At 63.0% G+C, this 111,724-nt stretch carries 115 protein-coding genes, 6 tRNA genes, 3 rRNA genes and 4 riboswitches (2 of these 128 running past the window's edge); of the genes, 29 read left to right on the top strand and 95 right to left on the bottom strand.

The window, feature by feature from the left end; all coding sequences use genetic code 11:
- The 7 genes in view from mltB to OU419_RS03780 are tightly spaced (at most 38 nt apart) and all read right to left on the bottom strand, a layout consistent with a single transcriptional unit that may run on beyond the window.
- On the bottom strand, nt 1-203 hold the start of the coding sequence (mltB, locus tag OU419_RS03810) for a lytic murein transglycosylase B (RefSeq protein WP_254471312.1). 820 nt of this gene lie to the left of the window's left edge; the window shows 203 of its 1,023 coding nt (coding positions 1-203); it begins with the start codon at nt 201-203; the stop codon falls past the left edge of the window.
- 8 nt (nt 204-211) lie between these two features.
- On the bottom strand, nt 212-1,315 hold the full coding sequence (gene rodA, locus OU419_RS03805; RefSeq protein WP_254471417.1) for a rod shape-determining protein RodA: 1,104 nt from the start codon (nt 1,313-1,315) through the stop codon (nt 212-214).
- A 38-nt stretch (nt 1,316-1,353) separates the two neighbouring features.
- Nucleotides 1,354-3,243: a penicillin-binding protein 2 gene (mrdA, locus tag OU419_RS03800; protein ID WP_254471313.1), complete on the bottom strand. Its 1,890-nt coding sequence runs from the start codon at nt 3,241-3,243 to the stop codon at nt 1,354-1,356.
- Nucleotides 3,244-3,258: 15 nt separating this feature from the next.
- A complete protein-coding gene (gene rlmH / locus OU419_RS03795) occupies nt 3,259-3,726 on the bottom strand; it encodes a 23S rRNA (pseudouridine(1915)-N(3))-methyltransferase RlmH (protein ID WP_254471314.1) in 468 nt (155 codons plus the stop codon).
- A gap of 7 nt (nt 3,727-3,733) precedes the next feature.
- Nucleotides 3,734-4,087: a ribosome silencing factor gene (gene rsfS, locus OU419_RS03790; protein WP_254471315.1), complete on the bottom strand. Its 354-nt coding sequence runs from the start codon at nt 4,085-4,087 to the stop codon at nt 3,734-3,736.
- Between the two features lie 21 nt (nt 4,088-4,108).
- Nucleotides 4,109-4,765, bottom strand: coding sequence for a nicotinate-nucleotide adenylyltransferase (gene nadD, locus OU419_RS03785; RefSeq protein ID WP_254471316.1), 657 nt, complete (start codon nt 4,763-4,765; stop codon nt 4,109-4,111).
- Nucleotides 4,765-6,030 (bottom strand): glutamate-5-semialdehyde dehydrogenase, encoded by a 1,266-nt coding sequence (locus OU419_RS03780; protein ID WP_254471317.1) that lies wholly within the window; start codon nt 6,028-6,030, stop codon nt 4,765-4,767. Before OU419_RS03780 ends, nadD begins: the two co-directional genes overlap by 1 nt.
- A 360-nt stretch (nt 6,031-6,390) precedes the next feature.
- On the opposite strand from OU419_RS03780, the gene OU419_RS03775 reads away from it, so the two are divergent.
- Nucleotides 6,391-7,617, top strand: a complete 1,227-nt coding sequence (locus OU419_RS03775; RefSeq protein ID WP_254471318.1) for an alpha/beta fold hydrolase — start codon at nt 6,391-6,393, stop codon at nt 7,615-7,617.
- A 69-nt stretch (nt 7,618-7,686) separates the two neighbouring features.
- Here the strand turns inward: OU419_RS03775 and OU419_RS03770 are convergent, their stop codons facing one another.
- Nucleotides 7,687-8,541, bottom strand: a complete 855-nt coding sequence (locus tag OU419_RS03770) for a class I SAM-dependent methyltransferase (protein ID WP_254471319.1) — start codon at nt 8,539-8,541, stop codon at nt 7,687-7,689.
- 63 nt (nt 8,542-8,604) lie between these two features.
- On the opposite strand from OU419_RS03770, the gene OU419_RS03765 reads away from it, so the two are divergent.
- Together OU419_RS03765 and OU419_RS03760 are read left to right on the top strand one after the other, a co-directional pair.
- Nucleotides 8,605-9,324 carry a DNA-3-methyladenine glycosylase gene (locus OU419_RS03765; RefSeq protein WP_254471320.1) on the top strand — a complete coding sequence of 240 codons (720 nt, stop codon included), beginning with the start codon at nt 8,605-8,607 and terminating at the stop codon, nt 9,322-9,324.
- Nucleotides 9,321-10,637: a bifunctional DedA family/phosphatase PAP2 family protein gene (locus OU419_RS03760; protein ID WP_254471321.1), complete on the top strand. Its 1,317-nt coding sequence runs from the start codon at nt 9,321-9,323 to the stop codon at nt 10,635-10,637. The genes OU419_RS03765 and OU419_RS03760 overlap by 4 nt, the downstream gene beginning before the upstream one ends.
- A 3-nt stretch (nt 10,638-10,640) precedes the next feature.
- On the opposite strand, the gene OU419_RS03755 is transcribed toward OU419_RS03760, so the two are convergent.
- Nucleotides 10,641-11,555, bottom strand: coding sequence for a LysR family transcriptional regulator (locus tag OU419_RS03755; RefSeq protein WP_254471322.1), 915 nt, complete (start codon nt 11,553-11,555; stop codon nt 10,641-10,643).
- A gap of 99 nt (nt 11,556-11,654) precedes the next feature.
- Between OU419_RS03755 and OU419_RS03750 the strand changes: the two genes are divergently transcribed.
- Together OU419_RS03750 and OU419_RS03745 are read left to right on the top strand one after the other, a co-directional pair.
- Nucleotides 11,655-11,942: a putative quinol monooxygenase gene (locus OU419_RS03750; protein ID WP_254471323.1), complete on the top strand. Its 288-nt coding sequence runs from the start codon at nt 11,655-11,657 to the stop codon at nt 11,940-11,942.
- An 11-nt stretch (nt 11,943-11,953) separates the two neighbouring features.
- Nucleotides 11,954-12,967: a zinc-binding alcohol dehydrogenase family protein gene (locus OU419_RS03745; RefSeq protein ID WP_254471324.1), complete on the top strand. Its 1,014-nt coding sequence runs from the start codon at nt 11,954-11,956 to the stop codon at nt 12,965-12,967.
- A 61-nt stretch (nt 12,968-13,028) separates the two neighbouring features.
- Here OU419_RS03745 and OU419_RS03740 read toward each other — a convergent pair whose 3' ends face one another.
- The 13 genes from OU419_RS03740 to nrdR form a co-directional block, all read right to left on the bottom strand.
- On the bottom strand, nt 13,029-13,838 hold the full coding sequence (locus OU419_RS03740; protein ID WP_254471325.1) for a cobalamin-binding protein: 810 nt from the start codon (nt 13,836-13,838) through the stop codon (nt 13,029-13,031).
- Nucleotides 13,838-14,254 carry an MFS transporter gene (locus OU419_RS03735; protein WP_254471326.1) on the bottom strand — a complete coding sequence of 139 codons (417 nt, stop codon included), beginning with the start codon at nt 14,252-14,254 and terminating at the stop codon, nt 13,838-13,840. The genes OU419_RS03740 and OU419_RS03735 overlap by 1 nt, the downstream gene beginning before the upstream one ends.
- The gene (gene ribA, locus OU419_RS03730; protein ID WP_254471327.1) at nt 14,251-14,880 is read right to left on the bottom strand and encodes a GTP cyclohydrolase II; all 630 of its coding nucleotides are present in this window, start codon (nt 14,878-14,880) and stop codon (nt 14,251-14,253) included. Before ribA ends, OU419_RS03735 begins: the two co-directional genes overlap by 4 nt.
- A 141-nt stretch (nt 14,881-15,021) precedes the next feature.
- Nucleotides 15,022-15,669 carry a retropepsin-like aspartic protease family protein gene (locus OU419_RS03725; protein ID WP_254471328.1) on the bottom strand — a complete coding sequence of 216 codons (648 nt, stop codon included), beginning with the start codon at nt 15,667-15,669 and terminating at the stop codon, nt 15,022-15,024.
- 5 nt (nt 15,670-15,674) lie between these two features.
- Nucleotides 15,675-16,415: a substrate-binding periplasmic protein gene (locus tag OU419_RS03720; RefSeq protein WP_408004946.1), complete on the bottom strand. Its 741-nt coding sequence runs from the start codon at nt 16,413-16,415 to the stop codon at nt 15,675-15,677.
- Between the two features lie 21 nt (nt 16,416-16,436).
- Nucleotides 16,437-16,952, bottom strand: a complete 516-nt coding sequence (locus OU419_RS03715) for a phosphatidylglycerophosphatase A family protein (RefSeq protein WP_254471330.1) — start codon at nt 16,950-16,952, stop codon at nt 16,437-16,439.
- Entirely contained in the window at nt 16,949-17,914 is a 966-nt protein-coding gene (gene thiL / locus OU419_RS03710; RefSeq protein ID WP_254471331.1) for a thiamine-phosphate kinase, read from the bottom strand. The genes OU419_RS03715 and thiL overlap by 4 nt, the downstream gene beginning before the upstream one ends.
- A 147-nt stretch (nt 17,915-18,061) precedes the next feature.
- Nucleotides 18,062-18,484, bottom strand: coding sequence for a transcription antitermination factor NusB (gene nusB, locus OU419_RS03705; RefSeq protein WP_254471419.1), 423 nt, complete (start codon nt 18,482-18,484; stop codon nt 18,062-18,064).
- Between the two features lie 50 nt (nt 18,485-18,534).
- Nucleotides 18,535-19,011, bottom strand: coding sequence for a 6,7-dimethyl-8-ribityllumazine synthase (gene ribH, locus OU419_RS03700; RefSeq protein WP_254471332.1), 477 nt, complete (start codon nt 19,009-19,011; stop codon nt 18,535-18,537).
- A gap of 230 nt (nt 19,012-19,241) precedes the next feature.
- The gene (ribBA, locus tag OU419_RS03695) at nt 19,242-20,348 is read right to left on the bottom strand and encodes a bifunctional 3,4-dihydroxy-2-butanone-4-phosphate synthase/GTP cyclohydrolase II (RefSeq protein ID WP_254471333.1); all 1,107 of its coding nucleotides are present in this window, start codon (nt 20,346-20,348) and stop codon (nt 19,242-19,244) included.
- A 15-nt stretch (nt 20,349-20,363) separates the two neighbouring features.
- Complete coding sequence (locus OU419_RS03690; RefSeq protein WP_254471334.1) at nt 20,364-21,032, bottom strand: riboflavin synthase; 669 nt, start codon at nt 21,030-21,032, stop codon at nt 20,364-20,366.
- Nucleotides 21,033-21,188: 156 nt separating this feature from the next.
- Nucleotides 21,189-21,351: riboswitch (FMN riboswitch) on the bottom strand.
- A 108-nt stretch (nt 21,352-21,459) separates the two neighbouring features.
- Nucleotides 21,460-22,563 carry a bifunctional diaminohydroxyphosphoribosylaminopyrimidine deaminase/5-amino-6-(5-phosphoribosylamino)uracil reductase RibD gene (gene ribD / locus OU419_RS03685; protein ID WP_254471335.1) on the bottom strand — a complete coding sequence of 368 codons (1,104 nt, stop codon included), beginning with the start codon at nt 22,561-22,563 and terminating at the stop codon, nt 21,460-21,462.
- Nucleotides 22,560-23,024 (bottom strand): transcriptional regulator NrdR, encoded by a 465-nt coding sequence (gene nrdR, locus OU419_RS03680; RefSeq protein ID WP_254471336.1) that lies wholly within the window; start codon nt 23,022-23,024, stop codon nt 22,560-22,562. Before nrdR ends, ribD begins: the two co-directional genes overlap by 4 nt.
- A 152-nt stretch (nt 23,025-23,176) precedes the next feature.
- Here nrdR and OU419_RS03675 point away from each other — a divergent pair, with 152 nt between their 5' ends.
- The 3 genes from OU419_RS03675 to trxA all read left to right on the top strand — a co-directional run bounded on the left by OU419_RS03675 (nt 23,177) and on the right by trxA (nt 25,317).
- Nucleotides 23,177-23,623 carry a YbaY family lipoprotein gene (locus OU419_RS03675; protein WP_254471337.1) on the top strand — a complete coding sequence of 149 codons (447 nt, stop codon included), beginning with the start codon at nt 23,177-23,179 and terminating at the stop codon, nt 23,621-23,623.
- Nucleotides 23,620-24,276 (top strand): class I SAM-dependent methyltransferase, encoded by a 657-nt coding sequence (locus OU419_RS03670; RefSeq protein WP_254471338.1) that lies wholly within the window; start codon nt 23,620-23,622, stop codon nt 24,274-24,276. The genes OU419_RS03675 and OU419_RS03670 overlap by 4 nt, the downstream gene beginning before the upstream one ends.
- A 171-nt stretch (nt 24,277-24,447) precedes the next feature.
- Nucleotides 24,448-25,317, top strand: coding sequence for a thioredoxin (gene trxA, locus OU419_RS03665; protein WP_254471339.1), 870 nt, complete (start codon nt 24,448-24,450; stop codon nt 25,315-25,317).
- A gap of 58 nt (nt 25,318-25,375) precedes the next feature.
- Here trxA and OU419_RS03660 read toward each other — a convergent pair whose 3' ends face one another.
- Nucleotides 25,376-25,726 carry a hypothetical protein gene (locus tag OU419_RS03660; RefSeq protein WP_254471340.1) on the bottom strand — a complete coding sequence of 117 codons (351 nt, stop codon included), beginning with the start codon at nt 25,724-25,726 and terminating at the stop codon, nt 25,376-25,378.
- A gap of 126 nt (nt 25,727-25,852) precedes the next feature.
- Between OU419_RS03660 and OU419_RS03655 the strand changes: the two genes are divergently transcribed.
- The 6 genes from OU419_RS03655 (at nt 25,853) to OU419_RS03630 (ending at nt 30,251) form a co-directional block, all read left to right on the top strand.
- Entirely contained in the window at nt 25,853-26,404 is a 552-nt protein-coding gene (locus tag OU419_RS03655) for a DUF2796 domain-containing protein (RefSeq protein WP_254471341.1), read from the top strand.
- A gap of 70 nt (nt 26,405-26,474) precedes the next feature.
- Complete coding sequence (locus tag OU419_RS03650; protein ID WP_254471342.1) at nt 26,475-27,182, top strand: ABC transporter ATP-binding protein; 708 nt, start codon at nt 26,475-26,477, stop codon at nt 27,180-27,182.
- A gap of 2 nt (nt 27,183-27,184) precedes the next feature.
- Entirely contained in the window at nt 27,185-28,450 is a 1,266-nt protein-coding gene (locus OU419_RS03645) for an ABC transporter permease (RefSeq protein WP_254471343.1), read from the top strand.
- Between the two features lie 9 nt (nt 28,451-28,459).
- Nucleotides 28,460-28,981: a DUF3299 domain-containing protein gene (locus tag OU419_RS03640; protein WP_254471344.1), complete on the top strand. Its 522-nt coding sequence runs from the start codon at nt 28,460-28,462 to the stop codon at nt 28,979-28,981.
- A gap of 136 nt (nt 28,982-29,117) precedes the next feature.
- Nucleotides 29,118-29,837, top strand: a complete 720-nt coding sequence (locus OU419_RS03635) for an OmpW family outer membrane protein (protein ID WP_254471345.1) — start codon at nt 29,118-29,120, stop codon at nt 29,835-29,837.
- 57 nt (nt 29,838-29,894) lie between these two features.
- Nucleotides 29,895-30,251: a SirB2 family protein gene (locus tag OU419_RS03630; RefSeq protein ID WP_254471346.1), complete on the top strand. Its 357-nt coding sequence runs from the start codon at nt 29,895-29,897 to the stop codon at nt 30,249-30,251.
- Here OU419_RS03630 and OU419_RS03625 read toward each other — a convergent pair whose 3' ends face one another.
- The 4 genes from OU419_RS03625 to OU419_RS03610 form a co-directional block, all read right to left on the bottom strand.
- Entirely contained in the window at nt 30,252-31,175 is a 924-nt protein-coding gene (locus OU419_RS03625; RefSeq protein WP_254471421.1) for an NAD-dependent epimerase/dehydratase family protein, read from the bottom strand.
- A 7-nt stretch (nt 31,176-31,182) separates the two neighbouring features.
- Nucleotides 31,183-32,067: a sugar nucleotide-binding protein gene (locus OU419_RS03620; RefSeq protein WP_254471422.1), complete on the bottom strand. Its 885-nt coding sequence runs from the start codon at nt 32,065-32,067 to the stop codon at nt 31,183-31,185.
- 141 nt (nt 32,068-32,208) lie between these two features.
- Complete coding sequence (locus tag OU419_RS03615) at nt 32,209-32,697, bottom strand: DUF934 domain-containing protein (RefSeq protein WP_254471347.1); 489 nt, start codon at nt 32,695-32,697, stop codon at nt 32,209-32,211.
- Nucleotides 32,694-34,364 carry a nitrite/sulfite reductase gene (locus tag OU419_RS03610; RefSeq protein WP_254471348.1) on the bottom strand — a complete coding sequence of 557 codons (1,671 nt, stop codon included), beginning with the start codon at nt 34,362-34,364 and terminating at the stop codon, nt 32,694-32,696. Before OU419_RS03610 ends, OU419_RS03615 begins: the two co-directional genes overlap by 4 nt.
- Before the next feature lie 344 nt (nt 34,365-34,708).
- On the opposite strand from OU419_RS03610, the gene ccoG reads away from it, so the two are divergent.
- From ccoG to OU419_RS03595, 3 genes are all read left to right on the top strand, one after another.
- A complete protein-coding gene (gene ccoG / locus OU419_RS03605) occupies nt 34,709-36,118 on the top strand; it encodes a cytochrome c oxidase accessory protein CcoG (protein ID WP_254471349.1) in 1,410 nt (469 codons plus the stop codon).
- 86 nt (nt 36,119-36,204) lie between these two features.
- Complete coding sequence (gene mapR, locus OU419_RS03600; protein WP_254471423.1) at nt 36,205-37,614, top strand: GntR family transcriptional regulator MpaR; 1,410 nt, start codon at nt 36,205-36,207, stop codon at nt 37,612-37,614.
- A gap of 456 nt (nt 37,615-38,070) precedes the next feature.
- Entirely contained in the window at nt 38,071-40,128 is a 2,058-nt protein-coding gene (locus OU419_RS03595; RefSeq protein WP_254471350.1) for a patatin-like phospholipase domain-containing protein, read from the top strand.
- Nucleotides 40,129-40,177: 49 nt separating this feature from the next.
- Here the strand turns inward: OU419_RS03595 and cobM are convergent, their stop codons facing one another.
- The 4 genes from cobM to OU419_RS03575 form a co-directional block, all read right to left on the bottom strand.
- On the bottom strand, nt 40,178-40,927 hold the full coding sequence (cobM, locus tag OU419_RS03590; protein WP_254471351.1) for a precorrin-4 C(11)-methyltransferase: 750 nt from the start codon (nt 40,925-40,927) through the stop codon (nt 40,178-40,180).
- Nucleotides 40,924-41,346 (bottom strand): cobalamin biosynthesis protein, encoded by a 423-nt coding sequence (locus tag OU419_RS03585; protein ID WP_254471352.1) that lies wholly within the window; start codon nt 41,344-41,346, stop codon nt 40,924-40,926. Before OU419_RS03585 ends, cobM begins: the two co-directional genes overlap by 4 nt.
- A gap of 68 nt (nt 41,347-41,414) precedes the next feature.
- Nucleotides 41,415-42,116, bottom strand: a complete 702-nt coding sequence (locus OU419_RS03580) for a CbtA family protein (protein ID WP_254471353.1) — start codon at nt 42,114-42,116, stop codon at nt 41,415-41,417.
- A 118-nt stretch (nt 42,117-42,234) separates the two neighbouring features.
- Complete coding sequence (locus OU419_RS03575; protein ID WP_254471354.1) at nt 42,235-42,420, bottom strand: CbtB domain-containing protein; 186 nt, start codon at nt 42,418-42,420, stop codon at nt 42,235-42,237.
- Nucleotides 42,421-42,526: 106 nt separating this feature from the next.
- Nucleotides 42,527-42,748, bottom strand: a riboswitch (cobalamin riboswitch).
- A gap of 59 nt (nt 42,749-42,807) precedes the next feature.
- Nucleotides 42,808-43,002: riboswitch (cobalamin riboswitch) on the top strand.
- 95 nt (nt 43,003-43,097) lie between these two features.
- On the opposite strand from OU419_RS03575, the gene cobW reads away from it, so the two are divergent.
- Together cobW and cobN are read left to right on the top strand one after the other, a co-directional pair.
- Complete coding sequence (cobW, locus tag OU419_RS03570) at nt 43,098-44,150, top strand: cobalamin biosynthesis protein CobW (protein WP_254471355.1); 1,053 nt, start codon at nt 43,098-43,100, stop codon at nt 44,148-44,150.
- Nucleotides 44,151-44,334: 184 nt separating this feature from the next.
- Nucleotides 44,335-48,066 carry a cobaltochelatase subunit CobN gene (gene cobN / locus OU419_RS03565; protein WP_254471356.1) on the top strand — a complete coding sequence of 1,244 codons (3,732 nt, stop codon included), beginning with the start codon at nt 44,335-44,337 and terminating at the stop codon, nt 48,064-48,066.
- Between the two features lie 192 nt (nt 48,067-48,258).
- Here the strand turns inward: cobN and OU419_RS03560 are convergent, their stop codons facing one another.
- Entirely contained in the window at nt 48,259-49,347 is a 1,089-nt protein-coding gene (locus OU419_RS03560) for a 3-deoxy-7-phosphoheptulonate synthase (protein ID WP_254471357.1), read from the bottom strand.
- A 580-nt stretch (nt 49,348-49,927) separates the two neighbouring features.
- Here OU419_RS03560 and OU419_RS03555 point away from each other — a divergent pair.
- The 3 genes from OU419_RS03555 to OU419_RS03545 all read left to right on the top strand — a co-directional run bounded on the left by OU419_RS03555 (nt 49,928) and on the right by OU419_RS03545 (nt 52,321).
- Nucleotides 49,928-50,941: an ATP-binding protein gene (locus OU419_RS03555; RefSeq protein WP_254471358.1), complete on the top strand. Its 1,014-nt coding sequence runs from the start codon at nt 49,928-49,930 to the stop codon at nt 50,939-50,941.
- Nucleotides 50,938-51,612, top strand: a complete 675-nt coding sequence (locus OU419_RS03550) for a vWA domain-containing protein (protein ID WP_254471359.1) — start codon at nt 50,938-50,940, stop codon at nt 51,610-51,612. The genes OU419_RS03555 and OU419_RS03550 overlap by 4 nt, the downstream gene beginning before the upstream one ends.
- Before the next feature lie 91 nt (nt 51,613-51,703).
- Nucleotides 51,704-52,321 (top strand): hypothetical protein, encoded by a 618-nt coding sequence (locus OU419_RS03545; RefSeq protein ID WP_254471360.1) that lies wholly within the window; start codon nt 51,704-51,706, stop codon nt 52,319-52,321.
- A gap of 13 nt (nt 52,322-52,334) precedes the next feature.
- On the opposite strand, the gene OU419_RS03540 is transcribed toward OU419_RS03545, so the two are convergent.
- On the bottom strand, nt 52,335-52,958 hold the full coding sequence (locus tag OU419_RS03540; protein ID WP_254471361.1) for a glutathione S-transferase family protein: 624 nt from the start codon (nt 52,956-52,958) through the stop codon (nt 52,335-52,337).
- Nucleotides 52,959-53,087: 129 nt separating this feature from the next.
- Between OU419_RS03540 and OU419_RS03535 the strand changes: the two genes are divergently transcribed.
- The gene (locus OU419_RS03535; RefSeq protein WP_254471362.1) at nt 53,088-53,444 is read left to right on the top strand and encodes a hypothetical protein; all 357 of its coding nucleotides are present in this window, start codon (nt 53,088-53,090) and stop codon (nt 53,442-53,444) included.
- 3 nt (nt 53,445-53,447) lie between these two features.
- Here OU419_RS03535 and OU419_RS03530 read toward each other — a convergent pair whose 3' ends face one another.
- The 3 genes from OU419_RS03530 to cbiE form a co-directional block, all read right to left on the bottom strand.
- On the bottom strand, nt 53,448-54,170 hold the full coding sequence (locus tag OU419_RS03530; protein WP_254471363.1) for a cobalt-precorrin-6A reductase: 723 nt from the start codon (nt 54,168-54,170) through the stop codon (nt 53,448-53,450).
- Nucleotides 54,167-55,264, bottom strand: coding sequence for a cobalt-precorrin-5B (C(1))-methyltransferase (locus tag OU419_RS03525; RefSeq protein WP_254471364.1), 1,098 nt, complete (start codon nt 55,262-55,264; stop codon nt 54,167-54,169). The genes OU419_RS03530 and OU419_RS03525 overlap by 4 nt, the downstream gene beginning before the upstream one ends.
- Nucleotides 55,265-55,327: 63 nt before the next feature.
- Complete coding sequence (cbiE, locus tag OU419_RS03520; RefSeq protein WP_254471365.1) at nt 55,328-56,533, bottom strand: precorrin-6y C5,15-methyltransferase (decarboxylating) subunit CbiE; 1,206 nt, start codon at nt 56,531-56,533, stop codon at nt 55,328-55,330.
- Between the two features lie 67 nt (nt 56,534-56,600).
- A riboswitch (cobalamin riboswitch) is annotated at nt 56,601-56,847 on the top strand.
- An 86-nt stretch (nt 56,848-56,933) separates the two neighbouring features.
- Between cbiE and cobG the strand changes: the two genes are divergently transcribed.
- The 5 genes from cobG to OU419_RS03495 all read left to right on the top strand — a co-directional run bounded on the left by cobG (nt 56,934) and on the right by OU419_RS03495 (nt 62,851).
- A complete protein-coding gene (gene cobG / locus OU419_RS03515) occupies nt 56,934-58,280 on the top strand; it encodes a precorrin-3B synthase (RefSeq protein ID WP_254471366.1) in 1,347 nt (448 codons plus the stop codon).
- A complete protein-coding gene (locus tag OU419_RS03510) occupies nt 58,273-58,899 on the top strand; it encodes a precorrin-8X methylmutase (RefSeq protein ID WP_254471367.1) in 627 nt (208 codons plus the stop codon). The genes cobG and OU419_RS03510 overlap by 8 nt, the downstream gene beginning before the upstream one ends.
- Nucleotides 58,899-59,639, top strand: coding sequence for a precorrin-2 C(20)-methyltransferase (locus tag OU419_RS03505; RefSeq protein WP_254471368.1), 741 nt, complete (start codon nt 58,899-58,901; stop codon nt 59,637-59,639). The genes OU419_RS03510 and OU419_RS03505 overlap by 1 nt, the downstream gene beginning before the upstream one ends.
- Nucleotides 59,639-61,288: a precorrin-3B C(17)-methyltransferase gene (cobJ, locus tag OU419_RS03500; protein WP_254471369.1), complete on the top strand. Its 1,650-nt coding sequence runs from the start codon at nt 59,639-59,641 to the stop codon at nt 61,286-61,288. Before OU419_RS03505 ends, cobJ begins: the two co-directional genes overlap by 1 nt.
- Nucleotides 61,289-61,522: 234 nt before the next feature.
- On the top strand, nt 61,523-62,851 hold the full coding sequence (locus tag OU419_RS03495) for an MFS transporter (protein WP_254471370.1): 1,329 nt from the start codon (nt 61,523-61,525) through the stop codon (nt 62,849-62,851).
- Nucleotides 62,852-62,896: 45 nt separating this feature from the next.
- Here OU419_RS03495 and OU419_RS03490 read toward each other — a convergent pair whose 3' ends face one another.
- The 3 genes from OU419_RS03490 to OU419_RS03480 form a co-directional block, all read right to left on the bottom strand.
- A complete protein-coding gene (locus tag OU419_RS03490; RefSeq protein ID WP_254471371.1) occupies nt 62,897-63,085 on the bottom strand; it encodes a hypothetical protein in 189 nt (62 codons plus the stop codon).
- Nucleotides 63,086-63,262: 177 nt separating this feature from the next.
- Complete coding sequence (ssb, locus tag OU419_RS03485; RefSeq protein WP_254471372.1) at nt 63,263-63,760, bottom strand: single-stranded DNA-binding protein; 498 nt, start codon at nt 63,758-63,760, stop codon at nt 63,263-63,265.
- 18 nt (nt 63,761-63,778) lie between these two features.
- Nucleotides 63,779-65,167 carry an MFS transporter gene (locus OU419_RS03480; protein ID WP_254471373.1) on the bottom strand — a complete coding sequence of 463 codons (1,389 nt, stop codon included), beginning with the start codon at nt 65,165-65,167 and terminating at the stop codon, nt 63,779-63,781.
- Nucleotides 65,168-65,381: 214 nt separating this feature from the next.
- Between OU419_RS03480 and uvrA the strand changes: the two genes are divergently transcribed.
- Nucleotides 65,382-68,216, top strand: coding sequence for an excinuclease ABC subunit UvrA (uvrA, locus tag OU419_RS03475; protein WP_254471374.1), 2,835 nt, complete (start codon nt 65,382-65,384; stop codon nt 68,214-68,216).
- A gap of 140 nt (nt 68,217-68,356) precedes the next feature.
- On the opposite strand, the gene bfr is transcribed toward uvrA, so the two are convergent.
- From bfr to tyrS, 56 genes are all read right to left on the bottom strand, one after another.
- Entirely contained in the window at nt 68,357-68,821 is a 465-nt protein-coding gene (bfr, locus tag OU419_RS03470) for a bacterioferritin (RefSeq protein WP_254471375.1), read from the bottom strand.
- Between the two features lie 134 nt (nt 68,822-68,955).
- Nucleotides 68,956-70,404 carry a catalase KatA gene (katA, locus tag OU419_RS03465; RefSeq protein WP_254471376.1) on the bottom strand — a complete coding sequence of 483 codons (1,449 nt, stop codon included), beginning with the start codon at nt 70,402-70,404 and terminating at the stop codon, nt 68,956-68,958.
- 270 nt (nt 70,405-70,674) lie between these two features.
- On the bottom strand, nt 70,675-71,061 hold the full coding sequence (rplQ, locus tag OU419_RS03460; protein ID WP_254471377.1) for a 50S ribosomal protein L17: 387 nt from the start codon (nt 71,059-71,061) through the stop codon (nt 70,675-70,677).
- 43 nt (nt 71,062-71,104) lie between these two features.
- A complete protein-coding gene (locus tag OU419_RS03455; RefSeq protein WP_009617182.1) occupies nt 71,105-72,106 on the bottom strand; it encodes a DNA-directed RNA polymerase subunit alpha in 1,002 nt (333 codons plus the stop codon).
- A 22-nt stretch (nt 72,107-72,128) separates the two neighbouring features.
- Complete coding sequence (gene rpsD, locus OU419_RS03450; RefSeq protein ID WP_254471378.1) at nt 72,129-72,749, bottom strand: 30S ribosomal protein S4; 621 nt, start codon at nt 72,747-72,749, stop codon at nt 72,129-72,131.
- Between the two features lie 16 nt (nt 72,750-72,765).
- Nucleotides 72,766-73,155 (bottom strand): 30S ribosomal protein S11, encoded by a 390-nt coding sequence (rpsK, locus tag OU419_RS03445; protein WP_003093689.1) that lies wholly within the window; start codon nt 73,153-73,155, stop codon nt 72,766-72,768.
- Nucleotides 73,156-73,173: 18 nt separating this feature from the next.
- On the bottom strand, nt 73,174-73,530 hold the full coding sequence (rpsM, locus tag OU419_RS03440) for a 30S ribosomal protein S13 (protein ID WP_017521894.1): 357 nt from the start codon (nt 73,528-73,530) through the stop codon (nt 73,174-73,176).
- 130 nt (nt 73,531-73,660) lie between these two features.
- Nucleotides 73,661-73,777, bottom strand: a complete 117-nt coding sequence (gene rpmJ / locus OU419_RS03435; RefSeq protein ID WP_002555468.1) for a 50S ribosomal protein L36 — start codon at nt 73,775-73,777, stop codon at nt 73,661-73,663.
- A 24-nt stretch (nt 73,778-73,801) separates the two neighbouring features.
- Nucleotides 73,802-75,133: a preprotein translocase subunit SecY gene (gene secY / locus OU419_RS03430; RefSeq protein ID WP_254471379.1), complete on the bottom strand. Its 1,332-nt coding sequence runs from the start codon at nt 75,131-75,133 to the stop codon at nt 73,802-73,804.
- Entirely contained in the window at nt 75,134-75,568 is a 435-nt protein-coding gene (gene rplO, locus OU419_RS03425) for a 50S ribosomal protein L15 (protein ID WP_254471380.1), read from the bottom strand.
- A 3-nt stretch (nt 75,569-75,571) separates the two neighbouring features.
- A complete protein-coding gene (rpmD, locus tag OU419_RS03420) occupies nt 75,572-75,748 on the bottom strand; it encodes a 50S ribosomal protein L30 (protein WP_009617174.1) in 177 nt (58 codons plus the stop codon).
- A gap of 2 nt (nt 75,749-75,750) precedes the next feature.
- Nucleotides 75,751-76,251: a 30S ribosomal protein S5 gene (gene rpsE / locus OU419_RS03415; RefSeq protein ID WP_009617173.1), complete on the bottom strand. Its 501-nt coding sequence runs from the start codon at nt 76,249-76,251 to the stop codon at nt 75,751-75,753.
- Nucleotides 76,252-76,254: 3 nt separating this feature from the next.
- A complete protein-coding gene (gene rplR, locus OU419_RS03410) occupies nt 76,255-76,605 on the bottom strand; it encodes a 50S ribosomal protein L18 (RefSeq protein WP_009617172.1) in 351 nt (116 codons plus the stop codon).
- Between the two features lie 10 nt (nt 76,606-76,615).
- The gene (rplF, locus tag OU419_RS03405) at nt 76,616-77,149 is read right to left on the bottom strand and encodes a 50S ribosomal protein L6 (protein ID WP_254471381.1); all 534 of its coding nucleotides are present in this window, start codon (nt 77,147-77,149) and stop codon (nt 76,616-76,618) included.
- Between the two features lie 11 nt (nt 77,150-77,160).
- Nucleotides 77,161-77,553 carry a 30S ribosomal protein S8 gene (gene rpsH, locus OU419_RS03400; RefSeq protein WP_043248944.1) on the bottom strand — a complete coding sequence of 131 codons (393 nt, stop codon included), beginning with the start codon at nt 77,551-77,553 and terminating at the stop codon, nt 77,161-77,163.
- A gap of 188 nt (nt 77,554-77,741) precedes the next feature.
- The gene (gene rpsN, locus OU419_RS03395; protein WP_015475330.1) at nt 77,742-78,047 is read right to left on the bottom strand and encodes a 30S ribosomal protein S14; all 306 of its coding nucleotides are present in this window, start codon (nt 78,045-78,047) and stop codon (nt 77,742-77,744) included.
- Nucleotides 78,048-78,060: 13 nt separating this feature from the next.
- Entirely contained in the window at nt 78,061-78,600 is a 540-nt protein-coding gene (rplE, locus tag OU419_RS03390; RefSeq protein WP_015475329.1) for a 50S ribosomal protein L5, read from the bottom strand.
- Nucleotides 78,601-78,619: 19 nt separating this feature from the next.
- Nucleotides 78,620-78,934: a 50S ribosomal protein L24 gene (gene rplX, locus OU419_RS03385; protein WP_015475328.1), complete on the bottom strand. Its 315-nt coding sequence runs from the start codon at nt 78,932-78,934 to the stop codon at nt 78,620-78,622.
- 12 nt (nt 78,935-78,946) lie between these two features.
- Complete coding sequence (gene rplN / locus OU419_RS03380) at nt 78,947-79,315, bottom strand: 50S ribosomal protein L14 (RefSeq protein ID WP_003093714.1); 369 nt, start codon at nt 79,313-79,315, stop codon at nt 78,947-78,949.
- Nucleotides 79,316-79,331: 16 nt separating this feature from the next.
- Entirely contained in the window at nt 79,332-79,598 is a 267-nt protein-coding gene (gene rpsQ / locus OU419_RS03375; RefSeq protein WP_254471382.1) for a 30S ribosomal protein S17, read from the bottom strand.
- A 2-nt stretch (nt 79,599-79,600) separates the two neighbouring features.
- The gene (rpmC, locus tag OU419_RS03370) at nt 79,601-79,792 is read right to left on the bottom strand and encodes a 50S ribosomal protein L29 (RefSeq protein ID WP_003093720.1); all 192 of its coding nucleotides are present in this window, start codon (nt 79,790-79,792) and stop codon (nt 79,601-79,603) included.
- Nucleotides 79,792-80,205 carry a 50S ribosomal protein L16 gene (gene rplP, locus OU419_RS03365; RefSeq protein ID WP_009617163.1) on the bottom strand — a complete coding sequence of 138 codons (414 nt, stop codon included), beginning with the start codon at nt 80,203-80,205 and terminating at the stop codon, nt 79,792-79,794. The genes rpmC and rplP overlap by 1 nt, the downstream gene beginning before the upstream one ends.
- A gap of 11 nt (nt 80,206-80,216) precedes the next feature.
- Complete coding sequence (gene rpsC / locus OU419_RS03360) at nt 80,217-80,903, bottom strand: 30S ribosomal protein S3 (protein ID WP_015475326.1); 687 nt, start codon at nt 80,901-80,903, stop codon at nt 80,217-80,219.
- A 13-nt stretch (nt 80,904-80,916) separates the two neighbouring features.
- Complete coding sequence (gene rplV, locus OU419_RS03355; protein ID WP_015475325.1) at nt 80,917-81,249, bottom strand: 50S ribosomal protein L22; 333 nt, start codon at nt 81,247-81,249, stop codon at nt 80,917-80,919.
- Between the two features lie 12 nt (nt 81,250-81,261).
- Nucleotides 81,262-81,537 (bottom strand): 30S ribosomal protein S19, encoded by a 276-nt coding sequence (gene rpsS / locus OU419_RS03350; RefSeq protein ID WP_015475324.1) that lies wholly within the window; start codon nt 81,535-81,537, stop codon nt 81,262-81,264.
- A 16-nt stretch (nt 81,538-81,553) separates the two neighbouring features.
- Entirely contained in the window at nt 81,554-82,375 is an 822-nt protein-coding gene (gene rplB / locus OU419_RS03345) for a 50S ribosomal protein L2 (RefSeq protein ID WP_024767388.1), read from the bottom strand.
- Between the two features lie 11 nt (nt 82,376-82,386).
- Nucleotides 82,387-82,686 (bottom strand): 50S ribosomal protein L23, encoded by a 300-nt coding sequence (gene rplW, locus OU419_RS03340; protein WP_015475322.1) that lies wholly within the window; start codon nt 82,684-82,686, stop codon nt 82,387-82,389.
- The gene (gene rplD / locus OU419_RS03335; RefSeq protein WP_017521904.1) at nt 82,683-83,285 is read right to left on the bottom strand and encodes a 50S ribosomal protein L4; all 603 of its coding nucleotides are present in this window, start codon (nt 83,283-83,285) and stop codon (nt 82,683-82,685) included. The genes rplW and rplD overlap by 4 nt, the downstream gene beginning before the upstream one ends.
- Before the next feature lie 14 nt (nt 83,286-83,299).
- On the bottom strand, nt 83,300-83,935 hold the full coding sequence (gene rplC, locus OU419_RS03330) for a 50S ribosomal protein L3 (RefSeq protein ID WP_254471383.1): 636 nt from the start codon (nt 83,933-83,935) through the stop codon (nt 83,300-83,302).
- An 82-nt stretch (nt 83,936-84,017) separates the two neighbouring features.
- On the bottom strand, nt 84,018-84,329 hold the full coding sequence (gene rpsJ, locus OU419_RS03325; RefSeq protein ID WP_003243886.1) for a 30S ribosomal protein S10: 312 nt from the start codon (nt 84,327-84,329) through the stop codon (nt 84,018-84,020).
- Between the two features lie 155 nt (nt 84,330-84,484).
- Nucleotides 84,485-85,678: an elongation factor Tu gene (gene tuf / locus OU419_RS03320; RefSeq protein WP_065327628.1), complete on the bottom strand. Its 1,194-nt coding sequence runs from the start codon at nt 85,676-85,678 to the stop codon at nt 84,485-84,487.
- A gap of 30 nt (nt 85,679-85,708) precedes the next feature.
- A complete protein-coding gene (gene fusA / locus OU419_RS03315; protein ID WP_254471384.1) occupies nt 85,709-87,838 on the bottom strand; it encodes an elongation factor G in 2,130 nt (709 codons plus the stop codon).
- 30 nt (nt 87,839-87,868) lie between these two features.
- Entirely contained in the window at nt 87,869-88,339 is a 471-nt protein-coding gene (gene rpsG, locus OU419_RS03310) for a 30S ribosomal protein S7 (protein WP_138526794.1), read from the bottom strand.
- Nucleotides 88,340-88,423: 84 nt separating this feature from the next.
- The gene (gene rpsL / locus OU419_RS03305) at nt 88,424-88,795 is read right to left on the bottom strand and encodes a 30S ribosomal protein S12 (protein WP_015475317.1); all 372 of its coding nucleotides are present in this window, start codon (nt 88,793-88,795) and stop codon (nt 88,424-88,426) included.
- 154 nt (nt 88,796-88,949) lie between these two features.
- The gene (rpoC, locus tag OU419_RS03300; protein WP_254471385.1) at nt 88,950-93,149 is read right to left on the bottom strand and encodes a DNA-directed RNA polymerase subunit beta'; all 4,200 of its coding nucleotides are present in this window, start codon (nt 93,147-93,149) and stop codon (nt 88,950-88,952) included.
- A gap of 66 nt (nt 93,150-93,215) precedes the next feature.
- Nucleotides 93,216-97,289 (bottom strand): DNA-directed RNA polymerase subunit beta, encoded by a 4,074-nt coding sequence (gene rpoB, locus OU419_RS03295; protein WP_254471386.1) that lies wholly within the window; start codon nt 97,287-97,289, stop codon nt 93,216-93,218.
- Nucleotides 97,290-97,508: 219 nt separating this feature from the next.
- Nucleotides 97,509-97,880 carry a 50S ribosomal protein L7/L12 gene (gene rplL / locus OU419_RS03290; protein WP_254471387.1) on the bottom strand — a complete coding sequence of 124 codons (372 nt, stop codon included), beginning with the start codon at nt 97,878-97,880 and terminating at the stop codon, nt 97,509-97,511.
- Between the two features lie 76 nt (nt 97,881-97,956).
- Entirely contained in the window at nt 97,957-98,457 is a 501-nt protein-coding gene (gene rplJ, locus OU419_RS03285; RefSeq protein WP_015475313.1) for a 50S ribosomal protein L10, read from the bottom strand.
- A 202-nt stretch (nt 98,458-98,659) separates the two neighbouring features.
- On the bottom strand, nt 98,660-99,355 hold the full coding sequence (rplA, locus tag OU419_RS03280) for a 50S ribosomal protein L1 (protein ID WP_254471388.1): 696 nt from the start codon (nt 99,353-99,355) through the stop codon (nt 98,660-98,662).
- The gene (gene rplK / locus OU419_RS03275; RefSeq protein WP_254471389.1) at nt 99,355-99,786 is read right to left on the bottom strand and encodes a 50S ribosomal protein L11; all 432 of its coding nucleotides are present in this window, start codon (nt 99,784-99,786) and stop codon (nt 99,355-99,357) included. Before rplK ends, rplA begins: the two co-directional genes overlap by 1 nt.
- Before the next feature lie 120 nt (nt 99,787-99,906).
- Nucleotides 99,907-100,440, bottom strand: coding sequence for a transcription termination/antitermination protein NusG (gene nusG, locus OU419_RS03270; protein ID WP_015475310.1), 534 nt, complete (start codon nt 100,438-100,440; stop codon nt 99,907-99,909).
- 9 nt (nt 100,441-100,449) lie between these two features.
- On the bottom strand, nt 100,450-100,818 hold the full coding sequence (gene secE, locus OU419_RS03265; RefSeq protein WP_254471391.1) for a preprotein translocase subunit SecE: 369 nt from the start codon (nt 100,816-100,818) through the stop codon (nt 100,450-100,452).
- 44 nt (nt 100,819-100,862) lie between these two features.
- Nucleotides 100,863-100,938, bottom strand: a tRNA-Trp gene (locus OU419_RS03260).
- A gap of 53 nt (nt 100,939-100,991) precedes the next feature.
- Entirely contained in the window at nt 100,992-102,185 is a 1,194-nt protein-coding gene (tuf, locus tag OU419_RS03255) for an elongation factor Tu (RefSeq protein WP_065327628.1), read from the bottom strand.
- Nucleotides 102,186-102,268: 83 nt separating this feature from the next.
- Nucleotides 102,269-102,344, bottom strand: a tRNA-Thr gene (locus OU419_RS03250).
- An 18-nt stretch (nt 102,345-102,362) separates the two neighbouring features.
- A tRNA-Gly gene (locus OU419_RS03245) sits at nt 102,363-102,436 on the bottom strand.
- Between the two features lie 25 nt (nt 102,437-102,461).
- Nucleotides 102,462-102,546 (bottom strand) — tRNA-Tyr (locus tag OU419_RS03240).
- A gap of 131 nt (nt 102,547-102,677) precedes the next feature.
- On the bottom strand, nt 102,678-103,364 hold the full coding sequence (locus OU419_RS03235) for an SPOR domain-containing protein (RefSeq protein ID WP_254476839.1): 687 nt from the start codon (nt 103,362-103,364) through the stop codon (nt 102,678-102,680).
- Nucleotides 103,365-103,373: 9 nt separating this feature from the next.
- Nucleotides 103,374-104,123 (bottom strand): pantothenate kinase, encoded by a 750-nt coding sequence (locus tag OU419_RS03230; protein ID WP_254476840.1) that lies wholly within the window; start codon nt 104,121-104,123, stop codon nt 103,374-103,376.
- Nucleotides 104,113-105,057, bottom strand: coding sequence for a bifunctional biotin--[acetyl-CoA-carboxylase] ligase/biotin operon repressor BirA (gene birA, locus OU419_RS03225; protein WP_254476841.1), 945 nt, complete (start codon nt 105,055-105,057; stop codon nt 104,113-104,115). Before birA ends, OU419_RS03230 begins: the two co-directional genes overlap by 11 nt.
- A gap of 135 nt (nt 105,058-105,192) precedes the next feature.
- Nucleotides 105,193-105,308, bottom strand: a 5S ribosomal RNA gene (gene rrf, locus OU419_RS03220).
- Between the two features lie 130 nt (nt 105,309-105,438).
- Nucleotides 105,439-108,330, bottom strand: a 23S ribosomal RNA gene (locus OU419_RS03215).
- 233 nt (nt 108,331-108,563) lie between these two features.
- Nucleotides 108,564-108,639, bottom strand: a tRNA-Ala gene (locus tag OU419_RS03210).
- Nucleotides 108,640-108,668: 29 nt separating this feature from the next.
- Nucleotides 108,669-108,745: transfer RNA gene (locus OU419_RS03205), tRNA-Ile, on the bottom strand.
- A 64-nt stretch (nt 108,746-108,809) separates the two neighbouring features.
- A 16S ribosomal RNA gene (locus tag OU419_RS03200) occupies nt 108,810-110,345 on the bottom strand.
- Together the 16S, 23S and 5S rRNA genes with 2 tRNA genes alongside form the textbook arrangement of a ribosomal RNA operon.
- A gap of 546 nt (nt 110,346-110,891) precedes the next feature.
- On the bottom strand, nt 110,892-111,724 hold the 3' portion of the coding sequence (gene tyrS, locus OU419_RS03195; protein WP_254470364.1) for a tyrosine--tRNA ligase. Its footprint extends 367 nt past the window's final position; the window shows 833 of its 1,200 coding nt (coding positions 368-1,200); the start codon falls outside the window, past its right edge — the gene reads right to left on this strand; its stop codon occupies nt 110,892-110,894.

Genomic DNA, 111,724 nt, shown 5'->3' with positions numbered 1-111,724 from the left:
TCCACGTCATGGAAAAGTGCCATCAGCTGCTCGCCGGCGAAGCCGTAATCGCGAGTCATCTCGCTGACGAACTCCGCGACCTGGGGCGAGCCATCGTAGTCGCCCGCGGCAGCGGCACCGGACACGCCGATCGCCCCCGCGAGTCCGACCCAATGCATTCCCCTGGCTGCCCATGCGCGCAGTACTTGCATTCCTTTCTTCACTCTTGTCATCAAACCTGGGCGATCCACTTGCGATGGGTATGGATCGACATCAAAACCCCGAACCCTGACATCAGGGTCACCAGCGAAGTTCCGCCATAACTAATGAAAGGCAGCGGAACCCCCACCACTGGCAACAAGCCGCTGACCATACCAATGTTGACGAACACATACACGAAGAAGGTCATGGTGATACTGCCGGCGAGCAACTTGCCGAACAGCGTCTGCGCCTGCGTGGTGATCACCAACCCCCGGTAGATCACCAGCAGATACAGCACCAGCAGGAGGCAAACCCCAACCAGGCCGAACTCTTCGCCGAGCACGGCAATGATAAAGTCCGTATGGCTTTCCGGCAAAAAATCCAGATGAGACTGCGTACCCAGCAACCAGCCCTTGCCGAACACGCCGCCCGAGCCGATGGCCGCTTTCGACTGGATGATGTTCCAGCCGGTACCCAGCGGGTCGCTCTCGGGGTCGAGGAAAGTCAGCACGCGCTGCTTCTGGTAGTCGTGCATCACGAAGTACCACATCGCCACCGCCACCGGTACCGCGGCCGACACGGCCATGACGATCCAGCGCCAGCGCAGGCCGCCGACGAACAGCACGAAGGCCCCGGACGCCAGCACCAGCATCGCGGTGCCCAGGTCGGGCTGCTTGAGGATCAGCACGAAGGGTACGACGATCATCGCCAGCCCCACCACGCTGTGCTTGAAGCCAGGCGGCAAGGCGCGCTTGGACAAGTACCAGGCAATGGTCATGGGCATGAGGATCTTCATAAACTCCGCCGGCTGGAAACGGATCACCCCGGGGATGTTGATCCAGCGCGTCGCCCCCATCGCGTTGTGGCCCATCACGTCCACCACCACCAGCAGCGCCACGCCGATCAGGTAGCCCAGCGGCACCCAGCGGGCGAGGAAGCGCGGTTCGATCTGGGCGATGACGAACATCGCGCCCAGGCCCAGGCCGAACGACGTAGCCTGCTTGATCAGCAGGTCCCAGCTCTTGCCGCTGGCGGAATAGAGGACGAACAGGCCGACCGCCCCCAGGGTCAGCAACAGGAGCAGCAGGAGTCCGTCGATATGCAGGCGCTGCAGCAGGCTGGAGCGTCGCTTCATCACGTCTTCGCTGGACAGTGTGCGGTCGAAGTTGCTGTTCATGGCTTGGGCGCCTCTGCCGCCACCTGGGGAGCGTACTCAGGCTTGAGCTTGCCGTTCTCGTCGAGCAGCCAGGCATCGGTCACGGCCTTGAGCACGGGTGCGGCGACACCGGAGCCGGACTCACCGTTCTCCACCATCACCGCCACCGCGATCTGCGGGTTGTCTGCGGGCGCGAAACCAACGAACAGAGCGTGGTCGCGGTGCCGCTCATTGAGCTTGGAACGGTCGTATTTCTCGCCCTGCTTGATCGCGACCACCTGCGCCGTACCGGACTTGCCGGCGATACGGTAGACCGATGTAGCGCCGACCTTGTGCGCGGTACCGCGAGGCCCGTGGACCACCTGCTGCATACCGTAGTCGACGAGGTTCCAGTTGTTGGGGTCTTTCAGGATGATGTCGGGCATCGGCTCGGGATCGACCGGCGGCTTGCCGTCGATAGTCTTGGCCAAGTGCGGACGGATCCATCTGCCCTTGTTGGCGAGCAGGGCAGCCATTTGCGCCAATTGCAGCGGCGTGGCCTGCATGTAGCCCTGGCCGATGCCGAGAATCAGCGTTTCGCCCGGGAACCATGCCTGGCGGCGCACGGCGCGTTTCCACTGGCGCGACGGCATCAGCCCTTCCGCTTCGCCGAACATATCCAGGGCAACGCGCTGGCCGAAGCCGAACTCGCTCATGTAGTCATGCAGGCGATCGATGCCGAGCTTGTGGGCAAGGTCGTAGAAGTAGGTATCGTTGGAGCGCATGATCGCGGTCTCCAGGTTTACCCAGCCATCGCCCATGCGGTTCCAGTTGCGGTACTTGTGATCGTAGTTGGGCAACTGATAGTAGCCGGGGTCGAACACACGGCTGGCGGGCGTAACCACGCCGGCGTCTAGACCGGCGATGGCCACCGCCGGCTTGACCGTTGAACCGGGCGGATAGAGGCCACGCAGCACGCGGTTGTAGAGCGGGCGGTCCTCGGAGTCGCGCAGGGAGGCGTAATCCTTGAAGCTGATGCCGGTGACGAACAGGTTGGGGTCGTAGCTCGGCTGGCTGACCATCGCCAGCACATCGCCGGTGGACGGCTGGATCGCCACGATCGCGCCGCGACGTCCGGCCAGGGCCTCCTCGGCCTTGGCCTGCAGCTTGCTGTCGATACTCAGTACGATGTCACGGCCGGACACCGGCTCGGTACGCTTGAGCACGCGCAGCACGCGGCCACGGGCGTTGGTCTCGACTTCCTCGTAACCCACGGTGCCGTGCAGCTCGTTCTCGTAGAACTTCTCCACGCCTGTCTTGCCGATGTGGTGGGTGCCGGAATACGCCACCGGGTCGAGCTTCTTCAACTCGGACTCGTTGATCCGTCCGACATAACCGACCGAGTGGGCGAAATGCTCGCCCAGCGGGTAATGGCGCACGAACTGCGCCGCCACGTCGACGCCGGGCAGGCGGTACTGGTTGACCGCAATGCGGGCGATCTGTTCTTCGGACAGCTCGAACATGATCGGCACCGGCTCGAACGGCCGCCGGCCCTGCTTCATGCGCTTCTCGAAGATGGCCTTGTCTTCCTCGGTGAGGCCGAGGATATCCACCAGGGTCTTGAGAGTGTCCTGCAGGCTCTCGGTACGCTCGCGGGTGATGGTCAGGCTGAAGCTGGGGCGGTTGTCCGCGATGATCACGCCGTTGCGATCGAAGATCAGCCCTCGGTTGGGCGGGATCGGCTGGACGTGGACACGGTTGTTCTCCGACAGCGTCGAGTGATAGTCGTACTGTGTCACCTGCAGGTGATACATGCGCGCGACGAGCACCAGCGCCAGCAGGAAGATCGCCACCGCGCCGACGATGACGCGGGCACGGACCAGGCGGGCGTCCTTCTCGTGGTCCTTGAGCTGTATCGGCTGCGGCATCGAAAACGGCTACGACTACTTGTGGTAGGGGTGCCCGGACAGCACGGTCCAGGCGCGATAGATCTGCTCGCCGACCAGGATGCGCACCAGCGGATGCGGCAGGGTCAACGGCGACAGCGACCAGCGCTGCTCGCTGCGCGCGCAAACCTCCGGCGCCAGGCCTTCCGGCCCGCCGACCATGAGGTTGACGGTGCGCGCATCCAGGCGCCAGCGGTCGAGTTCCTGGGCAAGCTGGGGGGTGCTCCAGGGCTTGCCTTCGACTTCAAGGGTGACGATGCGTTCCCCAGGCTGCACCTTGGCCAGCATCGCCTCGCCTTCCTGACGAATCAGGCGCGCCACGTCAGCATTCTTACCGCGGGTGTTGAGCGGAATCTCCACCAGCTCCAGGGACAGCTCGGCCGGCAGGCGCTTGACGTACTCCTGCCAGCCTTCCTCGACCCAGCGCGGCATGCGCGAACCAACTGCGATCAGACGCAGACGCACGGCAGGCTTACTCTGCGCTGTGGTGGGCGCGGCTCTGCTCGGCGCCCTGCCAGAGGCGCTCCAGATCGTAGAACTGGCGGGTAGCCGGCTGCATGACGTGGACAACGACGTTGGCCAGGTCGATCAGCACCCACTCGCCGCCTTCCTGACCTTCGCTGCCGATCGGCTTCACGCCCTGCTCCTTGACCTTCTCCAGCACGTTGTCGGCCAGCGACTTCACCTGGCGGCCGGAGCCACCGGTGGCGATCACCATAACGTCGGTGATGCTGGTTTTCTCGCGCACATCGATAACGGTGATGTCTTGCGCCTTGAGGTCTTCAAGAGCGGCGACGGCCAGTTCGACCAGTTGTTCGGTTTGCATGTATGACTCTCTGTAGCTTGATCAGTGAGGCGCCCGGTACAGGCCGTGAGCCTCGATATAGTTCAACACCGCGTCCGGTACCAGGAAGCGCGCCGAGCGCCCCTGCGACAGGAGTTCGCGAATCTGGGTGGCGGAAACAGCCAGTGGCGTCTGCCAGACGAAGGTGATCTGCCCGGCGGGGCCGGTCATCGCCTTCGGGTCGGCAACACTGCGCGCCGCCAGCAGGTCGCGCAGATCTTCCGGCGGCTCGCTGTCGGCATCCGGGCGCTGCAGCACGACGACATGGCAGTGCTCCAGCAACTCATCCCAGCGATGCCAGGTCGGCAGGCCGCAGAATGCGTCCCAGCCGACCAGCAGGAACAACTGGTCCTGCTCATCCAGCTCCCCACGCAGCGACTCCAGTGTGTCGATGGTGTAGGAAGGTTTGTCGCGTTTCAGCTCGCGGTCGTCGACCACCAGCGGCGCTACTCCGGCTACCGCCAGCTCGACCATCGCCAGCCGCTGCGCCGCGGTGACCTGTGGGATCTCGCGATGCGGCGGGCGGGCGTTGGGCATCAGGCGCAGCTCGTCGAACTCGAACTGCTCGGCCATCTCCACCGCACTGCGCAGGTGGCCGATGTGCACCGGATCGAAGGTGCCGCCGAACAGGCCGATCCGCCGGGGACGCGCCTTCTTCATCAGGTACGCACGTGCCCGTCGCCGAACACCACGTACTTCTCGCTGGTCAGCCCTTCCAGACCAACCGGGCCGCGGGCGTGCAACTTGTCGGTAGAGATACCGATCTCCGCGCCCAGCCCGTACTCGAAGCCGTCGGCGAAGCGGGTCGAAGCGTTCACCATGACCGAGGCCGAGTCCACTTCGGTGAGGAAGCGGCGGGCGTCGGTGAAGTTTTCGGTGATGATCGCGTCGGTGTGCTGCGAGCCATAGGTATTGATGTGTTCGATGGCCGCCGCGAGGCTGTCGACGATACGGATCGACAGGATCGGCGCGTTGTACTCGGTACGCCAGTCTTCCTCGCTGGCCTCCAGCACATCGCTACCCAGCAGCGCACGGGTGGCGGCGTCGCCGCGCAACTCCACACCCTTGTCGCGATAGATCGCGGCCAGCGGGGGCAGCACTCGGTCGGCGATACCGGCGTGCACCAGCAGCGTTTCCATGGTGTTGCACGGCGCATAGCGCTGGGTCTTGGCGTTGTCGGCGACGCGGATCGCCTTGTCGAGATCGGCGGCGACGTCGATGTAGACATGGCAGATACCGTCCAGGTGCTTGATCACCGGGACCTTGGCATCGCGGCTGATGCGCTCGATCAGGCTCTTGCCGCCACGGGGCACGATCACGTCGACGTACTCGGGCATGGTGATCAGCGCACCGACGGCGGCACGGTCGGTGGTTTCCACCACCTGCACGGCGCTGGCCGGCAGACCGGCGGCGGCCAGGCCCTGCTGGATGCACGCAGCGATGGCCTGGTTGGAATGAATGGCCTCGGAGCCACCGCGCAGAATGGTCGCGTTGCCCGACTTCAGGCACAGGCTGGCGGCGTCGATGGTCACGTTCGGGCGGGACTCGTAGATGATCCCCACCACGCCCAGCGGCACACGCATCTTGCCGATCTGGATACCGGACGGTACATAGCGCATGTCGCGGATCTCACCGATGGGATCAGGCAGCGAGGCGACCTGGCGCAGGCCCTCAATCATGTCGTCGATGCGCGCCGGAGTCAGTGCCAGGCGGTCCAGCATGGCTGGCTCCAGACCGTTGGAGCGGCCATTGGCCAGGTCCTTTTCGTTGGCATCGGCCAACTGGGCGCGGGCGGCGTCCAGGGCATCGGCGGCGGCCAGCAGGGCACTGTTCTTCTGAGCGGTCGTGGCCCGCGCGACAACGCGCGAGGCTTCACGGGCGGCACGGCCCAGGCGGCTCATATAGTCGAGAACGGACTCGGTCATGATCTAACGCGTCTGCGTGAGGGAAATGCGCGATTATAGCGGGACCGCGCCCTCAGCGGCCAGACACAGCAGCCAGCCGGTAGACAGCGCGTTCCGCCAGCCCTCAGGTAACGCCGGGCATCCCCGCCCACTGGCGCCCCGCGGCGAAACGGTGACACCCGGCGCACGCAACTACCCTCCTCGCCGCCCGAAGGTTGGGTAAACAAATTCGTATCCTCTGTTTACCTTGACCATGACCCGCTGTCGTTCCCCGCGGGCCGAGCCTGCCCACAGCGGGTCCCGTCGCGACTCGCCCCCGTGCCTCCATCACACGGCGACAGGGAAGAACAACAAAAGGCGGCCCACCGCCGGAGAACTGCCATGCGCTATCGCACCGATTACAGCGCCCAGGCCCTGACCGCCGCCCCGGCGGTGCTCGACCTGGACGGTTGGCAACTGCACTACCAGGCCTTCTCCTCCCGGGAAGACGACCCGCGCCCGCCCGTCCTGCTGCTGGGAGGCGCGTTCCAGAGCTTCCGCTCCTTCGCCAGCGAGGTATCCGAGCTGCTCGCCGGCCACCCGGTGATCCTGCTCGACCTGCCCAGCCAGGGCGGCAACCTGCAACTGGCGCCGGAGCTGAGCCTGGAAGACCTGGCCGATCTCATCGCGGCCTTTGCCCACACCCTGCAACTGCCGCCGCTGATGCCCATCGGCCTGTCCTACGGCTCGGCGCTGGCGGCATTGTTCGCCGCGCGCCACCCGCAACGCTGCGGCCGGCTATTGCTTGCAGGCATCACCGCCTTCGGCCGCCCCGGCGCCCGCGCCCTGCTTGAAGAAGCGCTGGCGCGGCTGGAAGTCGGCGAGCAGGCACCGTTCGCCCACGGCGTGCTGACCGGCCTGATCAATCCGCTGCGGCTGGCCGATACCGGGGTTTCCCCGGTATTCCGCAAGGCACTGCTGCGCCAGTTGCAACGCCTTACTCCAGCGGAAATCGAGCGCTACCGGCAGAACAGCCAGCGCCTGCTGGCCTTCGCCGGGTTCGATCGCCATCCGCAATGCCCAACCCTGGTGCTGGCCGGCGAGTACGACCACTTCACCCAGCCGTGGGAACATGCGGAATTCGCCCACGCCTGTGCCGACGCCGAGTTCGCGCTGATCCACAACGCCGACCACCTGGCCCAGTTCGAGCGCCGCGATGCCTGCGCGCGACTGTATAACCCCTTCCTCGTCGGCACCCCCCTGCCACGCAGCGCCGCCGGCAGCACGCGCTTCCAGCGCCAGCAACTGATGCACCTGGAACGTCGCTTCGAACCGCGCCTGCCGCCTGCCGACAAGCGCGGCTTGCTGCGCAACAGCGAAGGTGGCGAATGGCATTGCGAGGTTGCAGAGCTGGGTTACTTCGGCGGTTTGATCCGCGTCGAGTTGCCGGCCGAACGTCCACGGCGCGGCTGGAAACTCACTGTCGCCGGCCTGCCCGAACTGGACATCCTGCCGCTGCGAAATACGCCGGATGGTCTGGCCTTCATCTTCGCACATGGCGATCCGCAGGCCAGCGCGGCGTTGGCCGCGATGATCGTGCCGATGCAGCAAGGCGCGTGCGCGGCCTGACCGGAAATTGCGCCCCGGTCCGCATCAAGAGACCGGGGCGAGCCTGCCGGATACTGCGGAGCGCCTGCTCTAGAGGCGCGCCTCGATCACCCGCACCAGGCTTGGCATGCGCCCCTTCGGCAACCCCAGCTCTGCGCCATCCACCTGCGGATCGAGCACTGCCACCTGGTTGAAACCGCAACCACGGAAGGCTTCGTCGATCTCCCCGGCGCTACGGTAATGCAGCGGATAGCCGCCACGGGTGAGCCGGCCGATCAGCCCGACCCCCCAGCGAATCTGCCGATAGCGCGGGTGCTCGCGCAGATCCGGATAGAGTTCGGTCAGGTAGGTCGCCTCGGGGAATCCCCGCGCGGCCTCTGCCAGGCGCCGCCAAAAACCCTCGATGACCGGGCGTTGGAAGTAGTTGACCAGCCCTTCCGTGATCACCGCCACAGGGCGGGCCGGGTCCAGGCCGGAGAACAGCGCGGCAAGACTCTGCTCGCCCTCCTCGGCGAGGATATCCACAGGCCGCACCCGATGCTTGCCGTCGAGCCAGCCGTGCTCCTCCAGCAACGCGGACTTGCGCGCGGCCATCGGCGGCAGGTCAGCTTCGAGGTAGGTCAGATGCGGGTAGCGCTGGCGGAAGCGACGCCCCCGCGGCGACAGCCCGCAGGCGATCTCCACCACCTGGCAAACGCCGCGCTGCTCGATGGCCTGGGTCAGGCGGGCATCGATCAGCAGATGACGTTGTAACAGGAAATCTTCGATGTTCAGACCAAAGCCAATACGCGCGCCCCAGTTGATTGGCGCCACGCAACCATGTACCCAGCGGCCGAACGCCGTAGCGAAGGCCGGCTCGGCCAGTCGGTGGCGATACCACACGTAGCCGGTGTAGTGCGCGCTGGGAGTGATATGGGCGCTGTCGGCCCGGACGCGTTCAGCCATAGTTAAGAATCTTGTTGTTATGATGCGCCAGCCTAAGACCGGCTCTCCTGGCCCGACAATCAGATGCCCGACGAACCCAACCTAAGTTTGCCCTGGCCCGAGGCCAGCCCCCTGCCGGACTCTTTCTTCAACCGCGACGCCCTCACCGTCGCCCGCGCCTTGCTGGGCAAGGTAATCCGCCACCGGGTCGGCGACCTCTGGCTGTCGGCGCGGATCATCGAGACCGAAGCCTACTACCTCGTCGAGAAAGGCAGCCACGCCTCCCTTGGCTATACCGAGAAGCGCAAGGCGCTGTTCCTCGATGGCGGGCACATTTATATGTACTACGCGCGTGGCGGCGACTCATTGAACTTCAGCGCCGGCGGCGCCGGTAATGCCGTGCTGATCAAATCCGGCCATCCGTGGAAGGACCGCATCTGCGGCGACGACGCCATCGCCCGCATGCGCCAGCTCAATCCCGCCGCCGACGGCAGCCCGCGCCCGCTGGGCAAACTGTGCGCCGGGCAGACCCTGCTCTGCCGGGCGATGGGGCTGAAAGTCCCCGACTGGGATGCACAGCGCTTCGACCCACAGCGCCTGTTCGTCGACGACCTCGACGAAGAACCGGCCCTGATCATCCAGGCCGCGCGCCTGGGCATTCCCCGCGGACGCGACGAACACCTGCCCTACCGCTTCGTCGACGCCGCCTTCGCCGCCTTCTGCACCCGCAACCCACTGCGCCGCGGTCAGGTGGAAGGCCATGACTACCACCTGCTCGGACCTCAGGACGCCCACCTGCGATGATCGATCTCGCCGCCTTCAACACCTGGATGGCCACCCATCCGCAATGGCTCGCAGGAGTCCTGTTCCTGGTCGCCTTCCTCGAATGCGCTGCCATCGTGGGCATCATCCTGCCCGGCGTGGTGATGCTCTTCGCCATCGCCGTGCTCGCCGGCAGCGGCACGCTGGGCCTCGGCGAGACCCTGCTGCTGGCCTTCACCGGCGGCCTGCTGGGCGACCTGTCGTCATACTGGATCGGCCGTCACTTCCACCAGGACATCCGCCGTCTGCCGATACTGCGCCATCACCCTGAATGGATGGCCAGCGCCGAAGGCTTCTTCGCCCGCTACGGCGTCGCCAGCCTGCTGGTGGGACGCTTCATCGGCGCTCTTCGCCCCTTCCTGCCGATGATTGCCGGCATGCTCGACATGCCCTTCGGCCGCTTCCTCGCCGTCTCCATCGTGGCCGCCGCCGGCTGGTCCATCGCCTACCTGGTGCCTGGCTGGGCGACCGGCGCGGCGATGCGCCTGCCCCTACCGGAAGGTTTCTGGATGCAAGCCGGGATCGTCGCCGCATGCCTGGCCGTGGCCCTGGCGCTGGTCATCCACGCCGAACTGCGTCGCCAGCGCAACGCATCTCTGATCGCCGCCAGCGCCGGCATCGTCCTGCTCGCCGGCATGCTGATCGGCTGGCCGCACCTCGATGCCCTCGACCACGGCCTGATGGCTCTTGTGCAGGAGCATCGCCGCGCCTGGCTGGACGAGGTGATGGTGGCGGTCACCCGGGTCGGCGACTTCCGCACCCAGTTCATCGCCGGCGCGCTCATCGCTGTCCTGCTCGCCGCGATGCGCCTGTGGCGTCACGCCATCTTCGCCGCCGGCACGATGATCGGCACCGCGCTGCTGAACAACACCCTGAAGCACTTCTTTGGCCGCGCCCGCCCGGAGGTGATCGCCGACCCGCTCTCGGCCTTCAGCATGCCCAGCGGCCACGCCTCGGCATCGTTCGCCTTCTTCCTGGTGCTCGGCGTGCTGGCCAGCCGGGAGAAATCACCGCGCGTGCGCCTGACCTGGATGCTGCTGGCAATCATTCCCGCCGCCAGCATCGCCTTGTCGCGGGTCTACCTGGGCGCGCACTGGCCCAGCGATATCATCGCCGGCGCCCTGCTCGGCTCCTCGGTCTGCGCCGCCGCGCTGTGGCTGAGCGAGCAGCGCCTGGAGTTGCCGGCGCTGACACAGCGAATCTGGTGGAGCATGCTGTCGGCCGCCGTAGCGGTGCTGGCCATCGCCAGCATCTGGGGGCTGACCGCGGCCGTGCACCGCTACCAGCCGCTGTAAGGCTCAACTCCAGGGGCGTTCGTGCATCAACTCGGCGCAGCGCAACTGGACGAACTCGCGCAACTGAGCAACCGCCCGGCTGAGCTGGGCGCGGTGGGTGCAGAACAGGTTCATCGGCGTCGCCTCGCCGAGGTAATTCGCCAACGCCACCTCCAGTCGGCCGGCATGCACATCCGCCGCTACATCCAGCCAGGACTTGTACACCAGGCCGTGCCCGGCCACCGCCCAGCGCCGTACCACATCGGCGTCGTCACACAGCCGATCGCCGTGCACCGTCACCTCGTGCTGCCTGCGGCTGTCACTGAAGCGCCAGCGCTCATGAGCCCGGCCACCCAGCATGTAGAGCAAGCAATTATGCCGCTGCAACTCGTCCGGGTGCCTGGGCTTGCCGTGGCGGGCGAAGTACTCGGGCGAGCCGCAGAGTACCCGGCGATTGTCCGGCGCCAGAGGGAGTGCAACCAGGTTCGAATCGCCGGGCAGGCCGAGGCGGAAAGCCACATCAACCGGCTGCCGGTAAAGGTCCGCCTGCCGGTCGCTGATCAGCAGGCGCAGGCTCATCCGCGGGTGCAACGCCTGGAATTCGTCGAGCCAGGGCAACAACACGTTGCGGCCAAAATCCGACGGCGCGGACACCTGGAAGTTACCGGCGATCTCGCTCTTGCCACCCGCCAGGAGCTGGCGGCCATCGTCCAGGCTCTGCAAGGCGGCGCGGGCGTGGGCCAGGTACAGCTCGCCCTCGGCGGTCAGGCGCAGGCTGCGGGTGGAGCGGGCGAACAGGCGCACGTCCAGCTCTGTCTCCAGGCGCTTTAGCGCCGCGCTGGCCACCGCGGGTGATAGCTCCAACTCACGGGCGGCGGCGGAAAGGCTGCCGCGCTCGGCGGTGCGGACGAAAATCTGCAGGTCATCGAAGCGCGGCATTTTCAAAAATCCTTTGAAAGAGAGTCTCTACTTACGCGGTTTTTCTCGCGAGCGAAAGAGAGCAGCATGCTCTCACGTTCTTTCACCCGGAGAGCTCCGATGAGCCTGCCCCTTATTGCCATCATCCGCGCCAAACCTGGCCGCGCCGATAGCCTGCAAGCACGCCTGCACGACATGCTCGCGCCGTCGCGCGCAGAGGCCGGCTGTCTGCAGTACGACCTGCACCGCGACCTCAAGGACGCCGAGCTGATCTACATGATCGAACAGTGGCGCGACGAGGACGCTCTCGCCGAGCACGAAGCCAGCCCACACTTCCAGGCCTTCGTGAAGGCCGCAGAAGCCGACCTCGCGGAACTCGATATCCGCCTGATGAACCGCATCGACTGAAAGGTACCGCCATGAAAGCCATCGGTTACACCCATAGCCTGCCCAGCAGCGATCCGAATGCCCTGCTCGACATCCAACTGCCGGAGCCAACGCCCGGCCCCCGCGATCTGCTGGTGGAAGTCCATGCCGTGTCGGTCAACCCAGTGGATACGAAATTACGCATGCGCGCCCAGCCGGCAGAGGGGCAACACAAGGTGCTGGGCTGGGATGCCAGCGGCGTGGTACGCGCCGTCGGCAGCGAGGTCAGCCTGTTCAAGCCAGGCGACAAGGTCTGGTACGCCGGCGACCTGACCCGCCCGGGCAGCAATGCCGAGCTGCAACTGGTGGATGAGCGCATCGTCGGCCACATGCCCGCCAGCCTGGACTTCGCCCACGCCGCCGCGCTGCCGCTGACCACCATCACCGCCTGGGAGCTGCTGTTCGACCGCCTGCAGGTCGCCGAAGGCAGCGCCAGCAAGGGCCAGAGCCTGCTGATCGTCGGTGCGGCTGGCGGCGTTGGCTCCATCCTCACCCAACTGGCGCGCCAGCTAACCGGCATGACCGTGATCGGTACCGCCTCGCGGCCGGAGACCCAGGAATGGGTACGCAGCCTCGGCGCGCACCATGTGATCGATCACCGCAAGCCGCTGAGCGAGGAGCTCAAGCGTATCGGCATTGGCGAAGTCAGCCATGTGGCCAGCCTCAACCAGACCGACGCGCACCTGGCCGAGATCGTCGCGAGCCTCCGCCCGCAGGGCCGGCTGGCGCTGATTGACGACCCCGAAAGCCTGGACGTACGCCAGCTCAAGCAGAAGAGCCTGTCGCTGCACTGGGAATTCATGTACACCCGCTCGATGTTCCAGACCGCCGACATGATCGAGCAGCACAAGCTGCTGGAACGCGTCGCCGGGCTGATTGACCGTGGCGTGCTGAAGACCACGCTGGGGGAGCATTTCGGCCGGATCGACGCCGCCAACCTGCGCCGCGCCCATGCTCTGCTGGAGAGCAACACCGCCAAGGGCAAGATCGTGCTCGAAGGCTTCTAGCTCGCACGCCGGCGCGATGAGGGAAGCGAAACCCCTGGGAGTTGGCTTCCCTTGACCGGCCTTACGGCGTGGCCGGATGTGCGCCGGAGAGCAATCGGCAGAGCTTCTCGGTGGCATCTAACATCGCGTAGCTCGGCCGCTCCAGGTTCTTGTCGGGAATCGGCCAGAGTTGCCCCAGGCGCGTGGCGGAAAGCTGCGGCATCTGCGTCCAGAGCTGCAGCTCGGCATGACTGCCAGCCAGGATTACCTCGGGGTCGCGCGCCAGCACGGCTTCCTGGCTGACCTGCGGTGCCGGCAGGCTCAGGTCGGCGAACAGGTTCCGGCCGCCACACAGGCCCAGCGCATCGCTGATGATCTGGTTGCCGCCCAGCGTGTAAAGCGGGCGATTCCATACCTGGTAGAAGACTTTCAGCGGCCGCTCGCGGTGGTACTGCTCGCGCAGCGCCTGCACACGCACCTCGAAGCGTTTGGCCAGCGCCTCTCCCCGATCCCGTCGCCCCAGGCGCTCGCCCAGCTCGCGCAGTTGCCGGGCGACATCCTCCAGGCGATGGGGGTCGGCCAGGTAGATGGGGATACCGAAGGACTTCAGCCGCGCCAACTGGGCGTCGGGCACTGCTCCCGGCCACACCAGCAGCAGGTCCGGACGCATGGCCAGCACCTGTTCCAGGTTCACCTGGCCGTAGCGCCCCACTGAAGGCAGGCCCTCCAGCGCGGGCGGACGCAGCCCGCCATCGAGCACACCGACCAGCCGATCGGCTGCGTCGAGTTCGAGCACCATGTCGGTGAGCGATGGCGCCAGGCTGACTACCCGCTCCGCCGCTGCCAGCGGCAAAGCCACGAACAGCGCGAACAGGCAGAAAAAGCGACGCATCAGATGAGTTGGCGGGGGATGTGGTATAGCCAGAAGATGACCAGGCTGGCGATCCCCAGCAAGAGCACGGCGACACCGTTGAGATCGACCAGCACCGCCAGCGCGCCAATCCAGGCCGGCAGGCTGCCGACCAGCAAGCCGCGGCGCTGTGCGGCGCCCAGTGTCTGCCAGGCAGCGGGCTCTGCGGGATCATCGCGGGCCTTCTGCGTGGCGATCAGCGCAAGCTTGTAGCCGCGAAACAGCGGCAACGTCGCGAACATCGATGCCAGGCCGATGACGAAGACTGGAGTGGCGAGCTGCGCAGCCCAGCCGGTTTCCTCAATGGCCGCCAGCAGCAGGAGCAACGGGCCGAGCGCCAGCAGCAGTAGCAGCCACCAGCCCAGATTCAATCGACCTCGGGTGGCGGCGCGATTCACGAAGCTTCGACCTCGGCCTCGGCCTCGCCCTGATGCATGTTGCCCAGCATGTGGCCGAGCTTGCCGGCCTTGGTCGCCAGGTAGCGCTTGTTGTGCGGGTTAAGACCCTTCTGCAGCGGCACCCGCTCGGCGACGGTCAGGCCATAGCCTTCCAGCGCCTTCACCTTGCGCGGGTTGTTGGTCATCAGCTTCAGCGAGCAAACGCCCAGGTGCCGGAGCATCGGCAGACACATCGCGTAGTCACGCTGGTCGGCCCCGAAGCCCAGGGCCAGGTTGGCTTCGACGGTATCGGCGCCCTCGTCCTGCAGGGCGTAGGCGCGAATCTTGTTGAGCAGACCGATGCCACGGCCTTCCTGACGCAGGTACAGGAGCACGCCGCGGCCTTCCTTGGCGATGGCCGAGAGCGCGCCTTCGAGTTGGAAACCACAGTCGCAACGCAGGCTGAACAGTGCATCGCCAGTGAGGCACTCGGAATGCAGACGCCCCAGCACCGGCAGGCCGTCGTCCAGCGTGCCCATCGTCAGCGCGACGTGTTCCTTGCCGGTTTCCTCATCGAGGAAGCCGTGCATGGTGAACTCACCGAAGGGAGTAGGCAGCTTGGAGGCGGCGACGAAAACGACAGACACCGGAAACTCCTGAAAGAATTTTCTAAGGAAGGAAGACCGGCATTGTAGCAGCAGCACCCGCTGCACCGTCATTGCGAATTCTGCAAGATAAGCATCGACGCCATCGATGGTTGCGGCCAGTCAGGCACCAGCCGCCGGGCGTCAATGCTTGGCCTGGATGTACATCATGCCCTGGTCTTCACGCCAACCCACGCGGTTGAGGTAGCTCATGCCGAGCAGGATCTCGGTGGGGAAGTCGCCTTCCAGCACGATCGCCTCCACGCCCAGCACTTCGACTCCCCCGAGCTTCACGCTGTTGAGCGAGACCCGCCACCCCTTGGCCGTGCCGCTGGCGGTGGAAGCCATCATCGGCGTGCCGACGGTGCGAAAGTCGATACCAAGGCGGCGCGCCTGCCCTTCGTTCATCGCCACCGAAGTCGCCCCGGTGTCCACCAGAAACTGGGCGTTCTGGTTGTTGATGGTGCCGGCAACCCAGTAGTGCCCGCCGGTGCCACGGGCAATGCCCATCTCGGTGCGCGCAGCCGGCGCTGCATAGCCATCCCCGCTGTACTCGCGCTCCAGCTCGTAGGTCTGCTCTGCGCCATCGACACGCAGGACCGCCTTGTGCGCATCGGCGCTGACCAGTTGCACCCCCGCAGGGCCGGTCTGGCCGATCTTGAGGAGCTTGCGCTGGCCGTCGATGTTGAGCACCGCCGCCCCGGGAAAGAGCCCGACGACGCGCACCTGTGGTGCGGCCAGGGCCAGCGACGAGCAGACAGTCAGGCAAAACAGGACGAACAGACGCGGCATCACGATCACTCCTTGGGCGGCAACAGCGGCTTCAGCGGCGCATACGGCCACTGCCAGCGGGCAAACAGGCGCTCGAGCTCTCCACTGTGATGGAGCACCTGCATGCGTTCATCGAATAGCTGGGCCAGGGCGCGGCCACGTTCATTGTCGGCGAAGCCAAGATACAGCGGAATCGAGGCGATATCGGTGATCCGGTAGACGCTGGCGTCGACCCCCTTGCCCTGGAGCATTTCCTCCAGCTCCGGGCGCGCATCAATGAAGAAGTCGATGCGCCGGCTGGCGAGCATCGGCAGTGCCGAACTGCGGCGCTGCAATTCGTTGCGCTGCTGCAGGTGGTCCAGATAGCGCTCGAAGGCGTAGCCACGCATCCAGGCCAGGCGGTAGCGGTCCAGCGTCGCCAGCCTGGGCTGCGGCGAATCCCTGAGCCCCAGGGCGCCGATCGGATCGACGTCATAGGGCCAGCGCGGGTAGATCACATTGTCTATTTCATTCCGGTAGGAGCCGACCCAGGCGTCCGCCTCGCCGCGCTGCACCAGGCCGACCGCTCGGACATAAGGCTCGCTGCGATAGGACAGCCGCACACCCTCGGGCTCGTACAGCGCACGCAGAAGATCCCATGCCAGGCCGCGGCCATCGGCCTGCGTATAGTTGGCCCAGACTTCACTGACGACGCGGATCTCGCCGGGCCGTTCATTGGCCCAGGCCGGCGACCAGCAGAGCAGGCAGAGCAGGCAGAGCAGCCACAGCAGTCGGCGCATCGATCATCCTCAGATCAGCCAGTGGACCCAACCCCATGTCAGGCCCTGCATGACCAGCCAGGCAAATACGCCGGCCAGCACATCGTCCAGCATGATGCCGACACCACCGTGGACATTGCGGTCGATCCAACTGATCGGCCACGGCTTGGCGATGTCTACGATACGGAACACGACGAAGCCGACCAGCAGCCACCACCATCCCTCCGGCACCAGCCAGAGCGTGATCCACATGCCGACCATCTCGTCCCAGACGATCCCCTCGTGGTCGTGCACGCGCAGATCGTCGGCAACCTTGCCGCACAGCCAGAAGCCAAACAGCATGGTGATGCCCAGCATCAGCCAGTAACCCCAGTCCGGCAGCATCTGCCAGAGTGGTATGAAGGGTAGCGCAACCAGCGAGCCCCAGGTGCCTGGCGCCTTGGGCAGGGTACCGGAGCCGAAGCCGAAGGCCAGGAAATGCCAGGGGTTGCACCAGACGGACGGGGGAACGGGTTGCGCGGGGGCCTGGTTGGGGTGTTCTGTCACGGGGACTCCATGAAATGCAGATAGCCGCCCTGGCGCGGCGTGATATCGACGCCCTTCGCGTCCAGTACGCGGACGCCGGAACCGGCCTCCACCCTACCGACCACATGCAATTGCGGCCAGTTCGAGGAAAGTTCGGGCAGGTGCTCGGGCGGCAGCGTGAAAGCCAGCACGTAGTCGTCACCCGCGCCCAGTTTCAATTGCAGTGCGCGCTGCGCGCCCAGCAGCGCTTCCAGCGGCGCGCTGGCAGGTAGACGTTCAGCCTCGATGACCAGGGCCACGGACGACGCCCTGGCGATATGGCTGCAGTCGGCCAGCAGCCCGTCGGAAACGTCCAGGGCCGCGCTGGCCTTGCCGCGCAGCGCCTGGCCCAAGGCCAGTTGCGGCTGCGGCGACCAGTAGCGTGCCAACAGCGGCTCGGCGACGGCGGCGTCGGCCTGCCGCTCGCCCAGCACCAGCGGCAGCGCTCCGCCAGCCTCACCTAGCACGCCACCGACGCACAGCAGCTCACCCGGGCGCGCCCCCGAGCGGGTCAGCGCCAGCCCTGCGGGCACCGTGCCGAACACGGTGACGGTCATGGACAGCGGACCACGGGTGGTATCGCCGCCGATCAGCGCCAGCGCGCACTCCTGTGCCTTCTGATTCAACCCGCGAGCGAAACCTTCGAGCCAGGCCGGGTCGGCGTCTGGAAGTGTCAGAGCGAGAGTGAAGGCGACGGATGAGGCGCCCATCGCGGCCAGGTCGCTGGCGGAAACCGCCAGGGCACGCTGGCCGAGCAGGAATGGATCGCAGACGGCGGGAAAGTGCACGCCGGCGACCAGTGTATCGGTGGAAATCGCCAGCTGTTCGCCGGCAGGAGGCGCAAGGAGCGCGCAATCGTCGCCGATCCCCAGAGCCACTGCCTCACCGCCGGCCGCACAGGCGGCCGAGGCGAAGTAGCGACGGATCAGCTCGAACTCGCCCATGCTCAGAACCTGTTCAGGAACTGAACCGAGAGCCCGTCAGCGGAACGAAGAGCCGCACGGGAACCGAAGTTCATGAACCACACATGAGGATTCCGAGCAGCGCATGAGTTCCGATCACGGTCTCGCAGCAAGAGCATGGACAGCTTCTCAACGCTTGGCGCCACGCAGTTCGGCGGCACGCAGGCGTGGGGCCAGCTTGTCCAGCACACCATTGACGAACTTGTGTCCGTCAGTGGCGCCGAAGGTCTTGGCCAGCTCGATGCCTTCGTTGATGACGACCTTGTAGGGCACATCCAGGCGGTTGCGCAGCTCGTAGGTGGCCAGGCGCAGGATCGCCAGCTCCACCGGATCGACCTCTTCCAGCGCACGGTCCAGGCAAGGGGTGAACTCCTTGTCCAGGTCTCCCTTCAGGCGCGGTACGCCGTGCAGGATTTCATGGAAATAGGCGCCGTCGACATCGCTGAAGTCATTGTCGGTACGGAAGGTTGCCTCGATCTCGTTGAGCGACTGGCCAGCCATCTGCCAGGAGTACAGGGCCTGCACAGCGAGGCTGCGGGCCTTGCGGCGCATGGCGATCTTGTTCGGCTTGGCGGGCTTTGCCGGAGTGCCGCTGTCCTGGCTCACTTGGCCTCCAGCTGCGACAGCAGGCTCACCATTTCCAGGGCGGACAGGGCAGCCTCGGCGCCTTTGTTGCCGGCCTTGGTGCCGGAGCGCTCGATGGCTTGTTCGATGGAGTCGACAGTCAGCACGCCGAAGGCGACCGGCACGCCAAACTGCAGGGAAACCTGCGCCAGGCCCTTGGTGCATTCACCGGCTACGTATTCGAAATGCGGGGTGCCGCCACGGATCACCGCGCCGAGGGCAATGATGGCGTCGAACTCGCCACGCTGGGCGACCTTCTGGGCAACCAGCGGAATCTCGAAGGCGCCCGGGGCACGGATCACGGTGATTTCGCTCTGGGCAACGCCGTGGCGCACCAGCGCGTCGACGGCGCCTTCCACCAGGCTTTCCACCACGAAGCTGTTGAAGCGGCCAACCACCAGGGCAAAGCGGCCTTTGGGGGTGATGAAGGTACCTTCGATGGTCTTCAGGGTCATGGACAAGTCTCACTGTTAAAGAGCCGGAGCGTCAGCGTGACGCTCCGTAAATAGGGTAGAAGAACGGCGCCGCCGTGCCAGAGCACGGCGGCGAGGTTCATTCGGGTAGTACCGAGTGCGTCGCGAGCGCAGGTCGAGCAAGGCGGGAGTCGCCGAAAAGGCGCAGTCTACTGCAGTAAATGAGCATTTCGAGGCGATTTCCAACGCGGCACGACCAAGTGCAGCAGCAATCAGTGCTGCCCGTCAGCGGGCAGGTATTCTACAACCTCCAGGTCGAAACCGGATATCGCATTGAAGCGCATCGGCGCCGACATCAGGCGCATCTTGCGCACGCCCAGGTCGCGCAGGATCTGCGAACCGGCACCCACGGTGCTGTAGGTGGTGGTCGGCTTCTGTGCGGGCGCCGGGGTGCTGGTGATCTCGCGTACATGCGCCAGCAGATCGTCGCCACCCACCTGATGGCCCAGCAGCAGGACCACACCGGCACCAGCCTCGGCCACCTTGGCCATGGCCGCGCGCAGGCTCCAGCGACCCGCCTGGTTGACCATCAGCAGGTCGCGCAGCGGGTCGGGGTTGTGTACGCGCACCAGGGTCGGCTCCTCCGGGCATACGTTGCCCAGGGTCAGCGCCAGATGCACATCGCCTTCCACGGAGTCGCGGTAGGTGATCAGCTTGAACTGGCCCAGCTCGGTATCCAGCGGCTGCTCGGCAAGGCGCTCGACGGTGCGCTCGTGGATCAGTCGGTAGTGGATCAGGTCAGCGATGGTGCCGATCTTGATGTTGTGCTGCTTGGCGAACTCCTCCAGCTCCGGGCGGCGAGCCATAGTGCCGTCGTCGTTCATGATCTCGCAGATCACGCCGGATGGCTCGAAACCAGCCATGCGCGCCAGGTCGCAAGCCGCCTCGGTGTGGCCGGCTCGCGCCAGCACACCGCCGGGCTGGGCCATCAGCGGGAAGATGTGGCCGGGGCTGACGATGTCGGCGGCGACAGCGTTCTTCGCCGCGGCGGCCTGCACGGTGCGGGCACGGTCAGCGGCGGAAATGCCGGTGGTCACGCCCTCGGCGGCCTCGATGGAGACGGTGAACTTGGTGCCGAAGCCGGAGCCGTTGCGCTGCACCATCAGCGGCAGGCCAAGGCGCTCGCAGCGCTCGCGGGTCATCGGCATGCAGATCAGGCCACGGGCAAAACGCGCCATGAAGTTGATGTCTTCGGTGCGGACACACTCGGAGGCGATGATCAGGTCGCCTTCGTTCTCGCGGTCCTCGTCATCCATGAGGATGACCATCTTGCCCTGACGCATATCGTCGAGCAGTTCTTCGATGCTGTTGAGAGCCATACGGGACAAGCCTTCTTAATGTTTGAGGAAGCCGTTTTCGGCCAGGAATGCTTCAGTGATGCCGCCGGAGCCGGCGGTCGGTTCGGCAGCCTTATCACCCAGCAGCAGGCGCTCCAGGTAACGCGCCAGCAGGTCCACCTCAAGGTTGACCAGGCGCCCGGAGCGGTAGTCGGCCATGATGGTTTCCTGCACGGTGTGCGGGACGATGGTCAGCTCGAACTCGGCGCCGTTGACTGCGTTCACCGTCAGGCTGGTGCCGTCCACGGTGATCGAGCCCTTGAGCGCGATGTACTTGGCCAGCTCGCGCGGAGCCCGCACGGTGAACTGGATGGCGCGGGCATTTTCCTCGCGCTTGACGATCTCGCCGACGCCGTCGACGTGGCCGCTGACCAGGTGGCCGCCCAGGCGGGTGGTCGGGGTCAGGGCCTTTTCCAGGTTCACCCGGCTGCCGACCTTGAGTTGCGCGAAGGCAGTGCGCGCCAGGGTTTCACGGCTGACGTCGGCCCAGAAGCCGTCGCCGGGCAATTCCACCGCCGTCAGGCAGATGCCGTTGACCGCGATGCTGTCGCCCAGCTTGACGTCGCCGAGGTCGAGCTTGCCGGTCTGGACATACAGGCGCACGTCACCGCCCTTGGGGGTGATGGAACGGATGGTGCCGATGGATTCGATTATGCCGGTGAACATGGGGCCTCCCGCATTGCGAGGGCCGCGGGCCGCAAAGCCGGCGAAGCCAGTTGGGAAAGATGTTGCATATAAGCGAACTCCTGTTTCGGTTAGAAAACAGGGCGTATCGGATCGAAGGGATTTCACGGACGCGCGCGGACGCGGCCGTTTGGCTCATCCCGTTCTCTCTTCATCCGGACTATTACCGTCGGCCCCGGAATCGCACCGGGTCTGCTGACCTTGCCCATCCGGTCAACCGGTCCGGGCAAGCGCTCGCGGGCTAGACGCATTGCGCGCCATTACCGCCGGTGGGGACTTGCACCCCGCCCTGAGAACGTCAATCGCGGTCGTGACAACTTCAACCGCGTGTGGCGTTTTACCACAGGCAAGCCGAAGTCGGAAGGTTCCGTTCACCGGACAGCCGCCTTCGCAGCGGCAGCGAAGGCGGCTATCCGCGCGGCTTGGCCGTGACCAGCCAGTCGTCTCCTACCGCGCGGATATCGCTGATCCTCAACTCGCGGGACTCGGCCATGCGCTCCAGCGGCAACTCCAGCAGGGGTCGCGCGGACGAGCCGAGCAGCTTGGGCGCCATGAAGATGCAGTATTCGTCGACCAGTCCGAGCCGGGCAAAGGCACCGGCCAGACGCGGCCCGGCCTCGACCAGGACTTCATTCACACCACGGCGACCGAGCTCGGCCACCAGCGCCGCGAGGTCGACCTGGCCATCGGCTCCGGCCAGGGTCAGCAACTCGTGGCCGACCACGGCATAGTTCGGGTCTTCAAGGGTGCTGACGACCAGTGCCGGCCCGGCCTGGAAGAATGCCGCGCCCAGCGGTACGCGCAGGCGGCCGTCGATCAGCACGCGCAGAGGCTGGCGTCGGGACGCAAGCTCGGCCTGCTCTGCGTCCAGCCCAAGCTCATCGGGGCGCACGGTCAGCCGGGCATCGTCCATCAATACGGTATCCGCGCCGGAAAGCACCACGCTCGACTGCGCACGCAGCCGCTGCACCGCGCGGCGCGCTGCAGGGCCGGTGATCCACTGGCTCTCGCCGCTGGCCATCGCGGTGCGGCCGTCCAGGCTCATCGCCAGCTTCACCCGCACGAACGGCAAACCGGTTTCCATACGCTTGAGGAAGCCGACGTTCAGCGCCCGGGCCTCGCTCTCCAGCACGCCGGAACGCACCTCGATGCCGGCGTCGGCCAGACGCTTCAGCCCCTGGCCCGCCACCTGGGGATTGGGGTCCTGCATGGCGGCGACCACACGCGCCACGCCGGCATTCACCAGCGCATCCGCACAGGGCGGAGTGCGGCCGAAGTGGCTGCAAGGCTCCAGGGTGACATAAGCCGTCGCGCCGCGTGCACGCTCGCCTGCCTGGCGCAGCGCATGGACTTCGGCATGGGGCTCGCCGGCGCGTACATGCCAGCCTTCACCGACCACCTCGCCGTCGCGCACGATGACGCAACCGACACGAGGATTGGGATGGGTGGAATACCAGCCCTTGCGCGCCAGCTCGATGGCGCGAGCCATGCAGGCTTCGTCGAGCATGCTCATTCCTTGGAAGGTTCGCGGGCGAGACGCTCGATCTCCTCGCGGAACTCATTGAGATCCTGGAAGCGCCGATAGACCGAAGCGAAGCGGATGTAGGCCACCTCGTCGAGCTTCTGCAACTCGGCCATCACCAACTCGCCCAGCACCCGCGACTTCACTTCGCGCTCGCCGGTGGCGCGCAGTTTGTGCTTGATGTGCGCCAGCGCCTCTTCCAGACGTTCGATGCCCACCGGGCGCTTTTCCAGCGCGCGCTGCATGCCGGCGCGCAGCTTGTCTTCGTCGAATGGCTGGCGGCTGCCGTCCTGTTTGATCAGCCGCGGCATGACCAGCTCGGCGGTTTCGAAGGTGGTGAAACGCTCGCCGCAGGCCAGACACTCGCGGCGGCGGCGAACCTGATCGCCTTCGGCGACCAGGCGCGAATCGATGACTTTGGTGTCGTGGGCACCGCAAAAGGGACAGTGCATGGCGAGTCTTGTGCCGTCTTGTGAGATGGAAGGAAGAGGGGCCTCATGGTAGCGCATCGCACCAGCGATGAAACCCTCACTCCCGCAGACAAGCCGGACGCTTTAGGCTATACAGGCGCCCGCCTGGAAATGTGCCGCGATGGAGCCCGCCCATGTCCACCCGTCTTGCCTGTATTGCCCTCGTCGCCCTGCTCGCTGGCTGCTCCAGCGACAAGCCCTCCTCCGTTCCGCAAACAGCCCCGGTCAGCGCCACTGTGGTCGAGCCGGTGCTGCCGGCCAACATGCGTGAACTGACCGGCCTGCTCAACAGCAGCCAGGGCGCCCTGCCCGTCGGTAGCGAAGTGGAGCTGGCGCTGCTGGTGATCGATGAACGCGATCGTCCGCAGCAACTGCTTTCCAGCGAAAAATTGTTGGCCACCGGTCAGCCGCTGCCGTTCCGCCTGATGTTCAATCCGCAGTCCTTCCCCGGCAACGCCCGCGTCGAGCTGCATGGCCGCGTCTCGCAATCCGGCCAACTGGCCTGGCGACTGCGGCCAGTGCGTATCACCCAGCCGGAAACCCGCGCCCTCGGCGAGCTGCGCCTGGAGCGCGCGCCGTGACGCCGCCCGCTCAACTGCAACGGGCGCTCAGCGAACTGCTGGGCGATGCGCACCTCTGCGCCGAGCGCCTGCCGGGCACCGACATCGACCTGTGGCTGATCGACGCGCAGAACATGGACCGCGAATTCAGCCCCGACGAAACCCGCCGCATCCTCGAAGATCCGCCTTACTGGTGCTTCTGCTGGGCCAGTGGGCTGGTGCTGGCGCACTGGCTGGCGGAGAACCCCGAGTGGGTTCGCGGCAAGCGCGTACTGGATTTCGGCGCAGGCTCGGGCATCGCGGCCATCGCCGCGACCAAGGCAGGCGCAGCCGAGGTGGTGGCCTGCGACCTGGACCCGCTGGCGCTGGATGCCTGCCGCGCCAACGCCGAACTCAACGGTGTGACGCTCAGCTACTCCGACGACTTCTTCAAGGAAGAGGATCGCTTCGACCTGGTCATCGTCGCCGACGTGCTCTACGACCGCGCCAACCTGCCGCTGCTGGACGAGTTCCTCGGCCGTGGCCGCGAGGCGCTGGTGGCCGACTCACGGGTCCGCGACTTCAGCCATCCGCTCTACCAGCGTCTGGCGATCCTCGACGGCTGTACCTGGCCGGACCTGGCCGAGCCCGCCGAGTTCAGGCACGTGAGCCTGTATCACGCACGACGCAACTGAGCTTTCCACGGACGCTCCACGTCGACCGCCGCGCCGACAGCAGGGCTACCAGCCATCCCGAGTTCGCGCACGGACCATATCGAGCGCCAGCCGGGAGGTTGTTTCCGCCGATGGGCGCCCCCACTTATAGTGGCAACCACTCTCATCGCCCCCACTCGCCCGAGATCCCCCATGAGCGATACGCCCTACATCTTCGACGCCACGATCGCCAACTTCGACCAGGTCGTCATCGAGAACTCCTTCCACAAGCCGGTCCTGGTGGACTTCTGGGCCGACTGGTGCGCGCCGTGCAAGGCACTGATGCCGCTGCTGGCGCAGATCACCGAGTCCTACCAGGGCGAGCTGCTGCTGGCCAAGGTCAACTGCGACATCGAGCAGGACATCGTGATGCGCTTCGGCATCCGCAGCCTGCCCACCGTGGTGCTGTTCAAGGATGGCCAGCCGGTCGACGGCTTCGCCGGCGCGCAGCCAGAATCGGCGATCCGCCAGATGCTCGAACAGCACGTCCCGCCGCCCGCGCCGGCCACCGACAACCCGCTGGAACTGGCGCAGACTGCCTTCAACGAAGGGCGTTTCGCCGAATCCGAGGCGCTGCTCAAAGCCCTGCTGAGCGAAGACAACAGCGATGCCGCCGCGCTGATTCTCTACGCGCGCTGCCTGGCCGAGCGTGGCGAACTGGGTGAAGCCGAAACCGTGCTGGGCGCGGTGAAGAGCGACGAGCACAAGCAGGCGCTGGCCGCCGCCAAGGCGCAACTGACTTTCCTGCGCCAGGCTGCCGACCTTCCGGACGCCGCCACGCTGAAGACCCGCCTGGCCGCCGACGCCAACGACGACGAAGCGACCTACCAGTTGGCCATCCAGCAACTGGCCCGCCAGCAGTACGAGGCGGCGATGGATGCCCTGCTCAAACTCTTCGTGCGCAACCGCAGCTATGGCGAGGACCTGCCGCGCAAGACGCTGGTACAAGTCTTCGACCTGCTGGGCAACGACCACCCGCTGGTGATCGCCTACCGGCGCAAGCTGGCGAACGTACTGTACTGATCGACCAGGGCGCCGCGAGGCGCCCTTTTTCACAAGTGCGGTGCCGCGCCTGTCTTCGCTACTCTCCCAGCCAGCTGAATACCTGCACGCCGTCGCGCACTTCAATCTTCACCTTCGGGCTGTGCCGCAAGCGCACCAGCAGCCCTTTGGCCGCTCCCGAACCGCCGGCCAGCGCTGCCAGTTCGTCCAGCAATTGCGGCCCTTCGCTACTGCCACTGCGCCGCAGGAGGTCCTGGGCGGCCCGCCACAACCGATCCGCCGGGTCGTTCGCCGCAGGAAGCGGCGCCGCAGCGGGCGGCTGCACGGCTGCCGCCGGCAGGTTCTGCGCCAGGCGCGCCCAGTCGGCATCGTCCAGCTCCACGGTCAGGTCCACCGGCATCTCACCGATGGTCCCTCGAATTCTTACCATCGCACCTCTCCTCGCGGCATTTCGCGCATGCTCCCATGCCGTTCGTTATGCGCCAACTTCGGGGCTCTGGCGTTTCCATTTCGTTTGTTATAACGTAACAAAATCATTCAAACGGTGGAGTTCACCATGCGCCCCTTGCTGCTCGCCCTCACTCTTCTGCCCTTCGCCGCCACCGCCCATGACGACCACGACCACGGCAGCCTCGGCAAGCACGAGCATGGCGTCGCCCAGGTCAACGTCGCGCTGGACGGCACCACCCTGGAGCTGGAACTGGACAGCCCGGCTATGAACCTCGTCGGCTTCGAGCACGCCGCCACCAGCGCCGCCGACAAGGCTACCGTCGCCAGCACCCAGGCGCTGCTGAAGAAGCCGCTGCAATTGTTCGATATCCCCGCCGCAGCCAACTGCAACCTGACCTCGGCCGAGCTGGAGAGCCCGCTGTTCGGCGATACCGGCGCCAAGCACGACGACGATGGCGACCACGACGGCCCCCACCACGCCGACATCCACGCCCACTATCAGTTCACCTGCAGCACACCCAAGGCCCTCGCCAGCCTCGACTTCGCGCCGCTGTTCAAGCGCTTCCCGGCCACTCAGAAAGTCCAGGTACAGATGATCGGCCCACGCGGCCAGCAAGGCATCGAGCTCACCCCGTCAAACACTGTCCTGACCTTCTGATCGCCCGCCCGGCCCTGTTCGCGCGGTGCCAGCGCGGGTAGGCTCGGGCCTTTCCCGATACCCATCCGCCATGACCGCACTGATCGAACTCGACAACCTCGGCTTCGCCTGGCCCGGCCAGGACGAGTTGCTGGACATACCCAGCTTCCGCCTGGAGCGCGGCGAAAGCCTGTTCCTCAAGGGCCCTTCCGGCAGCGGCAAGACCACCCTGCTCGGCCTGCTCGGCGGCGTCCAGCGCCCGCAGCGCGGCAGCGTCCGCCTGCTCGGCGAAGACATTGCGCAAATGAAGGCGGCCCGCCGCGACCACTTCCGCGTCGATCACACCGGCTATATCTTCCAGCAATTCAACCTGCTGCCGTTTCTGTCAGTACGCGAGAACGTCGAGTTGCCCTGCCACTTCTCACGCAGCCGCGCCGAACGCGCGAAAGGCCGCCACGGCAGCGTCGCCCAGGCCGCCGACACGTTGCTGGGCCATCTCGGCCTGGGGGATCGGAGCCTGATCGAACGCCGCGCAGACAGCCTCTCCATTGGCCAGCAACAGCGAGTCGCCGCCGCGCGCGCACTGATCGGCCAGCCGGAGCTGGTCATCGCCGACGAACCGACCTCCGCGCTGGACGCCGATACCCGCGAGGCATTCCTCCAGTTGCTGTTCGCCGAATGCCGCGAGGCCGGCGCCAGCCTGCTGTTCGTCAGCCACGACCAGAGCCTGGCGACGCTGTTCGACCGCAGCCTGTCGCTCGCCGACCTCAATCGCGCCGCCAGCCCACGGGGAATCTGAACATGTACCTGTTGCGCCTGGCGCTTGCCAGCCTCTCCAATCGCCGTTTCACCGCCCTGCTGACCATCTTCGCCATCGCACTCTCCGCCTGCCTGCTGCTGGCAGTGGAGCGTGTGCGAACCGAAGCCAAGGCCAGCTTCGCCAGCACCATTTCCGGCACCGACCTGATCGTCGGTGCTCGCTCCGGTTCGGTGAACCTGCTGCTGTATTCGGTGTTCCGCATCGGCAACGCGACCAACAACATCCGCTGGGAGAGCTACCAGACCGTCTCCCACAGCCCGCTGGTGAAGTGGGCGATCCCGATTTCCCTGGGCGACTCGCATCGCGGCTACCGCGTAATGGGTACCGATACCGGTTACTTCGAGCACTACCGCTTTGGCCGCGGGCAAAGCCTGGAACTGGCCCAGGGCAAGCCATTCGGCGAGGACCTGTTCGATGTGGTGCTCGGTGCCGAAGTGGCGGAAGCGCTGCATTACAAGCTTGGCGACAGGATCGTGCTGGCCCACGGCGTCAGCACCATCTCGCTGGTCCAGCACGACGACAAACCATTCACCGTGGTCGGCATCCTCAAGCGCACCGGCACGCCGGTGGACCGCACGCTGCACATCTCCCTGCAAGGCATGGAGGCGCTGCATGTCGACTGGAAGAACGGCGTGCCGGCCCGCGGCGCGGCGCGCATCAGCGAAGACCAGGCGCGCAGCATGGACCTGCAACCCAAGGCCATCACCGCCTTCCTGCTGGGCCTGAAAAGCAAGGTCGCCACCTTCACTCTGCAACGACAGATCAACGAATACGACGGCGAGCCGCTGCTGGCGATCCTGCCCGGCGTAGCCCTGCAGGAACTCTGGGGGCTGATGGGAACGGCTGAGAAAGCGCTGTTCGTGGTTTCCCTGTTCGTCGTGCTCACCGGCCTGATCGGCATGCTCACCGCCATCCTCACCAGCCTCAACGAGCGGCGCAGGGAAATGGCCATACTGCGCTCGGTCGGCGCGCGGCCCTGGCACATTTTCAGCCTGCTGATCGCCGAAGCGTTCGCCCTGGCGTTGGCCGGGGTGGTCCTGGGCACCACGCTGCTCTACGTCGGTATCGCCGCCAGCCAGGGCTACCTGCAGGCCAGCTACGGATTGTTCCTGCCACTGGCGCTGCCCAGCGGCTATGAATGGTCCCTGCTGGGCGGCATACTGCTGGCCGCGCTGGTGATCGGCTGTGTGCCGGCCTGGCGCGCCTATCGCCAGTCGCTTGCCGACGGGCTGTCGATCCGACTCTGAGGTACACCGATGCGCCGCCTGTCTTTCCTGCTGCTGTTGCTGGCCAGCTTCACCACCTGGGCAGGCGCGCCGCGCGAACTCACCTGGCCGGAGTTGATCCCCGAAGGCGCACCGCCGCCACCTCCGCCGACGCCACTGCACGACATATCCGCTCTCTCCGATGCGTTGAACGCCGAGAGCGGCCCGGCGGTGAAGCAACAGACGCCACACGCCCCGGTGGTACAGGCGCTGGACGGGCAGGAAGTAAAGATGCCGGGCTACATAGTGCCGCTGGAGGTGGCAGAGGATGGCCAGACGGTACGCGACTTCCTGCTGGTGCCGTACTACGGCGCGTGTATCCATGTGCCACCGCCGCCGTCCAACCAGATCGTCTATGTTCGAGGCGGCAAGGGTGTAAAGGTAGACGAGCTGTACCAGCCGTTCTGGATCGTCGGCAAGTTGAGCGTGAAAGCGGTGGAAAGCGACCTCGCCGAAGCCGGCTACCAGATGCAGGTGAGCAGCATCGAACCCTACGAATACACCGGAGAGTGAAACTCTGCGGCACTTTGTCGCACCTTTCCAACCAGTAAAGCTTTTGGCGTTTATTGAGCCAGGTCAACAGAGCACTTTTAGCGCTCTCTACTATTCTGAGCACCAACACTTATACCAAAGAGATATGGAGCTCATCATGCGTAAGTCCTGGCTCACCACCTCGCTTCTCGCTCTGGCAGTCGCCACCCCGATCGTGGCCCAGGCCGCCGATATCCGCGGCCACAAGGCTGGCGATTTCATCGTCCGCGGCGGTATCGCCACCGTTGCCCCGGATGACAGCAGCGGCAACGTGAAACTCGATGGCACCAAGGTCAGCGGCACCAAGGCCACCGTCGACAGCGACACCCAACTGGGCCTGACCTTCAGCTACCTGCTCACCGACAAGATCGGTGTCGAGCTGGTCGCCGCCACTCCGTTCAAACACCAGGTTGACGTCAAGGGCCTGAACAAGGCTACCGGCCTCTCCGGCCTGGACGGCAAGCTGGCCGACATCAAGCAACTGCCGCCAACCGTGCTCCTGCAGTACTACCCAATGGGCGGTACCAGCTCCGCCTTCCAACCCTACGGCGGTCTGGGCATTAACTACACCACCTTCTTCGACGAAGACCTCGCCAGCAACCGCAAGGACCAGGGCTTCAGCAACCTGAAGCTGCAGGATTCCTGGGGTCTGGCTGCCGAGCTGGGCATGGATTACATGCTCAACGAGCACGCCTTCGTCAACGCCGCGGTCTGGTACATGGACATCGACACCAAGGCCAGCGTCAACGGCCCGTCCGCACTGGGCGTGACCAAGACCAAGGTAAACGTCGACGTAGATCCCTGGGTTTACATGGTCGGTTTCGGTTACCGTTTCTAACGGACCGAACGTGAAGAAGGCGCCCTCGGGCGCCTTTTTCTTTTTCAGGGAAAACGTATGTATCTCGAACTCAAGGCCCTTCACGTCAGCCTCGCCATTCTGAGCACCCTGCTGTTTCTGCTGCGCCTGGGACTGAGTTGGTGGAGCGTCCGCCCACAAGGCTGGCTGCGGGGCCTTCCGCACCTGATCGACACCCTGCTGCTGCTCAGCGCGCTCGGCCTGGTGCACCTGGTGATGCCCTGGCCGCTCCCGGTCTGGCTGAAGGTGAAGATCGGGCTGCTGGTGCTCTACATCGTGCTCGCCGCGTTCGCCCTGCGCAGCGTTTCGAAGCCGCGCAAGGCCGTGCTCAGCGTGCTTGCGCTGACGGCACTTGGCGGCATCTTCACAATGGCTATCGAGAAACCCTGGTGGTGATCAGCGCCCGAGCAGACGCGCCAGCCCTACTGCCAGCGGCGTAGGTTCTTCCAGCGAGTAATGCGCAAGCAGACGGCTGTTGTCGGCGCGCGAATGGCGGATGTCCCCGGCACGCGGCGCGGCATGGCTGATCGGCGGCATGCCACCAGTGAGCCGCCCGATCTCGGCCAGCAACTGGTTGAGACTGGTGGAGCGATCCAGGCCGACGTTGATGGCCGACTCCGCCACTTTCTCGGCCAGCAGCGCCTGCACCAGCAGCTTGACCAGGTCGCCAATGTAGATGAAGTCGCGGGTTTGTTCGCCGTCGCCGAATACGGTGATCGGCAGGCGCTCCACCGCACGCTGGGCAAAGATGCTGATCACCCCGGAATAAGGCGACGACGGATCCTGGCGCGGCCCGTAGACGTTGAAGAAGCGGAAGATTGCCGGCTCCAGGCCGTGTTCACGCCGGTAGAAATCCAGGTAGTACTCGCTGGCCAGCTTGTCCGAAGCATAGGGTGTCAACGGCGCCTTGACGGTATCTTCGCTAACTGCCATGCCCTCGCCATTCTGCCCATAGACCGCCGCGCTGGAAGCGAACAGCACGCGGCGAATGCCTTCGACGCGCATCGCCTCGCACACATTCAGGGTGCCGATGAAGTTGCTGCGATGGGTACTGACCGGGTCGTCTACCGAGGCTTGCACCGAGGCGACCGCCGCGAGGTGAACCACGGCCTGGCAGCCGCTCGCGGCCTGACGCAGCAGCATCGCGTCGGCGACGTCGCCAACGATCAGCTCGACTCCGTCGGCCAGGTTCTCGCGCTTGCCGGTCGACAGGTCATCCAGCACCCGAACGACAAAACCCAACGCCAGCAGGGCGTCAGCCAGGTGAGAGCCGATGAAGCCAGCTCCGCCGGTGATGAGGATCGGTTGTGCGGAAGGCATGATGCGATCAGACATGGCGATAGTACCGGTCCAGCAGGGCAGGCAGGCCGGCACGCCAGGCGCGCGGCTTGATGCCGAAGGTGTGAAGGATCTTCTTGCAGGCGAGCACCGCGTGCTGCGGTTCGTCGCCGGCGTCCGGGCGTGCGGCGTGAGCCTGCGGGCTCGGCTCCTGCACCGCCAGGGCACGGAAGGTCCGGGCCTCGCCGAGCACCACCTGGCCCAGCGAAAGCGTGGTAGTGGCCTCAAGGCCGCCGTAGTGGTAGGTCCCCCACAGCGGCGCCTGGCAATCGAGCTGCTTGAGCACCGAGAGAATCACCCGCGCGGCGTCGTCCACCGGGGTCGGGTTGCCGCGGCGGTCGTCGGCGAGGAACAGCACCTGCTCCTTCTCCGCCCGCTCGAGGAAGCGCCCGAGCACGCCGTCACGGCTGTCGTCGAGTAGCCAGCCGAAGCGCAGCAGCACATGCCGCGGACAGGTGGCGCGGACCCACTGTTCCATGCGCCAGAGAGCCTGCCCGCGCTGGCCGAGCGGCAGCGGCTCGTCCTTCTCGCTGTAGGCGGTGGCGCGCGCACCATCGAAGACGCGGTAGCTGGAAGGCTGGATCAGCAGGATGTCGTGGTGCTGGCACAGCTCCGCCAAGCGTTCCACCGCACGCTCCTGGCTGGCCAGGCGCACGTCGCTGACACTCTCGGCCTGAAACCAGTCGAAATAGTAGGCGAGGTTGATCACCGCGTCGGGACGGGTTTCGTCGAGCAGGACAGTCAGGCTGGAAGCATCCCAGCCCTGTTCCGGCGGCCGGGGGGCGAGGAAGCCGATGTCCTCCTCGGCACCAAGGCGGATCAGCGCCTGTCCAAGGGCATTACCGCCACCCAACAGCATCAGGCGCATGCGCATATTCTGGGGGTCACTCAAATCCGTGGGTTACCGCCAGCGCATGAAGCGCCGGGGATGTAGCCCGCATTTTTCCTGCGCCCCGGCACAGCGTCAAGCGCGGCCGACCCGCTGCAACCTTTGCCCGGCGCGGTCGGCGCCGGATCAGGAGCGTCGACGGAACAGCGGACGCGGCTCGATCGCCGAGCGCCCGTACTGCACGCTCAGCCCCGCCAGCCCCTTGAGCGCGTCTTCCGCGGACTTGTCCTCGCGCACGGCGAAGGCATCGAAGCCGCACTGGCGCATGTGCGCCAACTGGTCGCGCAGCACGTCGCCAACCGCCCGCAGCTCGCCGCCCCACCCAAGCCGGGTGCGCAACAGATAGGCCAGGCTGTAACCACGGCCGTCGCGGAAGCTGGGGAAGTCGATGGCAATCAGCGCGAGCTCGTCCAGGCGACCGGCCAGGCGCATGGGATCATCCTCCGGCGCCAGCCACACGCCACGCACGGGCGCAACGTCCGCTGCCAGCCAGGCCCCCAGCGGCACGATCAGCTCGCCGGCCGGCAGCTCCTCCGGCGCCTCGCGCAGCAGTTCCCAGCCATCGTCCGATGCCAGTTGCGCCACGCCGTCCTGCAGGCGAATCAGATTCTTCATGCCGGCACCTCCGCCTGGCGATAGACCCGCGACTTGAACGGTTCCAGGCCAACACGTTCCACGGTTTCGACGAAGCGTTCGCCGGCACCACGCAGCTCCACATAGGTCTGCACCAGGGCCTCGACCACGGCGGGAATCTCCGCCGCGCTGAACGACGGGCCGATGACCTTGCCCAGAGCGCTGCGGGTTCCCTGGGCGCCGCCGAGGGTCACCTGATACCACTCGCTGCCGTTCTTATCGACGCCAAGGATGCCGATGTTGCCGATGTGATGATGGCCGCAGGCGTTCATGCAGCCGGAGATGTTCAGGCTCAGGTCGCCCAGGTCGTGCAGGTAGTCCAGGTCTTCGAAGCGCTGCTGGATGCCCTGGGCGATGGGGATCGACTTGGCATTGGCCAGGGCGCAGTAGTCGCCGCCGGGGCAGGCGATGATGTCGGTGAGAAGGCCCTGGTTCGGCGTGCCCAGGCCGCTCTCGCAGGCTTCACGCCAGAGCGCGTGCAGATCGCTCTTGCGTACGTCCGGCAACACCAGGTTCTGTTCGTGGGCGACGCGGATCTCGCCAAGACCGAAGCGCTCGGACCAGTCGGCGACCCGCTCCATCTGCTCGGCAGTGACATCGCCGGGCGGCGCCGACACACCAGGCTTGGTCGACAACACGACGCTGGCGTAGCCAGGCACCTTGTGCGGCCGCACATTGCGCGACGCCCAGCGGGCGAACTCGGCATCGCCGGCCAGCGCGCTGCCGTAGACCAGTTCATCGCCTGCTGCGGCGCGGTAGGCCGGAGGCTCGAAGGCATCGGCGACGCGCTGGTACTCATCCAGCGTCAGTTGCGCCTCGCCATCGCGCAGGTGCTGCCACTCTTCTTCCACCTCGCGGGCGAATGCCTCGATCCCCAGCGCCTTTACCAGAATCTTGATGCGCGCCTTGTACTTGTTGTCGCGGCGGCCGTGACGGTTGTACACGCGCAGGACGGCCTCGACATAAGACAGCAGATGCTGCCACGGCAGATCATCGCGGATTACCTGGCCGAGCAGCGGCGTGCGCCCCAGGCCGCCGCCCACCAGCACCTTCAGGCGCAGCTCGCCGTCCTCGGCGCGGCGCAGATAGAGACCGATATCGTGCATCATCACCGCCGCGCGGTCTTCCTCGGCGGCGCACAGGGCGATCTTGAACTTGCGCGGCAGGAACAGGAATTCCGGGTTGACCGTGGACCACTGGCGGAGGATTTCCGCCAGCGGGCGCGGGTCGATGAACTCGTCGGCGGCAACCCCGGCGAACGCCTCGGTGGTGATATTGCGCACGCAGTTGCCGGAGGTCTGGATGGCGTGCATCTCGACGTCGGCGAGCCGTTCGAGGATGTCCGGCACCCGCTCCAGATCCATCCAGTTGAACTGGATGTTCTGCCGCGTGGTGAAGTGGCCGTAGCCGCGATCATGCTCACGGGCGATCCAAGCCAGGGTGCGCATCTGCTTTGCGGAGAGCGTGCCGTAGGGAATCGCCACCCGCAGCATGTAGGCATGCTTCTGCAGGTACAGGCCGTTCTGCAGGCGCAGCGGCAGGAACTCTTCCTCGCTCAGCTCGCCGGACAGGCGCCGCTGCACCTGGTCGCGAAACTGTGCCACCCGTTCGCGCACCAGCGCGTGGTCGTAATCATCGTATCGGTACATCGCCAGGCCACCTTTGGACAGTGCGCGGCTGCCTGATTCTGTCGTCGGGCGCACCGCTCTTGGATGAGCCGAACTATGGCGTCCGCCTGTTATGCGCAACAGCGGCAGATCGCACGGGAAAAAGCAGATCAGATTTGCCGGGGGCCTGCTCCGGCGCACCTGCGACCTGTTGCCGCAACGGCAACGATCAGCGGCTTGCACAACCCCCATGCAACCCGCGCAGCGACGCGCATCTGCGCCAGCCAGGCGATCTGATATGGTTTTTTGTGCATAACCTGAATCTGTTTCGAGTACAGAGCGATTCGTACAGTCGCGGCGCCTCTTCTGCCTGATGGGCCACGACAATGAGCGAAAGAATCCCCGCGAAGATCGTCGAGATCGCCGCACCGCAACAGTTCACCCCGCCGTCCAAACCGTTATCGGCGGTCACCCCCACCGTCTACACCAAACGGTTCACAGGCCGTTTCCGCGACCTGCGACGCCTTGGCGGCGCGCTACTGTTCCTGCTGTTCTTCGGCACCCTCTGGCTACAGTGGAATGGCCGCCAGGCAGTGCTCTGGGACCTGCCCGAGCGCAAGTTCTACATCTTCGGCGCAACCTTCTGGCCGCAGGACTTCATCCTGCTCTCGGCGATCCTGATCATCGCTGCCTTCGGCCTGTTCTTCATAACGGTGTTCGCCGGCCGCGTCTGGTGCGGCTACACCTGCCCGCAGAGCGTATGGACCTGGATTTTCATGTGGGCCGAGCAGGTCACCGAGGGTGATCGCAACCAGCGCATGAAGCTGGACAAGGGCCCGGCCAGTGCGGAGAAGTTCCTGCGCAAAGGCGCCAAGCACGGGCTCTGGCTGCTGATCAGCCTGGCCACGGCGATCACCTTCATCGGTTACTTCACCCCGGTGCGCCCGCTGGTGGCGGACCTGTTCACCCTGAAGCTGGACCTGGAAAGCACCTTCTGGGTCGCCTTCTTCGCCGCCGCCACCTACGCCAACGCCGGCTGGCTGCGCGAGCAGGTGTGTATCCACATGTGCCCGTATTCGCGCTTCCAGAGCGTGATGTTCGACAAGGACACCCTGATAATTTCCTACGACGCGGCACGCGGCGAATCCCGCGGCGCGCGCAAGAAGGATGCCGATCCCAAGGCCCTCGGCCTGGGTGACTGCATCGATTGCCAGCAGTGCGTGCAGGTCTGCCCCACCGGCATCGACATCCGTGACGGCCTGCAGATCGCCTGTATCGGATGCGCCGCCTGCGTGGATGCCTGCGACACGGTGATGGACAAGATGGGCTACGACCGAGGGCTGGTGCGTTACACCTCCGAGCGTGCCCTGGAGGGCGGCAAGACCCGTTTGCTGCGCCCGCGCCTGATCGGCTATGCGGCGGTGCTGGTGGCCATGATCGGCGCCTTCGCCTGGGCCCTGGACGCCCGCCCGCTGATCAACCTGGACGTGGCCCGCGACCGCGGCCTGTTCCGCGAAAACGCCGCCGGCGAGATCGAGAACATCTATAACCTCAAGCTGATCAACAAGACCCAGCAGCCGCAGCACTACCACCTGAGCCTCGCCGACGGTGCCGGCTACCGTCTGCAGGGCGTACCGGAGCTGATGCTGCAACCCGGCGAGATCCGCGACTTCGCCGTCTCGGTGGCAAGCCTGGCGCAGAGCAGTGCCGGCGGCTCGGTGCCGCTGCACTTCAAGGTCAGCGACGGCAATGAGGAAATCGACGCCGCCAGTACCTTCGTCTCGCCGAGGCGTTGAGCATGGCACGCGAGCTTGGCGCGGGCGCGCCGCAGCGCCTAGAGTGGGCGGACTCTTCCGCTGCTCAGGCCGCCCCTCAGGACAAGATGAAGCGTTACGAGAAATTCGCCGACGAAATCGCCGGGCTGATCCGCAGCGGCGTGCTCGCCCCCGGCCAGAAAGTCCCCTCGGTGCGGCACGCCAGCCGCACCTACGGGGTCAGCGCTTCCACCGTGTTCCAGGCTTACTATCTGCTGGAAGACCGCGGCCTGATTGTCGCTCGCGCGCGCTCCGGCTACTTCGTCCGCGAGCATGTGCAACGCGCCCTGGCCGAACCGGAAATAGCCCGCCATGACGCACAGACCACCGAAGTGGACGTCAGCGAACTGGTGTTCTCGGTGCTCAGCTCCATCAAGGACCCGGACACCGTGCCCTTCGGCTCGGCCTTCCCCGCCCCGGAACTGTTCCCCCTGCCGCGCCTGGCGCGCTCGATGGCCCATGCCGTGCGCGACATGGACCCACGCTCGGTGGTTGCCGACCTCGCCCCCGGCAGCCACGCGCTGCGCCGGCAGGTCGCCCTGCGCTACATGGTCGGCGGCATGCCGCTGCCGGTGGAAGAACTGGTGGTCACCAACGGCGCGCTGGAAGCGCTGAACCTGTGCCTGCAGGTGGTTACCAGCCCCGGCGACCTGGTCGCCATCGAGGCACCGGCCTTCTATGCCAGCCTGCAGGTGCTCGAACGCCTGAAGCTCAAGGCCGTGGAAATCCCCGTGCATCCCCGTGAAGGCATCGACCTGGACGTACTCGCCGACAGCCTCGCGCGCCTGCCGATCAAGGCCTGCTGGTTCATGAGCAACTTCCAGAACCCGCTGGGCGCCAGCATGGCCGAGGACAAGAAGCGCGCCCTCGCCGCCCTGCTGGCCAAACACCAGGTGCCGCTGATCGAGGATGACGTCTACGCCGAGCTGTACTTTGCCGCCCAGGCGCCCAAGCCGGTAAAGGCCTTCGACAGCGAAGGACTGGTGATGCACTGCAGCTCCTTCTCCAAGAGCCTGGCGCCCGGCTACCGGGTCGGCTGGGTCGCCGGCGGTCGTTACGCCGAGCAGATCGAGCGGCTCAAGCTGATGACCAGCCTGTCCGCCTCGGTGCCGGCCCAGGCTGCCATCGCCGACTACTTGCAGCACGGTGGCTACGACCGGCATCTGCGCAAGCTGCGTCATGCGCTGGAAAGCCAGCAGCACGCGATGCTCGCCGCCGTCGCCCGGCACTTCCCCGCCGCCACTCGCGTCACCCGGCCCAGCGGCGGCTACTTCCTCTGGCTCGAACTGCCCGAGCACATCGACGCGCTCAAGCTGTTCCAGCTCGCCCTGGCCCAGGGCATCAGCCTTGCGCCGGGGCCGATCTTCTCGGCAACGCGACGTTTCGGCCACTGCCTGCGCCTGAACTACGGGCACCCGTGGACCTCCACCAGCGAACAGGCGATGGAAACCCTCGGGCGCATCATCCACTCGCTGTAGCACTGCTCCGTACATTGGGAAACGATCTGTATCTGTGCGGCAGTTTGTCGCAGCGATAGTCTATGAGCCAGGAACGGCCGAGAGATGCACGGACATGGATGCAGAAACGCTGACTATCGTGCTCACGGTGTGCGCCGCGCTGGGCGTGCACCTGGGCGTGCGCTGGTACCTGCGCCGCGGGTTGCAGCGCCGCACGGACGACTGGCTCGCCTGAACCCTCAAGCGGCGCGGCAATGTGGCTGCTGCACCTCAGGATGCTGCCCGGCGGGCAACCTGGCGAGCAGGAAGACCGCCCCGGCCCGCCGGGCTTCGATGGACCGCCGTTGGTCACCTGCACGCAATGGCCCGCTGCCGCCCGTCTAGCGTTCTCCAGTGCAATCTGCGCAACCCAGGGATCTCGTTGCACCTGTTGTTGGGTCACGCCTGACGCGACTACCAACCAAGGGAGAAGGTGCAATGGCAGAACCCGACAAACGTCCCTACTGCGACCTGATCATGAAAGGCGGGATCACCAGCGGCGTGATCTACCCCCGCCTGATGTCGGGGCTCGCCAAGGTCTACCGCTTCAAGAGCATCGGCGGCACCTCGGCAGGCGCCATCGCCGCCGCGGGCTGCGCTGCCGCGGAATACGGCCGTAACAACGGCGTCCCCGGCACGTTCGACGAACTGGAAAGGCTGCCCGGCGAACTGGGCAAGCCAGTCGGCGATGGCAAGAATTCCCTGCTATTCCACCTGTTCCAACCCGCGGAGCCGCTGGTTCGGCACTTCAGGGTGCTGACCGACATGCTCAACCAGAAGAACAAGAAGGCCGCCGCACTGAAAGTGCTAACCGCCATGCTGCGCATCTTCTGGCCACCCGCCGTGCTGGGAATGGCGGCCTTCGCGATCCTCCTGACACCGGTATTCATGGCCGCCGGCGGACACTCGCTCCTCCCCGCATTCACCGCAGCCCTTGTGCTCGGCGGCGCGAGCGCGCTGCTGCTGTGGATACTGGCCGCGCTGCTGGGACTCCCTGAAAGCGTTCTGGCAGCGGTCTGCAAGGTAATCGCACCCATCGCCCTGCTGACGCTGCTATACAGCCTGCCACTGGTGGGCGCATCACCGCCGGTGGCGCTGCTGGTCGCTCTGATCAGCATCATCGTGCTGCCCGCATGTTTGGTCCTGGCCCTGAGCGCTACCGCGCTGCTGTTCGGCAAGAGCCTGCTCGATGGAATGGCGAAGAACTTCTACGGCATCTGCAGCGGCCACCAGGAACCCGCGGACCAAAGGCCGCAGGCACTCACCGACTGGCTGACCCAGTACTTCGACCAACTGGCCGGCCTGAGCGACCAGCCCATGCCTCTCACCTTCGGACACCTGTGGGGTGCTCCGCCGAACCTCGCCGCCATCAATACCTACCAGGACGTCGAGAACCTGAGCAACGAGATGCCCAGGGCCGATCGGAAGCTGAATCTTGAAGTAATGACCACCGCCGTCAGCAAGAACATGGCCTTCGCGATCCCATTCCGGGAAAGGAGCGAGCCGTTCTTCTACGACCCGCAAGAGTGGAGCGCATTGTTCCCCGAGCGGGTCATGACGTATCTGAACCAGGTCGCCGACCACATCGAGGGGATCAAGCAACAGAACGCTCGGCACAATCACCAACGCAGACCGCTTCCAGAGTTCGGCGACAGGCAACTGAGGAGACTGCCGCCAAACTGCTTTCTGCCGGTCGTGGTAGCGGTGCGGATGAGCCTGAGCTTTCCTATCCTGCTCTCCGCCATCCCGCTCTACTCCCGCGACTACACGATGGCCGGCCACCCCATGAAGCGGGTCTGGTTCTCCGACGGAGGGCTCGCCAGCAACATTCCGCTGCACATGTTCGACGCACCGCTACCGAACCATCCGACCTTCGCGGTGAATCTCAAGGAAATGCAGCCGGAGACACCCCGCGTGCATCTCCCCCAGAACAATGGCGGAAACCAGAGCAGATTCTGGAAGGAGCCACCGACGGACTCATTCGGGCTGTTCAACCTGCTCTGGGAGATGGTCAATACCATGCAGAGCTGGCGCGACGAGATCCAGTTCCCCTATCCCGGCTACCGTGACCGCATCGTCCAGATCAGCCAGCGCGACAACGAAGGCGGCTTGAACCTGAACATGCCCAAGGAAGTCATCGAAGAACTGAGCCACGCCGGAGGCCAGGCAGCGGACTTGCTGATACAGCGTTTCAACCCACCGCCAGGCGCACCCAATGGCTGGGAAGACCATCAGGAACTCCGCCTGAAGACTTTCCTCAGCCTGCTCGAGGAGATTTCGCTCAATCCCACCGTGCTGGCCCCGCATTGGGACCAGGTTGCGAATCGTTGTTACCAGACGCGCGGCCCAGCCTCCGCACTCGCCAGACGCTTGCTGCAGCGGCTCCGCGATATGAACGCCGACATCCTGCAAACCCAGGTGATGTCCCCACACATCACGCTGGGCAAGGAAGCCCCACGACCACGCCCGACACTACGTATCACGCCGAAAATCTGAGGCGTGCCGGGCACTGGCCCAGCCCTCGGGCCAGCGCCCGGCACGCCGCCTAGCGAGACCGGTACAGATGCGCATGCCCCGCGCTGTAGAGCGACGAATCGGCAAAGCCATCCGCTCCCAGCACCTCGCCAACCAGTATCAGTGCCGTACGCTTGAATCCCTTGGCCGCAGCCTTGGGCAGGATGTCGCCGAGGGTACCGGTAACCTGGTCCTGGTCCGGCCAACTGGCGCGATGGATCACCGCGATGGGGCAGTCGGCACCGTAGTGCGGCAGCAGTTCAGCGACTATCGACGCCAGTTGGCCAACACCCAGGTGGATCGCCATGCTCGCGCGGTGCCGCGCCAGTTCGGCGAGGGATTCACCCTCGGGCATGCGCGTGCGGCTGGCGTAACGGGTGAGGATCAGCGTCTGGGAAATCTCCGGCAGGGTCAGCTCGCAGCCAAGAATTGCCGCGCAGGCCGAAGTGGCGGTGACGCCGGGAACGATCTCGTAGGCGATGCCCAGTTCGCGCAGATGGCGAATCTGTTCGCCGATGGCGCCGTACAGCGACGGATCGCCGGAATGCACGCGCGCCACATCCTTGCCCTCGGCATGGGCCTGCGCCAGCAGGGCGACGATCTCCTCCAGATGCAGCTCAGCCGTGTTCACCACGCGCCCGGCGCGGTGTCCTTCCAGCACCGCCGGCGGCACCAGCGAGCCGGCATAGAGGATCACCGGGCAAGTACGGATCAGCCGCTGGCCCTTGACCGTGATGAGTTCGGGATCGCCGGGACCGGCGCCGATGAAATAGACCGTCATGGCTGCTCCTGCTGCAAATCCGCATCGACGGGAATGAACGCCAGCGCACAAGTGGCCTGCTCGCTGCGCCGCTTGCCCACCAACAGGCGCGCGGGTGCGCCGCCCTGGGCTTCGGCCTGCAACAGGGCCGCCGCCTCCGCCACACTGGCGCTGCCGGTGGCCATACGCACGGTTTCGGACGGTTGATCGAGGCGCTTCTCGCACGTCGCCAGCTGCTGCGGCGTGAACAGCGCCAGCGGCAGATCGAGGACGGCTGCCAGCGCCGTCAAACCCTCTTCGTCGGCCTTCAGCGTGACGCTGGCCAACGCGCCGAGATTCGACTCGTCGAGCCCGGCCTCCGCCAGCGTATCCCGCAGCAGGGCGCGCAATTCATCGAGCGGACAGCCGCGACGGCAACCGAGGCCGGCAACCAGCGTCATCGTCATTCTCCTGAAAAAACAGCCCCGCAGGCGGCAGGGCCGGCTGCGGGGTCGAGCATAACGGTGAATCAGGCCGCCGGCGCAAAACGGCGGAACAGCCAGGCCGCCAGCAGGCCCAGAGCCGCCCAGAACACCGCGTTGGTGACCAGCGAAGCGATGATGAACTCATGGGCGACGCTTTCCGGCGCAAGGCTGGAATGCACTTCCGGCTGTGGCGCGCCGATCACGTGCGGCACCACCAGCAGGACCAGGCCCACACCGCGCAGCACTCGGTTGCGGCCCAGTACCAGCAGCGCGAGGCCAGCGGCGGTCGATGCAGCGGTGGCGATCCACCAGGTCTGGCGCAGGGTCAGGTCGGCGGCGGCGGTGCCGGGCACCTCCGGCGGCAGGCCAAGCGACGGCGCCAGGGTGAACACCGCAAAACCCGCCAGGCCCCAGAGCAACCCTTCGGACACCCGGCTCGGTTCACGCAGAGTGAACAAGCCGGCCAGCATCAGGGCGAACCCCACCGCAACCACCAGGTTGCCGCCGGTAGTGGAAAGGATGCGCTGCCAACCGTCCTCCGGCTCCCAGGCTTCCTCGTCGTGATGATGGCCGCCATCGGCGTGCTCGTGGCTGTGCTCTTCGACGAGCGTGGCGGCGGGCTCGGCTTTCTCGTAGGTCTCCGCCTTGAGGATCAGCGGGGAAACCCAGAGCAACTGGACCACAGTAAGCACCAGCGCCGCGATCAGACCGGCGAACCCGGCGGTCTGGGCGATACGTTTGATCATTTCATCTTTCCTTTTCCGCACACCGCGTCGCGCGCGTCGGATCACCGCGGGCGAATGGCCCACGGTTGTTCTCCAGCGCAACGTGGCCAACGCGCAGCCGACTGAACTCAGAACCGCATCAGTGGCAGGGGAAGCCCGCGCTATGACGGGTATCGTGGGCGGCGTTGTGCACCGCATCGATATGCGAAAAGCCGGCGAAATACACCAGCAGCGCACCGAGCAGGCTGGCGCCAACGGCCAGGGCGATGCGTTTGGAAAGGGGGAGTGAAGTGGTCGACGCGTGCGTCAGGGTGCTGCTGGACATGAACGTTCCCTCTGAAAATCCGAGTAGAGAACGCAGAGGTTGAACGCATTCGAACGCGCCGCAATCGGTCGCGCCACGGCCTGCGCCCGCCCACCGCGGGTTTGCCAAAAACGAAGTTTTCCAGGCCGGTCTCCGGGCTTGCGACGCCAACCGGAAACTCCGGCCGGATGGGCCAGCCTTCCCATGCAGTTCCTGCACAGTGGCTACTGACGACCCTCGATGCGCTTACCGTTGCGGGGGCAGCGCCGGACTGATCCTTGCGGACGCACCGGCTTCCCGTTTCACCTCGCGCGCGACGGCGCGAGACACCTGAAACCTCGGTAGCTGACCATGAAGCCCTGCAAGCGTCAACCGATCCCCGGCGATTGACCACCCCGGCGCCGCTGCGTAGCCTTGCCGCTTCGAGGTTCTCCGGCGCAGGCCGGAGCTAAGAGGGAACGTGGAAATCTTCGGATGCGCCACGGCTGCCCCCGCAACTGTGAACAGCCTGTTCTTTCACACGCCACTGCCGACCACGGCGGGAAGGCGAAAGAACAATCCAGGGCTGTGAGCCAGGAGACCTGCCTCGAACAGCATCACGACAACCGGGCGGGGTGATCCGGTGGCGACCTTCGTTGCGCGGCAAAACCGCGTGCGCGCCCTTCATCCGCCTTTCGAATTCCGCTTACGAGGCGCGCATGAAAACCCTGGCCAAACTCCCCGTCACCATCATCACCGGCTTCCTCGGCGCCGGAAAGACCACCCTGCTCCGCCACATGCTGGATAACGCCGAAGGCCGCCGTATCGCGGTGATCGTCAACGAGTTCGGCGAGCTGGGCATCGATGGTGAAATCCTCAAGCAATGCTCCATCGGTTGCAGCGAAGAAGAGGCCGTGGGCCGTGTCTTCGAACTGGCCAACGGCTGCCTGTGCTGCACCGTGCAGGAAGAGTTCTTCCCGGTGATGCGCGAGTTGGTGGCGCGCCGTGGCGAGCTCGACCAGATCCTTATCGAGACCTCCGGGCTGGCGCTGCCCAAACCCCTGGTGCAAGCCTTCCAGTGGCCGGAAATCCGTAACGCCTGCACCGTGGACGCGGTGATCACCGTGGTCGACAGCCCGGCGGTGGCCGCAGGCACCTTCGCCGCCCACCCCGATCAGGTGGACGAGCAGCGCAAGCAGGACCCGAACCTCGACCACCAATCGCCGCTGCACGAACTCTTCGAGGACCAGCTCGCCAGCGCCGACCTGGTGGTGCTGAACAAGGCCGACCTGCTGGATGCGCAGACGCTGGCAAAGGTCCGCGCCGAAGTCGCCGAGGAACTGCCGCCGGCGGTGAAGATCGTCGAAGCCAGCGCCGGCCAGCTACCGCTTTCCGTACTGTTGGGACTGAACGCCGAAGCCGAGCTGCACATAGACAGCCGAGCCACTCATCACGACCACGAAAATCATGAAGACCACGACCATGACGAGTTCGACTCCTTCCATGTGGACCTGCCGGAAGTGGACGAGCGCGCCCTGCTCGACGCATTGAGCGCGCTGGTCGAGCGCCACGCCGTGCTGCGTATCAAGGGCTTCGTCGCCATCCCCGGCAAGCCCATGCGCCTGCTGGTGCAAGGCGTCGGCAAGCGCTTCGACAAGCACTTCGACCGCGCCTGGCGCAGCGATGAAACCCGCGGCACCCGCCTGGTGGTGATCGGCCAGCAACTGGACCAGGCCGCCATCAGCAACGAGCTGCGCACCGCCCTTTCCTGATAACGGCGTAGGGTGGCGTGGAGCGCAGCGATACCCACCGCTGTTGATGGGTATCGCAAGCTCCACCCATCCTACGACCGTGCCAATTCCCTATAGGAGCGGGCTTGCTCGCGAACAGCCTCGCAGAGGGGCCTGATTCGCGAGCAAGCTCGCTCCTACGAAGAGCTAGAAACCGAGCAACCCCATGCACCTGCTGCGCACCCAACCCGGCGGTTTCGTCCCCGACGACGGCATCGCCCACCTGGCACAGACGCCCGCCGAACTGGTGATCCTCTGCAGCGGAGACTCGCACCTGGCGCTGCTCGCCGAGGCCGCCCGCGAGCTGCCGGAGGACTACCCGAGCCTGCGCCTGGCCAACCCCATGCAGCTGCAGAACCACGCCTCGGTGGACCTCTACGTCGACGAGGTGTTGCAGTACGCGAAGGTCATCCTGATCTCGGTGCACGGCGGCGTCGGCTACTGGCGCTACGGCATGGAGCAACTGGCGGCGCTGGCCGAGCGCGGCGCCACGCTGATCGCGGTGCCCGGCGACGACAAACCCGACCCCGAACTCACTGCCCTGTGCAACGTCGCGCCGGCAGACGCCGATCGCCTCTGGCAGTACCTGCGCCAGGGCGGCATGGACAACGCCCGGCAGTTCTTCGCCTGTCTCGCCAATCGCCATCTACAGCGCGACTACGCCTGGAGCGAGCCCCGGACGCTGCCGCGCGTGGCGGTCTATCACCCGCACGTCGGCAGCAGCGACCTGGCTCGTTGGCAAGCCGACTGGAACCCCGAGTGCCCGGTCGCCGCGCTGCTGTTCTACCGCACCCACCTGCAGGCGGCGAACACCGGCTTCATCGATACCTTCTGCGAGCGCCTGCAAGCGCAAGGCATCAATCCGCTGCCCATCGCCGTGGCCAGCCTCAAGGAAGCTGCCTGCCTGAGCGCAGTGGAAGATCTGCTCGACAGCGCCGACGCCGAACTCATCATCAACACCACCGGCTTCGCCCAATCGAACCCGGAGGCTCCGCAGGATCGGCCCTTCAGGCGCGACGTCCCGGTACTGCAAGCCATCTGCTCGCTGGACAATCACGGCCTCTGGCGCGCCAACCCGCAGGGTCTCGGCCCGCGCGACCTGGCCATGCACATCGCACTACCGGAACTGGATGGCCGGATCATTACCCGCCCCATCAGCTTCAAGGGCCTGGCCTGGCGCAGCGAGCGCAGCCAGAGCGACGTGGTCTGCTACCTGCCGCACCTGCCGGGCATGGATTTCGTCGCCGAACTGGCGCGGCGCTGGATGCTGCTCTCGCGCAAGGCCAACGCCGACAAGCGCGTGGCGCTGATCCTGGCGAACTACCCGACCCGCGACGGGCGCATCGGCAACGGCGTCGGCCTCGATACGCCGGCCGCCGCGCTGAACATCCTCCGTGCGCTGGAGGCCCGGGGTTACCCGGTCGCCGGCCTGCCCGACTCCGGCACCGCGCTGATCCAGCAACTGCTCGGCGGCGTCAGCAACGATCTGGACAACCTCGACCTGCGCCCCTGCGCGCAGAGCCTGGCGCTGGACGACTATCTCGCCTGCTTCGCCCGCCTCCCTCAAGCCAACCAGCAGGCCGTGCGCGAACGCTGGGGCGAACCGCAGCAGGACCCGATGTTCCGCGGCGGCCGCATGATGGTCGCCGGCCTGCGCCTGGGCCTGGGCTTCGTCGGCATCCAGCCGGCGCGCGGCTACCAGCTGGACGCGGCGGCGATCTACCACGATCCGTCGCTGGTGCCGCCCCACGGCTACCTCGCCTTCTACTTCTGGCTGCGCGAAGTGTTCGGCGCCGACGCGGTGATCCACGTCGGCAAGCACGGCAACCTCGAATGGCTGCCGGGCAAGGGCGTCGGGCTCTCCGAGGAATGCTGGCCGGACGCGATCCTCGGCCCGCTGCCGAACCTCTACCCGTTCATCGTCAACGACCCCGGCGAAGGCGCGCAGGCCAAGCGCCGCGCCCAGGCGGTGATCATCGACCACCTGATGCCGCCGCTGACCCGCGCGGAAAACTACGGCCCGCTGCGCGACCTCGAACGCCTGGCCGACGAGTACTACGACGCCTCCCTGCTCGACCCGCGCCGCGCCACCGAACTGCGCGGCGACATCCTCAGGCTGGTGCGCGACACCGCACTGGACCGCGAGCTGGGCCTGCAACTGAGTGACGATCCGGAAAGCTGGCTGCCGCAGCTGGACGCCTACCTGTGCGACCTCAAGGAATCGCAGATTCGCGACGGCCTGCATGTGTTCGGCGAATCCCCGGCGGGCGACTTGCGCCGCGATACCCTGCTGTCGCTGGTACGCATTCCACGCGGCGACGGGCGCGGCGGCAACGCCAGCCTGCTGCGCGCGCTGAGCGAAGACCTGCACCTGGGTCGCGACCCGCTGGATGAAGCCTTCGCCGAGGCCTGGGAGGGCCCGCGCCCGGACGTGCTGCTCGCCGTGAGCGAAGACCCCTGGCGCAGCAACGGCGACACCCGCGAGCGCCTGGAGCTGTTCGCCCTGCGCCTGATCGACGGCCTTGCCAGCGCGCCCGGCAGTGCCAGCGCGGCGGTCCTGGCGCAACTGCACCAGCAGATCGCCACGGCCCTCGACGCCTGCGGCGCCAGCGAAATCGGCCATCTGCTCGCCGGCCTCGCTGGCCGCTTCGTACCGCCCGGCCCCAGCGGCGCGCCCAGCCGCGGGCGGGTCGACGTGCTGCCCACCGGGCGCAACTTTTTCACCGTGGACGTGCGCAACCTGCCCACACCCACCGCCTTCCGCCTTGGCTTCCAATCCGCCAGCCGGCTGCTGGAACGCCACCTGCAGGACCACGGCGACCACCTGCGCCAGCTCGGCCTGTCGGTGTGGGGCACCGCGACCATGCGCACCGGCGGCGACGACATCGCCCAGGCACTCGCGCTGCTCGGCGTGCGTCCGGTGTGGCAGGCCGGCAGCCAGCGCGTGGAAGACTTCGAGATACTGCCGATCACCCTGCTCGACCGTCCGCGAGTGGACGTGACGCTGCGCGTCTCGGGCTTCTTCCGCGATGCCTTCGCCAACCTGATCCGCCTGTTCGATGCCGCCGTGCAGGCGGTCGCCGCGCTGGATGAGCCGGACGAGCTGAACCCGCTGGCCGCTCGTGTGCGCGCCGATCAGGCACGCCTGCAAGCCGAGGGACTGAAGCTTGATGAAGCGCGCCGCCAGGCCGGTTGGCGCATCTTCGGCGCCCAACCCGGCGCCTACGGTGCCGGCGTACAGGGCGTGATCGAATCGCGCCAGTGGGACAGCCGCGCGGACCTCGCCGAGGCCTACCTGAACTGGGGCGGCTACGCCTACGGCGCCAGCGATGACGGCACCCCGGCGCGCGAGCGCTTCGCCCAGCGCCTGTCCGGCCTGCAGGCCGTGCTGCACAACCAGGACAACCGCGAGCACGACATCCTCGATTCCAACGACTACTACCAGTTCCAGGGCGGCATGCTGGCCGCCGCCGAAGTGATCCAGGGCCAGGCGCTGGCCAGCTACCACGGCGACCACAGCCAGCCGGACAACCCGCGCATCCGCACGCTCAAGGAAGAACTCGGCCGCGTGGTGCGCGCCCGCGCGGTGAACCCGAAATGGATCGCCGGCATGAAGCGCCACGGCTACAAGGGCGCCTTCGAACTGGCCGCGACGGTGGACTACCTGTTCGCCTTCGACGCCACCAGCGAACTGGTGGACGACCACCAGTACCGCCTGCTGGCCGACGCCTACCTGCTGGACGACGACACCCGCGAGTTCATCCGCCAGCACAACCCCGAGGCCCTGCGCGACATCGCCGAACGCCTAGTGGAGGCGCAGCAGCGCGGGTTGTGGGAAGAGCCGGGGGAGTACCGCGAGACGCTGGAAAACCTGCTGGTGGACAGCGAGGAGCAGTGAGGGCTTTCGAGCTAGCGTAGGAGCGGACTCCGGACGCGATGGCATCCGGCGCGATGCACGACCGTAGGGCGCATAACCCGGAACGGGTTATCCGCCGTTTGCCTCGCGGCGGATAACGCCGACGCGTTATCCGCCCTACGATTTACAGGTCATTACCACGCACAGCGCCGCAGGATTGCGTGTAGGAGCGGCTCAGCCCCGGCGCAGCCGCTCTGCCGCACTCAGCAGCAGCGCCTCGGTGCCGCTCCAGCCCAGGCAGCCGTCGGTGATCGACACGCCGTAGCGCAGCTCGCCAGACAGCGGCTGGCAGCCGTCGAACAGATGGCTCTCCAGCATCACACCGCGCAGCGTAGCGTCGCCCGCCAGGCGCTGGTCGAGCACGCTGTCCAGCACGGCCGGCTGGCGCAGCGGGTCTTTGCCACTATTGGCGTGGCTGCAGTCAACCATGATGCTCGGAGCAATGCCGAGCTTCTCCAGCCCCTGGCGAATCTGCTGCACGCTGGCCGCATCGAAATTCGGCCCGGTGTGGCCGCCGCGTAGCACCAGATGAGTGTCCGGGTTGCCTTGGGTCTGCACCAGCGACGGGCGGCCCTGCGCATCGATGCCGAAGTGCTGGTGCGGGTGCGCAGCAGAGCGCATGGCGTCGGTGGCGATGCCGATGCTGCCGTCGGTGCCGTTCTTGAAGCCCACCGGCAGGTCGAGGCCGCTGACCATCTCACGGTGCACCTGCGACTCGCTGGTGCGCGCGCCGATGGCGGCCCAGCCCAGCAGGTCGTCGAAGTAACCGGCCACCAGTGGTTGCAGCAGTTCGGTGGCGATCGGCAGGCCGCGTTCGAGCATGCCCAGCATCAGCCGGCGCGACAGTTCGAGGCCGCCGGCCATGTCACCGCTACCGTCCAGTCGAGGGTCGTAGACCAGGCCCTTCCAGCCGATGGTGGTACGCGGCTTCTCGACGTAGGCGCGCATCACCAGCAACAACTGGTCGCTCACGCGCGGCGCCAGTTCGGCGAGGCGATCGGCGTATTCGAGGGCGGAAACCGGGTCGTGCAGGGAGCACGGGCCGATCACCACCAGCAGGCGGGGATCGTGGCCGTCGAGCACGGCGCGAATGGCGTCGCGACTTTCGCGGACCTGGTGCGCCGTGACGGCGGACAACGGCAGGCGCTGGCGCAGTTCGGCAGGGCTGGGCAATGGCTGCTCGCGACGGCGAGCGGAGGGCAACGGCAGGTCCAGGACTTCGGCGGACTGCGGGCGGATCAGGGTGGAAGTGGAAGCATTCATCTGGCTGGCATCCTTGGCCGGCGCGGTGTTCGTTCCGCGCTCGGCGCTCTATCTAGGTGTTCGTGGCAAGGCTCGCTGGGTGGCGCAAGCTACGGTGCTAAATCGCCAGTCGGAGTTGCGGTAATAGCGGTAGTAAGTGGTGTAGGCGGTCATGCTGCGATCCTCTGGTCTGAGCGTTTTGGCTCGGTTCGATGCGTTGGCCTTGTGGGCCGGAAAAACAAAAACCCCGGTCGGGTTGCCGACCGGGGTTTCGTGAATCTGTCTGGTTGGCGACCCTGCTTGCTAGGGCGCCTGTGGGGTATTCAGGCGCGCCTTTGGCTAAACCAATACCCATAGAAGAAATAGCCGGCAGCGGCAGCCAGGACCTGCTCACGAGCGACTACGGAGCCAATGGCACCGAGGCGGGCGAGGGACTGGATGGACAGGCTGGACGGCATGATGTTCTCCGTGGAAGTGCAGCCAAGTTACTGCATCGCGCCGCGCCGATCAATGACTTGCCTCTATGCAGGCGATGAACATTGGTCGCATGCCAGGCGCCCGGTTCGCTACCATGCCTGGACGCAATCCGCAGGAATCCACCATGAGCGCCCTCCTCCACTTCCCCCTGGCCGCTGTCGTCGGCGCCGATGAGCTGAAGCTAGCCCTGTGCCTGGCGGCGATCGATCCGGCCATCGGCGGCGTGCTGATCGAGGGGCCGCGCGGCATGGCCAAATCGACCCTGGCGCGGGGCGTCGCCGACCTGCTGGATGGCGGGCGCTTCGTCACCCTGCCGCTGGGCGCCAGCGAGGAGCGTATCGTCGGCACCCTCGACCTGGATGCCGCCCTCGGCGAAGGCCGCGCCCAGTTCTCCCCCGGCGTGCTGGCCCATGCCCACGGCGGCGTGCTCTATGTGGACGAAGTGAACCTGCTGGCCGATCACCTGGTGGACCTGCTGCTCGATGTGGCCGCCAGCGGAATCAACCTGATCGAGCGTGACGGCCTTTCCCACAGCCACCCGGCGCGCTTCGTGCTGATCGGCACCATGAACCCCGAGGAGGGAGAACTGCGCCCGCAGTTGCTGGACCGCTTCGGCCTCAAGGTCCAGCTCGAAGGCGCCCCGGCTCCTGCCGAGCGCGCCGAGATCGTCCGCCGCCGGCTCGCCTTCGATGCCAACCCGCAGGCGTTCCTCGAACACTGGCACGACGCGCAACAGGCACTGCGCCAGCGTTGCCACGATGCGCGCCAGCGGCTGGTGGCGATTGCCCTGGATGATGCCGCGCTGGAGCAGATCGCCGAACGCTGCCACGCCGCCGGCGTCGACGGCCTGCGCGCCGACCTCGTCTGGCTGCGCGCCGCGCGCGCCCATGCGGCCTGGCGTGGCGCGACGAATATCGAATCGAGCGACATCGATGCGGTGGAGCACTTCGCCCTCGCCCATCGCCGCCGCCACTGCGCTCAGCAACCGAGCGCACAAGCACAATCGGAGCAGGCCCCCAGCCAGCCGCCCCGGCAAGCCGGCACCTCGAACGGCGAAGGCCAGTGGGGCGAACTGCCCGCGCAGAGCATCGCGATGGGCGAGCGCCGACAGCTCACGGGCTGGCCAAAAAAGCCTTGAGCATCCGCCCGCGCCCGGCCCCTGGCGCGGATGCCTCCCCCAGACCCGGCCAACTCGCCGGCGGCCGCAGCGGCGCCCGCCAGCACGGTGCGGCTGGCCGCATCGACTGGCCCGCCACCCTGTGCAACGGCCGCCCGCAAAGGCGCGCCGATCTCGTCCTGCGCGCACGCAGCCGGAAGTCCGCCGAGCTCTGGCTGGTGATCGTCGATGCCTCCGCCAGCACCCGCCGCCACGGCGCTCTCGCCCAGGCCAAAGGCGTGCTCGCCGACACCTTCGAACAGGCCTACCGCCAACGCGCCCGCCTCGCCGTGTTGCACGCCACCGGAACGCAACCCCGCTGGCTCTGGCAGGGGCAGAAGGCATCCACGCAGTTGCAGGAATGGCTGGATCGGCTCGGTGCTGGCGGCGGCACGCCACTGATCGAGGCGCTGCAACAGGCACAAGCCTGGCTGGAAAAGCGCCAGCGGCAAAAGCCGGGCGAGAGCCAACGCCTGCTGGTGCTGACCGATGGCCGCTTGCGGGATTGGCCTGCGCTGCAACCGATGGCCTGTCCGGCGCTGCTGATCGATATCGAGGGCGGTGAGGTAAGGCTGGGACGCGCACAACGACTCGCGCGCGAGCTGGGCGCGCAATACCGGACGATCGCGGAACTCCCCGGCATCGGACGCTAGGCGCTGCCGGTGCTGTCGCCCCTCTGTCGATCCGGATTAGAGTGGGCTGTCGATGGATCGGCCACGCTCATGTTCAAGGACAGAACTCGTCATGCAGACACGCACGCTACTACTCGCCAGCCTGGCTGCCGCCCTCGCCTTCCTCGCGTACGACCGCCACCTGGCCGCAAAGGCCAGCGCGCCGGTTCTGGTTCGGGCTCCTGCGATAGTCCCGGCCAACGCTCCGGGCTTCACGGAAACGCCCGATCAGATTTCCGCGCAACGTCAGGGCGAGATCATCAGCCGCTACACGAACCAGGGCTATCGCCTGAAATGCTACGGCGACCTCGGGCCACGGGAGCGCATTCGTAACGACGACTACCTTTGCCTGGCACCCATCAGCTCGGCCTTCGCTGATATTCCCGCAAGCCAGGTGGTGTTCTTCTTCAGGAAGGGCCGCCTGAACCATGTGCGTTTTCTGTTTCCGCCCAGTTCGCTCGAGCCCCTTAAGTCCTACCTCTCCACCGGGCTGTACAACGCCAGGCGCTTGCAGGAATCCAGGTTCGGCGATGTCGGCCTGGACCCTTCGGGCAACAGCCTGGTGGTATGGAAAACACCGCACGGACTGCTGATCGCTACGGAGTCCAATCGTGGCAACGATCCGGTGGTCGTGCTGTGGAGCGCCAGGCAGAACTTCGCGCGAATGAAGAACCGCCCCTGGCCGAACTAGCGCCGCGAGCCGCTCACGGCTCGCCATTTGCCCCGTGCAGCCGGAACCCCGCACGCTCGCCAAGTCGCTCGAAATAGGCGTTCACGGCTGGCAGTTCCGGACGCTGCATGGGAGTCAGGCGCCAGCGGTTGACCGACAGGCCGAGAACGATGTCGGCCAGGCTGAAACGCTGGCCGCTGACGAAGGCGCCGGTGCGTTCCAGTTGCCGGTCGAGCAGGCGCATGCAGCGGTTCCACTGGGCTTCGCTGAGAACGATGGCGGCCTGGTCGGTATGTTCGGGGCTGTTGCGTACACGCGCCATGAATGCGTAGCGCCAGGCATTGTTCAACTCGGTGGCCTGCCAGCCCATCCACTGCTCCACCAGTGCCCGCTCGCGGGGTGCGGCGGGCAGCAGATCATGGCGCGGGTAGCGGTTGGCCAGGTAGCTGCAGATGGCGTTGGACTCCCAGAGCACGAAGTCGCCATCGACGATCACCGGAACCATAGCGTTGGGGTTGAGCGCGAGGAACTCCGCGGAGGCCGTCGAGCGAAAGCCACTGCCCCAGTCTTCCCGTTCATAGGGAAGGTCCAGTTCTACACAGGTCCAGAGCACCTTGCGCACGTTGATCGACGAGGCCCGACCGAGGATTCGCAGCATGTGAGTCACTCCCTGTGAATTGCCCGCCAGTATGGAGTCCCTAGCAAAAGCCGGAAAGGCCGGTTGCCGGCCAGGGCGCCGGCTACCAGAATCGCGGCTGGCTGGTTGCCGCCGCACAAGGAGTGACTCATGGTTTTCTGGAAACCGACCCGGCGCAAGCTGGTGACCTTCGTGCTGTTACTGCTGCTCATCGTGCTCGGTACGACGGTCCAGCGTTTCACTGCGCAGATGACGAAACAGTGGCGCGTGGAGACGTTCAAGGAGGCCATCGGTACGGAGTCGGTCGCGGCATTCCGCGCAGCGGTGGACGACGACTTCAAGGTCCGTGGCGAGGCAATGGCGAAGATCGATCAGCGTGCAATGCAGCGCATCGACCACATCGCCATGCTGCAGAACCTCATCGATACGCTGCTCCCGGTGCTTCTCGCCTATCTGGCCGCCTGCGTCATCCACGCTCCCCGCAAGGCATCTGCGCCAGCCGCGTGATGTCTACAGCCGCGGCGCCAGCGCGGCCCACAGCGCCTCGACACTCTCGAACGCGCGATCCACATCCGGCAGCACCGGCCGTGCCAATACCAGCACCGGCACGCCTCGCTCGCGGGCGACCTGCAGCTTCGGCTCGGTGGCCTGGCTGCCGCTGTTCTTGCTCACCAGCACATCGGTGCCCAGGCGCGCAAACAGCTCGCGCTCGCCCTCCAGCGTGAACGGGCCGCGCGCGCCCAGCACCTCGGCGCGCGCATTGCCGGGCGTGCTCTGCAGGCAGCGGACAGTCCAGCGCTGGTGCCCGGGAATCTCGTCCAGATGCTCCAGCGGTTCGCGGCCAAGAGTGAACAACGGGCGCCGGAACTCGCCGAGCGCATCGATCAGCGCCGGCCAGTCGGCGACTTCGCGCCAGTGGTCGCCAGCGCCGGCCTGCCAGCCGGGACGCCGCAGCGCCCAGCACTCTACGCCGGCGAGCCGCGCGGCACGAGCGGCGTTGCGGCTGATCTGCGCGGCATAGGGATGGGTGGCGTCGAGCAGCAGATCGAAACCCTGCTCGCGGATAAATGTCGCCAGGCCGTCGGCACCGCCATAGCCGCCGACGCGCACCTCACAGGACAGGTCGTCCGGCACCTTGCCCAGCCCGGCGAGGCTGTAGAGATGCGCCGGGCCGAGGCGGCGCGCAATTGCCAGCGCCTCGCCGATGCCGCCAAGCAGCAGAACGCGCGTCATCGGGACTCCAGCGCCTCGCCCACCAGGTTGCCCTGGCGGTCGATGGCGAAAACTTCCAGATGCACTTGCGGCGGCACGATGCGCCGGGCGAAAGCCAGGGCGCGAGCGCATACCGCATCGCCCAACTCGATGCCCTCGGCGCGGCACAGCGCCAGTGCCTGCTGACTGGTGTTGGCCTCGCGCATGCGCTGCTGCAATTCGACGCTAGCGCCGATTTCGCCGGCCCATTCGGCCAGTTGCGGCAAGTCGATGCTGGAGTGTCGGCTGTGCAGGTCCATGTGGCCGGCGGCGAGCTTGCTGATCTTGCCGAAGCCACCGCAGACGCTGAAGCGCTCCACCGGCACCTTGCGCAGGTGCTTGAGTGCCGCGCCGGCGAAGTCACCCATCTCGATCAGCGCGGTGTCGTCGAATCCGTAGCGACGGCGCATGGCGTCCTCGCTGGCGTTGCCGGTGCAGGCGGCGAGGTGGCGGAAACCGTTGGCGCGAGCGACGTCGATGCCCTGCTGGATCGAGGCGATGTAGGCCGCGCAGGAGAATGGCCGGACGATGCCGGTGGTGCCGAGGATAGACAGCCCGCCGAGGATGCCCAGCCGCGGGTTCATGGTTTTCAGCGCCAACGCAGCGCCGCCCTCGATGCCGATGGTGATCTCGAAGCCACCGACGTAACCGCACTCGGCCGCCAGCGCGGCGAGATTGTCTCGCATCATCTGGCGCGGCACCGGGTTGATCGCGGGCTCGCCCACGGCGAGGACCAGCCCGGGCTTGGTCACGGTGCCGACGCCCTCCCCGGCGTGGAAGCGCACGCCCGGCTCGGCGCTGAGCGCCACGCGGGCGAACACCAGTGCGCCGTGGGTGACATCGGGGTCGTCGCCGGCATCCTTCAGCGTGCCCGCCTCGGCGCCTGCGGCGGTCAGCCGGCAGAACTCCAGACGCAGGGTCGCGCTGCGCTCCCTGGGCAGGGCTATCCGCACCGCGTCGCTGGCCTGGCCGGTGAGTAGCAGGCGCGCCGCCGCGAGGCTGGTGGCGGTAGCGCAACTGCCAGTGGTGTAGCCGCTGCGCAGCGGGCGCTGCTGTTCGGAGGTTTCGTCACGCATCGCGGTGCAAGGCGTCCGGGCTTGAGAGGGATCGCGTTACGGTAACTGTCGCACGTCGCCGCATCAGCATGGTTTCCAGACCTCCAGCAGGGTGATCGGCAGCGCCGCGCGCCAGGCATCGAAGCCGCCCAGCGGTTGCGCCTGGGCGATGGCGATCCGTGTCAGCTCGCCACCGATACGCTCGCGCCAGCTCACCAGCGTGGCCTCGCTCTGCAGGGTGACGGCGTTGGCCACCAGCCGTCCGCCAGGCTTGAGCTGCTCCCAGCAGTGCTCAACCACACCAGGGACGGTGACGCCACCACCGATGAAGATCGCGTCCGGCCGTTCCAGCCCTCGCAGCGCCTCGGGCGCGGCACCGCAGACCAATTGCAGCGCTGGTACGCCCAGGGCGTCGCGGTTGAATGCTATGTGCTGCTGGCGACCATCGTTGGCTTCGATAGCCAGTGTCCGGCAGGTTGGGTGCGCGCGCATCCATTCGATGCCGATCGAGCCGCAGCCGGCGCCGACGTCCCACAGCAGCTCCCCCGGCATCGGCGCCAGCCGCGCCAGGGTCACCGCACGCACGTCGCGCTTGGTCAGTTGCCCATCGTGGCGATAGCAGCCGTCTGCCAGGCCGGTAGTCAACGGCAGGCGGCGTGCGCCCTCGCCTGCCACGCAGTCCAGCGCGAGCAGGTTGAGCGCGGCGGTTTCCGCCTGTACCCAGTCGGCGGCGAGCCCGTCGATGCGTCGCTCGGCCTCGCCGCCCAGATGCTCCAGCACACTGATGCGGCTGGCGCCGAAGCCTCGCTCGCGCAGCAATGCCGCTACCGCCGCCGGGCTCGTGCCATCGTTGCTCAACACCAGCAGCTTCGCGCCATGCCGCAGGTGCGCGTTGAGCGCCGCCAGCGGTCGCGCCACCAGCGACAGCAAGGTGCAGTCCTGTAGCGCCCAGCCCAGCCGAGCGGCGGCCAGCGAGGCGGACGAGGGCGCTGGCAAAACGCGCATTTCGCTGCTGGGCAATTGCCGGGCGAGGCTGGCGCCGACACCGAACAGCATCGGGTCTCCGCTGGCCAGCACGCAGGTCGACTGGCCACGGCGGCGCAGCACCGGCTCCAGGCTGAAGGGGCTGGGCCAGGCCCGGCGATTGGCGCGCACGCAGGGCGGCAGCAGCTCCAGTTGGCGCGGCGCGCCGATCACTTCGACGGCGTCGAGCAATGCGCGGCGCGCTGCCTTGCCGAGGCCGGCATAACCGTCCTCGCCGATGCCGACGATGATCAGCCAGGGCGTCATGGGTACTCCTCAGGGGTACGACGGGCGATCCGACGGGGAGGCTTTTCCAGCCGTCGGGCAAAGCAGGCATAATACCCGCATCGTCGGTGCCCGCAGGATGCTTCGCAAGTGACAGAGCGATGCTTCCGACCGGGCCGAAGAGGGAACACGGATCAACCGTGGCTGCCCCCGCAACTGTATGCAGCGAGTCCGCGCAGTCCCGAACGTCTGAAACCTGGAGTTTCCGGCATTCGGTTTGGCCACTGGGTAACCGGGAAGGCCGCGTCGGATGCCGACCTGCCAGCCAGGAGACCTGCCGACGAGACCAGTCGCGTGTGCGCACATCGAGCGGGGTGTCTTGATGTCGTGAAGTCCCTTTCGGGGGGCTCGCAGGTCACCGCGACCCAGCCCTGGTGACCCCGTGAGCGAATCGACCTCCCTGTCCGTCCGTCCTTCGGCCTGCCCTGGCCTGCTGCGCATCGTGGCCTCCCGCGATGGCGGCATCTGCCGTATCAAGCTGCCCTGTGGACAACTCGATGCCCGCGCAGCCCGCGCCATTGCCGAGGCCGCCGAACGCCATGCCGACGGTGTGCTGGAAGCGACCAACCGCGCCAACCTGCAGATTCGCGGCGTGCATGCCGGCGCCGAGCGCTCGCTGAGCGCCGACCTGCTGGCTGCCGGCCTCGGCCCGCGCGAGCTGGCGGCCGACGACGTGCGCAACCTGCTGGTCAGCCCCGCCATCGGCCTGGACATCGCCACGCGCTTCGACGCCGGGCCGCTGGCCCGCCAGTTGCTCGACCTGCTGGAGCGCACACCGCGCTTCCACGGCCTGTCACCCAAGTTCGGTGTGCAACTGGATGGTGGCGAGTCCCTGGCGATGCTGGAGCATCCCAACGATATCTGGCTGTCGGCCATGTCCGCCGACGAAGCCCCGCAGCTCGCCTTCGGCGTGGCCGGCTGCCCACCCCGCCATGCCCGGGACTGCCCGCCCCTGGCCGCGGTTCCCGCCGCGCAGGCTCCACTGCTGGTGGAAACCTTGCTGCATCTGTTCCTCGATCTCGCCGGAGACGGCCAAACGCGCATGCGCCACCTGCGCGAGATGCTCGGCGACGAAACTCTGCTGGAGCGCCTGCGCCAGCGCCTGCCGTTCCCACTGTGCCAGGGCACGGCTGTGGATAACTGGCGACGCCCGGCGACGCCGGCCTTCGCGCACCTCGGCATCCGGCCCCAGCGCCAGCCGGGGCGCGCTCTGGTCGGCGCCGGCTTTGTCCTCGGTCGTCTCGACAGCGCCACCTTGCTCGGCCTCGCCGACCTGGCGGAGCGTTTCAGCGGTGGGCAGTTGCGCCTGACGCCGTGGCAGAGCCTGATCCTGCCCGATGTCGCCCAGATCGATGCCGCCGTGGTGCTGGGCGCGCTGGGTAATCTCGGCCTGCTGATCGACGCTGCCCGGCCGCTTTCGCGCATCGTCGCCTGCAGTGGCTCCAGCGGTTGCGCACGCGGGCTGGCCGACACCAAGGCCGACGCCCTGCGCCTGGCCGACCGCCTGCGCCTGGCGCCGCCAGCCGGTGTGCATCTGTGCGGCTGCCGGCGTTCCTGCGCCGCAGCCCATGTCGCCCCTTACACCCTGCTGGCCGTCGCCGACGGCCGCTATGACCTGTTCCGCCGCACCGACGGCCTGGCCGGATTCGGCCAGCCCCTGGCGCGCAATCTGTCCCTCGACGCCGCCGGCGAACTGCTCGCCGTGGCCGGAGCCATACCCGATGCTTGATTACATCCGCGATGGGCAGGCGATCTATCGCCAATCCTTCGCCACCATCCGCGCCGAAGCCGATCTCTCCGGGATTCCCGCCGACCTGGAAAAACTCGCCGTGCGGGTGATCCACGCCTGCGGCATGGTCGACGTGGTGCAGGACCTGCGCTTTTCGCCGGGTGCCGGTACTGCCGGCCGCACGGCCCTGGCCAACGGCGCGCCGATTCTCTGCGACGCGCGAATGGTCGGCGAAGGCATCACCCGGGCCCGCCTGCCGGCGGACAATCAGGTGATCTGCACCCTCAACGACCCCGACGTTCCCGCACTGGCCCGCGCGCGTGGCAACACCCGTTCGGCGGTGGCGCTGGAGCACTGGCGCAAACACCTGGAAGGCAGCGTGGTAGTGATCGGCAATGCCCCCACCGCGCTCTTCTATCTGCTGGAAATGCTCGACGCCGGCGCGCCGAAACCGGCGCTGATCCTCGGCTTCCCGGTCGGCTTCGTCGGCGCGATGGAATCCAAGGATGCACTCGCCGCCGACAGCCGTGGCGTGCCCTACGTGATCGTGCGCGGCCGCCGCGGCGGCAGCGCGATGGCGGCCGCCGCGGTCAACGCACTGGCCACGGAGGTGGAGTGATGGCGGGCCGTCTGCTCGGCCTGGGCGTCGGCCCGGGCGACCCGGAATTGCTCACACTCAAGGCGCTGCGGCTGCTGCGCGCGGCGCCGGTGATCGGCTACTTCGTGGCCAAGGCCAAGCATCATGCCGGCCAGGGCGGCAACGCCTTCGGCATCATCGCGGAGCATCTGGACGAGGCGCAGTTGCGCCTGCCGCTGGTGTATCCGGTGACCACCGAGAAGCTGGAGCCGCCGCTGACCTATGAAGGGGTGATCAGCGACTTCTACGACACCGCCGCCGCGCAGGTGGCCGAGCATCTCGACGCCGGTCGCGACGTAGCGGTGATCTGTGAAGGCGACCCGTTCTTCTATGGTTCCTACATGTATCTGCACGACCGTCTGGCCGACCGCTACGAAACCGACGTGGTGCCCGGTGTCTGCTCGATGCTGGGCAGCGCATCGGTACTGGGCGTGCCGCTGGTCTACCGCAACCAGAGCCTCTCGGTGCTGTCCGGCGTGCTGCCGGAAGCCGAGCTCAAGCGTCGCCTGGCCGACGCCGACGCGGCGGTGGTAATGAAGCTGGGGCGCAACTTCGACAAGGTCCGCCGCGTGCTGCGCGAGCTGGACCGCGACGGCGGCGCCCACTACGTCGAGCGGGCAACCATGCGCGAGCAGCGCATCGTCGCGCTGGATGACGTCGACCCGATGGCTTCGCCCTATTTCTCGATGATCGTCATCCCCGGCCAACGGTGGAATGGCTGATGCGGGCCGCCATCGTCATTCTCGGCCAGGGCGCGCTGGCCACTGCGCGCCGCATCCAGGGCCTGTACCCGCAGGCCACGATCCACGGCCTGGCCGAACGCGTGAAGGGCGCCGACCAGAGCTACGCGAACTTCGGCGAAACCCTGCGCCAGCTCTACCTCGACAACGTGCCGATCGTCGCGCTGTGCGCCGCCGGTATCGTCATCCGCGGCCTTGCCCCGCTGCTCGGCGAGAAAGGCGCCGAGCCGCCGGTACTGGCGGTGGCCGAGGATGGCAGCGCGGTGGTGCCGTTGCTGGGCGGGCTGGGCGGAGTGAACCGCATGGCCCGCGAAATCGCCGCGATGCTCGACGTCGCCCCGGCGATCACCACCAGCGGCGAGCTGCGCTTCGGCGCCTGCTTGCTCGATCCGCCTGAAGGGTACGCGCTGAACGACCTCGAACAGGGCAAGCGCTTCGTTTCCGACCTGCTGGGCGGCGACACCCTGCGCATTGACGGCGACGCGCCGTGGCTTGCTGGCATGGAGCTGCCGCTGGCGGAGGATGCCAGCCACGTGCTGCGGATCGACGCGTCCGCTGACGGCCTGGAGCACAACGAGCTGCGCATTCATCCCAGGGTGGTGCTGGCGCATGTCACGCTGGTCGACTCGCAGTTGCCCGAGCGTATTCTCCAGGGCCTGGACCAGGCGCGGCTGGCACGCCTGTCGCTCGCCGCGCTGGTGGCGCCGCGCTGCCGGATGGCCGACCCGGCGCTGGCCGGAGCCGCCCGCAAGCTGGGCGTACCGCTGCGCTTCATCACCCGGGACGCCGAGCTGCCACCGGCGGTGCTGCATGGCGATTCCTTCCATCTGCACCGCGCCGCGACACCTGCCGAGGCCGAGCGCATCGGTCAGGTACGTGGACGGCTGAGCGTGATCGGCCTTGGACCGGGCGAGCGCGACTTCATGATCCCCGCCGTGCGTCGCGCGCTGGACGAAGCCCAGGACCTGCTCGGTTACAAGACCTACGTGAAGATGGCCGAGCCGCTGCGTGCAGACCAGGTGCGCCACTGCACCGACAACCGAGAGGAAATGCAGCGCGCCCGTCACGCCTTCGAACTGGCCGCCAGCGGACGCCGGGTGGTGGTGATTTCGTCCGGAGACCCCGGCGTCTTCGCGATGGCGGCGGCGGTCATGGAGGCGCTGCACGAGAGCGAAGACCCGCACTGGCATTCGGTGGAGCTGGAGGTGCTGCCGGGCGTCTCCGCCGCGCTCGCCGCCGCCGCCCGCGCCGGCGCGCCGCTGGGCCACGATTTCTGCCTGCTTTCGCTGTCGGACAACCTCAAGCCGTGGGAGGTAATCGAGAATCGCCTGGAGCATGCCGGCGCGGCCGACCTGGCGATGGCGTTCTACAACCCGATCTCCAGGGCCCGCCCGTGGCAACTGGGGCGCGCGCTGGAAATCGTCCGCCGTCATCGAGCGGCAGAAACGCTGGTGGTGCTGGGCCGCGACATAGGCCGCCCCGCCGAGGCGCTGAAGGTGCTGACGCTGGGTGAGCTGACGCCAGAAATGGTGGACATGCGCACCCTGGTGATCGTCGGCTCGTCGCTGACCCGCCGCTTCCCCCGCGCCAGCGGTGGCGACTGGGTGTACACACCGCGCTGGTATCGCTGACATTCGGGGCCTCCACGGCCCCGGATCGCGCCTCTCCGACGAGAGGCGGGGCCCCGCTCCCACGAACGGTCACCCGGTTGCAGGGGCCAGCCCTCTGCAACTTCACCTTACAATTACCACCCTTTTAACCTCCCTTCGGGTGAGTTTCGCCCTTCTGGCGCCACCCTATTCTCGTCGCTCCTGTCCGCCTTCGCGCACAACAAGAACAATCTGGCCACGCCAGCAGGAGCAAACATGAGTCATACGTTCGAGACGCTCGCGCCTGCCGCGACATCCTCCCCGGCATCGACCCGGGCGCTCTACCGCAAGGTAATCTGGCGCCTGTTGCCATTCCTGGTCTTCGCCTACGCGATCAACGCCATCGACCGCCTGAACATTTCCTTCGCCAAGCTGCGCATGGCCGAGGACATCGCTCTGAGCGAGGCCGCCTACGGGATCGGCGCCGGCATCTTCTACCTGGGCTACATCCTGTTCGAGATTCCCAGCAACCTCTACATGCAGCGCGTCGGCGCCCGCGCCACGCTGACGCGGATCATGGTGCTGTGGGGGCTGGTGACGGTCGCCACCGCCTTCGTCACCACGGCCAACCAGTTGATCGTCGCCCGCTTCTTCCTCGGGGTCGCCGAGGCCGGGTTCTTCCCGGGCGTAATTCTCTACCTCACCTACTGGTTCCCCTCGGCCTTGCGCGGCCGGATCACCGCGGTGTTCGTCATGTCGGCGATGGTCGCGGGGATCGCCAGCGGGCCGCTGGCCGGCTGGATAATGACTCACTTCCACGGCTGGCTGGGCTTGCGCGACTGGCAGGTTCTATTCGTCCTGGAAGGCATCCCCGCCGTGCTGCTGGGGATATTCGGCTGGTACTGGCTGGCGGACCGCCCGCGCGACGCAAAATGGCTGAGCGAAGAGGAAAGGAAACACCTGGAAGCCGCGCTGGCCGCCGAAGCAGTGAAACCAGGGGAGCACAGTCGGTTCCTTGATGTGCTGCGCGACCCTCGGGTCTACATCGCCGGCCTGGTGTTCTTCTGCGTCTATAGCGGTTCGAATACCGTTTCCTACTGGATGCCGACGCTGATCCGCGGCTTCGGTGTGGAGGACATCCAGTACATCGGTCTGCTGGCCAGCCTGCCATATGCGGTAGGTATCGTCGGCATGTATCTGCTCGGGCGCAGCTCCGACCGGCGCCAGGAGCGCCGCTGGCATGTCGGCACGACCATGCTGGTCAGCGCGGCGTGCTTCTTCCTGCTCGGCTTCGCCCAGGGCCACTTGCTGCTCTCGGTGGCCCTGATGACCGTCGGTGCGGCAACGGCGATGTCCGCTCTGTCGCTGTTCTGGACCATTCCACCGGCCCTGCTCAGCCCATCTGGCGCGGCAGGCGGCATTGCAGTCATCAGCGCCATTGGCGGCATGGCGGGAGTGATCAGCCAGATCGTGGTCGGCGCAATCAAATCCGCCACCGGCAGCCTGTATCTGGCCTTCGATGTGATCGGCCTGGCACTGATCCTCGGCGCGCTGATTCTGTTGATCGGCATCCCGGCGCGCCAGCTACGCAAGCTTTCGCACTGATTCTCCGGGCAGAAAGAAGCCCCGCATAGCGGGGCTGCTGGCCAGTCAGAACTCGGCAGCGAGGCGGTAGCGCTGTTCCAGCTCCAGCGCCACACGATAGGCTGCCGCTTCGCGCTCGCTGTGGAAGATACCCACCAACTGGCCTCCCTGGTGCACATCCCAGCAACGCCCACCCAAGGCGCGGAACTCGCGGGATTTGTGGTCGTCGTCACGCTCGGTCACTGTAATGCTCATGTCTCTTCTTCTCCGGGTTTGCCGTACATCAAGGCAGCTCCAGAATCATTTAATTAGCTGGCTAATTAAATACGCACTTCCGAGAAAGACTGTTACGAGCAGTCGCCAAAACGAGCGTCCCAGAAACGCAAAAGCGCAGCTCGAAGGCTGCGCTCTTGGGGGAACGACCCATCCGGTTCAGAACGGAATGTCGTCGTCGAAGCTGTCGTAGTCCGGAGCCGGTTGCGGCGCGGGCTGGGACTGCTGCTGCGGGGCCGGACGCGGCGCCTGCTGCGGCCGCTGCTGCGGCTCGCGCGGAGCACGCGGGGCGTCGTCACCACCGGCGCCCGGACGGCCACCGAGCAGTTGCATGTTGCCGTTGATGTCGACCACGATTTCGGTGGTGTAACGGTCCTGGCCGTCCTGACCCTGCCACTTGCGGGTGCGCAGGCTACCTTCGACGTAGATCTGCGAGCCCTTGCGCACGTACTCGGCGACGATTTCCGCCAGGCGACCGAAGAACACCACGCGGTGCCACTCGGTACGTTCCTGCTGCTGGCCGGTCTGCTTGTCCTTCCAGCTCTCGCTGGTAGCCAGGGTGACGTTGGTTACGGCGTTGCCGTTGGGCAGGTAGCGGGTTTCCGGATCGCCACCGACGTTACCAACCAGAATGACTTTGTTAACCCCACGGGCCATGACGCTCTCCTAAAGGCTTCAGCACGTCGCCGGCTCGGCACCGGCCAGGCGCTCGAGGGACATGCGATCCACTTGTTGGGAATCTACTTTGACATAAGCAGCAGCCTCTTCGGCGACCACCATCACATCGCTCACACCGGGCAATGCCTTGAAACGCTCGGCCAACGAAGCATCGCGCAGCGCCTCATCGGACAGAGGCAGGCGAATACTCGTTACATACGGCGGTTCACGCATGGTAACAGCAATCGCCAGCCAGATGGCAGCCAGCGCCGCGCAGCCGATGAACACCCCATTCAACCCACCATGCTGGAACATCCAGCCGCCCAGGATGCCGCCAATCGCGGCACCGAGGAACTGGCTGGTGGAGTACACGCCCATCGCCGTGCCCTTGCCGCCAGCGGGCGACACCTTGCTCACCAGCGATGGCAGCGAGGCCTCCAGCAGGTTGAACGCGGTGAAGTAGACGATGATGCCGAACACCAGTTCCTTCAGGCCGTTGCCGAAGAACCAGAAGTACAGTTCGCAGAGCATCAGGGTCGCCACCGCCCCGCTCAACACGCGCTTCATCTGGCGCTTCTTCTCGGCGTAGATGATGAACGGCACCATGCCGAAGAAGCCGACCAGCAGCGCGGTCAGGTAGACCCACCAATGCTGTTCCTTGGGCAGCCCGGCGCGCTCGACCAGCGCCAGCGGCAGGGCGACGAAGCTGGCCATGAGGATGGCATGCAGGACAAGGATGCCAGCGTCCAGGCGCAGCAGTTCCCCATTCTTCAGTGTCGGAATGAGTGACTGCCTGGCCACGCTGGATTCACGATGCTGCATGCGGTGATCCGGCGTCGGCACGACGAACAGGATGATCAGCATGCCGACCAGGGCCATGCCAGCGGTGAACCAGAACAGCCCGTGCAGGCCGAACCAGTGAGTCAGCACCGGGCCGGCGACCATCGCCACGGCGAAGGAAACGCCGATGCTCATGCCAATCATCGCCATTGCCTTGGTGCGATGCTGTTCACGGGTGAGGTCCGAGAGCATGGCCATCACGGCGGCGGAAATCGCACCGGCGCCTTGCAGCACGCGGCCGGCGATAATGCCCCAGATGGAGTCGGCATTGGCTGCCAGCGCGGCGCCAGCGGCAAACACCAGCAGGCCGACGACGATGATCGGGCGGCGACCGATGCGGTCGGACAGCGTGCCCAGCGGAATCTGCAGGATCGCCTGAGTCAGGCCGTAGGCACCGATGGCAAGGCCGATCAGCGCCGGCGTCGAACCGGCGAGGTCCTGGCCGTAGGTCGCCAGGACCGGCAGGACCATGAACATGCCGAGCATGCGGAACGCGAATACCAGGGACAGGCCGGCGGCCGCGCGGGTTTCGGTGCCGCTCATGCGCTCAGTGTGGGAATCGTGCATAAGCCCCTCGTGGGATGACGGATTTGGGGGACGCGCCGAATGGCCCCCGTGACGGCGTGTCTATCCGCTGGGTGGATGACCGGCTGATGCCAACGCCGAAAAATAGCCGCGCATTCTATCAGTCCTGCTACGCGCCGGCACACTCGCGCCACTTTGCCGCGCACTCGCGGCCAGCCGTATACTCAATGGTTTTCGCCCGCCATGCGAGGCCGCTGTGGACAAGATCCTCATCCGTGGGGCACGTACCCACAACCTGAAGAACATCGACCTGACCCTGCCCCGCGACAAGCTGATCGTGATCACCGGCCTGTCCGGCTCCGGCAAGTCGTCCCTGGCCTTCGACACGCTCTACGCCGAAGGCCAGCGTCGCTATGTGGAATCCCTGTCGGCCTACGCCCGGCAGTTCCTCTCGATGATGGAAAAGCCCGACGTCGACACCATCGAAGGTCTGTCGCCGGCGATTTCCATCGAGCAGAAGTCCACCTCGCACAATCCCCGCTCCACCGTGGGCACCATCACCGAGATCTACGATTACCTGCGCCTGCTCTATGCGCGCGTCGGCATCCCTCGCTGCCCGGATCACGACATCCCGCTGGAAGCACAGACGGTCAGCCAGATGGTCGACCAGGTGCTGGCGCTGCCCGAAGGCCGCAAGCTGATGCTGCTGGCTCCGGTGATCCGCGAGCGCAAAGGTGAGCATCTGGCCGTGTTCGAGGAAATGCGCGCCCAGGGCTTCGTTCGCGCCCGCGTCGACGGCAAGCTCTACGAGCTGGACGAAGTGCCCAAGCTGGACAAGAAGCTCAAGCACTCCATCGACATCGTGGTCGACCGTTTCAAGGTGCGCGCCGATCTACAGCAGCGCCTGGCGGAATCGTTCGAGACGGCGATCAATCTGGCCGACGGCATCGCCCTGGTCGCTCCGATGGACGATGAGGAAGGCGAAGAGATGATCTTCTCCGCTCGCTTCGCCTGCCCGGTCTGCGGCCACTCGATCAGCGAGCTGGAACCCAAGCTGTTCTCCTTCAACAACCCGGCCGGCGCCTGCCCGACCTGCGATGGCCTGGGCGTGAAGCAGTTCTTCGACGCACGCAGGGTGGTCAACGGCGAACTGACGCTTGCCGAGGGGGCGATCCGCGGCTGGGACCGGCGCAACGTCTACTACTTCCAGATGCTCGGCTCGCTCGCCGGGCACTTCGGTTTCAGCCTGGAGGAGCCGTTCCAGGAACTCGACCCGGAGCACCAGAAGTTCATCCTCAACGGCTCGGGCCGCGAGAACGTCGAGTTCCGCTACCTCAACGACCGTGGCGATATCGTCAAGCGCGCGCACCCCTTCGAGGGCATCCTGCCGAACCTGGAGCGCCGTTACCGCGAGACTGAGTCGGCCACCGTGCGCGAGGAACTGGCCAAGTTCCTCAGCACCCAGCCCTGCCCGGACTGCCACGGCACCCGCCTGCGCCGCGAAGCACGCCATGTGTGGGTGGGCGACAAGACGCTGCCGGCGATCACCGCGATGCCGGTGGGCACGGCCTGCGAGTATGCCGAGGGGCTGACCCTGACGGGCCGGCGTGGCGAGATCGCATCGAAGATCCTCAAGGAAATCCGCGAGCGCCTGCAGTTCCTGGTGAACGTGGGCCTCGACTATCTGACCCTGGACCGCAGCGCCGATACCCTGTCCGGCGGCGAGGCCCAGCGTATCCGCCTGGCCAGCCAGATCGGCGCGGGCCTCGTGGGCGTGATGTACATCCTCGACGAACCGTCCATCGGCCTGCACCAACGCGACAACGAGCGCCTGCTGGGCACCCTCACCCACCTGCGTAACCTGGGCAACACGGTGATCGTGGTCGAACACGACGAGGACGCCATCCGCCTGGCGGACTATGTGGTCGACATCGGCCCCGGTGCAGGTGTGCATGGCGGCCAGATCGTCGCCGAGGGCACGCCGCAGCAGGTGATGGACCACCCGGACTCGGTTACCGGCGCCTACCTGTCTGGCCGCACCAAGATCGTTGTGCCGGCCCAACGTACGCCGCGCAACAAGAAACAGTTGCTCAAGCTCAAGGGCGCGCGCGGCAACAACCTACAGAACGTCAACCTGGAAATCCCGGTCGGCCTGTTCACCTGCGTCACCGGGGTATCCGGCTCGGGCAAGTCGACGCTGATCAACAACACGCTGTTCCCGATTACCGCCACGGCGCTCAACGGCGCTACCACCCTGGAAGTTGCGCCCTACGACTCGTTCGACGGCCTGCAACACCTGGACAAGGTGGTGGACATCGACCAGAGTCCGATCGGTCGCACGCCGCGCTCCAACCCGGCGACCTACACCGGTCTGTTCACGCCTATTCGCGAGCTGTTCGCCGGCGTGCCGGAGGCCCGCTCGCGTGGTTATGGCCCGGGGCGCTTCTCGTTCAACGTGAAGGGCGGCCGCTGCGAGGCCTGCCAGGGCGACGGCGTGATCAAGGTGGAGATGCACTTCCTGCCGGACATCTACGTCCCCTGTGATGTCTGCAAGGGCAAGCGCTACAACCGCGAGACCCTGGAAGTCCGCTACAAGGGCAAGAGCATCACCGAGGTGCTCGATATGACCATCGAGGACGCTCGCGCGTTCTTCGACGCCGTGCCGGCCATTGCCCGCAAGCTACAGACGCTGATGGATGTCGGCTTGTCGTACATCAAGCTCGGCCAGAGCGCGACCACACTGTCCGGCGGTGAGGCGCAGAGGGTGAAGCTGTCCCGCGAGCTGTCCAAGCGTGATACCGGCAAGACGCTGTACATCCTCGACGAACCGACCACCGGCCTACACTTCGCGGATATCCAGCAACTGCTCGATGTACTGCATCGCCTGCGCGACCACGGCAATACCGTCGTGGTGATCGAGCACAATCTGGATGTGATCAAGACCGCCGACTGGCTGGTGGATCTCGGCCCCGAGGGCGGCTCCAAGGGCGGGCAGATCATCGCCACCGGTACACCGGAGCAGGTCGCGGAACTGGAGGTGTCACATACCGGGCATTTCCTCAAGCCGCTGCTGGAGCGAGACCGGGCCTGACCCGTCTCGATCTGGAAAGCCCCTGCCGCCGAAAGGCACAGGGGCTTTTTCTTGTCTGTTCAGAACTACTGTATTCCTGCAAAGAAAAAGCCCCCCGGCGCGTCAACGCCGAGGGCTTCCTTGAAACCACGGTCGCGGACTTAGATCTGCGACTGCAGGTAATTCTCCAACCCCACCTTCTTGATCAGGCCGAGCTGCTGCTCCAGCCAGTAGGCGTGGTCTTCCTCGGTGTCGGTCAGTTGCACGCGAAGGATGTCGCGAGTGACAAAGTCCTTATGCTGCTCGCACAGGGCGATGCCCTTGGCCAGCGCCGCGCGGACATGGCGTTCAAGCTTGAGGTCCGCTTCGAGCATCTCCGGTACGGTTTTGCCCGGGTGGATGTCGTCCGGGCGCATTCGCGGGGTGCCTTCGAGCAGCAGGATGCGGCGCAGCAGGGCGTCGGCGTGCTGGGTCTCCTCTTCCATCTCGTGGTTGAGGCGCTCGTAGAGCTTGGTGAAACCCCAGTCTTCATACATGCGCGAGTGGATGAAGTACTGATCACGTGCGGCGAGTTCGCCGGTCAGCAGCGTGTTCAGATAGTCGATAACCTCAGCGTGGCCTTGCATCAGCCTTCTCCCTGGAACGTGACAGCGAATTGAACTGCGCTATGGTCGCGACTGGCCATGATTGGGGTCAAGCACGGATCGCAGCCGAAACGAAACCGCCCTCCAGGGAGGGCGGTTCGCTTCACTGCTTGAGGTTAGCCGAGCTTCAGGCCCAGCGCCTTGGCAACGCCTTCGCCGTAGGCCGGGTCGATCTTGAAGAACAGCGCAAGCTGGCGACGCTGTATCGCCTCTGGCACGCCTGCCATGTCGCCAGCGATATTCTCGAACAGACGCTGCCGCTGAGCGACGTCGAACAACCGGAACAGAGCGGCTGGCTGGCTGTAGTAATCATCGTCGACACGATGGTTCCAGTGGTCGGCAGTGCCCTCCAGGGTCAGCGGTGGCTCGGAATAGTCCGGCTGCTCCTGCCATTGGCTGAAGCTGTTGGGCTCGTATGTGACCGTCATGTCGCTGTTGTTGCCGTCGACCCGCATGGCGCCGTCGCGATGGTAGATACGCGGATTGTTGCGTGCGGCGTTCACCGGGATCTGGTGGTGGTTCACCCCCAGGCGATAGCGGTGCGCGTCACCGTAGGAGAACAAGCGGCCCTGAAGCATACGGTCAGGCGAGAACCCAATACCGGGAACGATGTTAGCCGGACTGAAAGCCGACTGTTCGACTTCCGCAAAGTAGTTCGCCGGGTTGCGATTGAGCTCGAAATAGCCCACCTCGATCAGCGGGTAGTCACCATGTGGCCAAACCTTGGTCAGGTCGAACGGGTTATAGCGGTAGGTAGACGCGTCCTTCTCCGGCATGATCTGCACATACATCGTCCAGCGCGGGAAATCGCCGCGCTCGATGGCATCGTACAGATCGCGCTGTGAGCTTTCTCGGTCGGCACCGACCAATTTGGCAGCTTCCTCATTGCTCAGGTTCTCGATTCCCTGCTGGGTCTTGAAGTGGAACTTGACCCAGAAGCGTTCGTTGCTGGCATTGATGAAGCTGAAGGTGTGACTACCGAAGCCGTGGACATGCCGATAGCTGCGCGGCAGACCGCGATCGCTGAAGTCGATGGTCAACTGGTGCAGCGCCTCGGGAAGGTGGGAGAAGAAGTCCCACTTCAGGGTGGCATTGCGCAGGTTAGTGCGTGGGTCGCGCTTCACGACGTGGTTCAGATCCGGGAACTTCAGCGGGTCGCGGAAGTAGAAGACCGGCGTATTGTTGCCGACCAGGTCCCAATTGCCTTCTTCGGTGTAGAACTTCAGCGCGAAACCGCGGATATCCCGCTCAGCGTCAGCGGCACCTCGCTCGCCCGCGACCGTGGAGAAGCGCAGGAATAGATCGGTCTTCTTGCCAATTTCGGAGAAGAGCTTGGCGCGCGTGTAGCGAGTGATGTCGTGAGTCACCGTGAAGGTGCCGTAGGCAGCGGAGCCCTTGGCGTGCATACGACGTTCCGGAATCACTTCGCGGTCGAAGTGCGCGAGCTTCTCTAGGAACCAGACATCCTGCAGCAACATGGGGCCTCGCGGCCCGGCAGTCTGCACATTCTGGTTGTCAGCGACCGGCGCTCCAGCAGCGGTCGTCAGGCGGGTTTTGTCGCTCATCGTTACTCTCCTCAACGGCGGGGCGGCGGCAACCAGCAACTCACCAGAGAGGTGAGCACGGCCCGACATCCCGATCGGACAATTAAGCGCCTCTACATGCGGCCCGGCTGTTGATCCAGCGCAGTTCCTGGTAGAAGTCAGCGTCGTCAAGGATCGTTGACTGAGGATCGATCATCCAATTTATTGGCTTGAGATGATCGATAGAGAAAAACTTTTCAAAAAGCAATAAAAAACCGGGCACAGGGCCCGGTTTCTTATAAGGCGTAAACCTTACTCGGCAGCTTCAACAGCACCGCCAACAGCACGGTCTACCAGCTCGACGTACGCCATAGGAGCGTTGTCGCCGGCACGGAAACCGCACTTCAGGATGCGCAGGTAGCCGCCCGGACGGTTGGCGTAGCGCTTGCCCAGTTCGTTGAACAGCTTGCCTACAGCTTCTTTCGAACGAGTGCGGTCGAAAGCCAGACGACGGTTGGCAACACTATCCACTTTAGCCAGGGTGATCAGCGGCTCGGCAACGCGACGCAGTTCCTTGGCCTTGGGCAGGGTGGTTTTAATCAGTTCGTGTTCGAAGAGCGACACAGCCATGTTCTGGAACATAGCCTTGCGGTGCGCGCTGGTGCGGCTCAGGTGACGACCACTTTTACGATGGCGCATGGTTCAATTCCTTTCCAAACTTTACGTTCGGTAGCTACGACGATCAGGCAGTAGCCTTGTCGTCTTTCTTGAGACTTGCCGGCGGCCAGTTGTCGAGGCGCATACCGAGGGACAGACCGCGAGAGGCCAGAACGTCCTTGATTTCGGTCAGGGACTTCTTGCCCAGGTTCGGAGTTTTGAGCAGCTCTACTTCGGTACGCTGAATCAGGTCGCCGATGTAGTAGATGTTCTCCGCCTTGAGGCAGTTGGCCGAACGGACGGTCAGCTCCAGGTCATCGACCGGACGCAGCAGGATCGGATCGATCTCGTCTTCCTGCTCTTCAACGACAGGCTCGCTGTCACCTTTGAGGTCCACGAACGCTGCCAGCTGCTGCTGCAGGATGGTAGCGGCGCGACGGATAGCCTCTTCAGGATCCAGGGTACCGTTGGTTTCCAGATCGAGGACAAGCTTGTCCAGGTTGGTACGCTGTTCGACACGGGCGTTCTCGACCACGTAGGCAACACGACGTACGGGGCTGAACGAGGCATCGAGCTGCAGACGACCGATACTACGGCTTTCGTCTTCATCACTCGAACGAGCATCAGCCGGCTCGTAGCCACGGCCACGAGCGACTTTCAGCTTCATGTTCAGCGCGCCGTTATCGGCCAGGTGGGCAATAACATGGTCACCGTTGACGATCTCGACATCATGATCCAGCTGAATATCGGCAGCGGTCACCACACCCGAGCCCTTTTTCGCCAGGGTCAGCGTCACTTCGTCACGGCCGTGCAGCTTGATGGCCAGGCCTTTCAGGTTGAGCAGGATCTCGATGACATCTTCCTGCACACCTTCGATGGCGGAGTACTCGTGGAGTACGCCATCGATCTCGGCCTCGACTACTGCACAGCCAGGCATGGAGGACAACAGGATGCGACGCAGCGCGTTGCCCAGGGTATGGCCGAAACCACGCTCGAGGGGCTCGAGGGTGATCTTGGCGCGGGTTTGGCTGACCACCTGCACATCAATGTGGCGGGGGGTCAGGAACTCATTTACCGAACTCTGCATGGATGCACCTATTTTCTAGCCCTTACTTGGAGTAGAGCTCGACAATCAGGTTTTCGTTGATGTCGGCGGACAGATCGGCACGAGCCGGAACACTTTTGAAGGTGCCGGACTTCTTGTCGGTATCCACTTCGACCCACTCAACGCGACCGCGCTGGGCGCACAGGTCCAGAGCTTGGGCGATACGCAGCTGGTTCTTCGACTTCTCGCGAACAGCAACGACATCACCGGCTTTGACCTGGTAGGACGGGATGTTCACGGTCTGACCGTTCACGCTGATGGTCTTGTGCGACACCAGCTGACGAGATTCGGAACGAGTGGAACCGAAGCCCATACGGTAGACGACGTTGTCCAGACGGCATTCCAGCAGTTGCAGCAAGTTCTCACCAGTGGAGCCCTTGCGGCGGGACGCTTCCTGATAGTAGCCACGGAATTGACGTTCCAGAACACCGTAGATACGGCGGACCTTCTGCTTCTCGCGCAGCTGCAGACCGTAGTCGGACAGACGGCCACGACGCTGGCCATGCTGGCCAGGAACGTTTTCTGCCTTGCACTTCGAGTCGAGGGCACGGACGCCGCTCTTCAGGAACAGATCAGTGCCTTCGCGGCGAGACAGTTTGCACTTGGGACCAATGTAACGAGCCATTTCTCACTGTCTCCTATTACACGCGACGCTTTTTCGGCGGACGGCAGCCGTTGTGCGGGATCGGGGTTACGTCGGTGATGCTGGCGATCTTGTAACCGCAGGCATTCAGCGCACGAACAGCCGACTCACGGCCCGGCCCCGGGCCCTTGACGTTGACGTCGAGGTTCTTCAGACCGTATTCCAGAGCAGCCTGGCCGGCACGCTCGGCCGCTACCTGAGCAGCGAACGGAGTGCTCTTACGCGAGCCGCGGAAACCCGAACCACCGGAGGTAGCCCAGGACAGAGCATTGCCCTGACGGTCAGTGATGGTAACGATGGTGTTGTTGAAGGACGCGTGGATATGCGCGATCCCGTCAACCACCGTCTTTTTTACTTTCTTACGAGGACGAGCAGCAGGTTTTGCCATGACTAAATTCCTAAGCGATTACTTGCGGATCGGCTTACGCGGGCCCTTGCGGGTGCGCGCGTTGGTCTTGGTACGCTGACCGCGAACCGGCAGACCACGACGATGACGCAGACCACGGTAGCAACCGAGGTCCATCAGACGCTTGATGTTCATGTTGATTTCACGGCGCAGGTCACCTTCGGTGGTCAGCTTGGCCACCTCGGTACGCAGCGAATCGATCTGCTCTTCGCTCAGGTCCTTGATCTTCGCAGCCGGGCTGATGCCGGTGGCTGCACAGATGCTCTGTGCGGTAGTGCGACCAACACCATAGATGTAGGTCAGCGAGATAACAGTGTGCTTGTTATCCGGAATGTTTACGCCTGCAATACGGGCCATTCAGAAAAACTCCAATTGACAGCTACCCGGCGCCCAGGAAGCCAAGAAAGGGCGCGGATATTAGCGCTGTAATAACAAATAATCAACCCGGCAGCGCACTAGCTGCCGGGCTATAACGCGTGGCTCACACTCAGCCTTGGCGCTGCTTGTGACGCGGTTCCGCGCTGCAGATCACACGAACGACGCCTTCGCGACGGATGATCTTGCAGTTACGGCACAGCTTCTTTACCGATGCACGAACTTTCATCAGTGACTCCTCGGACCTTACGGATCAGCGCAGCATGCCGCTGCCGTAACCCTTCAGGTTTGCTTTCTTCATGAGGGATTCGTACTGATGAGAAACGAGGTGCGATTGTACTTGGGCCATAAAGTCCATCACAACCACGACCACGATCAGCAACGAGGTCCCGCCAAGGTAGAACGGTACGTGGGCAGCTACGACCAGGAACTGGGGCAGCAGACACACAGCCGTCATGTACAGGGCACCGAACATGGTCAAACGGGTCAGCACGCCATCAATATAACGCGCCGACTGTTCGCCCGGACGAATACCCGGAATAAATGCACCGGACTTCTTGAGGTTTTCCGCCACGTCCTTCGGGTTGAACATCAGCGCTGTGTAGAAGAAGCAGAAGAAAACGATCCCTGCACTAAACAGCAGAATATTCAATGGCTGCCCCGGCGCGATCGCTTGCGCGACGTCCTGCAGCCAACCCAGGCCTTCCGACTGGCCGAACCAGGCACCCAGGGATGCCGGGAACAGCAGAATGCTGCTGGCGAAAATTGCGGGGATTACACCCGCCATGTTCACTTTCAGCGGCAGATGGCTTGTCTGGGCTGCAAACACCTTGCGACCTTGTTGCCGCTTGGCGTAATGCACCGCGATACGACGCTGACCACGCTCGATAAACACCACGAACGCAATGATGGCCACGGCCAGCAGGCCGATGGCAATCAGAGCGAAGATGTTGATGTCACCTTGACGCGCGGATTCGAAGGACTGCCCGATCGCTCGAGGCAGACCAGCGACGATACCGGAGAAGATCAGCATGGAAATGCCGTTACCGACACCCCGCTCAGTGATCTGCTCCCCCAGCCACATCATGAACAGCGCACCTGCCACGAAGGTGGTGACCGACACGAAGTAGAAGCCGAAGTCGTTGGAGAAGGCCACGCCCTGACTGCCCAGGCCAACGGACATACCGATGGCCTGGACCAAAGCCAGGACGAGAGTTGCGTAGCGGGTGTACTGGCTGATCTTGCGACGCCCAGACTCACCCTCTTTCTTCAACTGCTCCAACTGCGGGCTGATAGCGGTCATGAGCTGCATGATGATCGATGCCGAGATGTACGGCATGATCCCCAGTGCAAAAATACTCATGCGCTCCAGCGCGCCGCCGGAAAACATGTTGAAGAGGCTAAGAATGGTCCCCTCGTTCTGCCGGAACAGTGCCGCCAAGCGATCGGGGTTTATGCCCGGAACTGGGATATGCGCGCCGATCCGGTAGACGATGATCGCCAGGAACAGGAAACGCAGACGTGCCCAGAGCTCGGACAAACCACCACCGTTGCTCAGCGCAGAGAGAGCACCTTGCTTAGCCATTTAGTCCTCGATTTTGCCGCCAGCTGCTTCGATAGCCGCACGAGCGCCTTTGGTGGCGCCGATGCCTTTCAGGGTGACTGCGCGAGTAACTTCGCCGGACAGCATGACTTTCACACGCTGCACGTTCTGGTTAATCACGTTGGCATCCTTCAGGGACTGCACGGTTACGACATCACCCTCGACCTTGGCCAGTTCGGAGGTACGCACTTCTGCGCGATCCAGAGCCTTCAGCGAGTTGAAGCCGAACTTCGGCAGACGACGGTGCAGCGGCTGCTGACCACCCTCGAAGCCCGGAGCGATGGAGCCACCGGAGCGGGAGGTCTGACCTTTGTGACCACGGCCACCGGTCTTGCCCAGACCGCTACCGATGCCACGGCCCGGACGGTGCTTTTCGCGACGGGCACCCGGCGCGGAACGCAGATCGTTCAGTTGCATGGATTAACCCTCCACACGCAGCAGGTAGTAGGCCTTATTGATCATTCCGCGGTTTTCAGGAGTATCCTGAACCTCGACGGTATGATTGATGCGACGCAGGCCCAGGCCTTTGACGCAAGCCTTATGGTTGGCCAGACGGCCGTTCAGGCTCTTGATCAGGGTAACTTTGACAGTTGCCATGGTTAGAGAATCTCCTCGACGCTCTTGCCACGCTTGGCCGCTACCGACTCAGGGGACTGCATGTTCTTCAGACCCTTGAAGGTTGCGTAGACCACGTTCACCGGATTGGTGGAGCCGTAGCACTTGGCCAGAACGTTCTGCACACCGGCCACTTCCAGAACTGCACGCATGGCACCGCCGGCGATAATGCCGGTACCTTCGGAAGCCGGCTGCATGTACACCTTGGAAGCACCGTGAGCGGACTTGGTCGGGTACTGCAGGGTGGTACCGTTCAGATCAACCTGGATCATGTTACGGCGAGCAGCTTCCATTGCCTTCTGGATAGCGGCCGGCACTTCGCGCGCTTTGCCACGACCGAAGCCAACACGGCCCTTGCCATCGCCAACCACGGTCAGCGCGGTGAAGGCGAAGATGCGACCACCCTTTACGGTTTTGGCGACGCGGTTAACTTGAACCAGCTTCTCGATGTAGCCTTCGTCGCGCTTTTGATCGTTGTTTGCCATAACTTAGAACTCCAGACCGCCTTCACGAGCGGCATCAGCCAGGGCCTTGATACGACCGTGGTACTTGAAGCCAGAACGGTCGAACGCCACCTGAGTGACGCCGGCAGCCTTGGCGCGCTCCGCGACCAGTTGACCAACTTTCTTGGCTGCGTCGACGTTGCCAGTGGCACCTTCGCGCAGTTCTTTGTCCAGGGTCGAGGCGCTGGCCAGGACCTTGCCGCCATCGGCCGCAATGACCTGGGCGTAGATGTGCTGGGAGGAGCGGTACACACAGAGGCGTACGGCTTCCAGTTCGCGCATCTTGAGGCGTGCCTTGCGAGCGCGGCGCAGACGGGTTTCTTTCTTGACGCTCATTTGCTATGCCCTACTTCTTCTTGGCTTCTTTACGAAGGACGACTTCGTCGGCGTAACGCACGCCCTTGCCTTTGTACGGCTCCGGCGGACGGAAGTCGCGGATTTCCGCGGCAACCTGACCTACCAGCTGCTTGTCGATACCCTTGATCAGGATATCGGTCTGGCTGGGAGTTTCCGCAACGATGCCGGCAGGCAGTTCGTAATCAACCGGGTGGGAGAAGCCGAGAGCCAGGGACAGCACTTGGCCTTTGGCCTGCGCTTTGTAACCAACGCCGACCAGCTGGAGCTTGCGCTCGAAGCCCTGGCTAACGCCGATTACCATGTTGTTGACCAGAGCGCGGGTTGTACCGGCCATGGCACGGGTCTGCTGATCGCCGTTACGCGCAGCGAAACGCAGCTCACCGTTGTCCTGAATGACTTCGACGGACGGATGAACTTTCAGCTCGAGGGAGCCCTTGGCACCCTTGATCGAAAGTTCCTGGCCAGCCAGCTTGATTTCAACACCGGCGGGCAGCTTGACGGGGTTCTTAGCAACGCGAGACATGCTGATTCCCCTTAGAACACAGTGCAGAGCACTTCGCCACCGACGCCAGCGGCACGAGCGGCACGGTCAGTCATCACACCCTTGTTGGTGGAGACGATCGAAACGCCCAGGCCACCGCGAACTTTCGGCAGCTGGTCTACGGATTTGTACTGGCGCAGGCCAGGACGGCTGATTCGCTTCACTTCTTCGATGACAGGCTTGCCTTCGAAGTACTTCAGCTCAATCGACAGCAGAGGCTTTGCCTCGGTGCTGACTTGGAAATCCGCAATGTAACCTTCGTCCTTGAGGACTTTGGCGACTGCCGCTTTCAGCTTGGAAGACGGCATGCTCACGACGGTCTTCTCAGCCATCTGGGCATTACGGATGCGAGTTAGCATATCTGCTAACGGGTCCTGCATACTCATGGGCTTAATGCTCCTGATACAAAAGATAAGCCTTCAACTTCTTTACTCGCCCTCAAAACACCAGGCGATCAAAACCCAGGCTCAGGGGAGCCGGGTATTCTAGAGATCGCTCAAAAACGAATCAAGCCCCACAAGGGGGCTTGATTCGTTAAGCGATGAACGGAGCCGTCAACAGCCCCGCCTAACACTTACCAGCTGGCTTTCACCAGACCCGGCACGTCACCGCGCATTGCAGCCTCGCGCAGCTTGTTACGGCTCAGACCGAACTTGCGGTAGAAGCCATGCGGACGACCGGTCAGACGGCAACGGTTACGCAGGCGGCTGGCGCTCGCGTCACGCGGCTGCTTCTGCAGGGCGACCTGGGCGTTCCAACGCTCTTCCGCAGAGGAGTTCGGATTAGCGATGATCGCTTTCAGCTCGGCACGCTTCTGAGCGTACTTGGCTACCGTGCGCTGACGCTTCAGCTCACGGTTCTTCATGCTCTCTTTAGCCATGTTCCTACTCCAATCAGTTGCGGAACGGGAAGTTGAAGGCGCGCAGCAATGCACGACCTTCATCATCCGAACGAGCGGTGGTGGTCAGAGTGATATCCATACCGCGGAGGGCGTCGATCTTGTCGTAATCGATTTCCGGGAAGATGATCTGCTCCTTGACGCCCATGCTGTAGTTGCCACGACCATCGAAGGACTTGGCATTCAGACCGCGGAAGTCACGAACGCGCGGCAGGGAGATCGACAGCAGACGGTCCAGGAACTCGTACATGCGATCGCCACGCAGGGTGACTTTCACGCCAATCGGCCAGCCTTCACGGATTTTGAAACCGGCGATGGACTTACGAGCGTAAGTCACGATCGGCTTCTGGCCCGCGATCTTCTCCAGATCGGCAACCGCGCTCTCAATGACCTTCTTGTCGCCGACAGCCTCGCCAAGACCCATGTTCAGGGTGATTTTGGTAACGCGCGGAACTTCCATCACGTTCGCCAGTTGAAGCTCTTGCTTCAGCTTGGGAGCGATTTCCTTCCGATAAATTTCTTTCAATCGTGCCATGGTGATCTACCTAGCTCCCTCAAGCCTGAACCGGTTTCTGGGTCGACTTGAAGACACGAATCTTCTTACCGTCTTCGACCTTGAAGCCAACGCGGTCAGCCTTGTTGGTTTCAGCGTTAAAGATGGCGACGTTGGAGACGTGCAGAGGCGCCTCCTTCTCGACGATCCCGCCTTGCTGGTTGAGCATGGGGTTGGGCTTGGTGTGGCGCTTGATAAGATTCACCCCGCCGACGACCAGACGGTCGTCAGCGAGAACTTTCAGCACCTTGCCACGCTTGCCCTTGTCCTTGCCGGCAATGACGATGACTTCGTCGTCACGACGAATTTTTTGCATGACGGCTACTCCTTACAACACTTCAGGGGCAAGGGAGACGATCTTCATGAACTTCTCGGTACGAAGTTCACGAGTCACCGGCCCGAAGATACGGGTGCCGATCGGCTCCTGCTTGTTGTTCAGCAGGACGGCGGCGTTGCCGTCGAAGCGAATGATGGAACCGTCGGTACGACGTACGCCGTGCTTGGTGCGAACGACCACGGCAGTCATCACCTGGCCCTTCTTCACCTTGCCACGCGGAATCGCTTCCTTGACGGTGACCTTGATGATGTCGCCAATGCCGGCGTAACGACGGTGGGAACCGCCGAGTACCTTGATGCACATTACGCGACGCGCGCCGCTGTTATCAGCGACATCGAGCATGGATTGAGTCTGAATCATCTTCTATCTCCGACCCTTAGACTTCAACCGCGCGCTCAACGATATCAACCAGGGTCCAGGCCTTGGTCTTGGCCAGCGGACGAGTCTCGCGAATGGTGACCAAGTCACCGATGCGGCACTGATTGGTTTCGTCGTGTGCGTGCAGTTTGGTCGAACGCTTCACGTATTTGCCGTAGATCGGGTGCTTAACACGGCGCTCGATCAGTACGGTGACGGTCTTGTCCATTTTGTCGCTGACGACGCGGCCGGTCAGCGTACGGACGGTGTTCTGAGCTTCAGCCATGATTACTTACCTGCTTGCTGGTTGAGCACAGTTTTAACGCGAGCGATGTCGCGCTTCACTTGCGAGAGCAGGTGAGACTGCCCCAACTGGCCAGTTGCTTTCTGCATGCGCAGATTGAACTGGTCGCGCAGCAGGCCGAGCAGTTGCTCGTTCAGCTGCTCAACGGATTTTTCACGAAGTTCATTCGCTTTCATCACATCACCGTCCGCTTAACAAAGGAGGTGGCGAGCGGCAGCTTTGCAGCAGCCAGGGCGAATGCCTCACGCGCCAGCTCTTCGGATACACCCTCGATCTCGTACAGGACCTTGCCCGGTTGAATCTGGGCCACCCAGTACTCGACGCCACCCTTACCTTTACCCATACGTACTTCCAGGGGCTTTTTGGTAACAGGCTTGTCAGGGAATACGCGGATCCAGATCTTGCCGCCACGTTTAACGTGACGGGTCAGCGCACGACGTGCGGACTCGATCTGACGCGCAGTGAGACGGCCACGGCTGGTTGCCTTGAGGGCGAACTCGCCGAAGCTGACTTTGGAACCGCGATGAGCCAGGCCACGGTTGTGACCGGTCATTTGCTTGCGGAACTTCGTACGCTTAGGTTGCAGCATTTGCGTACTCCTTACTTAGCAGCTTTTTTACGAGGAGCGGGCGCTACAGGCTTCAGCTCTTCCTGGCGGCCACCGATGACCTCGCCTTTGAAGATCCAAACCTTCACACCGATCACACCGTAGGTGGTGTGCGCTTCGTAGGTTGCGTAGTCGATGTCGGCACGCAGGGTGTGCAGAGGCACACGACCTTCGCGATACCACTCGGTACGAGCGATTTCAGCGCCGCCCAGACGACCACTCACCTGGATCTTGATGCCTTTGGCACCAATGCGCATGGCGTTCTGTACAGCGCGCTTCATAGCACGACGGAACATAACGCGACGCTCCAGCTGCTGAGCTACGCTTTGCGCAACCAGCATACCGTCGAGCTCCGGCTTGCGGATCTCTTCGATGTTGATGTGCACCGGCACACCCATTTGCTTGGTCAGGTCCTGACGCAGCTTTTCAACATCCTCACCCTTCTTGCCGATCACGATGCCGGGACGAGCGGTGTGGATGGTGATGCGTGCAGTTTGAGCCGGACGATGGATATCGATACGGCTTACGGACGCGCTTTTTAGTTTGTCTTGGAGATACTCACGTACCTTCAGGTCGGCAAACAGATAATCGGCGTAAGTGCGCTTATCTGCGTACCAAACGGAGGTGTGCTCCTTGACGATACCCAGGCGGATGCCATTGGGATGTACTTTCTGACCCATCTGATCGACTCCGTTACTTGTCCGCAACCTTGACAGTGATATGGCAAGACCGCTTGACGATGCGATCAGCACGGCCTTTGGCACGCGGCATGATGCGCTTGAGCGAACGACCTTCGTTGACGAAGACGGTGGAGACTTTGAGGTCATCCACATCGGCGCCTTCGTTGTGCTCGGCGTTGGCAACGGCCGACTCCAGCACTTTCTTCATGATCTCGGCGGCTTTCTTGTTGCTGAAAGCCAGGAGGTTGAGCGCATCGCCCACCTTCTTCCCGCGGATCTGGTCGGCGACCAAGCGGGCTTTCTGGGCGGAGATACGAGCGCCCGAGAGCTTAGCGGCTACTTCCATCTTCCTTACCCCTTAACGCTTGGCTTTCTTGTCCGCAGCGTGCCCACGATAAGTGCGGGTAGCAGCGAACTCGCCGAGTTTGTGACCGACCATGTCTTCGTTGACCAGAACGGGCACGTGTTGACGGCCGTTGTGGACAGCGATGGTCAGACCAACCATGTGCGGCAGGATCATCGAACGGCGCGACCAGGTCTTGATCGGCTTGCGGTCGTTCTTTTCCACCGCCACTTCGATCTTCTTCAGCAGGTGAAGATCGATAAAAGGACCTTTTTTCAGAGAACGTGGCACTGTCGTATCCCTCTATTTACTTGCGGCGACGGACGATCATGTTGTCGGTACGCTTGTTCGCGCGAGTCTTCTTACCCTTGGTCTGAAGACCCCACGGCGATACCGGATGACGACCAGCAGAGGTACGACCTTCACCACCACCATGCGGGTGGTCGACCGGGTTCATGGCAACACCACGAACGGTCGGGCGAACGCCACGCCAGCGCTTGGCACCGGCTTTACCCAGCGAACGCAGGCTGTGCTCGGAGTTCGAGACTTCGCCCAGGGTCGCACGGCAGTCAGCCAGGACTTTGCGCATTTCGCCGGAACGCAGACGTACGGTGACGTAGGCACCTTCACGGGCAACCAGCTGAGCCGAAGCGCCAGCGGAGCGAGCGATCTGAGCGCCTTTGCCAGGCTTCAGTTCGATACCGTGGATGGTGCTACCAACCGGAATGTTGCGCAGCGGCATGTTGTTGCCGGCCTTGATCGGAGCGCCGATACCGGAGATCAGCTGATCACCAGCCACCACGCCTTTGGGGGCGATGATGTAACGACGCTCGCCGTCCGCGTATTTCAGCAGAGCGATGTGAGCAGTACGGTTCGGATCGTATTCGACGCGCTCAACGATGGCAGGGATACCATCCTTGTTGCGACGGAAGTCGACCAGACGATAGTGCTGCTTGTGGCCACCACCGATATGACGGGTGGTGATACGACCGTTGTTGTTACGGCCGCCCGACTTGGACTTCTTCTCGAGCAGGGGAGCGAACGGAGCACCTTTGTGCAGGTCCTGGTTCACTACCTTGACGACGAAACGACGACCAGCGGAAGTCGGTTTGCATTTAACGATTGCCATGATGCACCCCTTTACTCAGCGCCAGCTGCGAAATCGAGATCCTGGCCCGGCTGGAGAGCGATGTACGCTTTTTTCCAGTCGTTACGCTTGCCCAGGCCGCGAACGGTACGCTTGGTCTTGCCCTGAACGTTCAGGGTGGTGACGCGACGTACTTTCACGCCGAACAGGCTTTCTACGGCCTTCTTGATTTCCAGCTTGGTTGCATCAGTGGCAACCTTGAAAACGAATTGGCTGTTGCCGTCCGCCAGGCCAGTGGCCTTCTCGGAGATATGCGGGCCCAGCAGCACTTTGAATACGCGTTCCTGGTTCATGCCAGCAGCTCCTCGAACTTCTTCACGGCAGACACGGTGACCAGCACCTTGTCGTAGGCGATGAGGCTGACCGGATCGGAAGCCTGGACGTCACGTACATCGACGTGGGCCAGGTTGCGAGCTGCCAGGTACAGGTTCTCATCGACGCCTTCGGTGACGATCAGTACATCTTTCAGGCCCAGGCCTTCCAGCTTGCTGACCAGACCCTTGGTCTTCGGTGCGTCGACAGCGAAGTCGGCAACGACAACCAGACGATCCAGACGAACCAGCTCAGAGAGGATGGAGCGCAGAGCAGCGCGGTACATCTTCTTGTTGAGCTTCTGGGAGTGATCCTGGGGCTTTGCTGCGAAGGTCGCGCCGCCGCCACGCCAGATGGGGCTACGGATGGTGCCAGCACGAGCACGACCGGTGCCCTTCTGACGCCACGGCTTCTTGCCGCCACCGGAGACTTCGGAACGAGTCTTCTGAGCCTTGGTGCCCTGACGGCCGCCAGCCATGTAGGCGACGACTGCCTGGTGAACCAGGGTCTCGTTGAATTCGCTACCAAAGGTACGCTCGGAAACTTCGATCGCCTGAGCGCCATTTACATTCAGTTGCATCTCAGCTTCCTCTCTTAACCGCGAGCCTTGGCTGCCGGACGCACCAGCACATCACCACCGGTAGCGCCGGGAACGGCACCTTTGACCAGCAGCAGATTGCGCTCTGCATCGACACGTACGACTTCCAGGGATTGAACGGTTACACGCTCAGCACCCAGGTGGCCGGACATTTTCTTGCCCTTGAACACTCGACCAGGAGTCTGGCACTGGCCGATAGAACCCGGGACGCGGTGGGAAACGGAGTTACCGTGGGTGTTATCTTGACCACGGAAGTTCCAGCGCTTGATGGTACCGGCGAAGCCTTTACCCTTGGACTCGCCGGTAACGTCTACCAGCTGGCCTGCCTGGAACAGATCGACAGAGATGGAATCGCCTGCCTTGAACTCCTCTTCACCCAGACGGAATTCCCACACGCCGCGACCGGCGGCGACATTCGCCTTGGCAAAGTGACCGGCCTGAGCCTTGGTCACGCGAGAAGCACGACGCTCGCCAGCAGTTACCTGCACAGCGCGATAGCCATCAGTCTCTTCGTTTTTGAATTGGGTGACGCGATTCGGCTCGACTTCAATGACCGTAACCGGAATAGAGACACCATCTTCGGTGAAAATGCGGGTCATGCCGCACTTACGACCGACAACACCAATTGTCATCTTTAGAACCTCTTTAGTGTACGGGGCTTTCACCCGCTATGGCCGCCCATTTCAGAGCGTTACACGACCAATGCCGAGGGCATTAGCCGAGGCTGATCTGTACTTCGACGCCAGCAGCAAGGTCGAGCTTCATCAGCGCGTCGACGGTTTTGTCGGTCGGCTGAACGATGTCGAGAACACGCTTGTGGGTACGAATTTCGTACTGGTCACGAGCATCCTTGTTGACGTGCGGGGAAATCAGCACGGTGTAACGTTCCTTGCGGGTCGGCAGAGGAATCGGACCACGCACCTGAGCGCCAGTACGTTTCGCGGTTTCCACGATTTCCTGGGTAGATTGGTCGATCAGGCGATGGTCAAAAGCCTTCAACCGAATACGGATTTGTTGATTTTGCATTTGACCTCAGACTCCAAGTTGCCATTCCCAACGGACGGACTCCGCCCGTTAAAAGGAGGCGCAATTGTACGGATGCGCCTGGAGGGTGTCAATATTTAACCAACTCAACGAAAAAGGGACCCCGAAGGGTCCCTTTTTCTGGAGCGGATCAGCGATTACTCGATGATCTTGGCAACCACGCCGGCGCCAACGGTACGACCGCCTTCGCGGATAGCGAAGCGCAGACCGTCTTCCATTGCGATCGGAGCGATCAGGGTAACAACCATCTTCACGTTGTCGCCCGGCATTACCATCTCAACGCCTTCCGGCAGTTCGCAGTTACCGGTTACGTCGGTGGTACGGAAGTAGAACTGCGGACGGTAGCCCTTGAAGAACGGGGTGTGACGACCACCTTCTTCCTTGGACAGCACATACACTTCGCACTCGAACTTGGTGTGCGGCTTGATGGTGCCCGGCTTGGCCAGAACCTGGCCACGCTCTACGTCTTCACGCTTGGTGCCACGCAGCAGGACGCCAACGTTCTCACCAGCACGACCTTCGTCGAGCAGCTTGCGGAACATTTCAACGCCGGTGCAAGTGGTCTTGGTGGTCGCCTTGATGCCGACGATTTCCACTTCTTCCTGAACCTTGACGATGCCGCGCTCAACACGGCCAGTCACCACGGTGCCGCGACCGGAGATCGAGAATACGTCTTCGATCGGCATCAGGAACGGCTGGTCGATTGCACGAACCGGCTCAGGGATGTAGGAGTCCAGGGTCTCTACCAGCTTGCGCACGGCGGAAACGCCCATCTCGTTGTCATCCTGACCATTCAGAGCCATCAGAGCGGAACCGATCACGATCGGAGTGTCGTCGCCCGGGAAGTCGTAGGTGTTCAGCAGATCGCGAACTTCCATTTCGACCAGCTCCAGCAGTTCGGCGTCATCAACCATGTCGGCCTTGTTCAGGAACACGACAATGTAAGGAACGCCTACCTGACGGGACAGCAGGATGTGTTCGCGAGTCTGCGGCATGGGGCCGTCAGCAGCGGAGCAAACCAGGATCGCGCCGTCCATCTGGGCAGCACCGGTGATCATGTTCTTCACGTAGTCGGCGTGGCCCGGGCAGTCTACGTGCGCGTAGTGGCGAACGGGCGAGTCGTATTCAACGTGAGAGGTGTTGATGGTGATACCACGAGCCTTCTCTTCCGGCGCGTTGTCGATCTGATCGAAAGCGCGAGCGGAGCCACCCCAAGTTTCGGAGCAAACCTTGGTCAGAGCAGCGGTCAGAGTGGTTTTACCGTGGTCAACGTGACCGATGGTGCCTACGTTGACGTGCGGTTTGTTACGTTCGAATTTTTCCTTAGCCACGACAGTAAACCTCTTACTTAAAGGGCTGAATCAAGCTTGTTTTTTAACGAGAGCTTCGACGATGTTCGACGGAGCCTCGGCGTACTTGGAGAATTCCATGGAGTAGCTTGCGCGACCCTGGGACATGGAACGCACGTCGGTTGCGTAACCGAACATTTCGCCCAGCGGAACCTCGGCACGAATCACCTTACCGGAAACCGAGTCCTCCATCCCCTGAATCAGACCACGACGACGGTTCAGGTCACCCATCACGTCACCCATGTAGTCCTCAGGAGTCACCACCTCTACCTTCATGATCGGCTCAAGCACCTTACCGCCGCCCTTCTGGGCCAGCTGCTTGGTCGCCATGGAAGCAGCGATCTTGAACGCCATCTCGTTGGAGTCGACGTCGTGGTAGGAACCATCGAAGACGGTAGCCTTCAGGCCGATCAGCGGATAGCCGGCTACGACGCCGTTCTTCATCTGCTCCTCAATGCCCTTCTGGATCGCCGGGATGTATTCCTTCGGAACCACACCACCAACGACTTCGTTGGTGAATACCAGACCTTCGGTGATATTGCCCTTCTCGTCCACATCCGGAGTCGAGAAGCGAATCCAGCAGTGACCGAACTGACCACGACCACCGGACTGACGCACGAACTTGCCTTCGATCTCGACATTATCCTTCGAGATGGTTTCGCGATAGGAAACCTGCGGCTTGCCGATGTTCGCCTCAACGCCGAACTCACGCTTCATGCGGTCGACGAGAATATCCAGGTGCAGCTCACCCATACCGGAGATGATGGTCTGGCCGGTTTCCTCGTCGGTCTTGACGCGGAAGGACGGGTCTTCCTGGGCCAGCTTGCCGAGGGCAATACCCATCTTCTCCTGGTCAGCCTTGGTCTTCGGCTCGACAGCCACCGAAATTACCGGCTCCGGGAAGTCCATGCGCTCAAGGATGATCGGCTTCTCGATGTCGCACAGGGTGTCACCCGTGGTGACGTCCTTCATGCCAATCAGAGCAGCGATGTCGCCAGCGCGCACTTCCTTGATCTCGTCACGCTGGTTGGCGTGCATCTGCACCATACGACCAACGCGCTCTTTCTTGCCCTTCACGGAGTTGATGACCGACTGCCCAGACTCCAGAACACCGGAGTAGACACGAACGAAGGTCAAGGTGCCAACGAACGGGTCGGTAGCGATCTTGAACGCCAGAGCGGAGAACGGAGCATTGTCATCAGCCGGACGCTCGTCATGGATTTCGTTGTCATCAGTACTATCCGGGTGGACGCCCTGAATCGCCGGAATCTCGGTCGGAGCAGGCAGGAAGTCGATAACGGCGTCGAGAACCAGGGGCACGCCCTTGTTCTTGAACGAAGAGCCGCAAACAGCCGGTACGATTTCGCAGGCGATAGTACGCTGACGCAGGCCGGCCTTGATCTCTTCGATCGACAGCTCACCTTCTTCCAGGTACTTGTTCATCAGCTCTTCGTTGGCCTCGGCAGCAGCCTCGACCATGTTGTTGCGCCACTCGTTGGCCAGGTCAACCAGCTCAGCGGGAATCTCTTCCTCGCGGTAGGAGGTGCCCTTGTCGTCTTCGTTCCAGTAGATGGCCTTCATCTTCATCAGGTCGATCTGACCTTCAAAGTCATCTTCTGCACCGATGGCCAGCTGGACCGGAACCGGGGTATGACCCAGGCGGTTCTTGATCTGGCCGACGACGCGCAGGAAGTTGGCACCGGCGCGGTCCATCTTGTTCACGTAGACGATACGCGGAACACCGTACTTGTTGGCCTGACGCCATACGGTCTCAGACTGCGGCTCAACGCCGGAAGTGCCACAGAACACAACGACAGCACCGTCCAGCACGCGCAGCGAGCGCTCAACTTCAATGGTGAAGTCTACGTGGCCGGGGGTATCGATGACGTTTACGCGGTACTTGTCGTACTGTCCGCGCGAACCTTCCCAGAAGGTCGTGATCGCAGCGGAAGTGATGGTGATACCACGCTCTTGCTCCTGCACCATCCAGTCGGTGGTAGCAGCGCCGTCGTGTACTTCACCCATCTTGTGACTGAGACCGGTGTAGAACAGGATCCGCTCGGTAGTGGTGGTCTTGCCCGCGTCAACGTGGGCGCAGATACCAATGTTCCGGTAGCGGTTGATTGCTGTGTTACGAGCCATAAAGCCCTCGCAGAAGTGTTGTTGCCGTAATTAGAAGCGGTAGTGCGAGAACGCTTTGTTGGCCTCAGCCATACGGTGCACGTCTTCACGCTTCTTGACGGCAGCGCCTTTGCCTTCAGCGGCATCCAGCAGCTCGCCAGCCAGGCGCAGAGCCATGGACTTCTCGCCACGCTTGCGGGCGAAGTCCACCAGCCAGCGCATGGCCAGTGCGTTACGACGGGACGGACGTACTTCGACCGGAACCTGGTAGGTAGCACCGCCGACACGGCGGGACTTCACTTCGACCAGCGGAGCGATGGCGTCGAGTGCTTTTTCGAAGAGTTCCAGGGGGTCGCCTTTACCGCGCTCTTTGACCTTGTCCAGAGCACCGTAAACGATACGCTCGGCAACGGCTTTCTTGCCGCTTTCCATCACGTGGTTCATGAACTTCGCCAGAATCTGGCTTCCGTATTTCGGATCGGCCAGGATCTCACGTTTGGCCGCTACACGACGTCTTGGCATTGATAAGCCCTCAAACGGTCTTCAGGTTAGCCCGGGACGATGCCCGACCTTACTCTTATCGACTCAGAAAATAGGAAAACAAAATTATTTCGGACGCTTGGCGCCGTACTTCGAACGACCCTGCTTACGGTCCTTGACGCCAGAGGTATCCAGCGAACCGCGCACGGTGTGGTAACGCACACCCGGGAGGTCCTTAACACGACCACCGCGGATCAGCACTACGCTGTGCTCTTGCAGGTTGTGACCTTCACCACCGATGTACGAGGAAACCTCGAAACCGTTGGTCAGACGAACACGGCACACCTTACGCAGTGCGGAGTTCGGCTTCTTCGGAGTGGTGGTGTATACGCGGGTGCATACGCCGCGACGCTGAGGGCAGTTCTGCAGGGCAGGAACGCCGCTCTTGTCTACCAGGCGCTTGCGCGGTTTGCGCACCAGCTGGTTGATAGTTGCCATCTATAGCTCCACTGATTGTCTTACGACACTTAAAAACGAAAATGGGCAGAGCAAGCGCCCTGCCAATTTTCGGGGTACAAAATACTAAAGAGCTTCCTGTACGCAGTCAAGACAAAGCCCCGGTTGTCAAGACAACCGGGGCTTTGCTTGAAGCTTAGTTACCGCTCAGGTTGAGCGCTTCAGCCAATGCAGCTTCGGCTTCGCTCGCGCTGACGCGCTGCGGCTTGCCGAGATCGCGCTGACGCTTGCGCTCGCTGTGGTAGGCCAAGCCGGTACCTGCCGGGATCAAGCGACCTACGACGACGTTTTCCTTCAGGCCGCGCAGGAAGTCGCGCTTGCCGGTAACCGCCGCCTCGGTGAGGACGCGGGTGGTTTCCTGGAAGGATGCCGCCGAAATAAACGACTCGGTGGACAGCGAGGCCTTGGTGATACCAAGCAGAACGCGCTCATACTTGGCAGGGAATTTGTCCTGGGTAGCCAGCACTTCGTTCTCTTCCAGCACCTGCACCAGCTCGACCTGATCGCCCTTGATGAAGGAGGAATCACCCGACTCGGCGACTTCGACCTTGCGCAACATCTGACGCAGGATGGTCTCGATGTGCTTGTCGTTGATCTTCACGCCCTGCAGACGGTAAACGTCCTGGATCTCGTTGACGATGTACTTGGCCAGCGAGCTGACGCCCAACAGACGAAGGATGTCGTGCGGGTTGCTCGGACCGTCGGAGATCACTTCACCACGACTTACCTGCTCACCTTCGAACACGTTCAGGTGACGCCACTTCGGAATCAGCTCCTCGTACGGCTCGCTACCGTCGGTAGGAGTGATGACCAGACGGCGCTTGCCCTTGGTTTCCTTACCGAAGGAGATGGTGCCGCTGATTTCCGCCAGGATCGAAGGCTCTTTCGGACGACGAGCTTCGAACAGGTCGGCAACGCGCGGCAGACCACCGGTGATGTCGCGGGTCTTCGAGGTTTCCTGCGGGATACGCGCGATAACGTCACCGATGCGCACTTTCGCGCCATCGTTGAGGTTGACCAGTGCATTCGCCGGCAGGAAGTACTGGGCCGGCACGTCTGTACCCGGCAGCAGCAGATCCTTGCCTGCGGCGTCGATCAGCTTCACGGCCGGACGGATGTCCTTGCCGGCAGCCGGACGATCCTTCGGATCCATCACCTCGATGTTGGTCAGACCGGTCAGTTCGTCGGTCTGGCGCTTGATGGTGATGCCCTCTTCCATGCCCACGAAGGCCACGGTACCGTCCATCTCGGTAACGATCGGGTGGGTGTGCGGGTCCCACTTGGCGACGATGGCACCCGGATCGACCTTGTCACCTTCCTTCACGGAAATGACCGCACCGTACGGCAGCTTGTAGCGCTCGCGCTCACGACCGAAGTCATCGGCTACCGCCAGCTCACCGGAACGGGAAACCGCTACCAGGGCACCGTCGGCACGCTCTACGTACTTCAGGTTGTGCAGGCGGATGGTACCGCCGTTCTTGACCTGCACGTTATCCGCAGCAGAGGTACGGCTGGCCGCACCACCAATGTGGAAGGTACGCATGGTCAACTGGGTACCCGGCTCGCCGATCGACTGGGCAGCGATAACGCCGACAGCCTCACCGATATTCACGCGATGACCACGGGCCAGATCACGGCCATAGCACATGGCACAGATGCCATGGCGGGTTTCACAGGTGATCGGCGAACGAACCACAACTTCATCGACGCTCATCTGCTCGAGGAAGTCCACCCACTTCTCGTCGATCAGGGTGCCAGCCTCGACGATGACGTCGTCGCTGCCCGGCTTGAATACGTCGCGAGCAATCACACGGCCAAGCACACGCTCACCCAGCGGCTCCACCACGTCGCCGCCTTCGATGTGCGGGGACATGACCAGGCCATGTTCGGTGCCGCAGTCAATCTCGGTTACCACCAGGTCCTGGGCCACGTCGACGAGACGACGGGTCAGGTAACCGGAGTTCGCGGTCTTCAGTGCGGTATCCGCCAGACCTTTACGAGCACCGTGAGTGGAGATGAAGTACTGGAGTACGTTCAGGCCTTCACGGAAGTTCGCGGTGATCGGGGTCTCGATGATGGAGCCGTCCGGCTTGGCCATCAGGCCACGCATGCCGGCCAGCTGACGGATCTGGGCCGCGGAACCCCGCGCACCGGAGTCCGCCATCATGTACATGGAGTTGAAGGACTCCTGGTCGACCTGCTTGCCCTCGCGATCGGTCACCTTCTCTTTCGAGAGGTTGGCCATCATCGCCTTGGACACTTCGTCGTTGGCCTTGGACCAGAGGTCGATCACCTTGTTGTACTTCTCGCCCTGGGTTACCAGGCCGGAGGCGTACTGGCTCTCGATCTCTTTCACTTCCTCGGTGGCAGCATCGATGATGCGGGCCTTTTCGTCCGGGATGACGAAGTCGTTCACGCCGATCGACACACCGGAGATGGTCGAGTAGGCGAAGCCGGTGTACATCAGCTGGTCAGCGAAGATGACGGTGTCCTTCAGACCCACCACGCGGTAGCAATGGTTGATCAGCTTGGAGATCGCCTTCTTCTTCATCGACTGGTTGACCACGTCGAAGGGCAGGCCGGCCGGAACAACCTGGAACAGCAGCGCACGGCCAACGGTGGTGTCGACGATACGGGTATTGGCGGTCAGCTGACCGTCTTCGCCCTTGACCTTCTCGTTGATGCGCACTTTCACACGGGCGTGCAGGGACACCTGGCCGCTGCGGTAGGCGCGGTCAACTTCCTGCAGGTCGGCGAATGCCATGCCCTCGCCCTTCGCGTTGATCGCTTCACGGGTCATGTAGTACAGACCCATTACCACGTCCTGCGAAGGAACGATGATCGGCTCGCCGTTGGCGGGCGAGAGGATGTTGTTGGTGGACATCATCAGCGCGCGCGCTTCCAGCTGAGCCTCGAGGGTCAGCGGAACGTGCACGGCCATCTGGTCACCGTCGAAGTCGGCGTTGTACGCGGCGCAGACCAGCGGGTGCAGCTGGATGGCTTTACCTTCGATCAGTACCGGCTCGAACGCCTGGATGCCCAGACGGTGCAGGGTCGGTGCACGGTTCAGCAGTACGGGGTGCTCGCGGATGACTTCGGCGAGAACGTCCCACACCTCCGGCAGCTCGCGCTCGACCATCTTCTTGGCAGCCTTGATGGTGGTGGCCATGCCACGACCTTCCAGCTTGCCGAAGATGAACGGCTTGAACAGCTCCAGGGCCATTTTCTTCGGCAGGCCGCACTGGTGCAGACGCAGGGTCGGACCTACGGTAATTACCGAACGGCCGGAGTAGTCCACGCGCTTGCCGAGCAGGTTCTGACGGAAGCGACCCTGCTTGCCCTTGATCATATCGGCCAGGGACTTCAGCGGGCGCTTGTTCGAACCGGTGATGGCACGGCCGCGACGGCCGTTATCCAGCAGGGCGTCGACGGCTTCCTGCAGCATGCGCTTTTCGTTGCGCACGATGATGTCCGGAGCGGCCAGGTCGAGCAGGCGCTTCAGACGGTTGTTACGGTTGATCACGCGGCGATACAGATCGTTCAGATCCGAGGTCGCGAAGCGGCCGCCATCCAGCGGAACCAGCGGACGCAGGTCCGGCGGCAGCACCGGCAGGACGGTCAGCACCATCCACTCGGGATGGTTGCCGGAGCCCTGGAAGGCTTCCATCAGCTTCAGGCGCTTGGACAGCTTCTTGATCTTGGTTTCCGAGTTGGTCTGCGGAATCTCTTCGCGCAGGCGGCCGATCTCGTGCTCCAGATCGATAGCGTTGAGCAGCTCGCGAACGGCCTCCGCACCCATGCGGGCGTCAAAGTCGTCACCGAACTCTTCGAGGGCTTCGAAGTACTGCTCGTCGTTCAGCAGTTGGCCCTTTTCCAGGGTGGTCATGCCCGGATCGATCACCACGTAGCTCTCGAAATAGAGCACACGCTCGATGTCACGCAGGGTCATGTCCAGCAGCAGGCCGATACGGGACGGCAGGGACTTCAGGAACCAGATATGGGCGACCGGCGAGGCCAGCTCGATGTGGCCCATGCGCTCGCGGCGCACCTTGGCCAGCGCGACTTCCACGCCGCACTTCTCGCAGATCACACCGCGGTGCTTGAGGCGCTTGTACTTACCGCACAGGCACTCATAGTCCTTCACCGGGCCAAAGATCTTGGCGCAGAACAGGCCATCGCGCTCCGGCTTGAAGGTGCGGTAGTTGATGGTCTCCGGCTTCTTGACTTCGCCGAAGGACCAGGAACGGATCATCTCGGGCGAGGCCAGGCCAATACGGATGGCATCGAACTCTTCGATCTGACCCTGGTTTTTCAACAGATTAAGCAAGTCTTTCAAGGCCTTTCCTCCTCACGGACCCGGTGCGACCGGCCTTGACCAGCCGCACCGTTCTGACGTCACGTGTTATTCGGTTTCCAGTTCGATATCGATGCCGAGCGAGCGGATCTCTTTGATCAGCACGTTGAAGGACTCGGGCATGCCGGCCTCCATGCGGTGATCGCCGTCCACGATGTTCTTGTACATCTTGGTACGGCCGTTCACGTCGTCCGACTTCACGGTCAGCATTTCCTGCAGGGTGTAGGCGGCGCCGTAGGCTTCCAGAGCCCAGACCTCCATCTCCCCGAAACGCTGGCCACCGAACTGCGCCTTACCACCCAGCGGCTGCTGGGTAACCAGGCTGTAGGAGCCGGTGGAACGTGCGTGCATCTTGTCATCGACCAGGTGGTTCAGCTTGAGCATGTACATGTAACCAACGGTGGTCGTACGCTCGAACTGGTTGCCGGTGCGGCCGTCATACAGACGCATCTGACCGCTCTCCGGCAGATCGGCCAGCTTCAGCATGGCCTTGATCTCGCGCTCCTTGGCACCGTCGAACACCGGAGTAGCCATGGGCACGCCGCCCTTGAGGTTGTTGGCCAGAGCGAGGATCTCGTTATCGTTCAGCTCATCCAGGTTTTCCTGGCGGCCACCGATCTCGTTGTAGATCTCGTTCAGGAACACACGCAGCTCAGCGATCTTGCGCTGCTCTTCGAGCATGCGGTTGATCTTCTCGCCCAGGCCCTTCGCCGCGAGGCCCAGGTGGGTTTCGAGGATCTGACCGACGTTCATACGCGAGGGTACGCCCAGCGGGTTCAAAACGATGTCGACCGGAGTACCGTTGGCATCGTGCGGCATGTCCTCGACCGGCATGATCACCGAGACCACACCCTTGTTACCGTGGCGGCCCGCCATCTTGTCGCCCGGCTGGATGCGGCGCTTGATGGCGAGGTAGACCTTGACGATCTTCAGTACGCCCGGAGCCAGGTCGTCGCCCTGCTGCAGCTTGCGCTTCTTGTCTTCGAACTTGTCGTCCAGCAACTGACGGCGATCGCTGATGTAGGCCTGGGCCTTCTCCAGCTGCTCGTTCAGAGCATCTTCCGCCATGCGCAGTTTGAACCACTGGCCGCGCTCGAGGCCGTCCAGGTACTCATCGGTGATCTCTGCGCCTTTCTTCAGGGCAGGACCGCCGTCAGCCTTGGCACCGACCAGAGCGGAACGCAGACGCTCGAAGGTTGCGCCTTCGACGATGCGGAACTCTTCGTTCAGGTCCTTGCGGATCTCGTCCAGCTGCATCTTCTCGATGGACAGGGCGCGGCTGTCGCGCTCGACGCCATCGCGAGTGAAGACCTGTACGTCGATGACGGTGCCCTTGGTGCCGGTCGGCACGCGCAGGGAGGTGTCCTTCACATCGGACGCCTTCTCACCAAAGATCGCACGCAGCAGCTTCTCTTCCGGAGTCAGCTGGGTCTCGCCTTTCGGGGTGACCTTGCCGACCAGGATGTCGCCGGCCTGTACTTCGGCGCCGACGTAGACGATACCGGCTTCGTCCAGCTTGTTCAGCGCAGCCTCACCCACGTTCGGGATGTCCGCGGTGATTTCTTCTGGGCCGAGCTTAGTGTCACGGGCAACGCAGGTCAGTTCCTGGATATGGATCGTGGTGAAACGATCTTCCTGGACCACGCGCTCGGACAGACAGATGGAGTCTTCGAAGTTGAAGCCGTTCCAGGGCATGAACGCGACACGCATGTTCTGACCCAGAGCCAGTTCACCCATGTCGGTGGACGGACCGTCGGCCAGGATGTCGCTGCGCGAAACCTTGTCACCCTTCTGCACCAGCGGACGCTGGTTGATGCAGGTGTTCTGGTTGGAACGGGTGTACTTGGTCAGGTTGTAGATGTCGACGCCGGCTTCGCCAGTCTCGACTTCGTCATCGTTCACGCGGACCACGATACGGCTGGCGTCGACCGAGTCGATCACGCCGCCACGACGGGCCACCACGCAGACACCGGAGTCACGGGCGACGTTGCGCTCCATGCCGGTACCTACCAGCGGCTTGTCGGCGCGCAGGGTCGGTACAGCCTGGCGCTGCATGTTCGAACCCATGAGTGCACGGTTGGCGTCGTCGTGCTCGAGGAACGGAATCAGCGAGGCAGCGACGGAAACGACCTGCTTCGGCGAAACGTCCATGAGGGTGACGTCTTCCGGCGCCTTCACGGTGAATTCGTTCAGGTGACGCACGGCAACCAGTTCGTCGATCAGCTGACCCTTTTCGTTCAGGGTCGCAGAGGCCTGGGCGATCACGTGATCGGCCTCTTCGATGGCGGACAGGAAGACGATCTCGTCGCTGACCAGACCGTCCTTCACCACGCGATACGGGCTTTCCAGGAAGCCGTACTTGTTGGTGCGGGCATAGGTGGCCAGGGAGTTGATCAGACCGATGTTCGGACCTTCAGGGGTTTCGATCGGGCACACGCGGCCGTAGTGGGTCGGGTGTACGTCACGAACCTCGAAGCCCGCGCGCTCACGGGTCAGACCACCTGGGCCGAGTGCGGAGACGCGGCGCTTGTGGGTGATCTCGGAGAGCGGGTTGTTCTGGTCCATGAACTGCGACAGCTGGCTGGAGCCGAAGAACTCCTTGATCGCGGCGGCCACCGGCTTGGCGTTGATCAGGTCCTGCGGCATAAGGCCTTCGCTTTCGGCCATCGACAGACGTTCCTTGACCGCGCGCTCTACACGCACCAGGCCAACGCGGAACTGGTTCTCGGCCATCTCGCCGACGCAGCGGACGCGACGGTTACCCAGGTGGTCGATGTCGTCGACGATGCCTTTACCGTTACGGATGGCAACCAGGGTCTTGAGGACCTCGACGATGTCTTCCTTGCTCAGGACGCCCGGGCCTTCGATCTCGGTGCGACCGATGCGGCGGTTGAACTTCATGCGGCCAACGGCGGACAGGTCGTAACGCTCGGCGCTGAAGAACAGGTTGCCGAAGAGGGTCTCGGCGGCTTCCTTGGTCGGCGGCTCGCCAGGACGCATCATGCGATAGATCTCGACCAGCGCTTCCAGTTGGTTGCTGGTGGAATCGATCTTCAGCGTGTCGGAAATGAACGGACCGCAGTCGATGTCGTTGGTGTACAGGGTTTCCAGGCGGGCAACCTGGGCCTTGGCGATCTTGGCCAGGGCATCGACGGTCAGCTCGGTGTTGCACTCGGCGATGATCTCGCCGGTGGCCGGGTGCACGACTGCCTTGGCCACGGTACGGCCAATCAGATAGTCGAACGGCACTTCCAACTGGGTGATGCCGGCCTTCTCGAGCTGGTTGATGTGACGCGCGGTGATACGGCGACCCGCTTCGACGATGACCTTGCCGCTGGCATCCTTGATGTCGAAGCTGGCGATCTCGCCGCGCAGACGCGACGGCACCAACTCCAGGTTCAGGGTCTCGCCCTTGATCTGGAAGACGTTGGTGTCATAGAACGCGTTGAGGATTTCCTCTGTGCTGTAGTTCAGCGCACGCAGCAGGACAGACGCCGGCAGTTTGCGGCGACGGTCGATACGGACGAACACGCAATCCTTCGGATCGAACTCGAAGTCCAGCCAGGAACCGCGGTAAGGAATGATGCGAGCGGAGTACAGCAGCTTGCCGGAGCTGTGGGTCTTGCCACGGTCGTGGTCGAAGAACACACCCGGGGAGCGGTGCAGCTGGGAAACGATGACACGCTCGGTACCGTTGATGATGAAGGTGCCGTTCTCGGTCATCAGGGGGATTTCCCCCATGTAGACTTCCTGTTCCTTGATGTCCTTGATCGCTTTGTTCGACGATTCTTTGTCGAAAATGATCAGGCGCACTTTCACACGCAGCGGGACGGCAAAGGTCACACCGCGCAGCACGCATTCCTTGACGTCGAATGCCGGCTCACCCAGACGGTAGCCAACGTATTCCAGGGCAGCATTGCCGGAATAGCTGATAATCGGGAAAACGGACTTGAAGGCCGCATGCAGGCCGATGTCTCGAACCTGGTCCTTGCTCGCGCCGGCCTGCAGGAATTCGCGATAGGAATCCAGCTGGATGGCCAGCAAATACGGCACATCCATGACGTCCGGCAACTTGCTAAAGTCCTTGCGGATACGTTTTTTCTCAGTGTATGAGTAAGCCATCAGCGTTCCCCAGCTTGGTCACCTGCTTGTTTGGCCTCTCCCGCAGGGGAGCAGCCCAAAATCGTGCAAACCCTTGGTTTGCGCCGCCGTTCGAGGCGGGAGCTTCGCGTTAAGGGTGAGGCACACAGGGCCCACCCAGAACGGAAAAAGGCCGGTGGCATTTGCCACCAGCCATCAGCCTGTCGCTTAACGCTCGGGCTGTAGACGCAAGGTCCGAACTTACTTGAGCTCGACCTTGGCGCCAGCTTCTTCCAGGGCTTTCTTGGCAGCTTCGGCCTCTTCTTTCGAAGCGCCTTCCTTGACCACGCCCGGGGCGCCGTCAACGACTGCCTTGGCTTCTTTCAGGCCCAGGCCGGTCAGTTCACGAACGACCTTGATCACGTTCACTTTCTTGTCGCCAGCGTCGGCCAGGACGATGGTGAACTCGGTCTGCTCTTCAGCAGCAGCAGCCGGGCCAGCAGCCGGGCCAGCAGCAACAGCGGCAGCAGCGGTAACGCCGAACTTCTCTTCCATCGCCTTGATCAGTTCAACGATCTGCATGACGGACATTTCGGATACGGCGTTGATGATGTCTTCGTTGGTCAGAGCCATGACTCTAATTCCTGTATTGGGTGACGGCCTAAGGCCATCGAATTAAACAAAAAAGGTTGAAAGTAGCTGCCGAGCCTTAGGCTGCGGTGGCTTCTTTCTGATCGCGAATTGCCGCCAGAGTACGAGCCAGCTTGCTGGTAGCGCCCTGAATGACGCTCATCAGCTGTGCAACAGCTTCGTTGTAGGTCGGCAGGGTCGCCAGCACGTCGATCTGATTGGCTGCGAGGAACTGACCCTCGAACGCGGCCGCCTTGATCTCGAACTTGTCCTGACCCTTGGCAAACTCCTTGAAGATACGAGCGGCAGCGCCCGGATGTTCGTTGGAGAAAGCAATCAGGGTCGGGCCCTTGAACACGTCGTTCAGCACTTCAAACTGAGTGCCTTCAACGGCGCGCTTGAGCAGGGTGTTACGTACGACTTTCACGTACACACCAGCTGCGCGGGCCTCTTTACGGAGTCCGGTCATTGCGCCGACAGTCACGCCGCGTGCATCAACCACGACAGCGGACAGACCGGCTTTGGCAGCCTCGTTGACTTCAGCGACGATGGCCTTCTTGTCTTCGAGTTTAATTGCCACGGGTTTACTCCTGGATGTTACCGATTCGTCCAGCCGAAGCCGGACGGCGTTTTGGTGTCTGATTCGGTAAACGAATCGGGAGCACCATCTGCGTAGGCTTGAGTTTTAAGGCTTGCGCCGCCTACGGTCTTGGATAGCCCCCGCCAGGCAGGGACCCCAATACCTGCGAGCAGCGGGCCAACCCGCTGCTCGACTTAGTTCATCAGCCTTCCAGCGAAGCCTGGTCGATCTGCAGACCCGGGCCCATAGTGGTGCTCAGGGTTACGCGCTGAACATACACGCCCTTCGAGGAGGACGGCTTCAGACGCTTCAGATCGCTCAGCAGCGCTTCCACGTTCTGCTTCAGCTTGACCGGCTCGAAGTCGATCTTGCCAACGGAGGCGTGGATGATACCGTTCTTGTCGGTACGGAAACGTACCTGACCGGCTTTGGCGTTCTTGACGGCGGTAGCGACGTCCGGGGTCACGGTGCCAACTTTCGGGTTCGGCATCAGACCACGCGGACCGAGAACCTGGCCGAGCTGACCAACAACGCGCATCGCATCCGGGGAAGCAATAACTACGTCATAGTTCAGATCGCCGGCTTTCATTTCGGCAGCCAGTTCGTCCATGCCAACCTTGTCTGCACCAGCAGCCAGAGCAGCTTCCACACCAGGTCCCTGGGTGAATACGGCAACGCGAACGGATTTACCGGTACCGTTCGGCAGAACGGTGGCGCCACGAACGACCTGGTCGGACTTACGCGGATCAACGCCCAGATTGATGGCGACGTCTACGGATTCCTTGAACTTGATGGTCGACAGTTCGGCCAGCAGTTTGGCGGCATCTTCGAAGCCATATTGCTTGCCAGCTTCAACCTTCTCGGCGATAGCCTTTTGACGCTTGGTCAGCTTAGCCATTACACACCCTCCACGTTCAGGCCCATGCTGCGCGCGGAGCCAGCGATGGTACGTACGGCAGCGTCCAGGTCAGCAGCGGTCAGATCAGCCTGCTTGGCCTTGGCGATCTCTTCCAGTTGAGCACGGGTAACAGTGCCTACTTTCTGGGAGTTCGGACGAGCGGAGCCGCTGGTGATGCCGGCTGCTTTCTTAAGCAGTACGGATGCCGGGGTGCTCTTGGTTTCAAAGGTAAAGCTGCGGTCGCTGTAAACGGTGATGATCACAGGAGTCGGCAGACCAGGCTCCATGCCCTGAGTCTTGGCGTTGAACGCCTTGCAGAATTCCATGATATTCACGCCATGCTGACCCAGGGCCGGACCGACCGGCGGCGAAGGGTTGGCCTGGCCGGCCTTTACTTGCAGCTTGATGTAAGCCTGGATTTTCTTAGCCATTTGCTACTCCAAATACGGGTTCAAACGCCCTTACGAGCTCCCCGGTTGCTTTCGCGTTTATCCCAATGACGACAAAACCCCGCAGCCTAGGGCTGCGGGGTGTGGGATTCATTGTGCCAGTTAAACTTTCTCTACCTGGCTGAACTCCAGCTCTACCGGAGTAGAGCGACCGAAAATGAGCACCGCGACCTGGATACGGCTCTTTTCGTAGTTAACTTCTTCGACGACGCCGTTGAAATCAGCGAACGGACCATCGATCACACGAACAGTCTCGCCCGGCTCGAACAGGGTCTTCGGCTTCGGCTTGTCGCCGCTATCAGCGACACGACGCAGAATGGCATCAGCTTCTTTATCAGTGATAGGTGCCGGTTTGTCGGCAGTACCGCCAATAAAGCCCATGACACGAGGAGTATCCTTGACCAGGTGCCAGGTTCCCTCATTCATTTCCATCTGCACCAGGACATAGCCCGGGAAGAACTTGCGCTCACTTTTGCGCTTCTGGCCGTTCCGCATCTCCACGACTTCTTCAGTGGGGACGAGGATCTCGCCAAACCCGTCTTCCATGCCGGCCAGTTTGACCCGCTCGATCAGCGAGCGCATGACATGCTTCTCATAACCCGAGTAGGCATGCACAACGTACCAACGCTTAGCCACGGAACACCCTTAACCTACGATCATGGAAACCAGCCAACCCAGCAGGGAGTCGAGCCCCCAAAGCACCAGCGCCATCACTAGCACCACTGCCACTACGATCAGCGTGGTTTGAGTTGTCTCTTGACGAGACGGCCATACCACCTTGCGAATCTCGGCGCGCGCCTCTTTAGCCAGCGCAAAGAATGCACGCCCCTTGACTGTCTGCAGCGCAATGAAGCCAGCAACGGCAGCCATTACGAGAATACCGAGAACGCGATAGAAGATCGGTTGCGCCGAGTAATACTGATTGGCGACCACTGCCACCACCACCAGCACGGCAACCACGAGCCACTTCAAGAGATCAAAACGTGACTCTTTGGCTTCTACCTTCGCATTCATCTGCTAGGAATCCCGTTTCAAGAAATGCCAGACTTAGAGAAATCTGGCAGGCCAGGAGGGAATCGAACCCCCAACCTGCGGTTTTGGAGACCGCCGCTCTGCCAATTGAGCTACTGGCCTAGAACAAAGTCAGGCCGACCATTATGCCGGCCCGATAGAGAAAAATCAATCGATTACTCGATGATCTTGGCAACCACGCCGGCGCCAACGGTACGACCGCCTTCGCGGATAGCGAAGCGCAGACCGTCTTCCATTGCGATCGGAGCGATCAGGGTAACAACCATCTTCACGTTGTCGCCCGGCATTACCATCTCAACGCCTTCCGGCAGTTCGCAGTTACCGGTTACGTCGGTGGTACGGAAGTAGAACTGCGGACGGTAGCCCTTGAAGAACGGGGTGTGACGACCACCTTCTTCCTTGGACAGCACATACACTTCGCACTCGAACTTGGTGTGCGGCTTGATGGTGCCCGGCTTGGCCAGAACCTGGCCACGCTCTACATCTTCACGCTTGGTGCCACGCAGCAGGACGCCAACGTTCTCACCAGCACGACCTTCGTCGAGCAGCTTGCGGAACATTTCAACGCCGGTGCAGGTGGTCTTGGTGGTCGCCTTGATGCCGACGATTTCCACTTCTTCCTGAACCTTGACGATGCCGCGCTCAACACGGCCAGTCACCACGGTGCCGCGACCGGAGATCGAGAATACGTCTTCGATCGGCATCAGGAACGGCTGGTCGATTGCACGAACCGGCTCAGGGATGTAGGAGTCCAGGGTCTCTACCAGCTTGCGCACGGCGGAAACGCCCATCTCGTTGTCATCCTGACCATTCAGAGCCATCAGAGCGGAACCGATCACGATCGGAGTGTCGTCGCCCGGGAAGTCGTAGGTGTTCAGCAGATCGCGAACTTCCATTTCGACCAGCTCCAGCAGTTCGGCGTCATCAACCATGTCGGCCTTGTTCAGGAACACGACAATGTAAGGAACGCCTACCTGACGGGACAGCAGGATGTGCTCGCGAGTCTGCGGCATGGGGCCGTCAGCAGCGGAGCAAACCAGGATCGCGCCGTCCATCTGGGCAGCACCGGTGATCATGTTCTTCACGTAGTCGGCGTGGCCCGGGCAGTCTACGTGCGCGTAGTGGCGAACGGGCGAGTCGTATTCAACGTGAGAGGTGTTGATGGTGATACCACGAGCCTTCTCTTCCGGCGCGTTGTCGATCTGATCGAAAGCGCGAGCGGAGCCACCCCAAGTTTCGGAGCAAACCTTGGTCAGAGCAGCGGTCAGAGTGGTTTTACCGTGGTCAACGTGACCGATGGTGCCTACGTTGACGTGCGGTTTGTTACGCTCAAACTTTTCTTTAGCCATCTTGACCGTCTCCCATGAGGAATTGAGAAAGCCACATCACCATTAAAACAAAGGCAGATATTTTCATATCTGCCTTTGCGAGATGGAGCTCATGAGCGGATTTGAACCGCTGACCTCACCCTTACCAAGGGTGTGCTCTACCAACTGAGCTACATGAGCAAACATAAGCAGCAAGTCTGGAGCGGGTAGCGGGAATCGAACCCGCATCATCAGCTTGGAAGGCTGAGGTTCTACCACTGAACTATACCCGCGGAGCCTGACGCTCACGCTTAAAACTGGTGGAGGGGGAAGGATTCGAACCTTCGAAGTCTGAGACGTCAGATTTACAGTCTGATCCCTTTGGCCGCTCGGGAACCCCTCCGAGTGAGGCGGCATTCTACAGACTGCCACCGTGTTGTCAACAGTTTTTCTTTAAAAAACTTGAGCTTAGCTCGATGACAACAGCTTCTAGCGATTCCCCTTTCAGGTCCCCCCTACGAAGCGGGCGCCATTCTATTCAATCCGCTGAGGGCTTGCAACGCTTTTACACGGCATTGTTTGTTTTTGCAGCTCCGGGAAATCCGAGGCCAGTTGCCGCACAAGCGAATCATCGACTAGGCGACTGCTGTCAGGAGCAATCTGCACCCAGTAGTCATGCTGCGAGCGGGCCAGTTCGCGAATTAATGCGTCATAGCCGGCAGCCTTTAGACGATCCACTACGCTATCCGCAGAATCCTTGCGCTGAAAGATTCCCAGTGAAATACCATCCGAAAGATCACCCTCGGTAATGATGTAGCTATCAATCTTGCGTGCCTGCAATTCACGCAACTGCCATAGCGACGCCTGCCGCGATGCGAGTGGTGGCAGATATACCCAGTAGTCGACACCAGCCGCTGCATCGACTGTCAGCACTGCGGCTTGAACATCCAGACTCAGCAGGCGCTGCGTCAGCAGGCGCGCACGCTCTTCCTCCGGAAAGCCTCCCAGGAACAGGCAGCTCGATGATGGCAGCCCTGACCTCTCATCCGCTTGGCGACGCTGCGGAGCATCAGTCGACTCGCTCAGTAGACGTATATTCTTCTGCTCACTATGAAACAGGCTGAGGGGTGCAACCTCCTTCGGGCGAAGAGGCACTTGCTGTTGATGCCATACGTAGTAGAAGACGTTCAGGGCCAGCAGAAACAGGAAGAACCAACGCATCGATCAGACTCACTCAATCGGACAAGCCAACGCCAGACCGATGAACACCAGATCAGGCAGCACAACGGCGCGCGGGAGCTCATCCTTCACCAGCTCCGCATCTCCGCCGGTCAAGTACACCGCACAATCATCCCCCAGCAAGCGACAGGCCAACTCGCACTGCTCGCGGACGAATCCACGCAGCATCAACACACACCCTCGCTCCACTGCCTCGGAAGTTTCCTGCCCCGGCATCAGGTTCTGCAGTGCCTCATGCGCCGCGTCGTCGTCATAGCGGATTCGCCGTGTGTGCGTTCGCAATTGACTACGCATCAGCGGCATACCAGGTGCGATGTAGCCGCCCATGTGGCGCCCGGCCGCATCCACCAAATCAGAGGTAACTGCCGTACCAAGGTCGATCACGAGGCAACCACGCCCGGCCAGACAATGCCCCGCAACCAATGCGAGCCATCGATCCATCCCTAGGCGCTCGTACTCACGATACCCGTTCGCGACACCCTCAAGCTTCTGAGCCGGAGCTGCGACTTGGACGGAGACATTAAACGCGCTTTCGAGACCCGCCCGCAAAGCATCGGTCTCCTGCTCACTACGGACACTCACCATTCGGCAATAGCGAATATCCAGAGATTCGTTAGCTCGCAACTGGGCGAGCAGCGCCTGGTCAGAATCAGCGACGCCCCCCGCCACAGTTACCAGGTCGTGCCTTCTGACCACCCGCCATTTGATCAGACTATTTCCGCAGTCCAGCTCAAGAATCATCTGACAACCTCAGGCTCAGCTCGCCTCCGCTGTGACGCTGCTCCTGCCCATCGACCAGAAGACGCAACGCTCCTCGCTCATCGACACCCAGCGCACGACCAACGATGTTATGAATGGAAGTAGACAGAGTCACCCTCCGCCCCTGCCAAAGATGGAGTGACTCCCATTCATCAAGACTGGCCGTGAAGCCTTCCTCTCGATGCCGGGAAAGCCCCTGAGCGAGCTCCGACTCCAGCGCCGCAAGCAGCACATTCCTATCTACCGCGACACCCAACGCCTCTCGCACCGATGTCCAGGGCTGATCGATAGCATCGGCCTTGCGCATATTCACATTGATACCAATACCTATGGCAACACTGCAGATATCTGCCGGGTCTCCCGTAAGCTCCAGCAATATACCCGCGATCTTCTTCCCCCCAACCAGCACATCGTTTGGCCACTTGAGGCCAACATCAACCACACCCAAGGAGCGGATCGCACGCGCGACACAAAGCCCGACGACAAGACTCAGCCCTTCAAGCTCCTTCGCGCCGGCGCCTACAGAAATACCCAAGGTGTAATAAAGATTTGCGCCGAACGGGCTTTCCCACTGACGCCCTCTCCGGCCACGACCTGCTGTCTGGCGCTCCGCCAGGACAGAGAAAGGCGCAACCGCTCCTGCAGCTAATCGGCGCAGGACTTCAGCATTAGTTGAGTCGACGGAGGAGAGCACATCCAGCGGCCAGGGACCAGAGTTCAGCCTGGGCGCGATCACACTCAATGGATCCTCCAGCCGATATCCACGGCCTCGCACCCTTTGGATGACCACTCCGTAATCGCGCTCAAAGCCTTCTAGACGCTTCCATACGGCACTACGACTGACGCCAAGCAGGGCACCCAACTCCTCTCCCGAATGAAATCGTCCATCACTCAGCAATTTCAGCAAGGTCTGCATATCACCCCCGCAATATTCAGCCACGCATCATATAGAGACACACGGCCCTTGCATACGCAGCCTTCAGCCCCTGTTTTCCGCGCGCAAAAGCAAAGCCCCCGACCAGCGAGGCTGATCAGGGGCTTTGGGATAGGAGCTTGACGATGACCTACTCTCACATGGGGAAACCCCACACTACCATCGGCGATGCGTCGTTTCACTACTGAGTTCGGGATGGGATCAGGTGGTTCCAACGCTCTATGGTCGTCAAGCAATTCTTTAGGATGCTCGTGGCCTTGGCACACGCTCATCCAGATTCGGGTATGTGACAGGTATTTGCGGTTCACACGAACTTTCGGTTCGTCGACTTCACCGTCTAACACCAAATTGTTTGGGTGTTATATGGTCAAGCCTCACGGGCAATTAGTATCGGTTAGCTCAACGCCTCACAGCGCTTACACACCCGACCTATCAACGTCGTAGTCTTCGACGGCCCTTTAGGGGAATCAAGTTCCCAGTGAGATCTCATCTTGAGGCTAGTTTCCCGCTTAGATGCTTTCAGCGGTTATCTATTCCGAACATAGCTACCCGGCAATGCCACTGGCGTGACAACCGGAACACCAGAGGTTCGTCCACTCCGGTCCTCTCGTACTAGGAGCAGCCCCTCTCAAATCTCAAACGTCCACGGCAGATAGGGACCGAACTGTCTCACGACGTTCTAAACCCAGCTCGCGTACCACTTTAAATGGCGAACAGCCATACCCTTGGGACCGGCTTCAGCCCCAGGATGTGATGAGCCGACATCGAGGTGCCAAACACCGCCGTCGATATGAACTCTTGGGCGGTATCAGCCTGTTATCCCCGGAGTACCTTTTATCCGTTGAGCGATGGCCCTTCCATACAGAACCACCGGATCACTAAGACCTACTTTCGTACCTGCTCGACGTGTCTGTCTCGCAGTCAAGCGCGCTTTTGCCTTTATACTCTGCGACCGATTTCCGACCGGTCTGAGCGCACCTTCGTACTCCTCCGTTACTCTTTAGGAGGAGACCGCCCCAGTCAAACTGCCCACCATACACTGTCCTCGATCCGGATAACGGACCAGAGTTAGAACCTCAAGCATGCCAGGGTGGTATTTCAAGGATGGCTCCACGCGAACTGGCGTCCACGCTTCAAAGCCTCCCACCTATCCTACACAAGCAGGCTCAAAGTCCAGTGCAAAGCTACAGTAAAGGTTCACGGGGTCTTTCCGTCTAGCCGCGGATACACTGCATCTTCACAGCGATTTCAATTTCACTGAGTCTCGGGTGGAGACAGCGCCGCCATCGTTACGCCATTCGTGCAGGTCGGAACTTACCCGACAAGGAATTTCGCTACCTTAGGACCGTTATAGTTACGGCCGCCGTTTACCGGGGCTTCGATCAAGAGCTTCGCTTTCGCTAACCCCATCAATTAACCTTCCGGCACCGGGCAGGCGTCACACCCTATACGTCCACTTTCGTGTTTGCAGAGTGCTGTGTTTTTAATAAACAGTCGCAGCGGCCTGGTATCTTCGACCGACATGGGCTTACGCAGTAAATGCTTCACCCTCATCGGCGCACCTTCTCCCGAAGTTACGGTGCCATTTTGCCTAGTTCCTTCACCCGAGTTCTCTCAAGCGCCTTGGTATTCTCTACCCGACCACCTGTGTCGGTTTGGGGTACGGTTCCTAGTTACCTGAAGCTTAGAAGCTTTTCCTGGAAGCATGGCATCAACCACTTCGCTCTCTAAAAGAAAGCTCGTCATCAGCTCTCGGCCTTGAACACCCGGATTTGCCTAAGTGTTCGGCCTACCACCTTAAACTTGGACAACCAACGCCAAGCTGGCCTAGCCTTCTCCGTCCCTCCATCGCAGTAACTAGAAGTACAGGAATATTAACCTGTTTCCCATCGACTACGCTCTTCAGCCTCGCCTTAGGGACCGACTAACCCTGCGTCGATTAACGTTGCGCAGGAACCCTTGGTCTTTCGGCGTGGGAGTTTTTCACTCCCATTGTCGTTACTCATGTCAGCATTCGCACTTCTGATACCTCCAGCAAGCTTCTCAACTCACCTTCACAGGCTTACAGAACGCTCCTCTACCGCGCATCTTGCGATGCACCCGTAGCTTCGGTGTGTGGTTTGAGCCCCGTTACATCTTCCGCGCAGGCCGACTCGACTAGTGAGCTATTACGCTTTCTTTAAAGGGTGGCTGCTTCTAAGCCAACCTCCTAGCTGTCTAAGCCTTCCCACATCGTTTACCACTTAACCACAACTTTGGGACCTTAGCTGACGGTCTGGGTTGTTTCCCTTTTCACGACGGACGTTAGCACCCGCCGTGTGTCTCCCACGCTGACACTTCCAGGTATTCGGAGTTTGCATCGGTTTGGTAAGTCGGGATGACCCCCTAGCCGAAACAGTGCTCTACCCCCTGGAGTGATACGTGAGGCGCTACCTAAATAGCTTTCGAGGAGAACCAGCTATCTCCGAGCTTGATTAGCCTTTCACTCCGATCCACAAGTCATCCCCTACCTTTTCAACGGGAGTGGGTTCGGTCCTCCAGTCAGTGTTACCTAACCTTCAACCTGCTCATGGATAGATCGCCCGGTTTCGGGTCTATACCCAGCGACTAAATCGCCCTATTAAGACTCGCTTTCGCTACGCCTTCCCTATACGGTTAAGCTCGCCACTGAATATAAGTCGCTGACCCATTATACAAAAGGTACGCAGTCACCTAACTAAGTAGGCTCCCACTGCTTGTACGCATACGGTTTCAGGTTCTATTTCACTCCCCTCTCCGGGGTTCTTTTCGCCTTTCCCTCACGGTACTGGTTCACTATCGGTCAGTCAGTAGTATTTAGCCTTGGAGGATGGTCCCCCCATATTCAGACAAAGTTTCTCGTGCTCCGTCCTACTCGATTTCACTTCAAAGAACCTTTCACATACGGGGCTATCACCCACTATGGCCGCACTTTCCAGAGCGTTCTGTTAGATTCAAAGAAGCTTAAGGGCTAATCCCCGTTCGCTCGCCACTACTAAGGGAATCTCGGTTGATTTCTTTTCCTCAGGGTACTTAGATGTTTCAGTTCCCCTGGTTCGCCTCTTGCACCTATGGATTCAGTACAAGATACCTAGGTTATCCTAGGTGGGTTTCCCCATTCAGAGATCTCCGGATCAAAGTCTGTTTGCCGACTCCCCGAAGCTTATCGCAGGCTACCACGTCTTTCATCGCCTCTGACTGCCAAGGCATCCACCGTATGCGCTTCTTCACTTGACCATATAACCCCAAGCAATCTGGTCATATGTCTCGAACGTGAAGACGACATTCGCCGAAAATTCGCGCTTGAACTCGCAAATTTTACCTTGACTTGAATGATCACCAGTGAAAGAGATCATTCAGTCTACTTCTATCACATACCCAAATTTTTAAAGAACAGTTCCGGTACAAAGACCAGACATCAATGTTCCTTAACCTGAACATTCATGTCTGAGCTTTTGACGATTTAGAGATGGTGGAGCCAAGGAGGATCGAACTCCTGACCTCCTGCGTGCAAAGCAGGCGCTCTCCCAGCTGAGCTATGGCCCCTTATCGGATCAGCAGCACACCACAACAATTGGTGGGTCTGGGCAGATTCGAACTGCCGACCTCACCCTTATCAGGGGTGCGCTCTAACCAACTGAGCTACAGACCCAATCGTCTAACCAGTGAATCAAGCAATTCGTGTGGGAGCTTATGAAGAAGCTGAGATCTTCGATTAAGGAGGTGATCCAGCCGCAGGTTCCCCTACGGCTACCTTGTTACGACTTCACCCCAGTCATGAATCACTCCGTGGTAACCGTCCCCCTTGCGGTTAGACTAGCTACTTCTGGAGCAACCCACTCCCATGGTGTGACGGGCGGTGTGTACAAGGCCCGGGAACGTATTCACCGTGACATTCTGATTCACGATTACTAGCGATTCCGACTTCACGCAGTCGAGTTGCAGACTGCGATCCGGACTACGATCGGTTTTATGGGATTAGCTCCACCTCGCGGCTTGGCAACCCTCTGTACCGACCATTGTAGCACGTGTGTAGCCCTGGCCGTAAGGGCCATGATGACTTGACGTCATCCCCACCTTCCTCCGGTTTGTCACCGGCAGTCTCCTTAGAGTGCCCACCCGAGGTGCTGGTAACTAAGGACAAGGGTTGCGCTCGTTACGGGACTTAACCCAACATCTCACGACACGAGCTGACGACAGCCATGCAGCACCTGTGTTCCGATTCCCGAAGGCACCCTCGCATCTCTGCAAGGTTCCGGACATGTCAAGGCCAGGTAAGGTTCTTCGCGTTGCTTCGAATTAAACCACATGCTCCACCGCTTGTGCGGGCCCCCGTCAATTCATTTGAGTTTTAACCTTGCGGCCGTACTCCCCAGGCGGTCGACTTATCGCGTTAGCTGCGCCACTAAAATCTCAAGGATTCCAACGGCTAGTCGACATCGTTTACGGCGTGGACTACCAGGGTATCTAATCCTGTTTGCTCCCCACGCTTTCGCACCTCAGTGTCAGTATCAGTCCAGGTGGTCGCCTTCGCCACTGGTGTTCCTTCCTATATCTACGCATTTCACCGCTACACAGGAAATTCCACCACCCTCTACCGTACTCTAGTCAGGCAGTTATGGATGCAGTTCCCAGGTTGAGCCCGGGGATTTCACATTCATCTTACCAAACCACCTACGCGCGCTTTACGCCCAGTAATTCCGATTAACGCTTGCACCCTTCGTATTACCGCGGCTGCTGGCACGAAGTTAGCCGGTGCTTATTCTGTTGGTAACGTCAAATCAGCAAGGTATTAACTTACTGACCTTCCTCCCAACTTAAAGTGCTTTACAATCCGAAGACCTTCTTCACACACGCGGCATGGCTGGATCAGGCTTTCGCCCATTGTCCAATATTCCCCACTGCTGCCTCCCGTAGGAGTCTGGACCGTGTCTCAGTTCCAGTGTGACTGATCATCCTCTCAGACCAGTTACGGATCGTCGCCTTGGTAGGCCTTTACCCCACCAACTAGCTAATCCGACCTAGGCTCATCTGATAGCGCAAGGCCCGAAGGTCCCCTGCTTTCTCCCGTAGGACGTATGCGGTATTAGCGTTCCTTTCGAAACGTTGTCCCCCACTACCAGGCAGATTCCTAGGCATTACTCACCCGTCCGCCGCTGAATCCAGGAGCAAGCTCCCTTCATCCGCTCGACTTGCATGTGTTAGGCCTGCCGCCAGCGTTCAATCTGAGCCATGATCAAACTCTTCAGTTCAATACTGCTTGGGTTTTGAGAAAACCCTAAACTTGGCTCAGCAATCGCATGCTCTAATTAAAGAGCTAAAACTCTCGAATTCACGAGTGTTACTTGCGATGCTGATAATCAGTCGATCATCAGTCTTACATCACAAGCACCCACACGAATTGCTTGATTCAACTTGTTAAAGAGCAGTTGGTTGATTCTTTCGTCTCAACCGAGGCCGCGCATTCTACAGCAACCTCTTACTTCGTCAAGCGTTATTTTCGAAAATTTTCTTTTCTACTCAACCGCTTGCGCTTCGGAGAAGGAAGCCTTCTCACCAGCGGGAGGCGCATTCTACAGCGTTCAAAATCACTGTCAAGCACCTCGATGATCTTCCTTTCAGCTCACTGCCGAAGCAGCCCGCGGAGAGCGACAAGCGAATCGCCTGCCGGACCACCACTCCCGACTTCGATGCTTTGTAAGTGCTTGATTTTCAAGCTCTTTCAGCGCTTCGTCGCTGGGAGTGGTGCGCATTATAGGGACTTGAAAACGCCCGTCAACGACTTTTTTAAACTTTCTTCACTCTGCCACCAGGGAGACTCGAGCAAAGGCTTTCTTACCGGCCTGCAGAACGTGAGTGGCGCCAACCTTGAAGACGAAGCTGCGGCCCACTACCTCACCATCTACCCGCACACCATTGGACGACAGCAGGTCGCGAGCGACAGCGGAGTTCTTCACCAAACCCGCCTTATTAAGGACAGCACCGATCGGCAGGTCTTCAGCCGCCACCACTTCCACCTCCGGCAAATCTTCCGGCAGCTCGCCTTCCTTCAGACGGTTGCCAGCTGATTTGTGCGCAGACGCAGCAGCCTCCTCGCCGTGGAAGCGAGCAACGATCTCTTCGGCCAGCTTGATCTTGATGTCTCGCGGATTGGCACCAGCCACTACATCCTTACGGAAGCACTCTATCTCTTCCATAGAACGGAAGCTGAGCAGCTCGAAGTACCGCCACATCAAGGTATCCGGAATGGAAACCAACTTGCTGTACATGACACCCGGCGCTTCCTGGATACCAATGTAGTTGCCCAGCGACTTGGACATCTTCTTCACGCCATCCAGGCCTTCCAGCAGCGGCATGGTCAGAATGCACTGCGGCTCCTGCTCGTAGGCGCGCTGCAACTCACGCCCCATCAGCAGGTTGAACTTCTGGTCGGTACCGCCGAGCTCCACATCCGCACGAAGTGCCACGGAGTCGTAGCCCTGAACCAGCGGGTAGAGGAACTCATGAATGGCAATGGACTGGTTGCTGGCATAGCGTTTGCTGAAATCATCGCGCTCCAGCATGCGGGCAACGGTGTACTGGGAGGCAAGGCGGATGAAATCAGCGGGGGACAACTGGTCCATCCAGGTGG

This window comes from Pseudomonas triclosanedens (genome assembly GCF_026686735.1).
GTDB classification, from domain to species: Bacteria; Pseudomonadota; Gammaproteobacteria; order Pseudomonadales; family Pseudomonadaceae; genus Pseudomonas; species Pseudomonas triclosanedens.
This window is presented reverse-complemented; position numbering and strand designations above follow the sequence as displayed.

Excerpts from the sequence above, each read along its gene's own strand:
- rodA (WP_254471417.1), bottom strand. The coding sequence starts at position 1,315 with ATGAAGCGACGCTCCAGCCTGCTGCAGCGCCTGCATATCGACGGACTC.
- mrdA (WP_254471313.1), bottom strand. The coding sequence starts at position 3,243 with ATGCCGCAGCCGATACAGCTCAAGGACCACGAGAAGGACGCCCGCCTG.
- rsfS (WP_254471315.1), bottom strand. The coding sequence starts at position 4,087 with ATGCAAACCGAACAACTGGTCGAACTGGCCGTCGCCGCTCTTGAAGAC.
- nadD (WP_254471316.1), bottom strand. The coding sequence starts at position 4,765 with ATGAAGAAGGCGCGTCCCCGGCGGATCGGCCTGTTCGGCGGCACCTTC.
- OU419_RS03780 (WP_254471317.1), bottom strand. The coding sequence starts at position 6,030 with ATGACCGAGTCCGTTCTCGACTATATGAGCCGCCTGGGCCGTGCCGCC.
- OU419_RS03775 (WP_254471318.1), top strand. The coding sequence starts at position 6,391 with ATGCGCTATCGCACCGATTACAGCGCCCAGGCCCTGACCGCCGCCCCG.
- OU419_RS03770 (WP_254471319.1), bottom strand. The coding sequence starts at position 8,541 with ATGGCTGAACGCGTCCGGGCCGACAGCGCCCATATCACTCCCAGCGCG.
- OU419_RS03765 (WP_254471320.1), top strand. The coding sequence starts at position 8,605 with ATGCCCGACGAACCCAACCTAAGTTTGCCCTGGCCCGAGGCCAGCCCC.
- OU419_RS03760 (WP_254471321.1), top strand. The coding sequence starts at position 9,321 with ATGATCGATCTCGCCGCCTTCAACACCTGGATGGCCACCCATCCGCAA.
- OU419_RS03755 (WP_254471322.1), bottom strand. The coding sequence starts at position 11,555 with ATGCCGCGCTTCGATGACCTGCAGATTTTCGTCCGCACCGCCGAGCGC.
- OU419_RS03750 (WP_254471323.1), top strand. The coding sequence starts at position 11,655 with ATGAGCCTGCCCCTTATTGCCATCATCCGCGCCAAACCTGGCCGCGCC.
- OU419_RS03745 (WP_254471324.1), top strand. The coding sequence starts at position 11,954 with ATGAAAGCCATCGGTTACACCCATAGCCTGCCCAGCAGCGATCCGAAT.
- OU419_RS03740 (WP_254471325.1), bottom strand. The coding sequence starts at position 13,838 with ATGCGTCGCTTTTTCTGCCTGTTCGCGCTGTTCGTGGCTTTGCCGCTG.
- OU419_RS03725 (WP_254471328.1), bottom strand. The coding sequence starts at position 15,669 with ATGCCGCGTCTGTTCGTCCTGTTTTGCCTGACTGTCTGCTCGTCGCTG.
- thiL (WP_254471331.1), bottom strand. The coding sequence starts at position 17,914 with ATGGGCGAGTTCGAGCTGATCCGTCGCTACTTCGCCTCGGCCGCCTGT.
- nusB (WP_254471419.1), bottom strand. The coding sequence starts at position 18,484 with ATGCGCCGCAAGGCCCGCAGCCTCGCTGTGCAGGCCCTGTACTCCTGG.
- ribH (WP_254471332.1), bottom strand. The coding sequence starts at position 19,011 with ATGACCCTGAAGACCATCGAAGGTACCTTCATCACCCCCAAAGGCCGC.
- ribBA (WP_254471333.1), bottom strand. The coding sequence starts at position 20,348 with ATGGCTCTCAACAGCATCGAAGAACTGCTCGACGATATGCGTCAGGGC.
- OU419_RS03690 (WP_254471334.1), bottom strand. The coding sequence starts at position 21,032 with ATGTTCACCGGCATAATCGAATCCATCGGCACCATCCGTTCCATCACC.
- ribD (WP_254471335.1), bottom strand. The coding sequence starts at position 22,563 with ATGAGCATGCTCGACGAAGCCTGCATGGCTCGCGCCATCGAGCTGGCG.
- nrdR (WP_254471336.1), bottom strand. The coding sequence starts at position 23,024 with ATGCACTGTCCCTTTTGCGGTGCCCACGACACCAAAGTCATCGATTCG.
- OU419_RS03675 (WP_254471337.1), top strand. The coding sequence starts at position 23,177 with ATGTCCACCCGTCTTGCCTGTATTGCCCTCGTCGCCCTGCTCGCTGGC.
- trxA (WP_254471339.1), top strand. The coding sequence starts at position 24,448 with ATGAGCGATACGCCCTACATCTTCGACGCCACGATCGCCAACTTCGAC.
- OU419_RS03660 (WP_254471340.1), bottom strand. The coding sequence starts at position 25,726 with ATGGTAAGAATTCGAGGGACCATCGGTGAGATGCCGGTGGACCTGACC.
- OU419_RS03655 (WP_254471341.1), top strand. The coding sequence starts at position 25,853 with ATGCGCCCCTTGCTGCTCGCCCTCACTCTTCTGCCCTTCGCCGCCACC.
- OU419_RS03650 (WP_254471342.1), top strand. The coding sequence starts at position 26,475 with ATGACCGCACTGATCGAACTCGACAACCTCGGCTTCGCCTGGCCCGGC.
- OU419_RS03645 (WP_254471343.1), top strand. The coding sequence starts at position 27,185 with ATGTACCTGTTGCGCCTGGCGCTTGCCAGCCTCTCCAATCGCCGTTTC.
- OU419_RS03640 (WP_254471344.1), top strand. The coding sequence starts at position 28,460 with ATGCGCCGCCTGTCTTTCCTGCTGCTGTTGCTGGCCAGCTTCACCACC.
- OU419_RS03635 (WP_254471345.1), top strand. The coding sequence starts at position 29,118 with ATGCGTAAGTCCTGGCTCACCACCTCGCTTCTCGCTCTGGCAGTCGCC.
- OU419_RS03630 (WP_254471346.1), top strand. The coding sequence starts at position 29,895 with ATGTATCTCGAACTCAAGGCCCTTCACGTCAGCCTCGCCATTCTGAGC.
- OU419_RS03625 (WP_254471421.1), bottom strand. The coding sequence starts at position 31,175 with ATGCCTTCCGCACAACCGATCCTCATCACCGGCGGAGCTGGCTTCATC.
- OU419_RS03620 (WP_254471422.1), bottom strand. The coding sequence starts at position 32,067 with ATGCGCATGCGCCTGATGCTGTTGGGTGGCGGTAATGCCCTTGGACAG.
- OU419_RS03615 (WP_254471347.1), bottom strand. The coding sequence starts at position 32,697 with ATGAAGAATCTGATTCGCCTGCAGGACGGCGTGGCGCAACTGGCATCG.
- OU419_RS03610 (WP_254471348.1), bottom strand. The coding sequence starts at position 34,364 with ATGTACCGATACGATGATTACGACCACGCGCTGGTGCGCGAACGGGTG.
- ccoG (WP_254471349.1), top strand. The coding sequence starts at position 34,709 with ATGAGCGAAAGAATCCCCGCGAAGATCGTCGAGATCGCCGCACCGCAA.
- mapR (WP_254471423.1), top strand. The coding sequence starts at position 36,205 with ATGAAGCGTTACGAGAAATTCGCCGACGAAATCGCCGGGCTGATCCGC.
- OU419_RS03595 (WP_254471350.1), top strand. The coding sequence starts at position 38,071 with ATGGCAGAACCCGACAAACGTCCCTACTGCGACCTGATCATGAAAGGC.
- cobM (WP_254471351.1), bottom strand. The coding sequence starts at position 40,927 with ATGACGGTCTATTTCATCGGCGCCGGTCCCGGCGATCCCGAACTCATC.
- OU419_RS03585 (WP_254471352.1), bottom strand. The coding sequence starts at position 41,346 with ATGACGCTGGTTGCCGGCCTCGGTTGCCGTCGCGGCTGTCCGCTCGAT.
- OU419_RS03580 (WP_254471353.1), bottom strand. The coding sequence starts at position 42,116 with ATGATCAAACGTATCGCCCAGACCGCCGGGTTCGCCGGTCTGATCGCG.
- OU419_RS03575 (WP_254471354.1), bottom strand. The coding sequence starts at position 42,420 with ATGTCCAGCAGCACCCTGACGCACGCGTCGACCACTTCACTCCCCCTT.
- cobW (WP_254471355.1), top strand. The coding sequence starts at position 43,098 with ATGAAAACCCTGGCCAAACTCCCCGTCACCATCATCACCGGCTTCCTC.
- cobN (WP_254471356.1), top strand. The coding sequence starts at position 44,335 with ATGCACCTGCTGCGCACCCAACCCGGCGGTTTCGTCCCCGACGACGGC.
- OU419_RS03560 (WP_254471357.1), bottom strand. The coding sequence starts at position 49,347 with ATGAATGCTTCCACTTCCACCCTGATCCGCCCGCAGTCCGCCGAAGTC.
- OU419_RS03555 (WP_254471358.1), top strand. The coding sequence starts at position 49,928 with ATGAGCGCCCTCCTCCACTTCCCCCTGGCCGCTGTCGTCGGCGCCGAT.
- OU419_RS03545 (WP_254471360.1), top strand. The coding sequence starts at position 51,704 with ATGCAGACACGCACGCTACTACTCGCCAGCCTGGCTGCCGCCCTCGCC.
- OU419_RS03540 (WP_254471361.1), bottom strand. The coding sequence starts at position 52,958 with ATGCTGCGAATCCTCGGTCGGGCCTCGTCGATCAACGTGCGCAAGGTG.
- OU419_RS03535 (WP_254471362.1), top strand. The coding sequence starts at position 53,088 with ATGGTTTTCTGGAAACCGACCCGGCGCAAGCTGGTGACCTTCGTGCTG.
- OU419_RS03530 (WP_254471363.1), bottom strand. The coding sequence starts at position 54,170 with ATGACGCGCGTTCTGCTGCTTGGCGGCATCGGCGAGGCGCTGGCAATT.
- OU419_RS03525 (WP_254471364.1), bottom strand. The coding sequence starts at position 55,264 with ATGCGTGACGAAACCTCCGAACAGCAGCGCCCGCTGCGCAGCGGCTAC.
- cbiE (WP_254471365.1), bottom strand. The coding sequence starts at position 56,533 with ATGACGCCCTGGCTGATCATCGTCGGCATCGGCGAGGACGGTTATGCC.
- OU419_RS03510 (WP_254471367.1), top strand. The coding sequence starts at position 58,273 with ATGCTTGATTACATCCGCGATGGGCAGGCGATCTATCGCCAATCCTTC.
- OU419_RS03505 (WP_254471368.1), top strand. The coding sequence starts at position 58,899 with ATGGCGGGCCGTCTGCTCGGCCTGGGCGTCGGCCCGGGCGACCCGGAA.
- cobJ (WP_254471369.1), top strand. The coding sequence starts at position 59,639 with ATGCGGGCCGCCATCGTCATTCTCGGCCAGGGCGCGCTGGCCACTGCG.
- OU419_RS03495 (WP_254471370.1), top strand. The coding sequence starts at position 61,523 with ATGAGTCATACGTTCGAGACGCTCGCGCCTGCCGCGACATCCTCCCCG.
- OU419_RS03490 (WP_254471371.1), bottom strand. The coding sequence starts at position 63,085 with ATGAGCATTACAGTGACCGAGCGTGACGACGACCACAAATCCCGCGAG.
- ssb (WP_254471372.1), bottom strand. The coding sequence starts at position 63,760 with ATGGCCCGTGGGGTTAACAAAGTCATTCTGGTTGGTAACGTCGGTGGC.
- OU419_RS03480 (WP_254471373.1), bottom strand. The coding sequence starts at position 65,167 with ATGCACGATTCCCACACTGAGCGCATGAGCGGCACCGAAACCCGCGCG.
- bfr (WP_254471375.1), bottom strand. The coding sequence starts at position 68,821 with ATGCAAGGCCACGCTGAGGTTATCGACTATCTGAACACGCTGCTGACC.
- katA (WP_254471376.1), bottom strand. The coding sequence starts at position 70,404 with ATGAGCGACAAAACCCGCCTGACGACCGCTGCTGGAGCGCCGGTCGCT.
- rplQ (WP_254471377.1), bottom strand. The coding sequence starts at position 71,061 with ATGCGCCATCGTAAAAGTGGTCGTCACCTGAGCCGCACCAGCGCGCAC.
- OU419_RS03455 (WP_009617182.1), bottom strand. The coding sequence starts at position 72,106 with ATGCAGAGTTCGGTAAATGAGTTCCTGACCCCCCGCCACATTGATGTG.
- rpsD (WP_254471378.1), bottom strand. The coding sequence starts at position 72,749 with ATGGCTCGTTACATTGGTCCCAAGTGCAAACTGTCTCGCCGCGAAGGC.
- rpsK (WP_003093689.1), bottom strand. The coding sequence starts at position 73,155 with ATGGCAAAACCTGCTGCTCGTCCTCGTAAGAAAGTAAAAAAGACGGTG.
- rpsM (WP_017521894.1), bottom strand. The coding sequence starts at position 73,530 with ATGGCCCGTATTGCAGGCGTAAACATTCCGGATAACAAGCACACTGTT.
- rpmJ (WP_002555468.1), bottom strand. The coding sequence starts at position 73,777 with ATGAAAGTTCGTGCATCGGTAAAGAAGCTGTGCCGTAACTGCAAGATC.
- secY (WP_254471379.1), bottom strand. The coding sequence starts at position 75,133 with ATGGCTAAGCAAGGTGCTCTCTCTGCGCTGAGCAACGGTGGTGGTTTG.
- rplO (WP_254471380.1), bottom strand. The coding sequence starts at position 75,568 with ATGCAACTGAACGATCTGCGTTCCGCGCCGGGTGCCCGTCGCGAAAAG.
- rpmD (WP_009617174.1), bottom strand. The coding sequence starts at position 75,748 with ATGGCAACTGTCAAAGTTACCCTGATCAAGAGCCTGAACGGCCGTCTG.
- rpsE (WP_009617173.1), bottom strand. The coding sequence starts at position 76,251 with ATGGCAAACAACGATCAAAAGCGCGACGAAGGCTACATCGAGAAGCTG.
- rplR (WP_009617172.1), bottom strand. The coding sequence starts at position 76,605 with ATGAGCGTCAAGAAAGAAACCCGTCTGCGCCGCGCTCGCAAGGCACGC.
- rplF (WP_254471381.1), bottom strand. The coding sequence starts at position 77,149 with ATGTCTCGCGTTGCTAAGAACCCCGTCAAGCTGCCCGCCGGTGTTGAA.
- rpsH (WP_043248944.1), bottom strand. The coding sequence starts at position 77,553 with ATGAGTATGCAGGACCCGTTAGCAGATATGCTAACTCGCATCCGTAAT.
- rpsN (WP_015475330.1), bottom strand. The coding sequence starts at position 78,047 with ATGGCTAAAGAGAGCATGAAGAACCGTGAGCTGAAGCGTCAGCGCACG.
- rplE (WP_015475329.1), bottom strand. The coding sequence starts at position 78,600 with ATGGCACGATTGAAAGAAATTTATCGGAAGGAAATCGCTCCCAAGCTG.
- rplX (WP_015475328.1), bottom strand. The coding sequence starts at position 78,934 with ATGCAAAAAATTCGTCGTGACGACGAAGTCATCGTCATTGCCGGCAAG.
- rplN (WP_003093714.1), bottom strand. The coding sequence starts at position 79,315 with ATGATTCAGACTCAATCCATGCTCGATGTCGCTGATAACAGCGGCGCG.
- rpsQ (WP_254471382.1), bottom strand. The coding sequence starts at position 79,598 with ATGGCTGAAGCTCAGAACACCGTCCGTACGCTGACCGGCCGCGTCGTC.
- rpmC (WP_003093720.1), bottom strand. The coding sequence starts at position 79,792 with ATGAAAGCGAATGAACTTCGTGAAAAATCCGTTGAGCAGCTGAACGAG.
- rplP (WP_009617163.1), bottom strand. The coding sequence starts at position 80,205 with ATGCTGCAACCTAAGCGTACGAAGTTCCGCAAGCAAATGACCGGTCAC.
- rpsC (WP_015475326.1), bottom strand. The coding sequence starts at position 80,903 with ATGGGTCAGAAAGTACATCCCAATGGCATCCGCCTGGGTATCGTCAAG.
- rplV (WP_015475325.1), bottom strand. The coding sequence starts at position 81,249 with ATGGAAGTAGCCGCTAAGCTCTCGGGCGCTCGTATCTCCGCCCAGAAA.
- rplB (WP_024767388.1), bottom strand. The coding sequence starts at position 82,375 with ATGGCAATCGTTAAATGCAAACCGACTTCCGCTGGTCGTCGTTTCGTC.
- rplW (WP_015475322.1), bottom strand. The coding sequence starts at position 82,686 with ATGAACCAGGAACGCGTATTCAAAGTGCTGCTGGGCCCGCATATCTCC.
- rplD (WP_017521904.1), bottom strand. The coding sequence starts at position 83,285 with ATGCAACTGAATGTAAATGGCGCTCAGGCGATCGAAGTTTCCGAGCGT.
- rplC (WP_254471383.1), bottom strand. The coding sequence starts at position 83,935 with ATGACAATTGGTGTTGTCGGTCGTAAGTGCGGCATGACCCGCATTTTC.
- rpsJ (WP_003243886.1), bottom strand. The coding sequence starts at position 84,329 with ATGCAAAATCAACAAATCCGTATTCGGTTGAAGGCTTTTGACCATCGC.
- fusA (WP_254471384.1), bottom strand. The coding sequence starts at position 87,838 with ATGGCTCGTAACACAGCAATCAACCGCTACCGGAACATTGGTATCTGC.
- rpsG (WP_138526794.1), bottom strand. The coding sequence starts at position 88,339 with ATGCCAAGACGTCGTGTAGCGGCCAAACGTGAGATCCTGGCCGATCCG.
- rpsL (WP_015475317.1), bottom strand. The coding sequence starts at position 88,795 with ATGGCAACTATCAACCAGCTGGTGCGCAAACCGCGCAAGCGCCTGGTA.
- rpoB (WP_254471386.1), bottom strand. The coding sequence starts at position 97,289 with ATGGCTTACTCATACACTGAGAAAAAACGTATCCGCAAGGACTTTAGC.
- rplL (WP_254471387.1), bottom strand. The coding sequence starts at position 97,880 with ATGGCTCTGACCAACGAAGACATCATCAACGCCGTATCCGAAATGTCC.
- rplA (WP_254471388.1), bottom strand. The coding sequence starts at position 99,355 with ATGGCTAAGCTGACCAAGCGTCAAAAGGCTATCGCCGAGAAGGTTGAA.
- rplK (WP_254471389.1), bottom strand. The coding sequence starts at position 99,786 with ATGGCTAAGAAAATCCAGGCTTACATCAAGCTGCAAGTAAAGGCCGGC.
- secE (WP_254471391.1), bottom strand. The coding sequence starts at position 100,818 with ATGAATGCGAAGGTAGAAGCCAAAGAGTCACGTTTTGATCTCTTGAAG.
- tuf (WP_065327628.1), bottom strand. The coding sequence starts at position 102,185 with ATGGCTAAAGAAAAGTTTGAGCGTAACAAACCGCACGTCAACGTAGGC.
- OU419_RS03235 (WP_254476839.1), bottom strand. The coding sequence starts at position 103,364 with ATGCGTTGGTTCTTCCTGTTTCTGCTGGCCCTGAACGTCTTCTACTAC.
- OU419_RS03230 (WP_254476840.1), bottom strand. The coding sequence starts at position 104,123 with ATGATTCTTGAGCTGGACTGCGGAAATAGTCTGATCAAATGGCGGGTG.
- birA (WP_254476841.1), bottom strand. The coding sequence starts at position 105,057 with ATGCAGACCTTGCTGAAATTGCTGAGTGATGGACGATTTCATTCGGGA.